This window comes from Kribbella steppae (assembly GCF_004342025.1).
GTDB classification, from domain to species: domain Bacteria; phylum Actinomycetota; class Actinomycetes; order Propionibacteriales; family Kribbellaceae; genus Kribbella; species Kribbella steppae.
The window spans coordinates 277,709-393,051 of the sequence record NZ_SLWN01000007.1 but is presented as its reverse complement, the minus strand read 5'-3'; the positions used below and the strand labels follow the sequence as shown (position 1 = coordinate 393,051).

The 115,343-nt window shown below is 68.0% G+C and carries 108 protein-coding genes and 1 pseudogene (1 of these 109 cut by a window edge); 65 read left to right on the top strand and 44 right to left on the bottom strand.

All coding sequences use genetic code 11. The annotated features are described in order from the left end of the window. Window positions 1-304: the 5' portion of a nuclear transport factor 2 family protein gene (locus EV652_RS22350; RefSeq protein WP_158441220.1), read on the bottom strand. It extends 47 nt beyond the left edge of the window; 304 of the gene's 351 nt are visible here — the first part of the coding sequence; it begins with the start codon at window positions 302-304; its stop codon lies off the left edge, out of view. An 88-nt stretch (window positions 305-392) separates the two neighbouring features. Between EV652_RS22350 and EV652_RS22345 the strand changes: the two genes are divergently transcribed. Beyond that, a complete protein-coding gene (locus EV652_RS22345) occupies window positions 393-1,163 on the top strand; it encodes a helix-turn-helix domain-containing protein (RefSeq protein WP_132211126.1) in 771 nt (256 codons plus the stop codon). A gap of 116 nt (window positions 1,164-1,279) precedes the next feature. Here EV652_RS22345 and EV652_RS22340 read toward each other — a convergent pair whose 3' ends face one another. From EV652_RS22340 to EV652_RS22310, 7 genes and pseudogenes are all read right to left on the bottom strand, one after another. After that, window positions 1,280-2,491 (bottom strand): epoxide hydrolase family protein, encoded by a 1,212-nt coding sequence (locus EV652_RS22340; RefSeq protein WP_132211125.1) that lies wholly within the window; start codon window positions 2,489-2,491, stop codon window positions 1,280-1,282. A gap of 7 nt (window positions 2,492-2,498) precedes the next feature. Then, window positions 2,499-2,927, bottom strand: coding sequence for a MarR family transcriptional regulator (locus EV652_RS22335; protein ID WP_242001920.1), 429 nt, complete (start codon window positions 2,925-2,927; stop codon window positions 2,499-2,501). A 70-nt stretch (window positions 2,928-2,997) separates the two neighbouring features. After that, entirely contained in the window at window positions 2,998-3,936 is a 939-nt protein-coding gene (locus EV652_RS45365; RefSeq protein WP_242001919.1) for a hypothetical protein, read from the bottom strand. Window positions 3,937-5,016: 1,080 nt separating this feature from the next. Continuing rightward, window positions 5,017-5,271, bottom strand: a pseudogene (locus EV652_RS46190) (FHA domain-containing protein); the annotation flags it as partial. Window positions 5,272-5,618: 347 nt separating this feature from the next. After that, the gene (locus EV652_RS22320) at window positions 5,619-6,770 is read right to left on the bottom strand and encodes an SGNH/GDSL hydrolase family protein (protein ID WP_132211122.1); all 1,152 of its coding nucleotides are present in this window, start codon (window positions 6,768-6,770) and stop codon (window positions 5,619-5,621) included. 297 nt (window positions 6,771-7,067) lie between these two features. Further along, window positions 7,068-7,793 (bottom strand): SRPBCC family protein, encoded by a 726-nt coding sequence (locus tag EV652_RS22315; RefSeq protein WP_132211121.1) that lies wholly within the window; start codon window positions 7,791-7,793, stop codon window positions 7,068-7,070. Then, complete coding sequence (locus EV652_RS22310) at window positions 7,790-8,371, bottom strand: ArsR/SmtB family transcription factor (protein ID WP_242001918.1); 582 nt, start codon at window positions 8,369-8,371, stop codon at window positions 7,790-7,792. Before EV652_RS22310 ends, EV652_RS22315 begins: the two co-directional genes overlap by 4 nt. Before the next feature lie 153 nt (window positions 8,372-8,524). On the opposite strand from EV652_RS22310, the gene EV652_RS22305 reads away from it, so the two are divergent. From EV652_RS22305 to EV652_RS22270, 8 genes are all read left to right on the top strand, one after another. After that, the gene (locus EV652_RS22305) at window positions 8,525-9,445 is read left to right on the top strand and encodes a nucleotidyltransferase domain-containing protein (protein ID WP_132211120.1); all 921 of its coding nucleotides are present in this window, start codon (window positions 8,525-8,527) and stop codon (window positions 9,443-9,445) included. A 144-nt stretch (window positions 9,446-9,589) separates the two neighbouring features. After that, window positions 9,590-11,713, top strand: a complete 2,124-nt coding sequence (locus EV652_RS22300) for an alpha-galactosidase (RefSeq protein WP_132211119.1) — start codon at window positions 9,590-9,592, stop codon at window positions 11,711-11,713. 44 nt (window positions 11,714-11,757) lie between these two features. Next, window positions 11,758-12,702, top strand: coding sequence for a carbohydrate ABC transporter permease (locus tag EV652_RS22295; RefSeq protein ID WP_242001917.1), 945 nt, complete (start codon window positions 11,758-11,760; stop codon window positions 12,700-12,702). Beyond that, window positions 12,699-13,580, top strand: a complete 882-nt coding sequence (locus EV652_RS22290) for a carbohydrate ABC transporter permease (RefSeq protein WP_132211118.1) — start codon at window positions 12,699-12,701, stop codon at window positions 13,578-13,580. The genes EV652_RS22295 and EV652_RS22290 overlap by 4 nt, the downstream gene beginning before the upstream one ends. 16 nt (window positions 13,581-13,596) lie before the next feature. After that, entirely contained in the window at window positions 13,597-14,946 is a 1,350-nt protein-coding gene (locus EV652_RS22285) for an ABC transporter substrate-binding protein (RefSeq protein ID WP_242001916.1), read from the top strand. Window positions 14,947-15,114: 168 nt separating this feature from the next. Further along, window positions 15,115-15,612 (top strand): DUF1707 SHOCT-like domain-containing protein, encoded by a 498-nt coding sequence (locus EV652_RS22280; protein ID WP_132211116.1) that lies wholly within the window; start codon window positions 15,115-15,117, stop codon window positions 15,610-15,612. After that, complete coding sequence (locus EV652_RS22275) at window positions 15,609-16,025, top strand: hypothetical protein (RefSeq protein ID WP_132211115.1); 417 nt, start codon at window positions 15,609-15,611, stop codon at window positions 16,023-16,025. Before EV652_RS22280 ends, EV652_RS22275 begins: the two co-directional genes overlap by 4 nt. Beyond that, on the top strand, window positions 16,018-17,469 hold the full coding sequence (locus EV652_RS22270; protein ID WP_132211114.1) for a multicopper oxidase family protein: 1,452 nt from the start codon (window positions 16,018-16,020) through the stop codon (window positions 17,467-17,469). Before EV652_RS22275 ends, EV652_RS22270 begins: the two co-directional genes overlap by 8 nt. Window positions 17,470-17,473: 4 nt before the next feature. Here the strand turns inward: EV652_RS22270 and EV652_RS22265 are convergent, their stop codons facing one another. The 6 genes from EV652_RS22265 to EV652_RS22240 all read right to left on the bottom strand — a co-directional run bounded on the left by EV652_RS22265 (window position 17,474) and on the right by EV652_RS22240 (window position 22,348). Then, complete coding sequence (locus EV652_RS22265) at window positions 17,474-17,692, bottom strand: hypothetical protein (RefSeq protein ID WP_132211113.1); 219 nt, start codon at window positions 17,690-17,692, stop codon at window positions 17,474-17,476. An 84-nt stretch (window positions 17,693-17,776) separates the two neighbouring features. Next, window positions 17,777-18,874 (bottom strand): sulfite oxidase, encoded by a 1,098-nt coding sequence (locus tag EV652_RS22260; protein ID WP_132211112.1) that lies wholly within the window; start codon window positions 18,872-18,874, stop codon window positions 17,777-17,779. Window positions 18,875-18,954: 80 nt separating this feature from the next. Further along, window positions 18,955-19,563 (bottom strand): response regulator transcription factor, encoded by a 609-nt coding sequence (locus EV652_RS22255; protein ID WP_132211111.1) that lies wholly within the window; start codon window positions 19,561-19,563, stop codon window positions 18,955-18,957. Then, window positions 19,560-20,693 (bottom strand): sensor histidine kinase, encoded by a 1,134-nt coding sequence (locus EV652_RS22250; protein WP_132211110.1) that lies wholly within the window; start codon window positions 20,691-20,693, stop codon window positions 19,560-19,562. Before EV652_RS22250 ends, EV652_RS22255 begins: the two co-directional genes overlap by 4 nt. A 24-nt stretch (window positions 20,694-20,717) precedes the next feature. After that, window positions 20,718-21,452 carry an ABC transporter permease gene (locus EV652_RS22245; RefSeq protein WP_132211109.1) on the bottom strand — a complete coding sequence of 245 codons (735 nt, stop codon included), beginning with the start codon at window positions 21,450-21,452 and terminating at the stop codon, window positions 20,718-20,720. After that, entirely contained in the window at window positions 21,449-22,348 is a 900-nt protein-coding gene (locus EV652_RS22240) for an ABC transporter ATP-binding protein (RefSeq protein WP_132211108.1), read from the bottom strand. Before EV652_RS22240 ends, EV652_RS22245 begins: the two co-directional genes overlap by 4 nt. 132 nt (window positions 22,349-22,480) lie before the next feature. Here EV652_RS22240 and EV652_RS22235 point away from each other — a divergent pair, with 132 nt between their 5' ends. Next, on the top strand, window positions 22,481-23,266 hold the full coding sequence (locus EV652_RS22235) for an endonuclease/exonuclease/phosphatase family protein (RefSeq protein ID WP_132211107.1): 786 nt from the start codon (window positions 22,481-22,483) through the stop codon (window positions 23,264-23,266). A gap of 124 nt (window positions 23,267-23,390) precedes the next feature. On the opposite strand, the gene EV652_RS22230 is transcribed toward EV652_RS22235, so the two are convergent. From EV652_RS22230 to EV652_RS22215, 4 genes are all read right to left on the bottom strand, one after another. After that, on the bottom strand, window positions 23,391-23,825 hold the full coding sequence (locus EV652_RS22230) for a PIN domain-containing protein (RefSeq protein WP_132211106.1): 435 nt from the start codon (window positions 23,823-23,825) through the stop codon (window positions 23,391-23,393). Then, the gene (locus tag EV652_RS22225; RefSeq protein ID WP_132211105.1) at window positions 23,822-24,031 is read right to left on the bottom strand and encodes a type II toxin-antitoxin system VapB family antitoxin; all 210 of its coding nucleotides are present in this window, start codon (window positions 24,029-24,031) and stop codon (window positions 23,822-23,824) included. The genes EV652_RS22230 and EV652_RS22225 overlap by 4 nt, the downstream gene beginning before the upstream one ends. Window positions 24,032-24,141: 110 nt before the next feature. Beyond that, window positions 24,142-24,603, bottom strand: coding sequence for an NUDIX domain-containing protein (locus EV652_RS22220; protein WP_199238329.1), 462 nt, complete (start codon window positions 24,601-24,603; stop codon window positions 24,142-24,144). Between the two features lie 304 nt (window positions 24,604-24,907). Next, window positions 24,908-25,522, bottom strand: coding sequence for a TetR/AcrR family transcriptional regulator (locus EV652_RS22215; protein ID WP_132211103.1), 615 nt, complete (start codon window positions 25,520-25,522; stop codon window positions 24,908-24,910). Between the two features lie 403 nt (window positions 25,523-25,925). Here EV652_RS22215 and EV652_RS22210 point away from each other — a divergent pair, with 403 nt between their 5' ends. The 4 genes from EV652_RS22210 to EV652_RS22195 all read left to right on the top strand — a co-directional run bounded on the left by EV652_RS22210 (window position 25,926) and on the right by EV652_RS22195 (window position 29,669). Further along, the gene (locus tag EV652_RS22210; RefSeq protein WP_132211102.1) at window positions 25,926-27,389 is read left to right on the top strand and encodes a flavin-containing monooxygenase; all 1,464 of its coding nucleotides are present in this window, start codon (window positions 25,926-25,928) and stop codon (window positions 27,387-27,389) included. A 54-nt stretch (window positions 27,390-27,443) separates the two neighbouring features. Further along, entirely contained in the window at window positions 27,444-28,760 is a 1,317-nt protein-coding gene (locus EV652_RS22205) for a hypothetical protein (protein WP_242001915.1), read from the top strand. Beyond that, on the top strand, window positions 28,757-28,951 hold the full coding sequence (locus tag EV652_RS22200; RefSeq protein WP_132211101.1) for a hypothetical protein: 195 nt from the start codon (window positions 28,757-28,759) through the stop codon (window positions 28,949-28,951). The genes EV652_RS22205 and EV652_RS22200 overlap by 4 nt, the downstream gene beginning before the upstream one ends. 103 nt (window positions 28,952-29,054) lie before the next feature. Beyond that, entirely contained in the window at window positions 29,055-29,669 is a 615-nt protein-coding gene (locus tag EV652_RS22195; RefSeq protein ID WP_132211100.1) for a hypothetical protein, read from the top strand. Between the two features lie 526 nt (window positions 29,670-30,195). On the opposite strand, the gene EV652_RS22190 is transcribed toward EV652_RS22195, so the two are convergent. Further along, complete coding sequence (locus tag EV652_RS22190) at window positions 30,196-30,414, bottom strand: hypothetical protein (protein ID WP_132211099.1); 219 nt, start codon at window positions 30,412-30,414, stop codon at window positions 30,196-30,198. Between the two features lie 712 nt (window positions 30,415-31,126). On the opposite strand from EV652_RS22190, the gene EV652_RS22185 reads away from it, so the two are divergent. Then, a complete protein-coding gene (locus EV652_RS22185) occupies window positions 31,127-32,461 on the top strand; it encodes a phosphotransferase enzyme family protein (protein WP_369410037.1) in 1,335 nt (444 codons plus the stop codon). Here the strand turns inward: EV652_RS22185 and EV652_RS22180 are convergent. From EV652_RS22180 to EV652_RS22170, 3 genes are all read right to left on the bottom strand, one after another. Further along, window positions 32,394-33,581 (bottom strand): MFS transporter, encoded by a 1,188-nt coding sequence (locus tag EV652_RS22180; RefSeq protein ID WP_132211097.1) that lies wholly within the window; start codon window positions 33,579-33,581, stop codon window positions 32,394-32,396. The genes EV652_RS22185 and EV652_RS22180 overlap by 68 nt on opposite strands. Window positions 33,582-33,753: 172 nt before the next feature. Then, window positions 33,754-34,572 carry a dihydrodipicolinate synthase family protein gene (locus EV652_RS22175; protein ID WP_132211096.1) on the bottom strand — a complete coding sequence of 273 codons (819 nt, stop codon included), beginning with the start codon at window positions 34,570-34,572 and terminating at the stop codon, window positions 33,754-33,756. 55 nt (window positions 34,573-34,627) lie between these two features. Then, entirely contained in the window at window positions 34,628-35,257 is a 630-nt protein-coding gene (locus EV652_RS22170; protein WP_158441218.1) for a CBS domain-containing protein, read from the bottom strand. A 133-nt stretch (window positions 35,258-35,390) separates the two neighbouring features. On the opposite strand from EV652_RS22170, the gene EV652_RS22165 reads away from it, so the two are divergent. Further along, complete coding sequence (locus tag EV652_RS22165; protein ID WP_132211094.1) at window positions 35,391-35,651, top strand: hypothetical protein; 261 nt, start codon at window positions 35,391-35,393, stop codon at window positions 35,649-35,651. A 40-nt stretch (window positions 35,652-35,691) separates the two neighbouring features. Here EV652_RS22165 and EV652_RS22160 read toward each other — a convergent pair whose 3' ends face one another. Beyond that, window positions 35,692-36,447 carry a MerR family transcriptional regulator gene (locus tag EV652_RS22160; RefSeq protein ID WP_242001914.1) on the bottom strand — a complete coding sequence of 252 codons (756 nt, stop codon included), beginning with the start codon at window positions 36,445-36,447 and terminating at the stop codon, window positions 35,692-35,694. Window positions 36,448-36,573: 126 nt separating this feature from the next. Between EV652_RS22160 and EV652_RS22155 the strand changes: the two genes are divergently transcribed. From EV652_RS22155 to EV652_RS22145, 3 genes are read left to right on the top strand one after another with little or no spacing between them, the layout of a single operon-like run. Then, on the top strand, window positions 36,574-38,397 hold the full coding sequence (locus EV652_RS22155) for a hypothetical protein (RefSeq protein WP_132211092.1): 1,824 nt from the start codon (window positions 36,574-36,576) through the stop codon (window positions 38,395-38,397). Next, complete coding sequence (locus EV652_RS22150; protein ID WP_242001913.1) at window positions 38,394-39,335, top strand: alpha/beta fold hydrolase; 942 nt, start codon at window positions 38,394-38,396, stop codon at window positions 39,333-39,335. The genes EV652_RS22155 and EV652_RS22150 overlap by 4 nt, the downstream gene beginning before the upstream one ends. 30 nt (window positions 39,336-39,365) lie before the next feature. After that, the gene (locus EV652_RS22145; protein WP_132211091.1) at window positions 39,366-40,031 is read left to right on the top strand and encodes a signal protein; all 666 of its coding nucleotides are present in this window, start codon (window positions 39,366-39,368) and stop codon (window positions 40,029-40,031) included. A gap of 8 nt (window positions 40,032-40,039) precedes the next feature. Here EV652_RS22145 and EV652_RS22140 read toward each other — a convergent pair whose 3' ends face one another. Next, window positions 40,040-40,453, bottom strand: coding sequence for a CHRD domain-containing protein (locus EV652_RS22140; protein ID WP_132211090.1), 414 nt, complete (start codon window positions 40,451-40,453; stop codon window positions 40,040-40,042). Between the two features lie 175 nt (window positions 40,454-40,628). Here EV652_RS22140 and EV652_RS22135 point away from each other — a divergent pair, with 175 nt between their 5' ends. Further along, window positions 40,629-41,774: a CaiB/BaiF CoA transferase family protein gene (locus tag EV652_RS22135; RefSeq protein ID WP_132211089.1), complete on the top strand. Its 1,146-nt coding sequence runs from the start codon at window positions 40,629-40,631 to the stop codon at window positions 41,772-41,774. Window positions 41,775-41,806: 32 nt separating this feature from the next. Here EV652_RS22135 and EV652_RS22130 read toward each other — a convergent pair whose 3' ends face one another. Genes EV652_RS22130 through EV652_RS22120 form a run of 3 tightly spaced genes read right to left on the bottom strand, consistent with a single transcriptional unit; the run spans window position 41,807 to window position 44,188 of the window. Further along, the gene (locus EV652_RS22130; RefSeq protein ID WP_132211088.1) at window positions 41,807-42,901 is read right to left on the bottom strand and encodes a LacI family DNA-binding transcriptional regulator; all 1,095 of its coding nucleotides are present in this window, start codon (window positions 42,899-42,901) and stop codon (window positions 41,807-41,809) included. A gap of 20 nt (window positions 42,902-42,921) precedes the next feature. Further along, window positions 42,922-43,239, bottom strand: a complete 318-nt coding sequence (locus tag EV652_RS22125; RefSeq protein ID WP_132211087.1) for a hypothetical protein — start codon at window positions 43,237-43,239, stop codon at window positions 42,922-42,924. A gap of 4 nt (window positions 43,240-43,243) precedes the next feature. Next, window positions 43,244-44,188, bottom strand: a complete 945-nt coding sequence (locus EV652_RS22120) for a DUF6772 family protein (protein ID WP_132211086.1) — start codon at window positions 44,186-44,188, stop codon at window positions 43,244-43,246. A 190-nt stretch (window positions 44,189-44,378) separates the two neighbouring features. On the opposite strand from EV652_RS22120, the gene EV652_RS22115 reads away from it, so the two are divergent. The 11 genes from EV652_RS22115 to EV652_RS22065 all read left to right on the top strand — a co-directional run bounded on the left by EV652_RS22115 (window position 44,379) and on the right by EV652_RS22065 (window position 55,652). Next, a complete protein-coding gene (locus EV652_RS22115; protein ID WP_132211085.1) occupies window positions 44,379-45,038 on the top strand; it encodes a helix-turn-helix domain-containing protein in 660 nt (219 codons plus the stop codon). Then, window positions 45,038-45,964, top strand: coding sequence for a nickel ABC transporter permease (nikB, locus tag EV652_RS22110; protein ID WP_132211084.1), 927 nt, complete (start codon window positions 45,038-45,040; stop codon window positions 45,962-45,964). The genes EV652_RS22115 and nikB overlap by 1 nt, the downstream gene beginning before the upstream one ends. A gap of 13 nt (window positions 45,965-45,977) precedes the next feature. Then, a complete protein-coding gene (locus EV652_RS22105; protein ID WP_199238328.1) occupies window positions 45,978-46,853 on the top strand; it encodes an ABC transporter permease in 876 nt (291 codons plus the stop codon). Beyond that, window positions 46,854-47,843 carry an ABC transporter ATP-binding protein gene (locus EV652_RS22100; protein ID WP_132211083.1) on the top strand — a complete coding sequence of 330 codons (990 nt, stop codon included), beginning with the start codon at window positions 46,854-46,856 and terminating at the stop codon, window positions 47,841-47,843. Further along, window positions 47,833-48,858 (top strand): ABC transporter ATP-binding protein, encoded by a 1,026-nt coding sequence (locus tag EV652_RS22095; RefSeq protein ID WP_132211082.1) that lies wholly within the window; start codon window positions 47,833-47,835, stop codon window positions 48,856-48,858. The genes EV652_RS22100 and EV652_RS22095 overlap by 11 nt, the downstream gene beginning before the upstream one ends. Further along, complete coding sequence (locus EV652_RS22090) at window positions 48,855-49,490, top strand: histidine phosphatase family protein (RefSeq protein ID WP_132211081.1); 636 nt, start codon at window positions 48,855-48,857, stop codon at window positions 49,488-49,490. Before EV652_RS22095 ends, EV652_RS22090 begins: the two co-directional genes overlap by 4 nt. Beyond that, a complete protein-coding gene (locus EV652_RS22085; RefSeq protein WP_132211080.1) occupies window positions 49,487-50,266 on the top strand; it encodes an endonuclease/exonuclease/phosphatase family protein in 780 nt (259 codons plus the stop codon). Before EV652_RS22090 ends, EV652_RS22085 begins: the two co-directional genes overlap by 4 nt. Before the next feature lie 28 nt (window positions 50,267-50,294). Continuing rightward, entirely contained in the window at window positions 50,295-51,803 is a 1,509-nt protein-coding gene (locus EV652_RS22080) for an ABC transporter substrate-binding protein (RefSeq protein ID WP_132211079.1), read from the top strand. 226 nt (window positions 51,804-52,029) lie between these two features. Continuing rightward, window positions 52,030-53,604 carry a sugar ABC transporter ATP-binding protein gene (locus EV652_RS22075; protein WP_132211078.1) on the top strand — a complete coding sequence of 525 codons (1,575 nt, stop codon included), beginning with the start codon at window positions 52,030-52,032 and terminating at the stop codon, window positions 53,602-53,604. Further along, window positions 53,601-54,632: an ABC transporter permease gene (locus EV652_RS22070; protein ID WP_132211077.1), complete on the top strand. Its 1,032-nt coding sequence runs from the start codon at window positions 53,601-53,603 to the stop codon at window positions 54,630-54,632. Before EV652_RS22075 ends, EV652_RS22070 begins: the two co-directional genes overlap by 4 nt. A 12-nt stretch (window positions 54,633-54,644) precedes the next feature. After that, window positions 54,645-55,652, top strand: a complete 1,008-nt coding sequence (locus tag EV652_RS22065) for a substrate-binding domain-containing protein (protein WP_132211076.1) — start codon at window positions 54,645-54,647, stop codon at window positions 55,650-55,652. Window positions 55,653-55,728: 76 nt separating this feature from the next. On the opposite strand, the gene EV652_RS22060 is transcribed toward EV652_RS22065, so the two are convergent. Continuing rightward, window positions 55,729-56,724: a LacI family DNA-binding transcriptional regulator gene (locus EV652_RS22060; RefSeq protein ID WP_132211075.1), complete on the bottom strand. Its 996-nt coding sequence runs from the start codon at window positions 56,722-56,724 to the stop codon at window positions 55,729-55,731. 142 nt (window positions 56,725-56,866) lie between these two features. Between EV652_RS22060 and EV652_RS22055 the strand changes: the two genes are divergently transcribed. From EV652_RS22055 to EV652_RS22045, 3 genes are read left to right on the top strand one after another with little or no spacing between them, the layout of a single operon-like run. Beyond that, the gene (locus EV652_RS22055; protein WP_132211074.1) at window positions 56,867-58,294 is read left to right on the top strand and encodes an NAD-dependent malic enzyme; all 1,428 of its coding nucleotides are present in this window, start codon (window positions 56,867-56,869) and stop codon (window positions 58,292-58,294) included. After that, entirely contained in the window at window positions 58,291-58,698 is a 408-nt protein-coding gene (locus EV652_RS22050; protein ID WP_242001912.1) for a VanZ family protein, read from the top strand. Before EV652_RS22055 ends, EV652_RS22050 begins: the two co-directional genes overlap by 4 nt. Beyond that, window positions 58,695-59,252 carry a YqgE/AlgH family protein gene (locus tag EV652_RS22045; RefSeq protein WP_132211073.1) on the top strand — a complete coding sequence of 186 codons (558 nt, stop codon included), beginning with the start codon at window positions 58,695-58,697 and terminating at the stop codon, window positions 59,250-59,252. Before EV652_RS22050 ends, EV652_RS22045 begins: the two co-directional genes overlap by 4 nt. A gap of 39 nt (window positions 59,253-59,291) precedes the next feature. Here the strand turns inward: EV652_RS22045 and EV652_RS22040 are convergent, their stop codons facing one another. Beyond that, window positions 59,292-59,564: a DUF3039 domain-containing protein gene (locus EV652_RS22040; protein ID WP_132211072.1), complete on the bottom strand. Its 273-nt coding sequence runs from the start codon at window positions 59,562-59,564 to the stop codon at window positions 59,292-59,294. 148 nt (window positions 59,565-59,712) lie between these two features. On the opposite strand from EV652_RS22040, the gene EV652_RS22035 reads away from it, so the two are divergent. Both EV652_RS22035 and EV652_RS22030 read left to right on the top strand, forming a co-directional pair. Further along, the gene (locus tag EV652_RS22035; RefSeq protein ID WP_439649072.1) at window positions 59,713-61,503 is read left to right on the top strand and encodes a DEAD/DEAH box helicase; all 1,791 of its coding nucleotides are present in this window, start codon (window positions 59,713-59,715) and stop codon (window positions 61,501-61,503) included. 207 nt (window positions 61,504-61,710) lie between these two features. Then, complete coding sequence (locus EV652_RS22030; RefSeq protein ID WP_132211070.1) at window positions 61,711-65,073, top strand: CARDB domain-containing protein; 3,363 nt, start codon at window positions 61,711-61,713, stop codon at window positions 65,071-65,073. A gap of 321 nt (window positions 65,074-65,394) precedes the next feature. Here EV652_RS22030 and EV652_RS22025 read toward each other — a convergent pair whose 3' ends face one another. Then, entirely contained in the window at window positions 65,395-66,237 is an 843-nt protein-coding gene (locus tag EV652_RS22025; RefSeq protein WP_132211069.1) for a helix-turn-helix transcriptional regulator, read from the bottom strand. Between the two features lie 101 nt (window positions 66,238-66,338). Here EV652_RS22025 and EV652_RS22020 point away from each other — a divergent pair, with 101 nt between their 5' ends. After that, window positions 66,339-67,067: an SDR family oxidoreductase gene (locus EV652_RS22020; protein WP_132211068.1), complete on the top strand. Its 729-nt coding sequence runs from the start codon at window positions 66,339-66,341 to the stop codon at window positions 67,065-67,067. Here EV652_RS22020 and EV652_RS22015 read toward each other — a convergent pair whose 3' ends face one another. Next, a complete protein-coding gene (locus EV652_RS22015) occupies window positions 67,068-67,613 on the bottom strand; it encodes an NUDIX hydrolase family protein (protein WP_132211067.1) in 546 nt (181 codons plus the stop codon). A gap of 233 nt (window positions 67,614-67,846) precedes the next feature. Beyond that, window positions 67,847-68,491 (bottom strand): AraC family transcriptional regulator, encoded by a 645-nt coding sequence (locus EV652_RS22010; protein ID WP_158441217.1) that lies wholly within the window; start codon window positions 68,489-68,491, stop codon window positions 67,847-67,849. Between the two features lie 119 nt (window positions 68,492-68,610). On the opposite strand from EV652_RS22010, the gene EV652_RS22005 reads away from it, so the two are divergent. After that, complete coding sequence (locus EV652_RS22005) at window positions 68,611-69,372, top strand: phytanoyl-CoA dioxygenase family protein (RefSeq protein WP_132211065.1); 762 nt, start codon at window positions 68,611-68,613, stop codon at window positions 69,370-69,372. Window positions 69,373-69,403: 31 nt separating this feature from the next. Next, window positions 69,404-70,636, top strand: coding sequence for an MFS transporter (locus EV652_RS22000; RefSeq protein ID WP_132211064.1), 1,233 nt, complete (start codon window positions 69,404-69,406; stop codon window positions 70,634-70,636). A gap of 5 nt (window positions 70,637-70,641) precedes the next feature. On the opposite strand, the gene EV652_RS21995 is transcribed toward EV652_RS22000, so the two are convergent. Then, a complete protein-coding gene (locus EV652_RS21995) occupies window positions 70,642-71,496 on the bottom strand; it encodes a hypothetical protein (RefSeq protein WP_199238358.1) in 855 nt (284 codons plus the stop codon). 55 nt (window positions 71,497-71,551) lie between these two features. On the opposite strand from EV652_RS21995, the gene EV652_RS21990 reads away from it, so the two are divergent. Beyond that, on the top strand, window positions 71,552-72,196 hold the full coding sequence (locus tag EV652_RS21990; protein WP_132150562.1) for an IclR family transcriptional regulator: 645 nt from the start codon (window positions 71,552-71,554) through the stop codon (window positions 72,194-72,196). 145 nt (window positions 72,197-72,341) lie between these two features. Here EV652_RS21990 and EV652_RS21985 read toward each other — a convergent pair whose 3' ends face one another. Beyond that, complete coding sequence (locus tag EV652_RS21985) at window positions 72,342-72,812, bottom strand: Lrp/AsnC family transcriptional regulator (RefSeq protein ID WP_132211062.1); 471 nt, start codon at window positions 72,810-72,812, stop codon at window positions 72,342-72,344. 151 nt (window positions 72,813-72,963) lie between these two features. Between EV652_RS21985 and hppD the strand changes: the two genes are divergently transcribed. The 7 genes from hppD to EV652_RS21950 all read left to right on the top strand — a co-directional run bounded on the left by hppD (window position 72,964) and on the right by EV652_RS21950 (window position 79,662). Further along, the gene (hppD, locus tag EV652_RS21980; protein WP_132211061.1) at window positions 72,964-74,166 is read left to right on the top strand and encodes a 4-hydroxyphenylpyruvate dioxygenase; all 1,203 of its coding nucleotides are present in this window, start codon (window positions 72,964-72,966) and stop codon (window positions 74,164-74,166) included. 273 nt (window positions 74,167-74,439) lie between these two features. Next, on the top strand, window positions 74,440-74,913 hold the full coding sequence (locus tag EV652_RS21975; protein ID WP_132211060.1) for a DUF2690 domain-containing protein: 474 nt from the start codon (window positions 74,440-74,442) through the stop codon (window positions 74,911-74,913). Between the two features lie 67 nt (window positions 74,914-74,980). Next, window positions 74,981-76,366 carry an FAD-binding oxidoreductase gene (locus EV652_RS21970; protein WP_132211059.1) on the top strand — a complete coding sequence of 462 codons (1,386 nt, stop codon included), beginning with the start codon at window positions 74,981-74,983 and terminating at the stop codon, window positions 76,364-76,366. A gap of 164 nt (window positions 76,367-76,530) precedes the next feature. Next, entirely contained in the window at window positions 76,531-77,172 is a 642-nt protein-coding gene (locus EV652_RS21965; protein ID WP_242001911.1) for a hypothetical protein, read from the top strand. A 6-nt stretch (window positions 77,173-77,178) separates the two neighbouring features. Next, entirely contained in the window at window positions 77,179-77,877 is a 699-nt protein-coding gene (cseB, locus tag EV652_RS21960; RefSeq protein WP_132211058.1) for a two-component system response regulator CseB, read from the top strand. Between the two features lie 45 nt (window positions 77,878-77,922). Beyond that, complete coding sequence (locus EV652_RS21955; protein ID WP_132211057.1) at window positions 77,923-79,167, top strand: HAMP domain-containing sensor histidine kinase; 1,245 nt, start codon at window positions 77,923-77,925, stop codon at window positions 79,165-79,167. An 81-nt stretch (window positions 79,168-79,248) separates the two neighbouring features. Continuing rightward, complete coding sequence (locus tag EV652_RS21950; RefSeq protein WP_132211056.1) at window positions 79,249-79,662, top strand: hypothetical protein; 414 nt, start codon at window positions 79,249-79,251, stop codon at window positions 79,660-79,662. 87 nt (window positions 79,663-79,749) lie between these two features. Here the strand turns inward: EV652_RS21950 and EV652_RS21945 are convergent, their stop codons facing one another. From EV652_RS21945 to EV652_RS21935, 3 genes are all read right to left on the bottom strand, one after another. After that, on the bottom strand, window positions 79,750-83,502 hold the full coding sequence (locus tag EV652_RS21945; RefSeq protein WP_132211055.1) for an endo-alpha-N-acetylgalactosaminidase family protein: 3,753 nt from the start codon (window positions 83,500-83,502) through the stop codon (window positions 79,750-79,752). 105 nt (window positions 83,503-83,607) lie between these two features. Then, a complete protein-coding gene (fahA, locus tag EV652_RS21940) occupies window positions 83,608-84,819 on the bottom strand; it encodes a fumarylacetoacetase (protein ID WP_439649071.1) in 1,212 nt (403 codons plus the stop codon). After that, window positions 84,816-85,670 carry a hypothetical protein gene (locus tag EV652_RS21935; protein WP_132211054.1) on the bottom strand — a complete coding sequence of 285 codons (855 nt, stop codon included), beginning with the start codon at window positions 85,668-85,670 and terminating at the stop codon, window positions 84,816-84,818. Before EV652_RS21935 ends, fahA begins: the two co-directional genes overlap by 4 nt. A gap of 73 nt (window positions 85,671-85,743) precedes the next feature. Between EV652_RS21935 and EV652_RS21930 the strand changes: the two genes are divergently transcribed. Beyond that, window positions 85,744-86,937 (top strand): homogentisate 1,2-dioxygenase, encoded by a 1,194-nt coding sequence (locus EV652_RS21930; RefSeq protein ID WP_132211053.1) that lies wholly within the window; start codon window positions 85,744-85,746, stop codon window positions 86,935-86,937. A 37-nt stretch (window positions 86,938-86,974) separates the two neighbouring features. After that, entirely contained in the window at window positions 86,975-87,592 is a 618-nt protein-coding gene (locus tag EV652_RS21925) for a hypothetical protein (RefSeq protein WP_132211052.1), read from the top strand. Window positions 87,593-87,596: 4 nt separating this feature from the next. On the opposite strand, the gene EV652_RS21920 is transcribed toward EV652_RS21925, so the two are convergent. Beyond that, entirely contained in the window at window positions 87,597-88,190 is a 594-nt protein-coding gene (locus EV652_RS21920) for a hypothetical protein (RefSeq protein ID WP_132211051.1), read from the bottom strand. Between the two features lie 66 nt (window positions 88,191-88,256). Here EV652_RS21920 and EV652_RS21915 point away from each other — a divergent pair, with 66 nt between their 5' ends. The 4 genes from EV652_RS21915 (at window position 88,257) to EV652_RS21900 (ending at window position 94,253) form a co-directional block, all read left to right on the top strand. Beyond that, on the top strand, window positions 88,257-88,859 hold the full coding sequence (locus EV652_RS21915; RefSeq protein WP_132211050.1) for a hypothetical protein: 603 nt from the start codon (window positions 88,257-88,259) through the stop codon (window positions 88,857-88,859). Window positions 88,860-89,062: 203 nt separating this feature from the next. Beyond that, entirely contained in the window at window positions 89,063-90,145 is a 1,083-nt protein-coding gene (locus tag EV652_RS21910; RefSeq protein WP_132211049.1) for a nucleotidyltransferase family protein, read from the top strand. Continuing rightward, a complete protein-coding gene (locus EV652_RS21905; RefSeq protein WP_132211048.1) occupies window positions 90,142-92,097 on the top strand; it encodes an NACHT domain-containing protein in 1,956 nt (651 codons plus the stop codon). The genes EV652_RS21910 and EV652_RS21905 overlap by 4 nt, the downstream gene beginning before the upstream one ends. A gap of 62 nt (window positions 92,098-92,159) precedes the next feature. Beyond that, window positions 92,160-94,253, top strand: coding sequence for a KAP family P-loop NTPase fold protein (locus tag EV652_RS21900; protein ID WP_132211047.1), 2,094 nt, complete (start codon window positions 92,160-92,162; stop codon window positions 94,251-94,253). Here EV652_RS21900 and EV652_RS21895 read toward each other — a convergent pair whose 3' ends face one another. Next, window positions 94,254-95,051 carry a polysaccharide deacetylase family protein gene (locus EV652_RS21895; protein ID WP_132211046.1) on the bottom strand — a complete coding sequence of 266 codons (798 nt, stop codon included), beginning with the start codon at window positions 95,049-95,051 and terminating at the stop codon, window positions 94,254-94,256. 139 nt (window positions 95,052-95,190) lie between these two features. On the opposite strand from EV652_RS21895, the gene EV652_RS21890 reads away from it, so the two are divergent. The 3 genes from EV652_RS21890 to EV652_RS21880 all read left to right on the top strand — a co-directional run bounded on the left by EV652_RS21890 (window position 95,191) and on the right by EV652_RS21880 (window position 98,477). Next, window positions 95,191-97,014, top strand: coding sequence for a bifunctional metallophosphatase/5'-nucleotidase (locus tag EV652_RS21890; protein ID WP_199238327.1), 1,824 nt, complete (start codon window positions 95,191-95,193; stop codon window positions 97,012-97,014). An 87-nt stretch (window positions 97,015-97,101) separates the two neighbouring features. Further along, window positions 97,102-97,647 carry an RNA polymerase sigma factor gene (locus EV652_RS21885; protein ID WP_132211044.1) on the top strand — a complete coding sequence of 182 codons (546 nt, stop codon included), beginning with the start codon at window positions 97,102-97,104 and terminating at the stop codon, window positions 97,645-97,647. Continuing rightward, window positions 97,644-98,477: a hypothetical protein gene (locus tag EV652_RS21880; protein ID WP_132211043.1), complete on the top strand. Its 834-nt coding sequence runs from the start codon at window positions 97,644-97,646 to the stop codon at window positions 98,475-98,477. The genes EV652_RS21885 and EV652_RS21880 overlap by 4 nt, the downstream gene beginning before the upstream one ends. Here EV652_RS21880 and EV652_RS21875 read toward each other — a convergent pair. Beyond that, window positions 98,431-99,480, bottom strand: coding sequence for a hypothetical protein (locus tag EV652_RS21875; RefSeq protein ID WP_132211042.1), 1,050 nt, complete (start codon window positions 99,478-99,480; stop codon window positions 98,431-98,433). The genes EV652_RS21880 and EV652_RS21875 overlap by 47 nt on opposite strands. A 96-nt stretch (window positions 99,481-99,576) precedes the next feature. Between EV652_RS21875 and EV652_RS21870 the strand changes: the two genes are divergently transcribed. The 4 genes from EV652_RS21870 (at window position 99,577) to EV652_RS21855 (ending at window position 103,602) form a co-directional block, all read left to right on the top strand. After that, window positions 99,577-100,272: a FadR/GntR family transcriptional regulator gene (locus EV652_RS21870; RefSeq protein WP_242001910.1), complete on the top strand. Its 696-nt coding sequence runs from the start codon at window positions 99,577-99,579 to the stop codon at window positions 100,270-100,272. A gap of 32 nt (window positions 100,273-100,304) precedes the next feature. Then, entirely contained in the window at window positions 100,305-101,063 is a 759-nt protein-coding gene (locus EV652_RS21865) for a creatininase family protein (protein ID WP_132211041.1), read from the top strand. A gap of 84 nt (window positions 101,064-101,147) precedes the next feature. Continuing rightward, window positions 101,148-102,068: a CE1 family esterase gene (locus EV652_RS21860; protein WP_132211040.1), complete on the top strand. Its 921-nt coding sequence runs from the start codon at window positions 101,148-101,150 to the stop codon at window positions 102,066-102,068. A 1-nt stretch (window position 102,069) separates the two neighbouring features. Continuing rightward, window positions 102,070-103,602 carry an AbgT family transporter gene (locus tag EV652_RS21855; RefSeq protein WP_132211039.1) on the top strand — a complete coding sequence of 511 codons (1,533 nt, stop codon included), beginning with the start codon at window positions 102,070-102,072 and terminating at the stop codon, window positions 103,600-103,602. Here the strand turns inward: EV652_RS21855 and EV652_RS21850 are convergent. Continuing rightward, window positions 103,595-104,173, bottom strand: coding sequence for a nicotinamidase (locus EV652_RS21850; protein ID WP_132211038.1), 579 nt, complete (start codon window positions 104,171-104,173; stop codon window positions 103,595-103,597). The genes EV652_RS21855 and EV652_RS21850 overlap by 8 nt on opposite strands. Window positions 104,174-104,346: 173 nt before the next feature. Between EV652_RS21850 and EV652_RS21845 the strand changes: the two genes are divergently transcribed. Further along, window positions 104,347-105,864: a WD40 repeat domain-containing protein gene (locus EV652_RS21845; RefSeq protein WP_132211037.1), complete on the top strand. Its 1,518-nt coding sequence runs from the start codon at window positions 104,347-104,349 to the stop codon at window positions 105,862-105,864. Here EV652_RS21845 and EV652_RS21840 read toward each other — a convergent pair. From EV652_RS21840 to EV652_RS21830, 3 genes are all read right to left on the bottom strand, one after another. Then, entirely contained in the window at window positions 105,861-106,640 is a 780-nt protein-coding gene (locus EV652_RS21840; protein WP_132211036.1) for an SDR family NAD(P)-dependent oxidoreductase, read from the bottom strand. The genes EV652_RS21845 and EV652_RS21840 overlap by 4 nt on opposite strands. 127 nt (window positions 106,641-106,767) lie before the next feature. Beyond that, on the bottom strand, window positions 106,768-107,439 hold the full coding sequence (locus EV652_RS21835; protein WP_132211035.1) for a response regulator: 672 nt from the start codon (window positions 107,437-107,439) through the stop codon (window positions 106,768-106,770). Then, on the bottom strand, window positions 107,436-108,554 hold the full coding sequence (locus EV652_RS21830) for a sensor histidine kinase (protein WP_132211034.1): 1,119 nt from the start codon (window positions 108,552-108,554) through the stop codon (window positions 107,436-107,438). The genes EV652_RS21835 and EV652_RS21830 overlap by 4 nt, the downstream gene beginning before the upstream one ends. A 100-nt stretch (window positions 108,555-108,654) precedes the next feature. Between EV652_RS21830 and EV652_RS21825 the strand changes: the two genes are divergently transcribed. The 4 genes from EV652_RS21825 (at window position 108,655) to EV652_RS21810 (ending at window position 115,288) form a co-directional block, all read left to right on the top strand. After that, a complete protein-coding gene (locus EV652_RS21825) occupies window positions 108,655-110,052 on the top strand; it encodes an alpha/beta fold hydrolase (protein WP_158441216.1) in 1,398 nt (465 codons plus the stop codon). 452 nt (window positions 110,053-110,504) lie between these two features. Beyond that, window positions 110,505-111,746, top strand: coding sequence for an MFS transporter (locus EV652_RS21820; RefSeq protein WP_242001909.1), 1,242 nt, complete (start codon window positions 110,505-110,507; stop codon window positions 111,744-111,746). Between the two features lie 166 nt (window positions 111,747-111,912). After that, window positions 111,913-113,997 (top strand): HNH endonuclease signature motif containing protein, encoded by a 2,085-nt coding sequence (locus EV652_RS45360; RefSeq protein WP_242001908.1) that lies wholly within the window; start codon window positions 111,913-111,915, stop codon window positions 113,995-113,997. A 787-nt stretch (window positions 113,998-114,784) separates the two neighbouring features. Further along, window positions 114,785-115,288, top strand: a complete 504-nt coding sequence (locus EV652_RS21810; RefSeq protein WP_132211032.1) for an AAA family ATPase — start codon at window positions 114,785-114,787, stop codon at window positions 115,286-115,288. Window positions 115,289-115,343: the final 55 nt, after the last annotated feature.

Below are 115,343 nucleotides of genomic sequence, written 5' to 3'. Positions count from 1 at the left end.
CGATCTGATTGTCTACAAACCGCCAGATGTCGACCACGACCTCGCCTTCGGGGTGGTCCGATGTGGTCATGAGGTAATGCATCACGACGTACTCGTCGTCGGCGATCACACGACGCAGGTCGAGCTGGGCACCGGCGACCGGGGCCTGGGCGATGAACTCGATGAACGCGTCGCGTCCGGACGGATTGCCGGGACTGTGTTCGACGAAGTCCTCGCGGAGCAGCGGCCGCAGTACGTCGATGTTGCCGTTGGCAAATTCCTGGAACGCGTGCAGGGCGAGTTGCTTCTTCTCCAAAGCTGTCATGGCACCGACGGTCTCCGACGACGGGTCATGCTGTCGATTACAAGGGTGGTAATGGCGACGCCGATTGAGCCCGGAGATACTCGACACCATGTCCCACGACAGGCCGGTCGGCGTACTGCTCAGAGAGTGGCGTCACCGTAGGAAGCTGAGCCAGCTCGACCTCGCGATCCAGGCCGACGTATCCGCCCGCCACGTCAGCTTCGTCGAGACCGGCCGCACCATCCCGAGCAGCGCAATGGTCATTCACCTGGCCGAGCACCTGGGTGTCCCTCTCCGCGAGCGCAACCGCCTGCTCGTCGCCGCCGGCCACGCACCGCTCTACCAGCAACGCCCGTTGGACGATCCGGACCTGGATCGCGTCCGGGAAGCGCTCGAACGGTTCGTCCGCGCCCACGAGCCGTACCCGGCCCTGGCCGTCGATCGCCGCTGGAACCTGATCCTCGCCAACGACGCACTCGACGTCTTCCTCGACGGCGTCGATCCCGCACTGCTGAAGCCGCCGATCAACATGATGCGCCTCGGCCTGCACCCCGATGGGTTCGCGAAGAGGGTCCGCAACCTCGCCCAGGTCCGCGGCTACCTGCTGCCGCGCCTCGCCCGCCAGGCCGCGACCACCGGCGACGCCGAGCTGCACACCCTGTACGACGAACTGATTGCCTACGGCCCCGATCACGACAACTCACCACCCGACTCCGCCGACATCGCGCTCCCGATCCGCATCCACCACCGGGGCGCCGACCTCTGCTTCATCAACGCCATCACCACCTTCGGCACCCCGTTCGACATCACCCTCGAAGAGATCGCGGTCGAGACCTACCTCCCCGCCGACACGCGAACGGCCGACTTCCTCAAACGCTGAGCGGGATCCGCCCCCGGACGCGGCCACGACGATCAGCGCGCCGATCGTCCGGTTCCCGGCCGGATCGATCCACTGGCCAAGGCCCTCGCCGCGACCGCGCCGGTCGCGACCTGCCGTCAGGTCTCGGCTGAGCGGTTGCGGAAGGTACGGCGGAGGTCGTCGGTCCACTCGGTGGGGCGCTCCCAGGGGATGAAGTGCCCGCCGGTGGGGTGGGCGGTGAGGTTGACGTGGTTGTACCAGGAGGCGCGGTCGCTGGACAGGAAGTGCTGGATGCGTTGCTCGGGTGTGGTGACGCCGGGTGGGTTCTCGTAGCCGACGAAGGTGATGCCGGTCGGTGCCTCGATGACCGGTTGGCGGTCGTGCGACGGCGTCCAGGGGTAGCGGTTGTTGTTGGCGTACGTGCGGATCGAGGTGTCGATCGCGTTGCCGGCCCAGTAGATCGTGGCGTGCGTGAGCACGTCGTCCTTGGTGAATGCGTCTCCGTCCGACCAGCTCGTCCATCGCTCGAGCATCCAGGCGAGCAGGCCGGCCGGTGAATCGGCCAGGCCGAATCCGAGCGTGCTGGGATCAAGGACGTGTGTCGCCAGGTGGGCGGCGAACCGGCGGTCGAGCTCGACAATCCGATTGTGGACAATCGGCGGCAGATCGGGCGGGATCGGGTTGCCGCCGCTGAAGTCCCAGGCCCGGTCGCCGTTGAAGAACGTGAGCTTCAGCCCCGAGCCGATGTGGATCCCGTACAGCTCGTCGGCGTACTTGTGGCCGAGCTGCCCGGTGACGAGCGCGCCGACGTCACAGCCGCCGGCGGCGTACCGCTCGTACCCGAGAACCTCGGTCATCAGCTCGTGCCAGACGTCGGCCATCTTCCAGAAGTTCATGTCCGGCTGGTTCGTCAGCGGCGTGGAGAACCCGAACCCGGGCAGCGACGGCACGATCACGTCGAACGCATCGGCCGGATCACCGCCGTACGACGCGGGGTCGGCGAGCGGATCGATCACCTTCGACCAGTGCCAGAACGTCCACGGCCAGCCGTGACTCAGGATCAGCGGGATCGGATCGGGACCGACCCCGGCCTTGCGCATGAAGTGCACCGGTACGCCGCCGACGTCGACGCGATACTGCTCGTATTCGTTCATCGCCCGCTCGGCCCGACGCCAGTCGAACCCGTCGGCCCAGTACTCGACCAGTTCTTGCAGGTCGGTACGACGTACGCCGTAGAAGCCGTCGTCGTTCCCTACGTCGAGCGGCCATTTGGTGAGGGTCAGCCGGCGACGCAGGTCTTCGAGTACCTCGTCGGGTACGTGGATCGGGGTCTGCTTCAAGTTCTTCATGGTTGTCTCAGGCATCTTCGGCGGCGATCTCGGTCAGGCGGGTCAGGACGTGCATCGAGGAGGCGAGTACGGCGCGCTCGTCGTCGGTCAACTGGTCGACCAGGTGGGTCAGCTTCGTGACACGGTTCGCGTGCCGGGAGCGGACGATCTGTCGGCCCTCGCGGGTGAGCGACAGCAACATCGCGCGGCCGTCGGTCGGGTCCGGGCGACGGTTGATCAAACCGTCCTGCTCGAGTCTGGCGACCAGGCTGGTCAACGCGGGTTGTTTGAGTTGCTCGGTCTTGAGCAGATCCGTCAACCGCATCGGCCCGCCGCGCGCCAGCGTGTGCAGCACCGACAGCGTCGAGAAGTTGAACCTCCGCACCGACGGCAATCGGATGAAGATCGTGTTGAAGTCCTCGATCACCGTCGTCAATCGATCCACATCCAGCGTCACCTGGGGAACTATATCAAAATTCGATCTAACTCGGCAGATGACGGCCGACGCCCGCAGGTTGTGCGGCGAGTTAGTTGCTGAGGGCCAGGCCGGGAACGGCGATCGGTGCGTCGCCTGATTTGAGGGTGAGGGTGGCGACGGTGAGGCCTTCGGGGAGGTGACCCTTGAAGGTGATGGTGCCGCGTTCGACGCTGCCGGCCGCGATCGAGTCCTTCCACTGGCTGCGGAACCCGTCGGCCTTCAGCGAGTTCCCGTCCTCGCCGGTGAAGGCGGCCTGACCGTCGAGCGGGAGGGACAGTGACTGGTCGCCGCCGTTGCTCACCGCAACCTCGACCCGGGTGAAGTGGCTGGTGTACGTGACGTTCTCGACGGTGACGGTGAGGCCGGCGGTGGTCTTGGCGACGGGTTTGAGCAAACGGTCCTCGCCCGACTCCTTGCCGGTGATGTAGCCGGCGGCGTACTCGACTCCCGCGGTGAGCGCGAACCCGCCGACCCCGACGCCCAGCAGTACGACGACGATCGCGACGATCACCGGTACGTCGAGTCGACCGCCGGCCGGCCGATCCTCGGAAGAGACCGCGTCGATGAGAGCGACGACCATCGCGGCGATCAGCGCGATCGCCGGCGGTACCAACCACCGCAGCGTGCCACCGGCGCCGTCGGCGAAGAACGTCGCGACCAGGTTGATCACCAGGCCGAGGCCCAGTACGGCGGCGGCGACCAGCAGGACGCGAACCAGTCGGACGTAGCCCGCCGGTGCTGGCTCAGTTGTTGGCGGCTTACGCCGTACCGGCTCCGGCTCACGGGCCGGCGGACTCTGCTGCTCCTGCTGCTCGAAGGCCGAATCCGGCCACCCGGCCGACTCGGCCCAGTTGGCTTGCCCACCATCGGGCTGACTCAGAGCAGGTCGCTTCGGCGTCGACCACGGGGATCGCGCCGGCTCCGGATTGTCCGCCGACGGATAAGCAGCCCAAGCCGCCCCACCCGCCGAGCCGCCATCCTCATCCACCCATCCAATCCGAGCCCCACCAACCCACTCGCCGCGCGGGTCGTCGGGGCTGCCTGCGGGCTGACCGGCGTCGGGGTCCCATTCCGGGCGCCCACCCTTAGGCACGCCAATCCACTCGTCACGCGCACCCTTGGGCACGCCAATCCACTCCTCACGCACACCCTCGGGCACGCCACCCCACTCCCGACGCGCACCTTCGGGACTGCGAGCGGCCCGACCGATGTCGGGGGTGTCGGCCCGCTCTGCGTGCCCACTCTCTGGGCCGACTGGCCCAGCCTGAGCCGGCGTGCCGGGGCTGCCGGCTGGTTCGGCCTGAGCCGGGTGAGCGGTGGGCGGGCTCTGCGAGGGTCTCGGCGTGGGTGACGTGCCGTGTGCAAAGCCAGCGTCGGACGGTGTGCCGGCGTCCGCAGGGCTCACGCCGGGGCGGTCTGCCCGGCCCGGCGCGGGTGGAGCAGAGGATGAACCCACCCCCCGACCTCCGGCGTCCGCGGGATCTGCGCGGCGTGGCGCAGGCGCAGGAGGCGGTGCGGAAGATGGCCCGCCGGCCGCAAGGCCAGCCGCGGACGCGGTGCCGGCAGCGTCCGCGCGGTTCGGGTCGTCTGCTTGGCGCTGTGTGGGCGAACTGGGTGGCGCGGAGGCTGGGCCGCCACCCGCGAGACCTCGCCCGGACACGGCGCCAGCGGAGTCCGCGGGGTTCGGGGTGGAGTGGTCCGTCCGGCTCGGCACAGGCGGTGCGGAGGATGCACCGCCAGCCGCAGGGCCGGCGGCGTCCGCGGGGTTTGGGACGGAACCGTCTGCTTGGCGGGCCGCGGAGGAGGGGCCGCCAGCCGCAGGCACCGCAGCGCCGGCGGCGTCCGCGGGGTTCGGGACGGAACCGTCTGCTTGGCGGGCCGCGGAGGAGGGGCCGCCGGCTGCGAGGCCTGCGGCGGAGGCGGTGCCGGCTGCGAGGCCCGCTGCGGCGCCCGTGGCGTTCGCGGGGCCTGGACCATCCGGTCGGCTCGATGGGGGAGCAGCGGGTGGGCGGGGCTGGTTGGGGTTGGGCGGGGGTGGTGGGGTTGCGGCGGTTGGTTCGTGGAAGGTGAGGACTGAGCGGCCGATCTGGATGCGGTCGCTGTCCGTCAGAGCGGTCGGGGCGGTGAGGCGGCGGCCGTTGAGGGCGGTGCCGTTGCGGGACTCGTCGACGAGGGTCCACGTCGTACCGGAGCGGTTCAGCCGGGCGTGGATGCGGGAGATCTGGTCGTCCGACGGCAGCCTGATGTCGGCGTTCGAGCCGCGGCCAATGGTGAACGTGTCCCTGTCGGCAGGCAGCGTCCAGCGCTGCGAACCGAGCGACACCGCGAATTCGGTTTCCACTCACACTCCACCCGGCAGCCAACCCGTCTGCGCGATTGTGCCTGCCCGACCCACACCCGGTCCAGAGCGCCCCGCCCCCATGAGCCTCGTCACACTCGATCCCACCGTACCGACGGCCCCGCGAGATCCCGCCGTACGGGCGGCCCGCGACATCCCGCCGTACGGGCGGCCCCGCGAGATCCCGCCGTACGGGCGGCCCGCGACATCCCGCCGTACGGGCGGCCCCGCGAGATCCCGCCGTACGGGCGGCCCCGCGAGATTCCGCCGTACGGGCGCCCGCGACGTCCCGCCGTACGGCGGCCCCGGGCGAGGCCGCCGTACGTGAGCTGTCAGTTGAGGGTCATGCGGGGTTCGCCGTTGAGGAGGCCTGCGCCGGAGATGGTGCAGGTGCCGCCGCGGTTCTGGGTGTAGGCCTGGCGTACGCAGGAGCGGGTGGCCAGTTGGCCCCAGTAGTTGGGGTGGAGGGATTCCTGGAGGTAGTAGTTGGAGCCGACCGTCGTCACCGTGCGGATCTGGTTGATCCACTCGGTCTTGTCGACGGCGGTCGATTGGGTCCAGGAGCTCAGGCCGACCTCTTCGTACAGCCCAACCGTCTTCTCACACAGCCGCCTGCCGTTGAAGGCTGACTGCAGTTCGAGCAGTCGCGCGTTGGGCAGCCCCGACTGGCCGATCGCCGCGCGGACTGTGGTGTTGATGGTGGTGAGCGCGGTGCTGTTCGCCCAGTCGGCGTCCGCGTTCCAGAAGCCGCAGCCGCCGACGCTCTGCCGGGAGTAACCGCTCTGGCCGTACCGGATCCCGCTGCCGGGCGGCAGCGGCGACGGATAGGTCTGCACGAGCAGCGTCCACCCGCCGTCGGAGTAGCCGGCGTTCTGCATGGCGGTACGGATGTTCTGGAAGGCGGTCGCGATCCGGCCTCGTACGGCGGTCACGTTGGCGGAGGTGAAGTTCGCAACCACCGAGGAGTCGTCCTTGCAGTAATCCGGGTTCCACGACGGCGACAGCAGGAAGTCCGTCACGCATTGCGTCACGATCGAGGCGAAGTTGAAGTCGTTGCCGCCGATCGACACGACCACCTGTTTCACGTTGTGGGTCGTGGCGAACTGCTGCAGCATCTTCGCCTGACCGAGATGCCCGGCGCCGTCGTCGTAGAAGTCGATCCCGGGCTTGAAGTAGTCGCCGGTGCTCGTCGTGGTGCGGGCACCCGAGCAGGCCAGGTTCAGTCCGCCGACCCCGCCGCCGATGTACCCCTCGGCGGAGCGGCTGCGGTGGCACCTCGGGATCAGCTCGGCGGTACCGCTCGCGTTGTCGTGATACGCGTGCGCACCGAGCGCGTCGGCCGGGGCTTCGGAGTTGTTCGAGCTGCCGGCCCAGCGACCGGCCTCACCCGAGATGTACGAGTCGCCGACCGTCACGACGTACGGCGTACCGGACCCGGGGCCATCGGCCTGCGCCGGGGTTGCGACCAGGCCGAGCCCAGTCATGGAGAGCACGAGAACTGCGGTTACCGAAAAAGAGCGGGGCGGAATCTTCACCGGAAGGCCTCTCTCGCCGGAGATCGGTGACCGCCCGGACCCCCGTGCCGGTCACCGTGGCGAGAATGTACTCCCGGGTAACCACGAAAGGTAGACCGAGAGTGCTGGCACCTTTGCGCCCTGTCACCGGGGCGTCAGGGAACCGAAGGACAGGAGGTAGTGGCCCCAGGACCCAACGTGCCGCCGAAACGGAGCGTGAACTGAGCGCGAGACGGGAGACACCTCCTGTCCTTCGGTCCCTGTCAGTCAGCCACCGAGGTCGAGCGGGGCTGGGTAGCGGGACTCCCACCAGGTCTTCCAGCGCTGGTCAAGAGAGTCGCGGTCGACGTCGCCGTACATGCTCAGGATCGCCATCGAGGCGCCGTCCGGCTTCTTCTCCGACGGCGGGACGTGGCTGAGGACGAGTAGGCCGTTGCCCCAGCCGTCGACGGTCAGGCCGACCTGGTGCTCGGACGTGAACCACACCTCGCCCTTCGCCGGCTCACCGATCAGCTCCAGCTCGTACGGCGTACCTCCCGGCTGCAGGTCCACCCCAAGTTCCACGATCGGCGAGCGAGCGCCGGAGCCCGAGTAGAACAGCGTCCGCCGCGGCTCTCCCGGGTGAAGCTCCATCGCGAACCGCAACTGGTGCAGGAACGTGATCCAGCCCTCGGTGACGTCGTCGTAGTACGCGTCCCACTCGGGGTTGGCGCCGTACGGCGCTCGCGTCAAGGTGATCCGCGATCCGCCCTCGACCGCCTCGACCACGAACTCGTCGCCGTTCCCGAGGGTGAGGATCCCACTCGCCTCGTCGGCCGTGACCTGGGTGAAGTAGATCAGGTCGATCTCCTCCTCCAGGCCGGCGCCGCCCTCGGTGCCCTCGTACTCCCAGCCGTGCCAGTGCCGGATCTTCTCCTTGTTCCGCATCGCGTCCCACACCGCCTCGACCGGCGCGGCCACGGTCACCGCGATCCGCGGTCTGTCCTCGCTCATGCCTGCACTCCCGTGTCTTCGGTACGGCGGGCAGCCGGATGGCCGCCCGCGATCAGCCGGTACGGGCGACCGCCCTCGGCGTCGAACTCCTCGACGGTCCGTCGGATCGCCGCGGTCAGCGCGTCGGTGAACCGGTGCACGTCGGCCGGCTCGGCGAACCGCACCTCGGCCTCGAGCGTGAACGTGAGCAGTCGCTTGCCCGCGGCGTCGGCCTTGGTCTGCATCCGGGCCACGTCCCGAACGGTGCCGGCGGCAACGTCCACCAGGTGCTCGGCGGCGTACTGGTCCTGGATCGTGCTGAACGCGCGGCCCATCACCGCCGGATCGACCACCAGGGTCGCGGCGGACGCGCGCAGGATCCGCTCGGTGAACCCGCGCCGCTGCCGCTCCTCGACCAGTTCGATCAGCCCGACCTTCTCCAGCTCGCGCAGGTGGTAGTTCACCCGTTGCCGGGGCAGCTCCAGCGCGGCCGCGAGCTGGGTCGCCGACGAGGGCTCCCGGAGGAGGTCGAGCAGTTGCCGCCGGATCGGCGACAGCGCCATCCGGACCTTCTCCGGCTCCTCCACATATCCCAGCACACCCTCAGATTCCACTTGACAGAAAAATTTGTCAATAGAGCGCGGACCGCAGGGCCATTCCAATCGACCGCCATTGCCGGCCGGCACGCTCGGGGCGCGCAGTGGGCGGTAATTGTGATGGCCTGGGCGTCCGCCGATGACAGCATGTGCGGCATGTCAGTCCGAGGGCCGCAGTTGCCGGTGGGGACCCAGGTGGTGATCCGCGTCGCCACGCCCGACGATCAGGGCGGTACGGTGCAACGCGGGGCAACCGGCCGTGTCGCCGGCGTAACCCCGGACGGCCGCTACACGGTGCGGCTCGTCGACGGCCGGGAGACGGTGGCGCGTCGCGATCAGCTCAGCCTGCGTACGGCGTACCAGGACGAAGCGATCGAACTGGACCAGCCCGACGGCGACCGGTTGGTCCGAGAGCACACGATCTACGCCGCGGTCGTCGGATCGCGGGCGTTCGGCCTGGACACCGACGCCTCGGACACCGACACCCGCGGCGTCTACGTCGCGCCGACCGAGTCCTTCTGGTCGCTGGCCAAGCCGCCGACGCATGTGGACGGTCCGGAGCCGGAGTGGTTCTCGTGGGAGGTCGAGCGGTTCTGCGAACTCGCGCTGAAGGCCAACCCGAACCTTCTCGAGGTGCTGCACTCGCCGCTCGTCGTCCGGCAGACGCCGCTCGGCGAGGAACTGATCGGACTGCGCGAGGCCTTCCTCTCTCAGTTGGCCTACCAGACGTACTCCGGCTATGTCCTCAGCCAGTTCAAGAAGCTGGAGGCGGACTTCCGTCGCGACGGTGCACCGAAGTGGAAGCACGTCATGCATCTGATCCGGCTGCTGCTCGCGGCCCGCAGCCTGCTGCTGGAGGCCAGGCTCGTCGTTGACGTCGGCCCTCAGCGGGAGCGTCTGCTCGCGGTCAAGCGTGGCGAGCTCTCGTGGGACGAGGTCGAGAGCTGGCGACTCGGTCTGCACGAGGAGCTCGACAGCGCCTTGCGGAGGACGGTTCTCCCGGCGACACCGGATGTCGCGCGCGTCGATGCCTGGCTCAGATCGGTCCGGAAGAGGAGCGCGAGCCTCTCCAGCTGAGTGCGGAGAGCGGTTGCCAGAGCTCTGGGCAGGAAGCCTGCCCAGGCTTAAGGTATTTACTTAACTTCGTGAAGCATTGACATCCGGGCTGACGGGGTAAATAGTTCCGTCCTGAAATCAATCAGAAAGCAGAGTGAATCAACAGTGTCGAACATCGAGGTGCTGCAGCTCCGGGCTGCCGGGGTCAGTCTGGTGCTGGACTGCTCTGGTCCCGCCCTTCCGTCCGTCCTGCACTGGGGCGCGGATCTCGGCGAGCTGACCGGGAAAGCTCTGCTGGAACTGAGGCGTGGGGCCGGTGCGGTTCAGTACGGCAACGGTCTCGACGACAACCTTCCGGTCGCGATCGTGCCGGAGTACGCGGCCGGCTGGTTCGGCCTGCCGGGCCTGAGCGGCCACCGCGACGGCCAGAACTTCTCCGCGAGCTTCCGGCTGACCAGCGTCGCGCAGACCGGCAACACCGTGCAGGTCGACGCCGAGGACGTCGAGGCCGCGCTGACAATCCGCCTCACCATCGAGCTGACCGACTCCGGTCTGGTCCGGGCCAAGGCGGACCTGACCAACACCGGCGGGACGCCGTACACGGTGGACGGGCTGGTGCTCGCGCTGCCGGTCCCGACCGAGGCGACCGAGCTGCTCGACATGACCGGCCGGCACATCGGTGAGCGGCACCCGCAGCGGCACGAGTTCACGCAGGGCGCGCACATCCGCGACAACCGCCGCGGCCGCACCGGCGCCGACGCCACTCTGCTGCTGATCGCGGGAACGCCCGGCTTCGACTTCGGCACCGGCGAGATCTGGGCCGTGCACACCGCCTGGAGTGGTAACCACCGGTCCTACGCCGAGCGCGGCATGAGCGGGTACGGCGTGATCGGCGGCGGCGAACTGCTGTTGCCCGGCGAGGGCCGGCTGGAAGCACAGGGCACCTACAGCACGCCGTGGATCTACGGTTCGTACGGCGTCGGCCTCGACCGGCTGTCGACTCGCTTCCACGAGTTCCTGCGGGCTCGGGACAACCACCCGCAGACCGAGCGTCCCGTCGTACTGAACACCTGGGAAGCCGTCTACTTCAACCTCGATCTGGACAAGCTGAAGGCGCTCGCGGACGCGGCCGCCGAGGTCGGCGCCGAGCGGTTCGTGCTGGACGACGGCTGGTTCCGTGGCCGGCGTGACGACCACGCCGGGCTCGGCGACTGGTACGTCGACGAGGAGATCTGGCCGAAGGGTCTGCACCCGCTGGTCGACCACGTGAAGGGGCTCGGCCTACAGTTCGGGCTCTGGGTCGAGCCGGAGATGGTGAACCCGGACTCCGACCTGGCCCGGGAGCACCCCGACTGGATTCTTGCCACCGGCAACCGGATGCCACCGACAGCGCGGCACCAGCAAGGCCTCAACCTCGGCGTGCCGGCGGCGTACGACTACATCCTCGAGCGGCTCGACGCGCTGCTGAACGAGTACGACATCGCGTACCTGAAGTGGGACCACAACCGCGACTTCGTCGACGGCGGAAACCAACTGACCGGGACGGCCGGCATCCACGCGCAGACGCTCGCGGTGTACCGGCTGATCGACGAGCTCAAGCGGCGGCACCCGGGGCTGGAGATCGAGTCCTGCTCGTCCGGCGGCGCCCGCGTCGACCTCGGTATCCTGGAGCGCACCGACCGGGTCTGGGGCAGCGACAGCAACGACGCGCTCGAGCGCCAGAAGATCCAGCGCTACACCCAACTGCTGCTGCCGCCGGAGCTGATCGGCTGCCACGTCGGTCCGCCGCGGGCACACACCACCGGCCGCACCCAGGCGCTGTCGTTCCGCGCGATCACCGCCCTGTTCGGCCACTTCGGTATCGAGTGGGACATCGCGTCCGCAAGCGCGGAGGAGCGCGCAGAACTGGCCGGCTGGGTTGCCTTGCACAAGGAACTCCGGCCGCTGCTGCACACCGGCCGCGTGGTCCGCGCCGACCGCGGTCCGAACGACTTCCTGCTGCACGGCGTGGTCGCGCAGGACGGTTCGCGCGCTGTGTACGCCGCCGTACAGCTGACCCAACCGATCACGTCGGCCGTCGGCCGGGTCCGGCTCCCGGGTCTCGACCCGAACCGGACGTACCGGGTGAACAAGACGGCGACACCCGGACCGGAGTCGCGCTCGGTGTCCTGGTGGACCGACGGTGGTCAGTTGGAACTGAACGGTGCAGCACTCGCCACGGTCGGGGTGCAGATCCCGGCCCAGTGGCCTGAGAACGCGATCTTGCTGGATGTGACTGCGATCGACTAGCCGTCCAGGCGCTAGCCGGATCGCCGACCGAGAAGGAGATCCCCGTGACCGTGACCACCAACGCACCACCCGACAAAAGACGAAGTCACGGGGATGTGGCAGCGCCGCCCATCAGGCGGCGAAGCCTCGGAGACCTGAAGGTCGCGATGATCTTCCTGGCTCCGGCCACCCTCGGCTTCGTCGTGTTCTACATCTGGCCGACGCTCCGCGGTGCCTACCTGAGCTTCACCGAGTACAGCCTGTTGTCCGCACCGAACTTCAACGGGCTGGCCAACTACGAACGGATGATCCAGGACAGCTTCTTCTGGAACGCGCTGGTCGTCACGGTCGAGTACGTCGTACTCAACATCGGGATCCAGACGATCCTGGCGGTCGGTATCGCGATGCTGATGTACCGGCTGACCCAGTCGATCACGGTCCGGGCGGTGATCCTGCTGCCATACCTGATCGCGAACGTGGTGGTGGCGCTGGTCTGGTACTGGATGCTCGACTTCCAGGTCGGCATCGTGAACCAGGGCCTGACGTACCTCGGGATCGATCCGGTCGCCTTCTTCGGTGAGTCCCAGTGGGCGATCCCGACCATCGCCGGGATCAACGTCTGGCGGCACATGGGCTACACCGCGCTGCTGGTGTTCGCCGGGCTGCAGATGATTCCGAAGTACGTCTACGAGGCCGCCGAGGTGGACGGGGCGTCCGAGTGGAAGTCGTTCTGGCGGATCACGCTGCCGCTGCTGCGGCCCGTTCTGGTGATGGTCCTGGTGGTCACCATGATCGGGTCGTTCCAGATCTTCGACACGGTCGCCGTGACCACGCAGGGCGGTCCGATCAACGCGACCCGGGTCATCTACTACTACATCTACGAGCGGGCGTTCACCCGGTTCGACTTCGGGTACGCCTCGGCCATGGCGATGGTGCTGTTCGCGATCCTCGCGGTGGTCTCGCTGGTGCAGTTGCGGCTGCTGCGGGCGAAGGAGAGTGACCTGGCATGACGAAGCAATTCAACGTCGGCCGCGCGGTCGCGTGGGCCTGCCTGATCGTGCTGATGCTGGTCACGATCTTCCCGTTCTACTGGATGTTGCGAACGGCGCTGTCCGACAACACCCAGCTCCCCGGTCACCCGAACTCGCTGCTCCCGGTGGAGACCACGCTAGGCGCGTTCAAGCGGGTACTGGGACTGTCGACGCTCGAGGAGGCGCAGGCCCAAGGGGGCTCCGGTGCGGCCGTCAACTTCTGGCTGTACCTGCGCAACTCGTTGATCGTGGCAACGGTCACGACGGTCTGCCAGGTGTTCTTCAGCGCGATGGCGGCGTACGCGTTCGCCCGGCTGCGCTGGCCCGGCCGGGACAAGGTGTTCGCACTGTTCCTGGCCGCGCTGATGGTGCCGCCGATCTTCACCACGCTGCCGAACTTCGCGCTGATCAAGAACCTCGGGCTGCTGAACAGCTTCGCCGGCATCATCCTGCCGGGCGCCTTCATGACGCCGTTCGCGATCTTCTTCCTGCGCCAGTTCTTCCTCGGTATCAGCCGGGAACTGGAGGAGGCGGCGATGATCGACGGCGCCGGGCACCGGCTGATCTTCTTCCGGCTGATCATCCCGATGAGTGGGGCGCCGATCGCCACGCTGGCGATCCTGACCTACATCAACTCCTGGAACGACTACTTCTGGCCGTTGCTGGTCGGCCAGCAGGAGAACGTCCGGGTGCTCACGGTCGCCCTCGGCGTGTTCCGGTCGCAGACTCCGCAGGGCGGGCCGGACTGGGCCGGGTTGATGGCCGCCGCCCTGATCGCGGCCCTGCCGATGATCATCTTGTTCTGCGCGTTCGCCAAGAAGATCACCAACTCCATCGGTTTCTCCGGGATCAAGTGAGGTGCCTCCAATGACCATGACGAGACGCACTTTGCTGAAGGCGGGACTGGCCGGACTGGCTGCGTCGGCGGTTGCCGGATGCAACAACGGCGCGGCCGCCCGCGGAGAGGGCGAAGTCATCTACTGGCTGTGGGACTCCGCTCAGCTGCCGATGTACACCGAATGCGCGAAGGTGTTCCACGAGCAGAATCCGCAGTACACCGTGAAGATCGAGCAGTACGGCTGGAACGACTACTGGTCCAAGCTGGTGACCGGCTTCATCTCCGACACCGCGCCGGACGTGTTCACCGGGCACTCGTCGAAGTACCCGCTGTTCGCGGACAAGGGCCAGGTGCTGCCGATCGACGACTTCGTCGCCAAGGACAACGTTGACCTGAGCATCTACCAGAAGGGCCTGGCGGATCGCTGGATCGGGGCCGACGGCAAGCGGTACGGCCTGCCGAAGGACTGGGACACCGAGGTCTACTTCTACAACAGCGCGTTCACCGAGGCGGCCGGGATCAGCACCGAGCAGCTGAACTCGATGACCTGGAACCCACAGGACGGCGGCACGCTCGAGCAGATCATCCGCCGGCTGACGGTGGACTCCAAGGGGCGCCGCGGCGACCAGCCCGGGTTCGACAAGAACGACGTCAAGGTCTACGGACTCGGGTACGCCGACGCCGGCGGTGGTGACGGTCAGACCAGCTGGAGCTGGTACGCCGCGATCAACGGCTGGAAGTACTCCGAGGGCGAGCCGTGGGGAACGAAGTTCTTCTACGGCGACCCGAAGTTCACCGACACGATCGGCTGGTGGCGCGGCCTCATCACCAAGGGGTACATGCCGACGTACGCGCAGGCGAAGTCCGGGGTGGACGTCACCACGAGCTTCGGTGCGGGCAAGTACGGGATGACCCCGAACGGTTCCTGGATGCTCGGGACGTACGGCGGGCTGAAGCAGGTGAAGACCAAACTGGCCCGGCTGCCGATCGGCCCGGTCGGGAAGCGGATGTCGATGATGAACGGGCTCGCGGACACGATCTGGGCGGGCACCACCCGCCGGGACGCGTCCTGGGCCTGGGTGAAGTTCCTCGGCTCGCAGACCGCACAGGACATCGTCGCCAAGGCGGGTGTGGTGTTCCCGGCGGTGGCGGCGAGCATGCCGGCGGCGAAGGCGGCGTTCGCCAAGAGCGGCTGGGACGTCACGCCGTTCCTGGAGCCGGTCGAGGCGGGCGACGTGTTCCCGTACCCGGCCAACCCGAACGCGGCCGACGTGACCGCGGTGATGACACCGGCGATGGACGCGGTGATGTCGTTCGAGGCCGAACCGGCGTCGCTGGCCCAGGCCAACGACGACGTGAACCAGATTCTGTCCGCGAACGACTGAGGGTTACCCCGGGGTCCGCCTACGCCCGGGGGAGTACGTCGTACTGCGTCCGACGGCGCAGTGTGCTCCCCCGGGGGTAGGTGAGGTGTCGCCGCCGAGGCGACGCGGAGAAGGGGGTCCGGACGACACGATCGGTGCAGTCGAAGATTGCGACCACCGAGGAGTGTCATGAGCGAGGAGAAGCCGGGCGGACCGATCCGCATCGGCGACAAGGAACGCGAGGACGCGATCAAGCGTCTGGGCGAGCACTACGAAGCCGGCCGGCTCACCGCCGAGGAGCACACCGAGCGGATCGGCCGCGCACTGGAAGCCAAGACCGAGGCCGACCTGGCCGCGCTGTTCTCGGACCTGCCGGGTGCACACCGGGCCGGGCCTGAGTCCGGTGAGTCCTGGGGCGGGCCGTGGGGCTGGACCAAGCCACCGTGGACCGCACCGGAGAACGCGGCCGGCACGGCAGGACGCGGTGGACCTGGGCGGCCGCCATGGGCTGCGCGAGGGCCGCTGGGGAAGGTCCCGTTCCCGCTGCTGATCGCGTTGGCTGCGATCGCGCTGATCATGTCGATCGGCTGCGTGGTGGGTGGCGGGCACCCGCCGATCCTGCCGCTGCTGCTGATCGTGGCCGCAGTGGTCATCGTGCGTAAGCGCCGGCAGGAGCGTCGGGCATGAGGACGGTCTACCGGGTCCTCAGCATGGCCATCGCGATCGCCGTCGTACTCCAGGTCGCGGCGATCGCGCTGGCCGGGTTCACCGTGTCGAAGGACGCCGGTGACGGCGTCACGATCGGGGCGGACTACAGCAACTTCGGCCAGAGCTACCACAGCATCGCCGGTACGGCGATCGGGCTGCTCGCGCTGGTCCTGCTGATCGTGTCCTTCCTGACCAACGTTCCCCGCGGGCGGTCGCTGGCCGGGATCATCGTCGGCCTGGTCGCCATCCAGTTCGTCCTCGCGGTGGTGTCGTTCGGCATCCCGGCGCTCGGCGTCCTGCACGGTATCAACGGCCTGGCCATTGCCGGCGTCGCGGGAGCAGCGGCCCGTCGCTCGACCGAGACACCGGCACAGCAGACGGCCAATGTCTGATCCGAGACCGCGGCTGCGTGGGCGCCTGATCGCCCTGGGGGTGACCCTGGCGGTGTTGATACCGCTGGGGTACCTCTGGGCGACCAGCCTCGTGCCCAACGACTACTCGGCCGCGGAGATGGGGTTCGCCGACTACGGCGGCGGACCGGTGTCGGCCGGGCACGAACACCATCACGGTGGGATGAGCGTCGCCGATCTCACCGGACCGAAGACCGGTACGCCGGATGTCGACGTCACGTTGACCGCGCGGAAGTCGAAGTACCAACTGGCCAGCGGTGAGACCGTCGACGGCTACGCCCTCAACGGGACCTCGCCGGGCCCGCTGATCCGCGCGAAGCTGGGAGACCTGGTCCAGGTGACGCTGGTGAACGACAACGTCCCCGACGGTGCGACGCTGCACTGGCATGGCATCGACGTACCGAATGCCGAGGACGGTGTCGCCGGCGTGACGCAGGACGCCGTACCGATCGGTGGGAAGCATGTCTACCGCTTCAAGGCCGATCAGGCGGGAACGTACTGGTACCACTCGCATCAGGTGTCCAGCGAGGAGGTGAGGGGCGGCCTCTTCGGCACGATCGTGATCGCACCCGAACAGCCTGGTGAGGTCATCGCGGCTATTCACACGTACGACGGGAAGCGCACGATCAACGGGCGGACAGGGACGCAGCAGGTGGGGATGGCCGCTGGTACGACGGCCCGGGTGCGGGTGATCAACACGGACAACGCGATCCTGCGGGTCGGGCTGATCGGTACGCCGTACAAGGTGGTGGCTGTCGACGGGCGCGATGTGCACGCGCCGACGCCGGTGACCGCGGCGTTCCCGTTGGCGGCCGGGGCTCGGGTGGATCTCGAGGCTGTCGTGCCGGCGAACGGGATGCGGCTGGTGGCCGGTGCTTCAACGGTGTCGCTGGGGATCGGTGCGAACCCGCCGACGGGAGAGTTGCCGGGGGAGACGGTTGATCTGCTGTCGTACGGAACTCCGACTGCGCTGAGCTTCGACCCGGCGAAGGCGGATCGGAACTTCGAGTACCGGATCGGCCGGCGGCCCGGGTTCCTCGACGGTATGCCGGGGTTGTGGTGGACGATCAACGGGCACAAGTTTCCCGACGTACCGATGTACATGGTTGCCGAGGGCGACGTAGTACTGATGACGATCTCGAACACCAGCGGTCAGGCACATCCGATGCATCTCCACGGGCATCACGCGGTCGTGTTGTCGCGCAACGGTGTCGCGGCGACCGGGTCACCCTGGTGGGTCGACACGCTCGAGGTCGGCAATGACGAGACCTACGAGATCGCCTTTCTCGCCGACAATCCCGGGCTCTGGATGGACCACTGTCACAATCTCCCGCACGCGTCCGAGGGTCTGATGACGCACCTCATGTACGAGGGCGTCAGTACGCCGTACCGCATCGGTGGACCGTCGAACAACGAGCCGGAGTGACGGCTCAGGACGCTTGCTCCTCGAGTTGGGTCGCGTGGGCCAGGTGCAGTGCCGCGATCCGCGCGCATGCCGCGTCGATCGCGGCACGCTGGGATGCGTAGGAACCGCACCAGAAGGGGTTGTCCGGCTGCGGATCGAGTTCGTCGTCGACATCGGCGTACCACTCGTCCGCCGTACGGAACACCCGTGCGTGCAGATGTACCTCAATGCCCAGCTCGTTCACCGCACCACTCCTGGAGTGAGACCGTGTACGTCTCCAGGATGTAACCGGCGAAGCCCGGATCCGCCGAACGACACGCGGGTGCGATCAGGTGACCAGGACGGTGATCCGCTGGGCGGTGTTGTTGGCGAAGCCGCCGCGGTTCCACTCCGCCTCGATCGGTTGCTCGCGGCCGCTCGCGTCGTGGGCGCGGACGGTGAGGACATGCTCGCCGGGCGTGGCGTGCCAGTCGTAGCTGAAGGCCCGCCAGGCGAGCTCGTCGTTGCCGACCGCATCTAGTTTGGCAGGGTGCCAGGTGACGCCGGCGTCGACGCTGATCTCGACCCGTTCGATCGGCGCCCAGCCGGACCAGGCCCGGCCCTGCAACGTAACGGTGCCAGCGGCAACGAAACGATGACGGCTCATGAAGTCCGGATAGCCGGGCGGGATCAGCAGCGCCCGCGGCTGGATCCGGGTGACCGGCTCGCCGGGGTCCTCGGCGTTCTTGCGGATCCGGTACGCCACCGCGTTCTGGAACCCGTCGAACTCGTGGTCGATCAGCTCGATCGACCGCAACCACTTCACACTCGCCATCCCGTACCACCCGGGTACGACGAGGCGCAGCGGATAACCGTGTTGCGGCGGCAACGGCTGACCGTTCATCTCCCAGGCGACGATCGCACCGGAGTCGATCGCCTCGGTCACCGACATTCCCCGCTGGTAGTCCTGCTCGACACCGCGCTCGACCCCGTGGTCCGCGCCGGTGAACACGACGTCCACCGCGTCTTCGCGAATCCCCGCTGACCGCAACAGGTCCGACAACAGCACTCCGGTCCATTCCGCCGTACCGACGGCTTCGTTCAGCCACGGCTGGCTGATCGGTCGCGGCTGCAACGCGGCCCGTCCGTTGCCTGCGCACTCCAAGGTGACACGCACAGTACGACGGCCCATCGCCCGCAACTCGGTCAGTCCGAACGACGACGGTTGCTCGACGCATCCGTCGATCGTGAGCCACCAGTTGGACGCGTTGGTGGCCGGAATGTCGTAGTGGACCAGTACGTAGTGCAGTCCGGGCGGCGTTACGTCGTACCGCAGCCCCTCCAGCGGCATGCCGTGATTCCGCGCCGCCAGCTGCAGCTCGTCCCCGGTGATCCCCTCACCGGTGTCCGCCAATCGCCCCCGCACGCTGAATTGCTCGATCGACATCGTGATCCCCTCCCCTCGTCCAACCCTAGTGGGCCAGCGGGCTAGAGAACACTGTTAGGTCGTGTCTGGTCGGACACGACCTAGAGCCAGCCGTTGTCCAGGGCAATCCTGGCGGCTTCGGCGCGGGTGCGGGCGCCGGTCTTGCCGATGGCGGCGGAGAGATGGTTGCGGACGGTGCCTTCGGAGAGGTGGAGCTCCTTGGCGATGTCAGCGACGGTGCCGCCCACTCGGGCAGCCCGCAGTACGTCGGACTCCCGGGCTGTGAGCGGGCTCGTACCGGCGACCAGCGTCTCAGCGGCCAGCGAGGGGTCGACCACGCGGAGTCCCTGGTGCACCCGTCGTACGGCGTCTGCCAGCTGAGCCGCGGGGGTGTCCTTGACGACGAAACCGGCCGCACCCGCCTCCATTGCCCGCCGCAGGTACCCGGGCCGGCCGAACGTGGTGACCATCAGGATCCGCACCCCGGGTACGGCGACCCGCAGCGCGGCGGCCGCCTCGATCCCGTCCAGTCCCGGCATCTCGACGTCGAGGAGAGCGACGTCGGGCTTGGAGGCCTGAGCGGCCGCGATCACCTCGTCGCCGCGACCGACCTCGGACACCACCTCGAGGTCGGGTTCGAGGTCCAGCAACGCGGCCAGCGCTCCACGAACCAGCGCCTGATCGTCCGCGATCAGCAGTCGGATACTCACGGTCCTACCTTTACAGCCAGGCGGAAACCGCCTTCAGGTGACTGGCCGACCTGGACGCTCGCGCCGCCCTGATCCGCCCGTTCCCGCAGCCCCATCAGCCCATGACCGGACGCGCCACCACCTGGTGTCGGTCCTTTCCCGTCATCCAGCACTTCGATCTGCGCGGCGCTCAGCCGGATCGTGCACCGCTTGGCCCCTGAATGCCGTACGACGTTCGTCACGCCCTCTCGCACCACCCAGGCGAACAGCTCACGGTTCTCCTCCGGCACCTCGTCCACCGTGGTCGGCAGGTCGGCCTTGATCTCGGCCGCCTTCAACGCGGCCCGCGCGGACACCAGCTCACCGGCGAGACTCAGCTCGCGATATCCCGCGACCGCAGCCCGTACGTCGGCCAGCGCCGCCCGGGCCAGACTCTCCACATCGGCGACCTCCGCGCTCGCCCGCTCCGGGTTGGCTGCGATCAGGCGGCCGGCCAGTTCGGCTTTGACCGTGATGACGGTCAGCGAGTGCCCGAGGATGTCGTGCAGGTCCCGGGCGAACCGGTTCCGCTCCTCCTGGACGGCCAGTTCGGCCATGTCCGCCCGCGTCTTGGCGAGCTCGATGCTGCGCTGGATCGCCCGCCGCATCCCGAAGACGGCCAGCGTGCCGAGGAAGATCGCGAACCCGTAGCTGTTGTCGTCGGTCCAGCCGGGGACGACCCGCATCGACAGTTCGGCCCCGGCCAGCAGCGCGGCCGCGATCCCCAAGGCCAGCTTGAGGTCCAGGTACATCATCGCGACCGCCGCGATGTACACCAGGCACGTCAGCGCCTGTTGCCCGGCCGACGGGAACATCAGGAACATCAGGCCGAGCATCCCGGCCAGGTAGACCAGGCGCTGCCAGGTTGGATGCCCGCCGGCCTGCATGCCGGCCCAGCGGAGCCAGCCGAAGAAGCCGAGGTAGCTGATCGCGAAGAGGAACAGCGCGGCGAAGCCGACCACCTGGGCGATCCCGGTGCCGTGCTTGAGGATCGCCTGGAACACGTTGACCAGGTAGAACAGCCAGATCCCGGCCGCCAGCCAACCCCACCGCCGCGGCCCGGCGGAGCCACGCTCCGCCAGGCCGTCGAACAGAGTCGGTGTCCTCGTCACGCTCGTCACGCTAGTGCACAGACTTCAGGCGCGGGCCGTGTCGGCCCGGAACCGACGCAGGCCGATGATGCCGAGTACGACGGTCCACCCGAGAACCACCATCAGCGCGTGTGTGTCCAGACCGCTCTGCGTCAGCGCACTGCGGGAGGTCTGACCGGTCCAGTACGCCGGGGTGAGCTGAGCGATGTGCTTCATCAGGGACGGCATCTGGTCCACCGGCAGCCACAGTCCGCCGAAGGCGGCGATCAGCATTGTCGACAGTCCGGTGATCGGCTGCACGCTGTCCGGCTTGGCGACGTACCCGATGACGAGGCCGAGAGCGGCGAAGGGGAGCGCCCCGAGCCAGGACACCAGCGCGACCGAGGCCCACTGGTCGGCGCTCAGGTGCACGTGGCCGAAGACGATCCCGGACACGAACACCACGAGCAACGGCGGCAGTGCGAGCAGCAGCGACAGGATCACCTTCGTGGTCACGTAGGCCTGCGGCTTCAGCGGGGTGAGCCGGAGAGTGCGGTTCCAGCCGCCGTCGCGCTCGGCCGCGATCACGCCGCCGCTGCTCATCGCGGCGGACATCGAGCCGAAGATCGCCATACTCACCATCACGTAGGCGACCGCCGAGATCCCGCCCTCGCTGGCGTCCTTCGGCAGTGTCACGCCGAAGATCACGAACAGCACCAGGGGCATCAGGATCGAGAAGATCAGCACCCGCCGGTTCCGCAGGGTGCGACGGATATCAAAGATCAGATAGTCGCGGTTCATGCCAGAGTCTCCTGTTCTGCACCGATCGCCAGGACGGCGTCCTCGAGATCGGCAGAAGTCACTTCGATGTCATGGGCTCGGGTGTTGCCCAGCAGGTAGCGCAGGGTGTCGTCGGAGTCCGCACACTGCAGCAGCACCACGTCGCCGCGGGTCTCGACATTGCGTACGCCGGGCAGCGACGCAAGGGTCGCCAGGTCGGCACCGGGTACGGTCGCCCGGATGGTGCGGCCGGACACGCTCGCCTTGATCTGCGCAGCGGTGCCGTCGGCAACGACCTTGCCGTTGCGCATCAGCACGACGCGATCGGCGTACGCGTCGGCCTCCTCCAGGTAGTGGGTGGCGAACAGGACGGTCCGGCCGCGCGCGGTCTCGGCGTGCATCGACGCCCAGAAGTCGCGCCGGGCCTCGACATCCATCCCGGTGGTCGGCTCGTCCAGCACGATCAGGTCGGGCTGCGGGATGATCGCCATCGCGAACCGCACCCGCTGCTTCTGCCCGCCGGACAGCCCCTTCATCTTCCGGTCCGCCAGGTCGCCGATCCCGGCCCGGTCGAGCGCCTCGGCGACCGGCATCGGGTCGTTGTGCAGCCCGGCGACCAGGTTGACCAGCTCGCCGACCTTGGCGTCCTCGATGATGCCGCCGCTCTGCAGCATCACCCCGACCTGGCCCTGTGCGATCGCGTCGACGGGCGTACCGCCGTACACCTGGACGCTGCCCTGGTCCGGCCGGACCAGGCCGAGCAGCATCTCGATCGTGGTCGACTTGCCGGCCCCGTTCGGACCCAGCAACGCCACTACCTCGCCGGTCCGGATGCTCAGATCCACCCCGGCGACCGCCAGCACCGCCCCGTATTTCTTGGTCACGCCCTTCAGGCTGACCGCAGTCTGTGTCGTCATACCGAAAAGGTTCGCCGAGTACGGCGCTCCGCCCCTGGATCGGCCGTCACGACGTACCCATGACATCCGTCAGCCGGGATTCAGGGTCGGTTCTCGGGGTTGTGGTTGCGGTGGGCTGGGCACGGCGGGGGTATGGGTGTGCTGCGGGTGATGACGTGGAACGTGTGGTGGCGGTTCGGTCCGATGTGGGTCGCGCGGCACGAGGTGATCGGGCAGACCCTGCGTGCAGTGGCGCCGGATGTCGTTGCCTTACAGGAGGTTTGGGGGACCAGGGCAACGAATCAGGTGGTTGCGCTCGGCGCGGAACTCGGCCTGCACGGTGCGTACGCCGGGCCGTCGTACCCGCCGGCCACGGACGTGGCGCGGGACCCGCGGGACGCCGGGGTGGAGATGGGGATCGGGTTGCTGAGCCGGTGGGAGATCACCGGCTGGCGCGTGGTGCAGATGCCTGCTCGGCATCGTGCGTTCGACCCGGTGGCCGTCGTGGCGACGATTGCGCATCCGGTCGCTTCGTTGCATGTCGTGGTGGGTTGCCTCGAGTACGACCCGGCGTACAACGACGATCGGCTCGCCCAGGCCGCGTTGCTAGCTTCGCTGGCGACGGATCCGGCGTTGGACGGTCCGCTGCCGGTTGTCGTCGCGGGCGATCTGAACGCCCCGCCGGATAGCCCGTTGTTGCGGCCGTTGTCCGACGTACTGACCGATGCGTGGGTGGCCGGGGACGGGGATCCGGCCGTGGTGACCGCGCCCGCCGAAGCGGGGCCTGAGTTGCTGGGGCAACGGATCGACCATGTGTACTTCCGGCCCGGGATGTTCAACCGCCCGGTCACGGTCACCGAAGCCTCGACAGCCGGCGACTCGGTCAACGGCATCACGCCGTCGGACCACCGCGCAGTGGTCTGTTCGCTGGGGTTCTGACGTCTTGCACTTAGTTCAAACGGTTGGTTGTCGTCCCGCAACCGCCACCACCATGCTCGACCAGGCCGACACCGCCCTCGACCAACTAGGCACACTCCTGCCATCTAGCTCAGCCAAGTAACGCCTAGTCCAGTGAACCGCGGGGGGCGACCCAGAGGTGGGGCTGTCCAGTGACGGCGGCGATGTGCTCGAAGTCGGCGTCGTAATGCAGCACCACCGCGCCGTGCTGCTCGGCGACGGCGGCGGTCAGGACGTCGACCACTCCAGCAGCCCGGTGCTTCCCACGCGCCGCCATCCGGAGCTGCACCTCGCGCGCCCGCTCGGCAACCGACTCCGTCATCGGCAGGTTCACGTACAGCGATCGTCTCCGCTCGGCGATCGTCTTGACGTCCTGCTGGTTCCGTCCCGAGTAGCCGGCCTCCAGATCGACGGTGACACAGGTGGCGGCGGCCCGGTCCACGATCAGCCCGGCGATGACAGAGCGAACCGCCGGGTGCTTGCTTCGCGCATGTGCCGACGTGTCGACCAGGTAGAGCTTGCCGACTGGGGCCGTGCTCAACGGCGCGCCCCGCGCATGACCTCCGGGTCGTCGATGTCCGGACCGACACCGAACGCGTACGGGTCGTCCAACAGCGCCTCGATCCGTTGGCGCCGTCTGGCCACGAACTCGAGGGCAGCGTTCACCGTGTCCTTCTTCGTCACTGTCCCCAACTCCTTCGCCGCCAGCGCCAGCGCCTCGTCATCCACGTCGATCACCGTTTTCATGCGTACGACGATATCTGGGCGTATATATACGCCCACAGAGGTGGATATACAGATTCATCGAATCGTTGCCGAGGGGCCCCGACGTGTCAGCGCGGTCTATGTGGGGGAGCTCAGGCGTCTATGAGGTCGGGGAGGCGTGCTCCGATCTCGGTTGGGTGGATGCGGTGTGCTTCAAGGGCGTGCAGATCAGCCCAGAGCAGTTCAAAGCTGTTGTCCTGACAGTTGGCAGCTGCTTCGTCGCCGGACAGCTCGGCCGTACCTTGCACGTCCGCCATCAGGAAGTAGTGGGCGGGCCTCCCGTTGTGCGAGCCGGTCCAGAGCAGTCGATCGATCTTGGCCGAGAGAGTCGTCTCTTCGTCGAGCTCGCGTAGAGCGGCCTCCTCCGCAGTCTCGCCTGGCTCGACATGCCCACCGGGCAGGACCGCGTAGTGATGACCTCTGCAGTCGGGCCCAACCTCGCCGGCGGCCTCACACATCACGCAGTCGATGGCCTGACGGTGTCGCAGGTACCGCTTGATGACGAGTACCTTCCCGGTATCGAGGACGACTGCGACGGCTCTGGGAATCGACATGGGCCCGAGCATGCCGGTAAGCATCGACAGTTTGCTCGGGGTCTGAGCGTCGCGGGTGGCCGGTGGTGGGTGCGGGTGGGCGGCGTACGGCGCGACGCCGGAGCAGGACACGGCAGGCGCGCGCGAACGAGGGTGGGTGGGGGGACGACGAAGGAGGCCCCCAGACGAGTGCGGCGAGTGGCGCGAGTAGGCCCTCGATCGCCATCGCGGTGTCACGTTGATACCGGCCCGACGAGCCTCGCACCGGAGCTGGTCGGCTTCGGCTTCGCGACTGTGCGATAGCCGGGCGTGTGGGCTGGGTGGGTTAGGTGTTGCGGAGGGTTTGGAGGCCTTGCCAGAGGAGGTCTTGGAGGGTTCTGGCGACCTTCTCGGGGGAGGGTGGTGCGGGGATGCGGCTGCGCCAGATGGCCAGGCGTTCGGTGGCGCCGGAGATGGATTGGGCGACGATCTGGATCTCGTCCTCGTCGGCGGTGCGGCCGGGTGGCAGGTTCATCCGGACCATGGCGGCGATGAGTTCGATGAAGGCGGCGCGGACCTCGTCGGTGGCCGCGGCGGCGGGGCCGGCGGCTGGGCTCATGCCGAGCATGCCCTCGTCGATCAGGACCGACCACGCCTGCGGGTGGTCGTCGAGGAACTCGAACCACGCGACGAAGCCGGCGTACAGCGCGTCCTCCGCGTCCGGCGCGGCCATTACCGCGTCGGACACCGTGTCGAGCAACTGGATGCGGAGCCGAGCGAGGCAGGCGAGGAACAGCCCGTCCTTGGAGCCGTAGTACTGGTAGATCAGCGGCTTCGACACCCCGACCTGGGCAGCCACGTCGTCCATCGACGTGCCCTGATACCCACGCTCCCCGAAGATCCGCTCCGCCGCCTCCAAGATCTCCCGTTCCCGCGCGCGCCGATCCCGCCGCCGCTTCACCGGCACACCCCCACCCGCCACACCCTCCCCAGGTCCGACGCCCGCCGCCGCCGCTGCCTCCCCAGGTGTGGCGCCTGCCTCCGTAGGTGTGGCGCCCGCCGAGGCTGCCTCCGCGGGTGTGGCTCCCGCCGGCGTGCCTTCGCTCGGCGCTCCACCTACAGGCGCGACGCCACCCGCCGGTACACCCGCCCCGGGTGCGGCGTTGGCCCGCGCACCCTCGCCCGCGCTCGCGCCCGTTGCAGAGGACACGCCAGCCTGTCCGGGTGCCTCTGGGGTCGGCTTCGGAGGGGCGGTTTCTGTGGTTGGGCGTGCGTTGTGCGTGGGGGAGGTCACCTTGCAGAGCCTAACTGACTCCGAGTAACTTACTCCGAGTAAGTTCCGCTCGGCAGGCTGGAGGACCGCGATGACGCAGGAGAGCAGTCACCACCGGATCGTCGTGGTCGGCACCGGTTTTGCCGGGATCGGGATGGCCATCCGGCTCAAACAGGCCGGGTACGACGACTTCGTCGTACTGGAGCGGGCGCACGACGTCGGCGGGACCTGGCGGGACAACACCTACCCGGGCTGCCGCTGTGATGTGCCGTCGCACCTGTACTCGTTCTCCTTCGCGCCGAACCCGGAGTGGTCGTCGACGTTCTCGCCGCAACCCGAGATCGAGGACTACCTCCGCAACGTCACCGACCGGTTCGGGATCCGCCGGCACATCCGCTTCGGCCACGCGGTCGAGAAGGCGGACTGGGAGGACGGCCAGTGGCGGATCCGCACCAGCCAGGGTGAGTTCACCGCCCAGTTGCTGCTCTCCGGGATGGGCCCGCTCGCGGAACCGTCGTATCCGAAGCTGCAAGGGATCGAATCGTTCGAGGGTGACGTCTTCCACTCGGCGCAGTGGGACCACGACGTCGACCTCAGTGGTCGCAAGGTGGCGGTGATCGGGACGGGTGCGTCGGCGATCCAGTTCGTGCCCGCGATCCAGCCCGAGGTCGAGGAACTGCACCTGTTCCAGCGCACCCCGCCATGGGTGATGCCTCGGCCGGACCGCAAAATCACCGAGGTGGAGAAGGCGGTCTTCCGCCGTTTTCCCCTGGCTCAGAAGGCGATCCGGGCCGGTATCTACTGGGGTCGTGAGTCGATGGTCCTTGGCTTCGCCAAGTTGCCGGCGATCATGAAGCAAGCGCAGAAGGTTGCCGAGAAGCACCTCGAGCGGCAGATCCGCGACCCGCTGCTGCGGGCCAAGCTGACGCCGGACTTCACCCTCGGCTGCAAGCGCGTGCTGATCTCCGACGACTACTACCCGGCGATCGCGCAGCCCAATGTCGATGTGATCACTGATCGGATCGCGGAGGTGACCCCGACCGGGATCGTCACCGAGGACGGCGTGAAGCACGAGGTCGACACGATCATCTACGGCACCGGGTTCCGGGTCACCGACCTGCCGGTGATGGACATGGTCCACGGTCGGGACGGCGTCTCCCTGCGCGAGGCCTGGTCGGACGGGATGGAGGCACATCTCGGTACGGCGGTCTCCGGCTTCCCGAACTTCTTCATGCTGATTGGCCCGAACACCGGGCTCGGGCACAGCTCGATGGTGTTCATGATCGAGTCGCAGATCGCCTACATCCTGGATGCGCTGAAGACGATGGACGCTGACGGGCTGCGGCAGGTCGAGGTCCGGCCGGAGGTGCAGCGCGCGTTCGTCGACGGCGTCCGGTCGTCGATGCGGAACACGGTCTGGACCCGCGGCGGCTGCACCAGTTGGTACCTGGACTCAGAGGGCCGCAACACCACCATCTGGCCGTCGTTCACCTTCCGGTTCCGGCAGCTGACCAGGCAGTTCGATCCCGAGGAGTATCAGACTCTCGCTATGTGACATCGAGCGTGTTACATTCGATCGGTCAGATAGTCGGCGATCGGAGGCGGTGCCGTGGTGGAACTGCTGATTCCGCTGCACGGGATCGGTGGTCGCGGCGACCTGCCGGTACCGCTGTGGCTGGCGATCTACTCCGCTGGTGCCGCGGTGGCTGTCTCGTTCTTCGCACTGGCGGCGTTCTGGTCGCGGCCGCGGTTCGAAGTTACTGCCGGTAAGTCACTGCGCCGGCTGACTCGGGTTGTCGACAATCGACTGACCCGATCCGTGCTCAAGCTGGCCGGGTTGGCGGCGCTTGCGCTGATGCTCGGTGCAGCGTGGTTCGGCAGCAGTTCACCGGCACTCAACCCGGCACCAACCTGGCTGTACGTGTGGATCTGGGTCGGCATCATCCCGCTCTCGCTGCTCTGCGGCCCGATCTGGCGACTCGCCAACCCGTTCCGCACGATCGCCGGGCTCGTGCACAGGACGTCGTACCGGAAGCTGCCCGACGGGATCGCCTACTGGCCGGCCGTCGCCGGGCTAGCTGGCTTCCTCTGGCTGGAGCTCGCGTACCCGGAGGGCTCCGAACCGCTCGTCGTCGCGATCTTCGTCACCGGCTACGCTCTGGCAAATGTTGCCGCAGGCATCGTCTATGGACCGGCCTGGTTCCGCATCGGTGACAGCTTCGAGGTGTACGCCGAAGTCCTCGCGCGACTGAGTCCGCTGGGCCGGCGTGCCGACGGGCAGCTGGTACTGCGGAACCCGCTTGCCGGTCTGGCGACGATCCCGCAGGAACCAGCCATCGTCGGCTTGCTGTGTTTGTTGCTCGGATCAACGGCTTTCGATGGGATCTCTCGTTGGTCGGCGTGGACGCAGCTGACCGGCGACCTCAGTAGGACGCAGCATATCGTCGTACACACGCTCGGTCTGATCACATCGGTCGCGATCGTGTCGGTGCTCTTCGTACTCGCGGCGCGGACAACCGGGGTGGCGCGAGTACGACCCGGCGCCGTCGGGCGGGCCGGGCTGCCGGGCGCGTTCGTGCATTCGCTGGTGCCGATCGCGATCGGGTACGCCGTGGCGCACTACTTCTCGTTCGCGATGTTCCAGGGCCAGGAGGGCGTGCTGCTCGCGACCGATCCATTTGGACGCGGGTGGGATCTGCTCGGGATCGGCGGGACGCGGATCGACTACGCGTTCCTCGGCACCGGTGTGATCGCGGGGGTCCAGATCGGTGCGATCGTGCTCGGACACGTACTTGGGGTCGTGTCCGCGCACGATCGCGCTGCCGAGCTGTTCCGGCGCCGGCAGTTGCGGCGGGCGCAGTACCCGATGCTGGCCGCGATGGTCGCCTTCACCGCCGGCGGGATCGCGTTGGTGACGGCATCATGATCGCCTTGCACATGGGCGGGATCCCCGAGACCGCGATGGTGCTCGGCCCGATCCTGCTGATCATCGCCTTCATCCGCATCGCCCGCCGCAACGAGGCAACTCTCCTGGACGACGAGCACGACGACTGGGACGCAGACCTTGGTGACCTCCCCAGTCGCGACGCGCAGACCGGGGAACGCGCCGAGGTCTGACCTGCCGCTGGCGACTCTGTTACGACTCGATCTCTGCCCAACCAAACGGTGCGAGCCAGCATCTCTCAGATCGTTGGAATCGTTGATCACAGGGGGAGTCGTCATGAAGCGACGCGCAGTATTGGCAGCGGCGATCGGTGCCGGGGGACTGCTGCTGGCAGGCATCCTGCCCAGCATGGCAAGCACGACCACGAGCCAGCAGTCGAGCGGGCACACCGTTGCCGCGAGCACCCAGTCGGGGCAAGATCACCTTCGTCCGGCGCAACTTCGACTGCTTCGGCCAGGACGGCTGCCAGCCAGCGCCGAGCTGCCGAAGACGTGGCGTCACGTTGCCTTGGGCATCGGTAAGGCCCGGTTCCTGGACCCGGCCCGGAACCGGATGGTCCGATTCGACCTGACGACCGGCGGCAAGGTCAGTACGGCGACCGCGCTCAGGAAGAAGCAGGCCGCGCTGAAGGGCACCCGCGGACTGAAGGTCGTCGGTACCTCGACCGTGGTGATGAAGTCGACCAGCGGACAGGGCCGGCTGACGGTCAGCACGATCGTCTACACCTACCGCAGCGGCAACACCACCCGCTGGGTCGCCACCCGGTACATCGGCTTCTGGGGTAACAAGACCGCGAACATCGAGATCACCGTCGCCGGCACCACCAAGGACCGCAAGGACCTCGGCGCCGTCATCAACCGCGCCACCCAGTCGATCTACCTGGCCGGCTGAGCGAACGCCGGCAGACACGACACGGCCGACACATCGTCGGCCGACGCAAGGGCGGCTGACGCAAGCCCGGCTGAGGCGAGGGCGGCTGAGGTGGGCGGCTGACGCAAGGGCGGCTGAGGTGGGGCGGCTGACGCAAGCCCGGCTGACGCGAGGGCGGCTGACGCGAGGGCGGCTGAGGCGAGGGCGGCTGAGGTGGGCGGCTGACGCAAGGGCGGCTGAGGTGGGGCGGCTGACGCAAGCCCGGCTGACGCGAGGGCGGCTGAGGCGAGGGCGGCTGGCGCAAGCCCGGCAGACGTAAGGGTGGCTTGGGTCAGACGGCTGGCGCGAGGGCGGTGAGGTGAGGCGGCTGGACGCGAGGGCGGCGGACGCATGCCCGGCTTGACGTAAGTCCGGCTGAGGTGAGGCGGCTGGCGCAACGTCGGCCGGCGGCAGTTCGGGGGACAGCGGGTTGGTCGGCGGTTGCCGGCTGACCTGTTCGCTGATGCGGTCTGGCGCTGGGCGGTACGCCGTACCGCTTAGCGGACTCTCAAGCGGCCTGGAGGGTGTACTGCTCGTCGACGCGGGCCAGGTGGTGGCTGGTGGCGAACTCGGCGAGTTGGGTGCAGCCGGCGGTGATGGCGTCGTGGAGGGTCGGCCACTGGTCGACACACCAGTACGGGTTGTCGGGCTGGCGGTCGTTGTCGTCGTCGATGTCGGCGCACCAGCCGCCGGTGAAGGCGCGGTGGACGTGCAGTCTGAGCTTCATGGTCGTGCGGGTTTCTCGGGGGGACTGGGCGGGTGGTGCCCTCAGAACGGCAGGGGCCGGCCTGACGGGGTGCGAAGGTCGATGGTCTTCGTGGTGCGGCGCGTACGCAGTGGTCTGCGGCGAAGCTGGATCTGTCGGTTCATCGTTCCGGTCCTGCCTGTGAGGGGTCAGCTGGTTTGGTAGGTACAAACATCCCAACTCCCGCGCCCGCGCACATGCGGAAAACTACCGATATCCCTACCTACGTAGCCCTTAGCTGCCCCTTGGGGACCACTGAGGGTTGGGGGAGGGTCCTTAGTCGGCCGTATCGCCAGGACGAGTCGAGGGACGCTGCCGCCGGGACCTGACCGAGTTGTCAGGCCGCTCACCGGCTACCGCCTGTGAGCGGCCGGGTGCACGTCGGGGGCGGGAGGTGGCGGCGGGAGGTGCCGGGGAGATGTGGTGCCAGCGGTTGCGGATCGAGCTGGCCAGCGCCGCTCACCCCACCTCCCCCAGCCACTCAAGTTGCCGTCGCCGGGCCGGCGGGGCCGGCGACGTGGGCGTCGGAGGCGGGGGTGGCCGGCGCGGCCGATGGGTCGGCCTCTGAGATTGGGGGTTGCCCACCGAGATTCTGAGTGGGCAACCCCCCAGGTTGGTGGTTAACCCCTCGGGTTGGGGTTTCCCGAATGCCGGGGATGTGGGTGCCGGGGATGCGTGGGTGGGGCGCCTGGGGATGGGCGGGGATGAGTGCCGGGCGATGATGCGTAAGTGCCAGGGGACGCAGGTGAGGGATGTATGGGCGCCGGGGGATCCGGGCGGCCGGGGACGAGGCAGCGGTGGCCGGGATGTGGTGCAGGGGTGCCGGGGGTTGAGGCGTGAGTGCCCGGGGATGCGGGTGAGGGATGTGTGGGCGTCGGGGCGGCCGGGGAAGAGGCGGCGGTGGGCCGGAATGTGCGTGGGCGGTGCAGGGGCGCCGGCGAGGGCGCTGGGTGCGTGGGTGCCGGGGATGACGCGATGTGGTGCTGGCGGCTGCGGATGTGGTGCTGGCGATGCGCGCGCTGGGAGATGGCTTCAGCTGGCGACGGCGGCACCCGCGGCGCGCTGCTTTCCGGAGTGGGTGGTGGGGTGTGGGGCGATGGGTGGGGCGGGGGAGGATGTGGGGGTGGAGGAGTTGCTGGGGGCGTGGGGGGTTGGGGTGGGGGATGTTCGGGTGGTTGGGGAGGGGACTAACAACGCGAGTTACTTCGTGGGGGACGAGTTTGTGTTGCGGGTGCATCGGAATTCGGCGGCGCCGGATTATGAGCATGCGGTGTTGCGGGCGTTAGGTGGGTTGTCGTTTGCGGTGCCGGTGCCGTTGGTTGCCGAGGATGGCTCGACTGTGGTGCGGCGTGTGGTTGGCGGGGAGATGGTTACGGCCAGCTTGAGTCGGCGGATTCCAGGGGAGCATCCGCGGCGGGGCGACGTCGTACGGGCTGAGTTTTGTGGGGACGCGCTGGCGGAGCTTGATGAGGCTCTCGTCGAGCTCGACCCCGCGACGTTGCCCCCGCGGCACGTCTGGGACGGCGATCTGACCAAGGTGCATCCGCGCGTCGCCGACCTCGACGAGTTGGTCGCGAGCCTCGAGGGCGCGGAGCGGCGCGAGCAGGTCGCCCGGATCTTCGCCGTCGTACAGCCGGCTCGCGACCTTCCGCAGAGCATCATCCACGCGGACTTCGGCCCGACCAACGTGCTGATGGAAGGTACGCGCGTCACGGCCATCCTCGACTTCGAGGCTGCCGGTCCCGGCTACCGCGCGATGGACCTCGCCGCCGGTCTCTGGTCGTTCGGGCACCACGCATGGCCCGGTGCGACCGACGCGTTCCGTCATGGGTACCTCGCGCGGCTGCCGCTGACCGACGCCGAGCAGCACGCCGTACCCGATCTCCAGTTGTTGCGTGAGGCAACGAGCCTCACGCACTGGTACGGGCGCCACCTCGAGGGACTCACCACCGCCGCGGACATCACCGCCCGAGCCGATCGCCTGCTGGAACTGGAGCGCGGACTACAAAACGACGCGAGAGAATCGTGATCACAAGCGACAGACCGGCCAAGAGCGTGATCGTCACTGCAGTCGTCAACACCTGAGCGAGACCGCCGGCGATCGCGGCGCCGATGCCCTGCCAGGTCATGCGGCCGGCCGATTCGACGCCCTGGACCTGACCGCGGACCGAGTCGGGTGTGAGTTGCAGCAGTTGTTCCTGGAGCGGCAGCGTGGCGGCGTACCCGGCGCTGGCAACGAACACGGCCACTGCCGTCACGATGATCGGCGGCTGTACGGCGAACAACAGGTAAGGCGCCGCGAGAAGGAGCCGAAGCGCGAACGCGCTGCGCCGTCGCTGATCGGCTGCGAGCAGCCGCCCGACGGTCAGATCGCCGAGGAGCATGCCGGCCGATCCGGCGGCCAGCAGGATGCCGGCCTGGTCCGGGACGTACGAGATGAAGAGAGCGACGCAGCCGACGATCAACCCATTCGGGACCCAGAGGTTCAGCAGCAGTGCCCGGCGGCCGGGCTGCGAGAACAGTACGACGTTCGTCGACCAGGTCTGCCGCAGTCCGGGGCGAGGCGTCAGCCGGATCGACTGCTCACGAACGGTCCCGGCCACGACCACCAATCCGATCGCGGTCAGGACCGTGGCGACGACGAGCACGCCCGATGGGTTCAGGTAGCGCAGGAGCACGGCGCCGACGGCGTACCCGAGGATCGCCATACCGCCGGAGGTGATGTTCATCAGCGAACGCGCCAGCGCGTAGGAGGTGGTCGGGATGACCTCGGCGAGCAGGCCCATGCGCGTGCCTGTTCCGAGCGACTGGAAGAAGCCCACCACAAGCAGCAACAAGAACCTGAAAGCCAACGGCAGCCCAGGGACTGCCTGGGCGGCGACTCCGAGCAGCGAGATCCCTTGCAGTACGACGAGAGTGCGGCGCGGATGGCGGCCGTCGGCAACCGACATCAGGGTGAGTGCTCCGAGCACGGTCGCGAACGTGGCGCCGTACATGCTGATGGCGGTCAGGAACGGTGATCGGGTCTGATCATTGATCAGAGTGGCGAGGGCAAAGCCTGACAGTGTGGTGGCGGCGACCAGGAGCGTGAAGCTGACGTACAGCCCGGCGAACTCCCGATGGCTGAGCAATGAGCGGTAGGAAGGCATGAAAAAAGCCTCCGAACGCACGCGCGCACAGCTGCGAGGTCCGAAGGCCGACATCGTCATTCTAGCAGGCGGCAGCTTCAGGACAGGCGACCGGCCGAAGCCCTAAAGACGAGCCGAAGCCCTAAGGCGAGCTCAGCCGAAGCCCTAAGGCGAACAGACCGAACCGGACAGGTCAGGTGAGCAGCTGGGCCAAGGCTGCGCGGCGCTCGGCGTCGGGCGGGTCGATCGCCATCCGGCAGCGGCCGCCGGGAAGACCCTGCAGGTCCAGCAGGTGCTTGATGTTGGCGATGCTGCCGTCGACCGTCTTCACCGCGGACTGGACAGTCGGCTGGGCGTTGTAGCCACTGAGGAGCTGCGCGAAGAGACCAGGCAGCGCCCCGGCGTTGCCGGAGACGATTCCGGTGCCACCGGCAAGCATCACGTCGGGAAGTTCCGCGTCGTTGCCGGACCAGACCTCGAAGCCTGGCGGGGTCGCTTCGGCATACGCCCGTACGACGTCCGTCCCGGCGCCGCTGACCTTCACGCCGACGATGCCGTCGATCGTGGCGAGCTTGCCCAGCAGCGAAGGCGGTACGACGGTGCCGGCGAGCGCGGTGAACACGTAGACGTAGACCGCCGCGCCATCCGCGGCCGCGGCACAACGCTCGAAGTGTTCGACGACGCGCTGAGGCCCGGCCGGGACGAAGTACGGCGTGATGACAGCCAGCCGCTCGGCACCACGCCGCCCGGCCTCGGCCGTCAGCCGGACAGCCTGCCGAGTCGTCGCAGCGCCGACATGAGCGATCACCCTGGCAGGTCCGGCCGTCTCGAGCGCGGTCGAGATCACGTCGAGCCGCTCGCCGTCGTCGAGCGCCGGGAACTCACCGTTGGTACCGGCGACGAACACCGCTGGGATCCCGCCCCCGATCGCGTGCTCGACCACCGCGCGAACTCCGCCGAGGTCGACCTCGGCGGAGCGGTCGAACGGCGTGGTCAGCGCGGCGGCGATCATGGCAGGTCCTTTCGGAGGGCGGACCGCCTATGATAGTGCAATCGATTGCAGTCAGTCAGAAGCCACTGATGGCGAGGTCGTCCAGGTCGTAACCGAGGTTGTTGCGGACGGCAACTACGCCGGAGATGTGCGCGACGGCGTACGTGGCGTGTTCGGTCCGGCTGCGGAACGTGAGGGTGCCGGTCAGCGTCACGACGCCGTGGTCGACGCGCACGGTGACGGTGTCCGGGGGACAATCGATCAGGACGTGGACCTCGGCCTCGATGCTGTCGTCGGAGCGCTGGTAGGCGCTGAGGAGGTCGTGCGGCGTGAGTATGCCGATCAGCCGCATCGCCCGGTCGACGACGCAGAGCAGCGGTTGCGACGACTCGGCCAGTCGTGCCGCCGCCCGGCCGACGCGCGTATCGCCGTACACCGTCGTAGGTGGTCCGATCATCAGTTCACCCGCGGTCCGGGCCGCCGACTGACGCCACCGGGCGCGCGCCTTGGCCCCGCCCAGAATCGGTCGCGGATCGTGACCGCCGTGGAACTCCAGGTTCGTCAGCAGTGCATCACTCGCGACGATGCCGACCGGCCGCTCCTCGTCATCCACGACCGGCACCGCACCCGCGTCAGCCGCCAGCAGGGCGCAGACAACGTCCTTGAACGCAGTCTCCCGCCGCACCGCCACCGCGGTGCGATCCATAACCTCTGAAACCCGAAGTTCCCCCATACTGCCCACACCCCTCAAGCACTTCGAGAGTACCGCCAGACGGACCCGCGCAGGAGGGACTTTGGACCCTGTCGCCGTCATCGTCCGCCGGGGTTCCATGGAGGAGATGAAGATCGAACCGGGTCCGCTGGACCCCTCTGTAACGCTGACAGGCCTGCGTCATCTCGCTGAGCAACTGTCACTCGAGTACGCCGGCGCCGTCGCGCCCGGCCGTGTCCTCAGCCTCGTCCTCACCACCGGCCGCCGCCTCCGCCGCCAGGGCTACTGCCGAGACGACCTCCTCCGCCTCACCAAAGCCACCGTCCGCGCCAACCTCACCACCCACATCGGCACGACGCTTGCCTCCCGAACCCTCACCCCCGTCTGACCTCGGTGGCAGCAGCGCGGGCTGGCTGCGTGGGGTCGGTTCAGCCGGTTGAGGGCAGGGTCTTGGGGTCCAGGCCCAGTTCTTCGTAGGCGACGACCTCTATCTCCCGGGCCATGGCTTCGCGGAAGGCTGCGACCAGGGCTTGGCCGGCCAGCGGGATGATGTGTTCCAGGGTGCGCTGGATCTCGGGCCAGCCCTCGGCGGGGAGGCCGGCGTCGGCGAACTCGCGCCAGACCGTGCTGCGGAACAGTTCGACGTAGATCTTGGCGACCGCGTCGGCCTGGGTGAAGAGCTTCGGCAGCATCTCGAAGATCGCCTGCATCGGGACGCCGAGTTTGATCACCTCGAGGCCGGTGCGGAGCAGATCGGGGTTGGAGATCCGCAATAACCCGTCGTCCTGCCGTTCAGCGATTCCGAGCTCGACCAGCTGAGCGATCACCGACGGATCGTGCGGTACGCCGGCCCGCTCGGCCAACTGGTGTTCGTCCAGGACCTCCGGCTCGGACGGCGTCCACGGGTTCACCAGGGTCTCGAAGACGCCGAGCGCCATCGCGCCGTCCGGTAACTCGCTCATCATCCGCTCGACCGCGGCCAGCGTGTAGCCCTTGCCGAGCAGCTCCTGGACCAGCGTGAGCCTCGCCACGTGGTCGGCGCCGTAGTACCCGGTCCGGCCGACCAGCCGTGGCGGTGGGATCAGGCCGCGCCCGGCGTACGCCCGCACGTTGCGGACCGTCATGCCCACCTTGGCGGCGAGCTGATCGACGGTGAGCTCCTCGTCCGGCCTCTGTGCTTCCACGCTTGACAGTCTTCCAGACTCCACGTTACATAGAGAATGTAACATCAGCCATGGCGCAAGCGTGCCGTCGTGAACACAGAGCCTGAACACAGAGCCCGAATACAAGGTCGCGAAGGAGCACCCCCGATGGCGGTTCCGTTGGCAACCACCGGTACGGCGACGTTCGACCAGATCGCGATCGTCACCGGGCTCGTCACGCTGCTGTACGTCGCACTCGCCGTGCTCCTGTGGCGGGAACGGACCGGGCGCGTCACGCTGGTAGGACGGCTTGCGGACACCATCGGGAGACTGGACGGAGTCCCCCGATGGGCCGCGCTGACGCCGTACCTGCACGCGGTCTCTCTGCTGGCCTGCGCCTTCGGCGTCTGGTGGGACATCGCGGTGCACATCGCCCGCGGCCGTGACACCGGCCCGTTCGGGACGCCGGCGCACTACCCGATCTTCTTCGGCATCCTCGGTGTGATCGTGTCCGGCGTCCTGCCGATCGCGCTCGCCCGCAAGCCGCTTCCCGCCCGCACGATCAGGCTGACGAAAGGTTGGCGGATCCCGTGCAGCGCCGCGCTCGTCACGGTCTGCGGCACGTTCGCGCTCGTCGGCTTCCCGCTGGACGACGTGTGGCACCGACTCTTCGGTGAGGACGTCACGCTGTGGGGTCCGACCCACCTGCTGATGATCGGCGGTGTGGTGTTCTCGATCTTCGCGCGATTGCTGGCGCTCGCCGAGGTGGAGCAACTCCTCGGCATCAACAAGCGCCGCCTCTTCCAGGAGATCGTCGCGGTCGGCGCGTTGCTGATCGCGTGGGACCTGTTCAGCACCGAGTTCAACTACGGCGTACCGCAGTTCCCGCTGGTCCTGCACCCGATCCTGATCGCGTTCGGCGCCGCGCTGGCCTTCACCGTCCTACGCGCCCGGCGTGGGCCGGGGACGACGTTCGCCGCGCTGACCGTCTACCTCGTCATCCGCGGAGGGATCGCCTGGGCGGTGGACCAGCCGCTCGGTGGGATCCTCGGCCATTTCCCGCTGCTGATCGTCGAGGCGGTCCTGGTCGAGGCTGTCGCACTTGCCCTGGGCAACAAGAACCGCTTCCGCCTCGGCATCGTCGCCGGCGCGCTGATCGGTACCGTCGGGGTGGTCGCGGAGTACGCCTGGAGCCAGGTCTGGATGCCGATCCCGTGGCCGTCGTCGATGCTCCCGTCGGCTCTCGGGTACGGCGTCGTGACCGGGATCGGAGCCGGGATGGTCGGTGCCTGGCTCGCCACCCGGTACGCCGAGGTCGCCGGTGAGGAATGGGCCATAGGCATCCGGCACGTGCGTCCGGTAGCGGTCCGTCGAACGCATCAACTCGGAGCCGTCGGACTGGCCGTCGTCCTCGGGACTGTGTTCTTCTGTGTGCCGCGGTCGGCTGAGGCGGGTGTGTCCGCGACGGTGTCGTTGGAGCGGGTGGCCACAGGGGCCGAGCCGACTGCGTACGTGACGGTCAAGCTGCAGCCGGACGATGCGGCCGAGGGCGCGCGGTGGTTCGAGGCGATGAGTTGGCAGGGCGGCGGGTTCCTGACCCACCGGATGGTCAAGGTTGCTGACGGCACCTATCGGTCGGCGGACGCGTTGCCGATGTTCGGCAAGTGGAAGTCGATGATCCGGCTGCACACTGGGCAGCGGGACCTGGTGTCGATGTGGGTGTACGCCCCGGAGGACGCCGCGATCGAGAAGCCGGCCGTACAGGTGTCGGACGGCCAGACGGTCGAGTTCATCGACGAACAGCAGGTGCTGCGGCGCGAGGAGCGGACGGACGTGCCACGATGGATGTGGAACGGCGGCTACGCCCTGCTCGGCGTGGTCGGCCTACTGGAGATCGCCGGGATCGCCTGGCTGGTCGGACGCGGTGCCCGCGGTGGGCGCCTGCGTGCCGCCCACCTGGAGGCCGGCGAGCGTGAACGGGAGACTGCGTGACGATCCAGGCGGGGCGGTCGGATGTGACCACGACCGATGGTGTACGTCTGAATGTGGAGACCGTTGGGCCTGACGACGCGCCCGTGACGGTGCTGCTCGTGCACGGGTGGACGTGTTCGACGCGGTCGTGGCACAACCAGGTCGAAGGTCTGCCACGGATCCTCGGCGAGGACGCCGTACGCATCGTCACCTACGACCACCGCGGTCACGGCCGGTCGGGCGCCGGGCCGTCGGGATCGCAGCGGATCGAGCAGTTGGCGGACGACCTGGCCACGGTGCTGGACGCGGTGGGCGGTGACGGTCCGATCGTGTACGCCGGTCATTCGATGGGCGGGATGACGTTGATGGCGCTCGCCGACGAGCGGCCGGAGCTGTTCGGCTCCCGGATCGCCGCCGCGGCCTTGGTCAGTACGACGTCCGGCCAGGCCAGCTCGGGAGCCTTCGGGATCCCCAACCGGTTCGACTCCGCGGCGGCGGCCTTCGCGCCGCGCGCGGTGAACCTCGTGGGGGCGCGGATCGAGCGCAAAGCCCAGCGCGTTGCACTTAGAGGCCGGCGGGGACTAGGGCTGGCAGCTGCCCGTCTGCAGCGGCCGGCGCTACGCCAGGCGGTGTTCGGGAAGAAGGTGGATCCCGCCGAGGTGGATCTCTTCCTGGAAGACCTCGCGGTCGTACCGGGCCCGTCGTACGGCGGCTTCTTCGAGGCGATCCTGCAGCACGATCGCGGTCACGCGCTGAAGGTCCTCGACCAACTCCCGGTCGAGATCATGCACGGCACCCGCGACCGCCTCCTCCCACCCCGGCACGCCAACCGCATGGCGGCCGAACTCCCCAGCGCCCGCCTCTGGATGTACCCGGGCGCCGGCCACATGCTCATGCAGGAACGCCCCCGAGACGTGACCCACCGCCTCGCCTCTCTGGCCCGCAAGGTCCGCGGCTAGAAGCGGTCCGGCGTCGCGTTAGTCTGCGCTGTGCTCAAGCGGACGACGATCGTGATGCTGGCTCTTGCCCTGACGCTGCTCGGTTGCGCCGCTGAGGAGCAAACGCCGCCAAGCACCGGCGAGCCGGTGCCTTCGACAGCCTCGTCGACTCATGTGCCGCCGTCATCGGGCGCGGGTGTCGACGTTCGGTCGGCCAGATTCCAGGCGACGTGGTGGACTTGGGCGACGTCGCGTGAGGAGATCAACCCGGTAGTGGACCCGACCGGCGAGCAGTGCGCGAAGGGGCAACCCGACGGCGTCTGGCTCGTGGCCGGGACCTTCAGCGGGACAGTCCGTCGGCGCTGCACGGTCCCGGCCGGTGTGCCGATCGCGGGACCGCTGATCAACCTGGCCTCGACCGACGCGGACGACTGCGACGGGTTCGTCGCCGCTGCCGAAGGGACGGTGTCGACCGACGCGTCACCAGAGGTGACGGCGGTCGACACCGCGCGGTTCGAGTTCGTCGCCGAGCGGGGGAATCCGGCCGGCTTCCCAGCGGGCCGGAACGAGGTGTTCGGCTGCGGGATCTGGTTCAGTGCCGGGCCGTTCTCCCCCGGTCGGCAGCTGCTGGTGCTCAAAGGACGCCACGGCGACTTCTCCGTCGAGGCGACGTACGACCTGACCATCAAGGCCACCCGCCGCCGGCAGGGCGGCTGACCTACCGCCTACTTCAGCTGACCGCGGATGGCGCCGGCCTGGAACGTCGCGTTGTGCACGTTGACGTAGTAGTCGCCCGGGTCCGCGCTGATTCCGGCCGCGAGCTCGGCGGAGATGGTGGTGCACCCGGATCCCGGGTTTGCGGCCACGGACAACGGGATGACGACCGGTCCGGCGACGTTGCGGGGGCCGACGTGGACGTGGGCGGCCGTCGGGCTCTCGATGTCCTGCCAGCTGAGGGTCCAGCAGAACATGGTGCCTTCGAGTGTGTAGGTGAAGAACCCGTGGCCGTCCGGATCGGCGGCCGCGGCCTCCTGGCCGCCGTTCAACGGGATGGCGGGCGCCGCGGTCGCGGCCGGCAAGCCGAACGCGGTCGTTGCGAGAATGGTGGCTGCTGCGGCCATGCTGGTACGTGCTGACATGATTCGCCTCCTAGCCGTGAGGTCGATCCTCACTTAGTGACACGTATGACAGCCCGGATTGGTTCAGCTGTTCCAGGTCGCTTTGTCCGCCCACCCGCCTCGCGAAGCCAGTGTTGAGCACCTGCGTGAGAATCACGTCACGGCTGGGATGGTGGATCTCGCCTAGGGTGACGGGGTGCAGAATCTGCTGTCGGATGTTGTTGTCGTCGACCTGACCAGGGCGCTGGCCGGTCCCCATGCCGCGATGATGCTGGGGGATCTCGGCGCGCGGGTGATCAAGGTGGAGACACCCGAGGGCGGCGACGACAGCCGGGGCTGGGGGCCGCCGTTCGTCGAGGGCGAGTCGACGTACTACCTGTCGGCCAACCGGAACAAGGAGTCGGTGACGGCCGATCTGAAGTCGGCGGACGGCAAGGAGTTCCTGACCAAGCTGGTACGACGGGCGGACGTGCTGATCGAGAACTTCCGGCCCGGTGTGCTGGACCGGCTCGGGTTCTCCACCGAGCGGCTGCACGAGCTCAACCCAGGTCTCGTCATCCTGTCGATCACCGGATTCGGGCACGACGGGCCGGACGGCGGACGGGCCGGGTACGACCAGATCGCGCAGGGCGAGGGCGGTCTGATGAGCATCACCGGCGCGGTCGAGCCGACGAAGGTCGGCGTACCGATCGCCGATCTGCTGGCCGGGATGTATGGCGCTTACGGAGCGGTGGCTGCTCTGCATGAGCGATCGATCACCGGGAAGGGCCGCGTCGTGCGGACGAGTCTGCTGGCGTCGGTGGTCGGCGTGCACGCGTTCCATGGGACGAAGTGGACGGTCGCAGGTGAGTTGCCCGAGCGCGTCGGCAACCACCATGCGCAGATCGCGCCGTACGGGCTGTACCGGACGCAGGACGACATCGTGCAGGTCGCGGTCGGGAGTGAAGGCCAGTGGCGGACCTTCGCGCCGATCGTGGGGCTGGACCCGGCCGACGAACGGTTCGCGGTCAACTCGGCCCGGGTGGCGCATCGGTCGGCCTTAACGGCAGCCATAGAGGCCGCGTTTGCGGATCACAAGGCTGATGTGTGGCTGGAAAGGCTTGCGGAGAAGGGGATTCCGGCCGGGAAGGTGCGTGACTTCCAGCAGGTCTACGAGTGGGAGCAGACGCTGTCCCAGGGACTCCTGATCGACGTCGAGCACCCGACACTCGGCACGATCCAGCTGCCCGGTCCGCCGCTGCGCTTCGACGATCAGCCGTACGCCGGTGCGCGCGAGACCAACCTGGCACCGCCGCGTCTGGGCGAGCACAACGAGTCGGTGCGGGCGTGGTTGGAGGAGTAGGCGGACCGCCAGGCCATCACACTTGGCCGGTATCACCCGCCGCCACGCTCAGCTCGCCCGGCAGCCGCTGATTGTGATGGCCTGGCGGTCCGGCTCGACGCCCGGACCACAAGCTCCGGGCGGATCAACGTCTTCCGGGGACGCTCGGTCACGGTGCTCCGGAGTCGTTGGAGCAGGAGATCGACAGCCGTCGTGCCGACCTCGGCAGCTGGGAGCCGGACCGTGGTGAGTGGTGTCTGCAGGTAGCCGGCGTACGGATGATCGCCGTACCCGGTGACCGCGACATCACCCGGAACCTCGAGCCCGAGCTCGGCCAGCACGCGCAGGAGCCCCAGGGCGAAGTAGTCGTTCCCGGTCACGATCCCGTCGGGATGGTTGCCCTCGCTCACCAGCGTCCGGGCGAACCGGTACGCCTCCTCCGGCTGCCACGGCAGCGCGAGCGAGTCGTAGCGTTTCGTCGGTACGGCGCGGATGGAGTCGTCGGAGACTTTCAGGCCGGCGTCCGACATCGCGCGGCGGAAGCCGGCCACACGGTCGGCCGTGGTCGTGATCGGCAGGTCCTCTTCGAGCACGAGTAGACGCCGCGCGCCGCCGGCGATCAGGTGGCTGGTCGCCTCGTAGCTGCCGCGTTCGTTGTCGACCCCGACCATGTCGCAGTCGAGTTCGGGCACGTCACGGTTGACGAACACCAGCGGGATGCCGGCGTCGCGGACCCGGCGCCAGTGGTCCCACTCGGCTTGCACCGGTACGACCACGGCGCCGTCCACCGCGGACCGCAGCAACGCCTCGGTGGCGCGCTGCTCGTTCTCCGCGCTCTCGTCGGTGACGAGCAGCAGCAGCGAGTACCCCTGGGCGCGGACCCGGAGCTCGATGCTGCTGATCAGCTGCGCATAGAACGGGTTGGAGGGGTTGGTGATGACGAGGCCCAGCGTCATCGCCGAGCCGAGCACGAGCGACCGCGCCAGCGTGTTCGGCACGTAGCCGATCCGGGCCGCCTCGGCCTGCACGGCCGCGCGCGTCTTCGGACTCACACTGTCCTTGTCGCCGAGCGCCCGCGACACCGTGTTCACCGACAGCCCGAGCGCCGTCGCGATGTCGCGCAACGTCGCGCGCCGCGCCTCTGTCATCTCGAACCCCCTAGGGCAGTTTAAGCCTTCACAGCCAGGTGGATCCGCACCTGGACCGAGCCGTCGACCTTAGCGCGCAGCCGGAGCCAGTGCCCGAACCCGGCGACCGGCCAGCTGATCAGCTTGCCCGGCTCGGCGACGTGCTCGACGTCGTCGAGGTCGCACCAGGTGATGCCGTCGGGGGAGACCTGGGTGATGTAGGTGGCCGTACCGTCGCCGCCGACGTGCTGGACGAACCAGCGTGCCTCACCGGCCCAGGCGACCTCGTACGGCTCGGTGGCGAAGCGGGCGTCGAACGTGGTGTCGCGTTCCAGCACCGCGGTCATGGACTGTCGCATGGGCCTACCAATCAACCGAGATGAGGACGGAGTCGAGGAAGAGGAAGTTCCGCACCGAGGAGTGGGTGCGCACGGAGAAGTAGAAGTTCAGCAAGTTCTCCAGCGTCTCGTAGCGTTCCTCGTACGGCGGAACCGGTACGTCGCGCATGTCCATCACCCGGTCGTTGACCTGGAGCTCGACGTTCTTGCGCGCGTCGGTGTCGACCAGCCAGCGCAGGTAGTGCCAGTTCACCTTGGTCGGGACCTCGTTGTAGCAGAGCTCCTGCGGTTCGCCGAAGGCCTGCCAGTCCTCGGGGTTCGGTGCGGTGAAGTCGGCGGCGTACTCGAGTTTGACCTTGCCCTCGAAATGCTCGCGCGGGGTCGGCTCGGGCACGGTCGGGGCCATCCAGCGCCGGGTGAAACGGTTGTCCAGATCGGTGTTCTGGTACCGCGCGACTGTGTGGTACCGCAGGCCGCCGTCACCACACAGGTCGGTGGCGACGGTGAACGCGCCGAACTGCGCCTCGGACGGGTGGGTGTTGCCGTCCCACTGCACGTCGCCGAAGTTGTCCAGCTCCGCGCCGCCGCCCAGTGTCGCCTCGGACTTGAACGCGAAGTAGGTCTCCAGTTGCACGAGGCCGCGGCCGCTCATCGTGAGCCGGCGGATGGCCACCGCGGTGTGGCCCTTGTACGGCCGGGTGGCGAGTTTGAGCGCATAGGTACCGCTGAGGGCACCGTGGGTGCCGATGTCGAAGAAGTTGCAGGCCGACAGCTGTGGCGGCCGGAAGTCGCGCATGTGGTCGTCGACTGTGCTGAGGTCGCCGCGGCCGTTGTAGTTGCCGAGCAACTCGCACCAGCCGTGCGTCCCGCTGTCGAACTCGTCGAACGCCAGGATGCGTGGCAGCGGCGAGAACTTGGACAGACGCGGATCGGCGGCCAGCAGCGCGGCGCGCACATCGGATGTCGTCACGCAAAGCCTCCCAGGGCGGATCAGGTGGATGGTTGGTGACGTTAACGTTCACGGGAATTGGCCGTCAATCAGCCGTTTCGCCCTGAGCAACGCTGGTCTATTGACACTCAAATATCACGCTTCTACGGTGCATTAACGCTACCGTTAACGTTCACGGTGCGCACCTCCCATCCGCTCGAAAGAGGTCGCCATGCAGTCGCTGAGCCGCGCCTTAACCGTGCTCGCCGAGCTGAACCGCGAAGACCGGGCGTACGGCGTGACCGAGCTGGCCGTCAGCGTCGGCCTGCACAAGAGCACCGTGCATCGCATCCTCGCGACGTTCTGCGAGCACGGCCTGGCCAACCGGGTCGATGACCATCGCTACACGGCGCAGGACGGCCTGGCCGCACTGCGTCGAACAGCGCAGCGTCGAGCCGGGCCGGAGCAGTCGCTGACCGACCTGGGTGATCGGCTCGGCCGGCTCGTCGTCCTGGCGAAGCCGCTGCCGAAGACCGCGGGGACCGTGCTTCAGGTCGCGGCTGTTGCCGGAGCCGGCGTCTCGCTGGGCGACCCGGTCCAGCCGGGGCATGCGGTTTCGCTGCGCCGCAGCGCACTCGGCCGTGCGTATCTGTCGGCCCTGCCGGCTGGCGAGGTGACCGGCACGCCTGACCTGCTCGACACGTTGCAGCGCGTCCGGCTGAGCGGCTTCGCGCACAACTCGCGTCCGGTGGCGTCGCTGCCGCGGATGGTCGCCGTACCCGTGCGGGACAACGCCGGGCGGTGTGCGGGTGCGCTGGGTGCGGAGCTGATCCAGGCCGGTTCGATCGAGGAGGTACGACGCGTGGTGTCGGTACTGCGGAGCGGCGTCTGATGGGGGCGTACGTCGTCCGGCGGTTGTTCTTCTCGCTGTTCGTGCTGTGGGGCGCGGTGACGATCATCTTCGTCGTACTGCGGCTGGTCCCCGGCGACCCGGCGTACATCATGCTCGGGCCCGATGCGGATCAGGCGCAGGTCGACGCACTGCGGGCGCAGCTCGGGCTCGACCACTCGTTGATCCAGCAATATGCGACGTACCTGGCGAACGTCGTGCACCTGGACTTCGGGCAGTCGTTCCGGCTGAACGCGGACTCGATGAGCCTTGTCCTGCAACGGGTTCCGGCCACCATCCAGCTCGCCTCGACCGCACTGCTGCTGTCGTTGCTGATCGGGTTGCCGCTCGGGGTGATCGCGGCCCTGCGGGCGAACAGCTGGGTGGATCGGTCTATCTCGGTGTTCTCGCTGATGGGGCAGTCGACACCGTCGTTCTGGCTCGGGATCGTGCTCATCCTGGTGTTCGCGCGCGGCCTACAGGTGTTGCCGAGTGCCGGCTCAGGGACGTGGTCGCATCTTGTGTTGCCGACGATCACGCTCGCCCTGCCGTTCCTGGCGATCCTCGTTCGGCTGACCCGCAGCGGTCTGCTCGAGGTCGTGCACGAGGGGTATGTGCAAACGGCCCGGGCGAAAGGGCTCGGCGAGGGGATCGTGATCCTCGTCCACGCCCTGCGGAACGCGCTGATCCCGATCGTCACCGTGGTCGGCCTGCAGTTCGGGGCACTGCTCGGCGGCACCGTGATCGTCGAGACCGTGTTCGCCTGGCCGGGTGTCGGCCGCCTGCTGATCGACTCGATCGGCCGCCGCGACTACGGCGTCGTCCAGGCGTCGATCTTGCTGGTGGCAACCATCTTCGTCTTCATCAATCTGCTCGTGGACCTGCTCTACGGCTTCCTGGACCCGCGGGTCCGCCTGGCTGGTGACTGAAGTGGCAGTGGATGTGAGAACAGCAACGCTCCCGATCGCGCGCAGCCGGCGCCGGGCCAGGGCCGGTTCGGCCCGGATCCGCTTCGGCTTCGCCGTGATCTCCGTGTACGTCGTGGCCGCGATCTTCGGACCGTGGCTGGTCCGGTACAACCCGGTCGACACTCGGACGGCGGACCGGCTCCAACCGCCGTTCAGCCGGTTGTCCGACGGGTCGTTCGCGATCTTCGGCACCGACCAGGTCGGCCAGGACCTGCTCGCCCAGATGTTGCAGGGGGCAAGGATCTCGATCGCGGTCGGGCTGGCGACACTGGTACTGGCCGGGACGATCGGGGTCACGATCGGACTGGCCGCCGGCTACTTCGGCGGCTGGCTGGACGGCGTACTGATGCGCCTGGCCGACATCCAGTTGGCGTTTCCCTCGATCCTGCTGGCGATCTTCATCGCCGCGTTGCTCGGTCCCTCGGTGGTGAACGTGGTGATCGTGCTGGCGGTATCGAACTGGGTCACGTTCGCCCGCGTCGCGCGCGGTCAGGCCTTGTCGACGCGGCGGCGTGAGTTCGTCGACGCGTCCCGGACGCTGGGCGCGGGCACGTGGCGGTTGATCTCGCGCTGTGTGTTGCCGGCGTGTGTGGCCCCGGTGCTGGTGGTGGCGACCGTGGAGATCGGGCACGTCATTCTGGCCGAGGCGTCGTTGAGCTTCCTCGGGCTTGGTACGCCGGCCAGCACGCCGAGCTGGGGCGTGACGATCGCGAACGGGCGCAACTACCTCGCCGACGCGTGGTGGATCTCGACCGTGCCGGGGATCGCGCTGGCCTTCCTGGTGGTCTCGCTCGGCGTCCTCGGCGACGCGTTGCGCGACCGCTACGACCCGCGGCTGAGGAGTCTGTGAATGAGTGCCCTCTTGAGTGTCCGCGACCTCCGGGTCGAGTTCGCCACGTCCGCCGGCACAGTGACCGCGGTCGACGGCGCGTCCTTCGAGGTCGCTCCGGGCGAGACCGTTGCCTTGCTTGGCGAATCGGGCAGCGGCAAGAGCGTCACCGCCCAGGCCGTGATGGGCATCGTGCCCAAGCCGGCGGGCCGGATCACTGACGGGTCCATCGAGTACGACGGCCGCGACCTGCTGGCACCCGGTACGGCGAAGGGCCTGCGCGGACGTGAGATCGCGATGGTGTTCCAGGACCCGTTGAGCTCGCTGAATCCGGTGTTCCGGGTCGGTGCGCAGATCGGGGAGATGTTCCGGCGGCACCGGGGTGCGTCGCGGAAGGAGGCTCGTGCTGCTGCGCTGGAGTTGATGCAACGGGTCGGGATTCCGGCGGCATCGAAGCGGTTGGACGACTATCCGCATCAGTTCTCCGGCGGGATGCGGCAGCGGGTGATGATCGCGATGGCGCTCGCGTTGTCGCCGCGACTGTTGATCGCGGACGAGCCGACGACCGCGCTCGACGTCACCGTGCAGGCGCAGATCATGGACCTGCTCAGCCGGTTGCAGGCCGAGGAGGGCATGTCGCTCGTGCTCATCACGCATGACCTCGGCGTGGTCGCTGACGTCGCCGACCGCGTCGTACTGATGTACGCCGGTCGCGTCGTCGAGACCGGGCCGATCCGTGAGGTCTACGAACACAGCGGCCATCCGTACACCGCGGGCCTGATGGGCTCGGTCCCCATCCTCGGCGGTGAGCGCGAACGCCTCACCCCGATCCAAGGCGCACCGCCAGATCTGCTCGACCTCCCATCCGGCTGCTCCTTCCGCCCCCGCTGCCGCTACGCCGACACCCTCTGCGCCGAAGAGGAACCCGCGCTCTTGGCGCTCCCCGGTCGCCCCGACCTCCACCGCGCGGCCTGCCACCACCCGGAAGGAGTCCTGACGGATGCGCACTGAGCTGCCACCCTCCGCCGGTCCCGAACCTCTCCTTTCCGTGCGCGATCTGCACACCTCCTTTCCGCTGCGGTCCGCTGTGCTTCGCCGGACAGTCGGGCAGATCCAGGCCGTCGCGGGGGTGTCCTTCGACATCCCGGCGGGTGGGACGCTCGGATTGGTGGGGGAGTCCGGGTCGGGCAAGTCGACCGTGGCACGGACCATCATCGGGCTGGAGAAGGCTCGCTCGGGCAGCATCCTGTTCGAGGGCGAGGAACTGACTTCGTTGCCCAAGGCCTCCATGCGGCGGGTGCGCCGGCAGCTGCAGATGATCTTCCAGGATCCGTACGCGTCGTTGAACCCGCGCGCGACCGTCGAGCAGATCATCAGCGAGGCCTGGGAGATCCACCCGGACGTCGTACCGCGCAACCGCTTCCGGGTCGAGGTGCGTGAACTGCTCGAGCGGGTCGGCCTGAACCCGGACCACGCGCAGCGGTACCCACATCAGTTCTCCGGCGGTCAACGGCAGCGGATCGGGATCGCCCGGGCCCTCGCGTTGCGGCCGAAGCTGGTGATCTGCGACGAGGCTGTATCGGCGCTCGACGTGTCCGTGCAGGCGCAGGTGCTCAACCTGCTCGCGGATCTGCGCCGCGATCTCGGCCTGGCGTACCTGTTCATCGCGCACGACCTGTCCGTCGTACGGCATATCTCTGATCAGGTCGCGGTGATGTACCTCGGCCGGGTGGTGGAGACTGCGACGCAGGACGAGTTGTTCAACCGGCCGTTGCATCCGTATACGCAGGCGTTGCTGTCCGCCGTTCCGGATCCGAAGCCGTGGGACAAGCCGGTCCGCGAGCCGATCATCATCGGCGGCGATGTGCCCTCACCGGCTGATCCGCCATCCGGCTGCCGCTTCCGCACCCGCTGCTGGAAGGCCGAGGACATCTGTGCACGGAAAGAGCCGCCGCTGGAGACGCGACTCGACCTCCACCCAGCCGCGTGTCACTTCGCCGTCGAGCTTGCGGGGGCAGGCCGATGACCGAACTTGTGATGCTCCGGCACGGCGAGTCGCTATGGAACGCGGAGGACAGATACCAAGGCCAGCAGGGCACGGGCCTGAGCCCACTCGGACACCAGCAGGCCAAGCAGGCCGCGGAGTACCTGCTGGCCACCGGACCGTTCGATCAGATCGTCGCGAGCGACCTGCAACGGGTGACCGAGACCCTCCAGCCGTACGTCGACAGCCAAGACCGACCGCAGGTGCTAATCGACAAACGGTGGCGGGAGATCGACGTCGGGACCTGGGGCGGGCGGACGTTTGCCGACGTACTGGCCGAGGAGCCCGATGTCGTCGCGGCGTTCGCACGCGGCGAAGATGTCGCGCGGGGCGGTGGCGAAACCTTTGCCCAGTTGCGAGAACGCGTGTGGGACGCGATCCGCGACATCGCCGGCGCTGGTGCTCACCGAGTCCTCGTTGTGACGCATGGTGGGCCGATCCGGGTCGCGACCGCTTCGACGTTGCGGCTGCCGCCGGGCGGTGAAGTGACGCTGGACCCGCCGGTGAACTGCTCGCTGACGACCCTCCAGGTCGACGACTTACTCGCGGTAACAACGCTGACTGCCTACAACGCGCCGACGTCGACGGGCGCCGGATCCGGAGAAGCCTCATGACGATTGCCCTGAGCAACTTCAGTTTCGTGGCCATGACCTACAACCTGTGGGCCGACTTCCACCTCGACAACCGGCGGGACGCGCTGACCGCGCTGTTCACGACCCGTCCGCCGGATTTGCTCGCCGTACAGGAACTCCGCCCGAGTACCCGCAAGCTGCTCGACGACGCGCTGCCGGCCCACGATCGCGTCGATGGGCCGGCAGGCTGGGAGACTCAGAGCAACCTGTGGTGGCGGCGCGACCTGTTCACGCCGATCGAGTCCGGCGCCGAGGATGTCGGCATCCTCTCGCCCGACGCGCGCCTGTTCTGGGTCCGGCTTCGCTCGGCCGACGGGCACGAACTGACGTTCAGTACGGCGCACCTGACCTGGCCCGGGCATGCGGACGAGCGGGCCGATCTCGGCAACCGCCGGGTCGGTCAGGCCCGGGCTGTCGCGGACGCACTGGAACGGCTGGCCGGCGACGGTGCGTGCCTGTTCACCGTCGACATCAACGACATCGGCCCACCGCAGTGGGAGCTCGGCAACGCCGGGTTCCTGGACAGTTTCACCGCACTCGGCCGGCACTCCCCCGTGACCCATCCGGTGGTGCCGACAGTGGCGACCGGTCCGATCGGGACCAGGTTGTCACCGCTCGCCTCACCACCGAAGGCGATCGACTGGATCTTCGCCCGCGGCCCGCTCGCCGCGCGGACCAGCGAGGTCGTCGAGTTCTTCCACGACGGCCGCGCCCCCTCCGATCACTACCCGGTCGCCGCCACCTACACCTTCACCTGAGAGCCCTGCCCTGCAAAGGAGAACCCCTGTGTTGAGGAAGCGAATCGTCGGGGCGCTGGCCGCCCTGACCACCGTGGCGGCCGGGCTGAGCGCCTGCTCGCCGGCGAGTGAACCGAGCAGTGGTGAACAGGTCCTGCGGTACGCACCGGCGATGTTCCCGGTGTCGCTCGACACCCACAAGTTCGCCGGTGAGGAGGCCGTGCAGACCGCGATCCAGCAGATCATGGAACCGCTCGTCCGGGTCGACGACGGCAAGATCGTCCCGGTACTCGCCACCTCCTGGGAGAACCCGGACCCGACCACGTGGGTGTTCAAGCTGCGCACCGAGGTGAAGTTCTCCGACGGTACGCCGTTCACCGCGAAGGACGTCGTGGCGTCGTACGAACGGCACACGAAGCTCGACGGTCCGCTCGTCCCGCTCTACGCGACGGTGACGTCGTTCGCCGCGACCGACGACCAGACCGTCACGGTGAAGACGAGCAAGCCGCTCGGCACGCTGCTGAGTTCGCTGACGCTGCTGTTCATCGGGCCGGCCGGCAAGATCAACGCCGACGGGTTCTTCAACAAGCCGATCGGGAGCGGGCCGTTCACGGTCGCGGCGTTTCAGCCCGACGAGAAGCTCGAGCTCGCGGCCAATCCGTCGTACTGGGATGGTGCGCCGCAGCTGAGCAAGCTGGAGTTCGTGAACATCCCGGAGGTCGCCGGGCGGATCACCGCGCTGGAGAACGGCGAGGTCGACGTCCTCACCCAGATTCCGCCGGACCAGATCGGGTCGGTCAAGAGCAGTGACGGGATCAGCTACTCGACGACGCCGAGCTGGACGTACTACTTCGACTGGTTCAACTCCAACCGCAAGCCGTTCGACGACAAGCGGGTCCGGCAGGCGATGTGGCACGCGCTCAACCTGGAGAGCACGGTCAAGGATCTGTTCGGCGATCTCGCCACCCCGGCGCAGGCGCCGCTCGCGCAGGGCGTGATCGGTGCGCCGAAGCTGTCGCCGTACCCCTATGACCCGGCGAAGGCGAAGCAGTTGCTGGCCGAGGCGGGGCTCCCGAACGGGTTCAGTACGTCGATGCAGTGGCCGCTGGAAGGTGGTCCGAACATCCGGGCGCTGGCGCAGGCGATGATCTCGGACTGGGCCAAGATCGGCGTCACCGTGAAGCCGCTGGAGAAGGAACGCGCCCAGTGGCTGGAGGACTTCGGCAAGCTCAACTGGGACATGAACCTGCAGACCAACGTCACCGGCACCGGCGACGCCGACTACACGCTCGCCCGCCTGTACGTCTGCACCGCCAAGCGCAACGGCTACTGCAACCCGGCCCTGGACAAGCTCCTCCTCGACGCCCGCTCGTCCGTCGACCAGGCCCAGCGCCCGAAGCTCTACCAGGAGGCCGGCCAGATCCTGTGGTCTGACGCGGTCGGCATCTTCCCCGCCGACCTGGCCTCCAACTCCGCAGTCCGCTCCCGAGTCCAGGACTTCGTGATGCCGCCGAGTGGGCGACCGTTGTTCGCGAAGGTCACCGTTTCCGGGAGCTGAGGGGCGGACCGCCAGGCCATCACAACGGACGCCGCCCGCGCGAGTTCACGCTCGTGCGGGCGGCGTCGTGCTGATTGTGGTGGCCTGGCGGTCCGCACCCCGAGGAGCTGCCGTCGGCGGCCGGCATCCAGTCACGGTTCGGGCCGGTCGGGTGGTGAGGGGTTGACGGGCAGCCAGGGGGCGGTCTAGCGTCCGGGAAATCGATTACTCGGGTGGCGGAGGTGTTATGGCCGAGGGCGCCGGCCTGGTCCGAATGTCCGGGATCGGGAAGCGGTACGGCGGGGTGCAAGCGTGCCGGGAGGTCGACTTCTCCCTAGGCGCGGGCGAGGTGCACGCGTTGCTGGGGGAGAACGGCGCCGGCAAGAGCACGTTGATGAAGATCCTGTCCGGAGACGTCACCGACTACGACGGCACGATCGAGATCAACGGCGAGCCCGTCCACTTCGGTGGACCGACCGACGCGCAGGCGGCCGGCATCGCGATGATCCACCAGGAACTCGACCTCGTCCCCGGCCTGTCGGTCGCCGACAACGTCTTCCTCGGCCGCGAACTCCGCACCAAGCTGCACACCGTCGACCGCCGCCGGATGGACCGCGAGTCCCGCGCCCTCCTCGAACGCAGCGGCGTCAAACTCGACCCGCGCCGGCCGGTCGGTGAGCTGAGGGTCGGCGAGCAGCAACTCGTCACCATCGCGAAGGCGATCTCCCTCGACGCCCGCGTACTGATCATGGACGAGCCGACCTCCGCCCTCACCACCTCGGAGGTCGAGCGCCTCTTCGACGTCATCCGCGAACTCCGCAGGTCCGGTGTCGGCATCGTCTACATCTCGCACCGGATGGAGGAGATCGCCAAGGTCGCCGACCGCGCGACCGTGCTCCGCAACGGCCAGATCGTGACCAGCTTCGACCCGCGCAAGCTGAGCACCGCCGAAGTGGTCGAGGCGATGGTCGGCCGTCCGGTGCAGACCATGTTCACCACCCCCGACGCCGACACCGGCGACGAACTCCTCCGGGTCGACAACCTCGCCGTGAAAGCCCGTCGCCCGCGCCCGGGCCGCCGCGACCCCGAAGGCATCTCGCTGACCGTCCGCTCCGGCGAGATCGTCGGCCTGGCCGGCCTGCTCGGCGCCGGCCGCACCGAACTTCTCGAGACCCTGTACGGCGTTGCGCCCGCAGGCACCCAGACCGGCCGGATCGTCCTGCAGGGCAAGGAGATCCGCCCTCGCCGACCACGCCAGGCACTCGCCCACGGCATCGGTTTCGTCCCCGAGGACCGTCGTACGTCCGGTCTGGTCCTGTTCCACTCGATCCTCGCGAACACGGTCGTCTCAAGCCTGCCGTCGTACGGGCGGCTGGGCGTGATCGCGCGGCGGATGGAACGGACCGCGTCGGTGCGGATGGCGGGCCGGCTGCGGCTGAAGTTCGGCCGGCTGCAGGACGAAGTCGGCACGCTGTCCGGTGGCAACCAGCAGAAGGTCGTGTTCGGCCGGATGCTGCTGACCGAGCCGAAGCTCCTGCTGCTCGACGAACCGACCCGCGGTGTCGACGTCGGCGCCAAGGCCGAGATCTACCGGCTGCTCGGCGAGCTCGCCGGCCAGGGCCTCGGCGTACTGCTCGCGTCGTCGGAGCTGCCGGAGTTGATCGGCGTCTGCGATCGGGTCGTCGTACTGCGGGACGGGCGCGACGTCGCGTCGTTCAGTACGGCGGACTCCGGCGAAGGGGATCTGCTCGCTGCCGCGATGGGAGAAGGCGCAACCTTCGAGAAATTGTTCACAGCTGAGGAAGTCGGAGGGGCGCAGTGACCGATCTACAGGACAAGACCGTCGCGGCGACACCGGTGGAGAAGTCCGCGGGCGGCGTGGTCGCCACGCTGTTCCGGTTCCAGAGTGTGTTCGGGCTGCTGGCGGTCTTCATCGCGGCGATCATCTTCTCGCCACGCAAGGACGGCGAGATCCTGTTCATCAGCGCGGACAACCTGGCCAACGTGGTCCGGGCGGTGTCCGAGATCGGCATCATCGCGATCGGGATGACGTTCGTGATCCTGATCGGCGGGATCGACCTGTCGGTCGGCGCGGTCCTCGGACTGGCCGCGGTGGGGTCCGCCGTCCTCATGGTCGAGAACGACTGGGGTTTCCTGCCGGCGGTCCTGCTGGTACTCGCGATCGGCCTGGTCTTCGGTGCGCTGCAAGGTGTCGCCACCGCGATGATCGGCATCCAGTCGTTCATCGTGACCTTGGCCGGCCTCCAGATAGCGCGTGGACTGGCGCGGATCTGGTCGGGCGGGCAGGGCGTCGCGATCGCGTACGGCGACGGGCCGAACGAGGCTCCGGAGTCGTTCGCGATCCTCGGTGAACGCACCTTCGGCGGACTGGTCCCGATCCCGGTGCTGATCTTCGCCGTGGTCGCGATCGCGGCCGTCGTGTTCCTCCGGGTCAGCGCGTTCTCCCGGCATCTGTACGCCGTCGGCGGCAACGAGAAGGCGGCTCGGCTGTCCGGCGTACCGGTGGTGCGGGTGAAGATCGCGGTCTTCGCCATCTGCGGGCTGCTCGCGTCACTGGCCGGCATCGTGCACGCCGTCCAGCTGAACCAGGGCAGCCCGAACGACGGGATCGGCTACGAGCTCGACGCGATCGCCGCCGTAGTGATCGGCGGGACCAGCCTGGCCGGCGGCCGCGGCTCGGTGGCCGGAACGGTCGCGGGTGCGCTGCTGCTCGGCGTACTGAACAACATCCTTGCCCTGAACAACATCGACTCCAACATCCAGCTGCTGATCAAGGGACTCGTGATCGTTGCCGCGGCCGCGCTGCAGCGACTCCGTCCCGCCTCGTGAGGAAGGTTCCCGATGCGCTCTCTCAAGATTCCCCTCGCCGCCGCGGCCGTTGCCGCGCTGGTACTCGCCGGCTGTGGGACGACCAGCGAACGGACCGCGGACACGCCCGCCGGTGACTCGTCCAAGTCGTGTAAGGGTGCCGACGGCAAGTACACGATCGGGATGAGCCAGGCGAACGTGGCCGAGCCGTACCGGCAGCGGATGGACGACGACATCCGGGCGGCAGCCGTGGAGGTGCCGCAGTTCGACGTGAAATTCGCCGACGCCGCGCAGGACAACGCCAAGCAGGTCGCGGACGTGGAGAACTACATCACCCAGCAGATCGACCTGCTGATCATCAGCCCGAACGAGGCCAAGCCGCTGACCGCGGTGGTGAAGAAGGCCTATGACAAGGGCATCCCGGTGATCGTGCTGGACCGCAAGGTCGAGGGTGACGCGTTCACCGGCTTCATCGGCGGCGACAACGTGCAGATCGGTTCCGAGGCCGGCAAGTACGTCGCCGAGAAGCTGCTGCCGCAAGGTGGAAACATCGTGGAGCTGAAGGGTCTGGCCGGTGCGACCCCGCAGGCCGAGCGGCACCAGGGCTTCGTGGACGCGATCAAGGCGAACCCGAAGATCAAGATCGTCGCCGACGCCAGCGGTGACTGGCTGCGGGAGAAGGGCCAGGCGCAGATGGACGCGCTGCTGAAGGCCACCCCGAAGATCGACGTGGTCTACGCGCACAACGACCCGATGGCCGAGGGTGCGTACCTGGCGGCCAAGGCGGTCGGCCGGGAGAAGGAGATGAAGTTCCTCGGCATCGACGCGTTGCCGATCCCGTCCGGCGGGATCAAGGCGGTCGAGCAGGGCCGGCTGAGCGCCACCTTCACCTACCCGACCAACGGTAAGGAAGCCATCGCCGCCGCGAAGAAGATCCTGGTCGACTGCGGCACGATCGAGAAGTCGCAGATCCTCCCCACCCGCCTGATCGACAAGGAGAACGCCGCCAAGATCTACGCCGAGGAGAACCCGACCGGCTGACCTACCGCCCGGCGCCTGGGGTGCTGCGGTGCGAGGTGGTGGGGGTGGGGGAGCGCCAGGCTCCCACCCTCACCGCCTACTTCCTGTGCGAGCTTCCGCGCTCCAGCAGGCGGGCACCGAGGGTCGTGGTGGTCGGCGCTCGGGTGCTGTCGGCGATTCTCGCCAGCAGCAGCCGCGCCGCCACCGTTCCGATCTCGTACGCCGGTTGGGCGACGACCGAGAGTGGTGGGTCGACCAGTTCGGCCCACGGTGCATCGTCGAAGGCGACCAACCCGACATCACGGCCCGGCCGGATCTTCAGCTCCTGTAATGCCTGCAGCACACCCACCGCCATCGCGCTGTTCGCGATCAGCAGCGCATCCGGCGGCTCCGGCTGCCGCAGCAACTCTTGCGCGGCTCGGCGTGCACCGGCGGCCTTGTACTCGGTCCGTCGTACCAGCCTTGGACTGCTCCGGTGCTTCGCCGCTTTCAACGCCTCCCGATAGCCCGCGAGCCGGTCGTCCGCAGTCCGTACGCCGGCCGGCCCGGTGATGCAGCCGATACGGTCGTAGCCTTGGGCAACTAAATGCGTGGTCGCCTGCTTCGCGGCCAGGCGGGTGTCGACCAGGACCACGTCGCTGTCCTGTCCGGGCAGCGGACGGTCCACCGCGACGTACGCCGTACCGCGGCTTGCCAGCTTTGCCACGCTGCTCGTCGTACCGCTGGGGGACAGGATCACGCCGGCGACGCGCTCCTGGATGGCGATGTCGATGTAGCGATTCTCCTTTTCGGCGTTCTCGTCGGAGTTGCACAGGACGACCGAGTAGCCCACCTCGTGGGCGACGTCCTCGACGCCGCGGGCGATCGCGGTGAAGAACGGGTTCTCCACGTCGGAGATGATCAGCGCGACCACGGCGGCCTCCTGGCGGCGCAGGTTCCGCGCCGGGCCGTTCGGCTGGTAGCCGAGCTCCTCGGCGGCCTTCCGGACCCGGGCGACCAGGTCGCGATCGACCGTCGACTTCCCGTTCAGCGCCCGGGAAACGGTCGCGGTGGACACCCCGGCCCGCGCCGCCACATCACTGATCGTCGCCACCAGGTCTCCCTTCGCTGAGGGAACAGTAACCGCCCGAGTAATGGATTACCCAGCTTCCTTCCGTGCCAGAACATCCCTGGAGGCTCTGTTCTTTACGAACACAACCTTCGGGCTTTACCAGTGGCGTGAGAGGATCACCCGCGTGACTGCCTTGCCGAGTGTTTCGTACTCCATCACCGTTCGCCTCGAGGTGCCCGCGGGTGGCTCGACGGTGAGCAAGCTGACGACCGCGGTCGAGCAGGCCGGCGGTCTGGTCACCGCGCTCGACGTGACCGCGTCCGGTCACGAGCGGCTGCGGATCGACGTCACCTGCGCCGCGGCCGATACCGAGCACGCCGGCCGGCTGGTCGAGGCGATGCGCGCCGTACCGGGCGTCGAGATCGACCGGGTGTCGGACCGGACGTTCCTGATGCACCTCGGCGGCAAGATCTCGATGGAGGCCAAGCACCCGATCCGCAACCGTGACGACCTGTCGATGATCTACACGCCAGGTGTCGCCCGGGTCTGCCTGGCGATCGCGGCCAACCCCGACGACGCGCGCCGGCTGACCATCAAGCGCAACAGCGTCGCGGTCGTCACCGACGGTTCCGCCGTCCTCGGCCTGGGCAACATCGGCCCGAAGGCCGCGCTGCCGGTGATGGAGGGCAAGGCGGCGCTGTTCAAGCGGTTCGCCGGGATCGACGCCTGGCCGCTGTGCCTGGACACCCAGGACCCGGACGCGATCGTCCAGATCGTCAAGGCGATCGCCCCTGGGTTCGCGGGGATCAACCTGGAGGACATCTCCGCGCCGCGCTGTTTCGAGATCGAGGCCAGGCTGCGCGAGGAGCTGGACATCCCGGTCTTCCACGACGACCAGCACGGTACGGCGGTCGTCGTACTGGGTGCGCTCTACAACGCGCTGCGCGTGGTCAGCAAGGACATCAGCAACGTGCGGGTGGTGCTGTCCGGTGCGGGTGCGGCCGGTACGGCGATCCTGAAGCTGCTGCTCGCGGCCGGGGTGAAGGACACGATCGTGGCCGACGTCGCCGGGGTCATCCACCTGGACCGCGAAGGCCTGTCGCCGGAGCTGCGCTGGATCGCGGAGAACACCAACGCGGCGCGGTACAGCGGCGACCTGAAGGGCGCGCTGGCCGGGGCGGATGTGTTCATCGGGGTGTCGGCGCCGAACATCCTGACCGGTGCGGACATCGCCACCATGAACGACGACTCGATCGTGTTCGCGCTGGCCAACCCGGTGCCGGAGGTCGACCCCGCGGAAGCCGGCGAGCATGCGGCGGTGGTGGCCACCGGCCGGAGCGACTTCCCGAACCAGATCAACAACGTGCTGGTCTTCCCGGGCGTCTTCCGCGGCCTGCTGGACGCACAGTCGTCGAAGGTGTCGATCGAGATGGAGCTGGCCGCCGCGAAGGCGCTGGCCGGTGTCGTCACCGACGACGAGCTGAACGCGACCTACATCGTGCCGAGCGTCTTCCACCCGGAGGTGCACAACTCGGTGGCGCACGCGGTCCGGGACGCCGCGGGCGGCAAGGCCCCGGCGCACGAGACCTACCCGGACGACGCACCGGCGTGACGGTTTCCGTGGCGGGGGCGACGACCAGGTCGGGAGTGAAGGTCTGGTTGTGGCGGATCGGGTTCGTCGCGGCCTGCCTGCTGCAGTTGTACGGCGTCTACTCGCCGCGGCAGGCCGGCCCGGACGTCGGGCTGCCGCTGGCCGACAAGGTCGCGCACCTGTTCCTGTTCGGGTCGGTGGCGTTCCTCGGGCTGAAGGCCGCCGTACCGGCGCGGTGGTTGCTGGTGGCACTGGTCAGCAATGCGGTGATCAGTGAACTCGTCCAGCATTTCGTCCTGCCGCAGCGCAGTGGCGATCCGTTCGACGTGGTGGCCGATCTGGTCGGCATCGCGGTCGGTGCGTGGCTCGGGTTCAAGGTTGTCCGTAGTACAAACGTTGCCGGGCACGACATGATGGGGGCATGACGGCCTCGACCCTGACCGGTTCGCTGTTGGTGGCGACCCCGCTGCTCGACGAGCCGCCCTTCCGCCGGTCAGTGATCCTGCTGCTCGATCACGACGACGATGGCGCCCTCGGGGTGGTGGTGAACCGCGCGGCCGACTTGGCTGTCGACAGAGTGCTCCCGGACTGGTCCACCACCGTGAACGAACCCGGTGTGCTCTTCATGGGCGGTCCGGTCGGCACCGACAGCGCACTCGCTGTCGCCGAGGTGATCGAGTCGGCCGACCCACCGGGATGGCGCGAGTGCTTCGGCCGGATCGGGCTGATCGACCTCGACGTACCGCCGGCGCTGCTGGAGGGCGCGATCCAGCGGATGCGCATCTTCGCCGGGTACGCCGGTTGGTCCAGCGGGCAACTCGAGGGCGAGATCACCGAGGGTGCCTGGTACGTCGTCGAGTCCGAACCCGACGACGTGTTCAGCCTGCACCCGGACGGGCTGTGGCGCCGGGTGCTCCGGCGCCAGAACGATCAGATGGCGTATCTGGCGACGTACCCGGACGACCCGACCCAGAACTGACCGGGCGGCGATCCGCTCGGCCTACCACCGGCTGGGGCGCTACTCGTCGTCGCCGCCCTTGTCGTCGCCGGGGTTGAGCGAATCCCAGATCTCTTTGCACTCCGGGCAGACCGGGAATCGCTGCGGATCCCGGCTCGGCACCCACACCTTTCCGCACAGCGCGACCACCGGCGTGCCCATCACCATCGCCTCGGTCAGCTTGTCCTTCGGCACGTAGTGCGAGAACCGCTCGTGATCGCCGGGCTCTGCCGGCGCCGGCTGCGTCCGCTCGTCGACGACCGTCTCGGCCCCAGGGGTCAGCTGAGTACTCATGCCCACGAGTGTAGGCCGACACACCAGCGGACACGGGAACTTTCTCCACAGACAGCTCGTACTGCGACACGCCGGTCGGGGTTTGTCGCCGACGTCAGGTAACGTTCCTGCCCGGCCGACAGTCGACTATCGGGGGAGTATGCCGTCCGTGGATTCGCACGCGCCAGTGACACCAGCCGTGCTACCTCCGGCCTACCCGGACCGCGCTGCGTGGGGTACCGCGAGCAAGCTGCGGGCCTGGCAGGCGGAGGCGCTCAAGCTCTATCTCGACAGCCTGCCCAGGGACTTCCTCGCGGTCGCGACACCGGGAGCCGGTAAGACCACCTTCGCGCTCACCGTCGCCGCCGAGCTGCTGCATCGGCGGCTGATCGAGCGGATCACCGTGGTGACGCCGACCGAGCACCTCAAGGTCCAGTGGGCCGAGGCGGCCGACAAGGCCGGGATCGCGATCGACCCGGCGTTCGCCGGCCGGCGCGGGAAGACCAACAAGGACTTCCAGGGCGTCGCGGTCACCTACGCGGGCATCGCGGTCAACCCGCTGGCCTTCCGGGTCCGGACCGAGCGGTTCAAGACGCTGGTGATCCTGGACGAGGTGCACCACGGCGGCGACGCGCTGAGCTGGGGCGACGGCGTCCGGGAGGCGTTCGAGCCCGCGGCCAGGCGGTTGTGCCTGACCGGTACGCCGTTCCGCAGCGACGACAACCCGATCCCGTTCGTCACCTACGAGCACGGACCGGACGGTGCCGCGCGGAGCAAGGCCGACTACACCTACGGCTACGGTCACGCTCTGCGCGATCACGTCGTACGCCCGGTGATCTTCATGTCGTACTCCGGTGAGATGCGCTGGCGGACCAAGGCTGGTGACGAGGTGGCGGCGCGGCTGGGTGAGCCGCTGACCAAGGACCTGACCGCCCAGGCGCTGCGTACGGCGCTCGACCCGGCCGGCGAGTGGATGCCGGCCGTGCTGGCGGCTGCCGACAAGCGGCTGACCGAGGTACGACGGCACATGCCGGACGCGGGCGCCCTGGTCATCTCCGGTGACCAGAACACGGCCCGCGCGTACGCGAAGACGCTGCGCGAGCTGACCGGCGAAGCGCCGACCGTCGTCCTGTCCGACGAGAAGTCGGCCAGCAAGAAGATCGCGAAGTTCTCCGAGGGTGATTCGCGCTGGATGGTCGCGGTCCGGATGGTGAGCGAGGGCGTGGACGTGCCGCGGCTCGCGGTCGGTGTGTACGCCACACCGACGTCGACGCCGCTGTTCTTCGCGCAGGCGGTCGGCCGGTTCGTGCGAGCGCGCAAGCGGGGCGAGACGGCGTCGGTGTTCGTGCCGTCGGTGACCCGGCTGCTGAGTTTCGCCGCCGAGATGGAGGTCGAGCGCGACCACGTGCTCGGCCGGAAGAACGCAGGCGACGACGGCGACATCTTCGCGCTCGAGGACGACCTGCTCGCGAAGGCGAACCAGACCGAGGGCGCCAGTGACGAACTGGAGGCGAAGTTCGAGGCGCTCGGCTCGGACGCGAGCTTCGACCGGGTGGTGTTCGACGGCGGCGACTACGGGACCGGCGGCGACATGGCCTCCGACGAGGAGCTGGACTTCCTCGGCCTGCCGGGGCTGCTGGAGCCGGACCAGGTCCGCGACTTGCTCCGCAAGCGGCAGGCCAAGTCGGTCGCGGCGCAGAAGCGGTCCCAGCGCGGGTCGTCGGAGCGTGAGGACCCGACGCCGACCGAGCTGGCGACGCACGAGCAGATCGCGCTGCTGAGACGGGAGCTGAACGGTCTGGTCGCCGCCTGGCACCACCGCACCGGCCAGCCGCACGGCGTCATCCACAACGACCTGCGCCGCAAGCTCGGCGGCCCTGCCGCGGCCCACGCGTCCTCCACCCAGCTCAAGGAACGCATCGAGCTCATCCGCGACTGGGCCACCCAGCGCCGCGCCTGACCCCGTCGCCGGCAGCACCCCACCCCGAGTTCCAGGGGTGGGGTGTTTTCGCGTGCGGCCGCGGCGAACTGTTGACGAACCTCTCAGGGCAGTGCAATCTCTGACTACCGCCCCGCAAGAAGTTAGCAAGATCCCGCAATTTCAATAGACCTCTTGTCGGTGCGGCACCCGTCCGTCCCCCCGCCCCGAACGACGGAGGACTACCGCATGCCTCGGAAGAACCAGCCCGCCTGGCGGCTCCTGGTCGGTCTGCTCGCGGCCGCGCTCATCGTGGCCGGCCTGCTGCCCGGATCCGCAAAAGCAGCTGTGACCGCCAATCTCGCCAAGACTCTGTCGGCTTCCAGTTCGCTCGGTGCGTACCCGAGCGGCAACGCCGCCGACGCCAACCAGAACTCCTACTGGGAGAGCTCCAACAGCACCCTCCCACAGTGGATCCAGGCCGATCTCGGCGCCGTCACCGACGTCAACCAGGTGACCCTGAAGCTGCCCGCTTCCTGGGGCGCCCGAACGCAGACCCTCACCGTCCAGAGCAGCGCGAACGGATCCTCGTTCAGCACTGTCGTCGGCAGTACGGCGTACAACTTCGCGCCGGCCGCGAACAACACCGTCACCATCGACTTCGCCACCACGTCGGCCCGCTACGTCCGGCTGACCGTCACGGCGAACACCGGTTGGCCGGCCGCACAACTGTCGGAGTTCGACCTGGCCGGGCCTGGTGGCGGGCCGGTGGAGCCTCCGACCGGTACGAATCTCGCCGCCGGGAAGCCGATCGAGGCGTCGTCTTCTGCGTTCGACTTCGTCGCCACGAACGCGAACGACAGCAGCATCAGTACGTACTGGGAGTCCAACGGCTACCCGGCCACGCTGACCGTCAAGCTCGGCGCGAACGCCGACCTCAGCTCGATCGTGGTGAAGCTCAATCCCGACCCGGTCTGGGGGCCGCGGACGCAGAGCATCCAGGTGCTCGGCCGGGAGCAATCCGCCACCGGCTTCACGTCGCTGGTGGCGCGGACCGACTACCAGTTCAGCTCGTCCGGCAACCAGAACTCGATCACCATCCCGGTGACCGGCCAGTACGCCGACGTCCGGCTGCAGTTCTTCAGCAACACCGGCGCGCCCGGCGGCCAGGTCGCCGACTTCCAGGTCTTCGGTACGGCGGCGCCGAACCCGGACCTCGTGGTCACCTCGGTCACCTGGAGCCCGGCCAACCCGACCGAGACCACGCCGATCACCTTGTCGGCCACGGTCAAGAACTCCGGCACCGCGGCCGCACCGGCGAGCAGTCTGAACTTCCTCCTCGGCGTCTCGGTCGCCGGCACGGCCTCCGTCGGCGCGCTCGCGGCCGGCGCCTCGGCCACTGTCACAGCCAGCGCCGGAACCCGTGCCCAAGGCAACTACACGGTCGCCGCGGTGGCCGATCCCACCAACGCCGTCGTCGAGCAGAACGACACCAACAACACCCTCGAGTCATCGACCCAGTTGACTGTCGGCCAGGCAGCCGGCCCGGATCTCCAAGTCACCGCGATCACCTCCAACCCGGCCAACCCGTTACCCGGCGCCCAGGTCTCCTTCACCGTCGCGGTGAACAACCGCGGTACGGCGGCCTCCGGGGCCACCAGCGTCACCCGGCTCACCGTCGGCACCACCACGCTCAACACGAACACCGCCTCGATCGCGGCCGGTGCGACCGTGACTGTCGCGATGACCGGCACCTGGACGGCGACCAACGGCGGCGCCACCCTGACCGCTGTCGCCGACGCGACCAACACCGTTGCTGAGACCAACGAGACCAACAACTCGCTCAGCCGGTCGATCGTGGTCGGCCGCGGGGCCGCGCTGCCGTACACGTCGTACGAGGCGGAAGCAGCCGACTACAACGGCGCGCTGCTCACTGCGGATGCGTTGCGGACCTTCGGGCACACCAACTTCGCCACCGAGTCGTCCGGCCGGCAGTCGATCCGGCTGAACTCGACCGGCCAGTTCGTCGAGTTCACCTCGACCGTGCCGACCAACTCGATCGTGGTCCGCAACTCGATCCCCGACTCGGCCAACGGGCAGGGCCTCGAGGCGACCATCAGCCTGTACGTCAACGGGGTCTACAAGCAGAAGCTGAACCTGTCGTCGCGTCACAGCTGGCTCTACGGCAACAGCGACGGACCCGAGGCGCTCACCAACACCCCCGGCGGTGACGCGCGCCGTCTCTTCGACGAATCACATGCGCTTCTCGGGACGTCGTACCCGGTCGGCACCAAGTTCAAGTTGCAACGCGACTCCGGCGACGACGCCGGGTTCTACATCATCGACACGATCGACCTGGAGCAGGTCGCCCCGGCGCTCACCCAGCCGTCCGGCTGTACGTCGATCACCCAGTACGGCGCGGTGCCGAACGACGGGGTCGACGACGCGGACGCGATCCAGCGGGCCGTCACCGACGACCAGAACGGCGTGATCAGCTGTGTCTGGATCCCGGCCGGCCAGTGGCGGCAGGAGAAGAAGATCCTCACCGACGACCCGCTGAACCGGGGTCAGTACAACCAGGTCGGGATCAGCAACACCACCATCCGCGGCGCTGGCATGTGGCACTCCCAGCTCTACTCGACCATCGAGCCGCAGAACGCCGGCGGGATCAACCATCCGCACGAGGGCAACTTCGGTTTCGACATCGACAAGAATGTGCAGTTGTCGGATATCGCGATCTTCGGATCCGGCCGGATCCGCGGCGGTGACGGCAATGCCGAGGGTGGTGTGGCGCTGAACGGCCGGTTCGGTACCGGGACCAAGGTCAGCAACGTCTGGATCGAACACGCCAATGTCGGGGTCTGGGTCGGCCGCGACTACGACAACATCCAGGAGTTGTGGGGACCCGGCGACGGGCTGGAGTTCAGCGGGATGCGGATCCGCGACACCTACGCCGACGGGATCAACTTCGCCAACGGCACCCGCAACTCGAAGGTGTTCAACTCGTCCTTCCGTACCACCGGCGATGACGCGCTGGCGGTCTGGGCCAGCAAGTACGTCAAGGACCAGTCGGTCGACATCGGCCACGACAACGCGTTCACCAACAACACGATCCAGCTGCCGTGGCGCGCCAACGGCATCGCGATCTACGGCGGCTACGGCAACAAGATCGAGAACAACCTGATCTACGACACGATGAACTACTCCGGCATCATGCTGGCGACCGACCACGACCCGTTGCCGTTCTCCGGGACGACGCTGATCGCCAACAACGCGCTGTATCGCTGTGGCGGGGTGTTCTGGAACGAGGACCAGGAGTTCGGTGCGATCACGCTGTTCCCGTCGAACCTGCCGATCACCGGGGTGACGATCCGCGACACCGAGATCCACGACTCGACGTACGACGGGATCCAGTTCAAGACCGGCGGCGGTGAGATGCCGAACGTGGCCCTCACCAATATCCGGATCGACAAGTCGAACAACGGCTCCGGCATCCTTGCGATGGGCGGCGCGCGGGGCAACGCGGTGCTGAGCAATGTCACCGTCACGAACTCGCGCGACGGCGACATCGTGAAGGAACCCGGCTCCACGTTCACCTTCACCGGCCAGTAGCCCCGGCAACGTCACTGGGCAACGTCACTGGGCAACGTCACTGGGCAACGTCACTGGGCGGCGGCCCCGGCGCGGTGGCTTCCCGAGCCCCCGCACCCCGTCCGAGGGTGCGGGGGCGCTCACCCCCGGTCGCGTTCGTTGCGCCGGGCGGTAGACGCGGACGTGGTCGAGCTACATCGACTCGGTGGTCACGTCAGGCGGGATCTTCGCGTAGACGAAGAGATCGAGGATGAGGGCGTCGCCGGTACTGGAGTACGCGCCCTGGCAGAATCTTCCGTCAGAATTTGACGGTCAAACGGTCGCTTGAGTGCTGCTCGGTTGTCAAGCCTCGGACATCGTCTGGGTGCCGATCACGCTGAGCAGGCGCAGCGATTGCTCGGAGGGTGAGCCGGGTTCGGTGGTGTAGAGGATGACGCGCTGGTCGCGCTCGGGGACGACGAGCACTTCGCAGATCACGTCGATCCGGCCGACGGTGGGGTGGTAGATCGTCTGGCACATGCTGTGCTGCCGGGACACGTCGTGGAACGACCAGATCGTGGCGAACTCCTCGCTCCCCGCGCACAGGTCCGCGACCAGCTCGGCGATCGCGGGGTCGTTCGGATACCTGCCGGTCGCCGCTCGCAGGTCCGCCGCGGCCTCGAAGGCGAAGTCGTGGGTCGCCCGCTCGCCGAACCGCTCGGCCTGCCGATCGCCGGACAGGAACCGCAGCCGGAGCAGGTTGCGCTGTTTCACCGGCAACGCGGAGAAGTCCGTGATCAGGGCGGCGGACAGCGGGTTCCAGGCGAGGACGTCGTACTTCGCGTCGAGGACCAGGCCGGGGACGTCGAGCCGCGCCAGCATCCGCAGGATGCCGATCCGCACGTCACTCGGTGGGCCGGGCGGCGGGCCAGGCTGCTCACCCGCGAGGCGGAACAGGTGGTCGCGCTGGTCGTCGTTCAGCCGCAGCGCGCGGGCGAGACCGGTCAGCACCGGCCGGGAGGGGCGTGGACCGCGACCCTGCTCGAGCCGGGTGTAGTAGTCGGTCGACATGGTGGCCAGGCTCGCGACCTCCTCCCGGCGCAGCCCGGGCGTCCGCCGCCGCAGGCCTGCGGGCAGGCCGACCTCGGCGGGCTTCAGCGCCTCCCGCCGTACCCGTAAGAACTCCGCGAGCTGTCCCCGATCCATGACCCAAGGATTCCAGCCGCGGCAAACCTCAACCAGGGACTGTCGATCCCAGGTTCAGCTCGCTCTGCCTGAGTACGCCGGACGGCCGCAGCCTGGACCGCATGGACACGAACAAGATCGCCCTCGTCACGGGCGCCAACACAGGCATCGGCAAGGAGATCGCACGGCAGCTCGGGCAGGCCGGGTTCACCGTGCTGGCCGGATCCCGGGATCTGGCCCGAGGTGAGCTCGCGGCGAAGGAGTTGGTTGCCGAGGGCTACGAAGCGGCAGCAGTGAAACTGGAGGTGACGGACGAGGAATCGGTGCGGGCGGCGGCCGGCTGGATCGAGGAGAAGTACGGGCGGCTCGACGTACTGGTGAACAACGCAGCCATCATCCCGCCGGGCGACGACGCGGTGTCGCGGGTGGCGGGCGACGTACTGCGGGAGGCGTTCGAGACGAATGTGATCGGGCTGGTCGGGGTGACCCAGGCGATGCTGCCGTTGCTGCGGACGGCGGAGCGAGCGCGGATCGTGAACCTGTCGACCGCACTGGCGTCGTTCGAGCTGGTCGGGGATCCGGAGTCGCGGATGTCGACGATCCTGACCTTGGGCTACAACGCGTCGAAGGCGGCGGTGAACATGGTGACCGTGATGCTCGCCAACGAGTTGCGCGGGACCGGGATCCTGGTGAACGCGGCCGATCCCGGCAACTGCGCAACCGACATGGGTGGGTGGGATGCGCCGCGCACACCACAACAGGGCGCGGCTGTTGCGGTGCGGTTCGCGACGCTCGGCGCTGACGGTCCAACCGGCGAGGTGCACGCCGAGGAAGGACGGTTGCCTTGGTGATCAGACCAGAGCGCCGGACCAAGCGAGTGCCTGCTTGAGCAGCTGTCCGCGGCCACCTTCGAGGTCGGCCAGCAGGCTCGGCTCGAGGGCCTCTTTCGGGGTCAGCCAGGTGAGTTCGAGCGCGTCCTGGCGCGGGTTGCATTCGCCGGTCACCGGTACGACGTACACGAGGGCGACGGCGTGCTGACGCGGGTCGTGCAGCGGGGTGACACCGGGCAGCGGGAAGTACTCGGCGACGGTGAACGGGACCGGGCTGACCGGCAGCCGTGGGAACGCGGCCGGGCCGAGATCCTTCTCGATGTTGCGCTGCAGGGCGTCACGGATCGACTCTCCGTGGAAGACGCGACCCGACACCAGGGTCCGGGTGATCTGGCCGGTCGCGGCCGATCCGCGCAGCAGCACCCCGACGTGCTCGATCTGCCCGGCGGCATCGACGCGGGTCGGGACGGCCTCGACGTACAGGATCGGCACCCGTGAGCGTGTCTCTTCGAGCGCGAACTCGGACAGCCAACCGGGGTTCGGGTCAGGGGTGCGAAGGGAACTCATGGTGACATCTTTGCCCACCGCCCCGAACGCCCGCTCGGCCAGCCCCACGTCCGCGCGTCGCCGCTCCACCGCCGGCCGCGGTCGACAGGTCGGCCGCGGCCGATCGGTCAGTCGCGGTCGACCCGCTGGCCACGGTCGAACCGTCAGCCGTGGTCGAACCGTCAGCCGCGCTTGTCCCGCCGGCCGCGGCCGCTCTGCCGGTTGCCCTGGTCGGGCGCCTCGCCGGTGCAGTGCTACGGGCGGAAGGTCGAGCGGTAGCGGGATGGGCTGAGACCGAAGACGGCGTGGAAGCGTCGGCTGGCATGACTGGGGTCGTGCCAGCCGACCATCGCGCCGATCGTCGCGATCGGCAGATCCGTCTCGATCAGCAGACCGGCGGCGCGCTCGGCGCGGATCCGGTTGAGGTAGGCCATCGGTGAGATCCCGGCGGTCCGCCCGAACAGGCGGATCAGGTAGCTGGGAGCGAGGTTCACCGCAGCGGCCAGCCGGTCGAGCGTCCACGGTTCGTCGATACTTGCCTCCAGCAATCTCATCGCGTGCTGGACGGCCGGGTGCGCCGGGTACGGCGCTGTGTCGCCGGGGATCAGCGCTCCGGACAGGAAGGCGAAGATGTCCGCTCCGAGATAGGCGTTGCGCACCACCAGCCCGTCACAGCCGGTGTACCCGTGCCACTCGCCCGGCCGGAGGACGACGACCGAGTCGCGCTGGAGCGGTACCTCGCCGGCGGCCGAGAGATGGATGCCCCGCCCGGCGAGGACGACGGCGATCTCGAAGAACGCGTGACTGTGCGGAGCCACGTCGGCCACGAGTTCGATACGGTCGCCGGCGACCGGCAGGCGCTGGTCGGGGAAGACCTCGCTGCTGAGGATCTCGTGCACATCGACCACCTGTCAGGTCAAGATCAGTCAAGTATCGGTCAACGGTTGCCTGTCTCCGGGAGGCGATCCGGGCGAGGCTGGAACTACCAACCTGGCCACGGATTCCGAGGAGCCTACCGATGACCACCACCGACCCTACGACAGCCGTCACCCTGGACGAAGAGACCATTTCGGCCTATCGCCGCGACGGCGTCGTCCGGATCCGGAACATCATCACCGCCGACGAGGCGGCCCGCTTCCGGGACGCGGCCACGGCTGCGACCAGAGTCGCTGAGGACAACTTCACCGGCTCGGCGATCTTCAACCAGTACGTCAACATCTGGCGACAGGACGACGTACTCCGCGAACTCACCCTGGACTCGCGACTCGCCGCCGCGGCGACCGCGCTGGCCGGGGTGCCGCTGCGGTTGTGGCACGACCAGTTGCTGATCAAGCCTCCGCACAACGGCGCGGCGACCGAGTTCCACCAGGACGCGCCGTACTGGCCGCATGGTGGTTCGCGGCACTCGTTGTCGGTGTGGGTGGCGCTGGTCGACGTACCGGTGGAGCGCGGATGCATGACCTTCATCCCGGGGTCGCACGACCACAAGGATCTGCGCCGACAGGATCTGTCCGATCGGGACGACCTGTTCCGGGCGTCGCCCGATCTGCGCTGGGAGGAGCGCACGACGATCCCGCTGCGGGCCGGTGACTGCACCTTCCACAACGCGTACCTGGCGCACTCCGCGACGCCCAACCTGACCGACGACCCACGGATCGCGCACGTGGCGATCTACATCGACGCCGAGGCGACGTACACGGGTGCGGCCCATGTCGTCACCGACGGGCTCGGGCTGACCGTCGGCGAGCCGCTCGAGCACGAACTCTTCCCTCGGGTCTGAATATTTTCACGTCGTGACATAAGTTGTCAGGGTGCGTCTGCTCACTGACATCCGGCCGCTGCGCGAGTCCGCCGACTTCCGCAGGTTGTGGATCGGATCGACGGTGTCGCAGCTCGGCCAGCAGATGACCGCGGTAACCGTGTCGATCCAGGTGTACGCGCTGACGCACTCCACCTTCGCGGTCGGGCTGGTCGGGCTGTGCTCACTGGTCCCGCTGATCGTGTTCGGGCTGTACGGCGGGGCGATGGCCGATGCGATCGATCGTCGTACCCTCGCCCTCGCCTCGTCGACCGGGCTCTGGCTGCTGTCGATGGTCCTGGTGGTGCAGTCCCAGCTGAACTGGAACCAGGTGTGGGTCCTGTACGCCGTCGTCGCCTGCCAGTCGGCGTGCTTCGCGGTGAACAACCCGGCGCGGTCGGCGATCATCCCGCGGCTGATCCGGCCGGCGTTGCTGCCGGCCGCGAACACGCTCAGCCAGGCCGCGTTCAACCTGGGCTTCACCGCCGGGCCGCTCCTGGGTGCGGCGGTGATCGCCTGGCACGGGTTCGCGGCGGCGTACCTGATCGACGTACTGACCTTCACCGCGGCGCTCTACGCGTTGTTCCGGTTGCCGTCGGTGCCGCCGACGGGTGACGTCCGCCGGGCTGGGTTGCGGTCGGTGCTCGAAGGGTTCACCTTCCTGCGGGCGGCGCCTGCGCTGCTGGCGACGTTCCTGGCGGACATCCTGGCGATGGTGTTCGCCCAGCCCCGGGCGCTGTTCCCAGCGGTCGCGGGTGCGTTCTTCGGCGGGGGAGTCCGGACGGTCGGCCTGCTGCAGGCGGCTCCGGCGATCGGGGCGCTGGTCGGCGTGCTCTTCTCCGGCTGGGTGAGCAGGGTACGACGTCAAGGCGTGGCGATCGTGGTCGCGATCACGGTCTATGCCGCGGCGGTCGGACTGTTCGGGCTGTCCCGGACGATCTGGCTGGGGGTCGCGCTGCTCGCGTTGTCCGGGGCGGCCGACATGGTCAGCTCGGCGTACCGGAACACGATCCTGCAGTCGGCCGCGCCGGACGCGATGCGCGGCCGGCTCCAGGGTGTCTTCATCGTGGTCGTGGCCGGCGGCCCACGCCTGGGTGACTTCGTCGCGGGGACGACGGCATCCCTGACCACCCCGACGATCGCGCTCCTCGGCGGCGCGGCCGTCTGCATCGCCGGACTGATGCTGCTCCTCGCCCGGAACCGGCCGTTCCGGGTGTACGACTCGAAGACCCGCGCGCTCAGCTAGGAGACTCAGCCGCCGGTGATGAGCTTCTTCACCACGGTCGGCCAGGAGTCCACGTCCGGGTTGATCCGCTCCATCGGCTTGTCGTCGACGGTGACCACCTGCCGGTCGCCCAGCGGCTTCTTGAGCTTGAACGCCGTCAGCGAGACGTTGTCCTCGTTCGGGCAGGGCTGGTTGGCGTCGACCAGAACGACGACCTTGTCCTCTTCCTCCATGATCCGCAGGTCGAGGTTGCAGCTCAGGCCGGTCCCGACCAGCAGGTCGGCCTCGTCGTACTTGGGTGCGTTCTGGATCCAGCGCAGGTACGTCGGCTTCTTCTTGTGCACCACCTGGTACGCCTTGACCGGTTGCTGCGTGTCCTCGTTCGCCTCGCCCTGGCCGTCGCCGAAGAAGCTGCCGTAGATCATGTTGATGCACGGGTCCTCGGCCGGCTTGCCGTCGCTCGCGCCCCAGGCCTTGGCCGCCTGGTAGCAGGCGTTCGCCTCCCGGTTGAGGGAGACGTTGAAACCGAACAGGCCGACCGCGGCCGCCACCAGGACGCCGGCAAGCATCCGCCGCGACTTGATCTGCTGCGGGCCGAGGATGCCGGCCGGTCGCTGGGCCTGCTCACCCTGCTGCTGAGCCTGGCCCGGGGCCTGGCTCTGCGCCTGATGCTGGGCCTGATTCTGCGCCTGATTCTGGGCCTGACCTTGGGCCTGACCGTGGGCCTGATCAGGGGCCGGTTCCGCGTCCTCCGGGAACTGCCGGAACAGGGCCAGGATCGAGCTGGTCCACTGCGGATTGATCAGCGTGGGGATCGCGTAGAGCAGGATCAGCCCGATGATGACGGCGATGGCGGGGAGGAGCGCCCAGTAATTTCGCACGGCAGCAAGATACGGGGCCATCGGGCCGTGCCCGAAAAACGGATACGCTTCGGAGGTGCCCGCAGAGACGTCCCAGACCCTCGACCGGGGACTTACTGTCCTCGAGTTGCTCGCGGATGCCCCGGACGGCCTGTCGATTACGGAGCTGGCCGCCGCTCTGGGGGTCAGCCGGACCGTGGTCTACCGCCTGGTGAACACGCTGGAGCTGCATCGGCTGGTCCGGCGCGACAGCGAAGGCCGGGCCCGCCTCGGTCTCGCCGTCCTGCACTACAGCCGTCGCGTTCAGCCCACGCTTCGTGACGCTGCGTTGCCGGTACTGCGCTCGCTCGCGGAGGACACCGGTGCCACCGCCCACCTGACGGTGGCGGATGGTGACGAAGCTCTCGCCATCGCGGTCATCGAGCCGAGCTGGACCGACTTCCACGTGTCGTACCGGATGGGGTCCCGGCACGCGCTCGACCAGGGCGCCGCCGGGAAGGCGATCCTGGCCGGCCGCCGCAAGCCCGACCCGGCCGGCCGCCCGTTCGTCGTCACCTCCGGCGAACTCCAGGCCGGCGCCCAAGGCGTGTCCTCACCGGTTCTCGGCGTTCCCGGCGTCGAAGCGTCCATCGGCGTCGTAGTCCTCGGCAAACTCGACCGCGACTTCGTCGGCCCCCGAGTAGCCCGAGCCGCAGTAGAAGTAGCCAAACGCCTCGCCTGACCCACCCCACCTCCGCTACCGCCGGTCTCCCCGCTACCCGCCGGTCTCGCCACACCCCGCCGGTCTGCCCGCACCGCTGCCGGTCTCCGCGCACCCGCGCCGGTCTGCCCACACCCCGCCCGGGGCGCGCGGCGCGCCGGGCGGGTCAGCTTCTTGTTGCGGCTTCCACCAGCGGTAACACCCGGTGCTGGATCTGTTCGGCCAGGGCGATCACCGTTGAGGCTCTTTGGATGCCGCGGACGATGACCACCTGGTCGATGACGCGTTGGAGGTCGGCGTTCGAGCGGGCCACGATGCGGCACCAGAGGTCTTCGGCGCCGGTGATGGTGTGGACCTCGAGGACCTCGGGGATGCGGGCCAGGGCCTCGGCGACCGTCGTATGACCTGAGCCCTGCTCGATCTGCAGCGTCGCGAACGCCGTCACCGGGTAGCCGATCGCCGTGGTGTCGATGTCCGGCCCCCACCCGCGCACCACCCCGTCGCGCTGCAACCGGTCCAGCCGTGCCTGCACCGTCCCCCGCGCGACCCCCAGCCGCCGCGACGCCTCCAGCACACCGACCCGCGGCTCGGCCGCGAACAACCCCAGGATCCGGGCGTCCAGCGCATCCACCGACATACCAAACCTCCCGAGGTGGTCAGCCTGACCAAATGGTCCAGCAACAACCGCACAATACTGCACAACCTGCCCACTGAAACAAGGAACTGTTGCGCAACCTGCCTCCCTCCGACCAGGCTCAGCGGCACGAACCCGAACCGGGAGGACCACGATGACCAGCACCGACCTCACCCCCGCAGAGCTCGACGCCGATCTCGACCTCGACCAGTTGAAGCAGCTCGTCGGCCTGGTGCCGTACGACGAGAGCACCGACCCGTTCCCCGTTACCGCGATGGACGCCGTGGTGTTCGTGGTCGGCAACGCCACCCAGACCGCGAAGTACTACCAGCTCGCCTTCGGGATGGACCTGGTCGCGTACTCCGGCCCCGAGACGGGCAACAAGGACAACAAGGCATTCGTGCTCAAGGCCGGTTCGGCCCGCTTCGTCATCACCGGCGGGGTCAGCCCGAAGAGCCCGCTGCTCGACCACCACCGCCGGCACGGCGACGGCGTGGCCGACCTCGCGCTCGAGGTCCCGGACGTGGACAAGTGCATCAAGCACGCCCGCACGCAGGGCGCCGTCGTCCTCGAGGAGCCGAACGACGTCACCGACGAGCACGGCACCATCCGGCGGGCCGCGATCGCGGCGTACGGCGACACCCGGCACACGCTGATCGACCGGAGCAGGTACGACGGCCCGTACCTGCCAGGGTTCGTTGCCGCGACCACCCAGGTGACCCGGCCAGAAGGACACCCGAAGCGGCTGTTCCAGGCGGTCGACCACGTGGTCGGCAACGTCGAGCTCGGCAAGATGGACGAGTGGGTCGGCTTCTACAACAAGGTGATGGGCTTCGTGAACATGGCGGAGTTCATCGGCGACGACATCGCCACCGACTACTCGGCGCTGATGAGCAAGGTGGTGGCCAACGGCAATCACCGGGTCAAGTTCCCGCTGAACGAGCCGGCCATCGCGAAGAAGAAGTCGCAGATCGACGAGTTCCTGGAGTTCTACGACGGCGCCGGCGCCCAGCACATCGCGCTGGCGACGAACGACATCCTGCGCACCGTCGACATCATGCGGGCCAACGGTGTGGAGTTCCTCAACACACCCGACTCGTACTACGACGACCCGGAACTGCGGGCCCGGATCGGCCAGGTGCGGGTGTCGATCGAGGAGCTGAAGACGCGCGGCATCCTGGTCGACCGGGACGAGGACGGCTACCTGCTGCAGATCTTCACCAAGCCGATCGGCGACCGGCCGACGGTGTTCTACGAACTGATCGAGCGGCACGGCTCGCTCGGCTTCGGCAAGGGCAACTTCAAGGCCCTGTTCGAGGCCATCGAGCGCGAACAAGAGCGCCGCGGCAACCTTTAACTCTCCCCAGTTCGTTCGTGGGTTGCCCCCGAAGATGAGGGGTTGCCCGCTCGGAATCTGAGGGGGCAACCCCCCATCTCAAGGGACATCCCCTGAGATGGGGGGTTCGCCGACGGGGTGGTTAAGCGGTTACCGAGCGGAGGAACCTTGCCGGGAGCAACTGGATACGGCGTGTCGCCGTCCGATTACCGTAATGACTGTTGGGGCAGGGGCTGTTCGCGTAGTGTGCCCGGTGAATGTGCGTCGGGGCGTACATTCAGGAAGGGTTTCGTCATGAAGACACTGGGCATTCTGCTCAGCACCGCGGGCCTGGCCGGGGTGGGCGCGTTCGCCCTCGCCGCGACGCCGGCCCAGGCGGCCGAAGCCGCCACCTGCTCTGGCGCGAAGTCCATCTCGTCGGCGCCGATGCTGCGCGATCACAGACCACCCAGCTGGGGCACCGTCCGCCTGGTCCGGGACAGCTGTTTCCAGTACTGGGCCGAGGTCAGCATGGCCTCACCGATGCCGGCGAACGCGAAGGCCAACGCCTACCTGGTCCAGTACGGCGGCGCCAACAACGGCCGCGTGCTCAGCTGTGACAGCAGCGGCGGCAACGGCTCGGTGGTCAGGGGCCAGCGGACCTGCCGGACACCGAAGGTGAAGGCGACCGCCGGCCGTATCACCTTCGCCGCGATCGGCCGCGAGTTCCACAACTACGGCGGTGGCTACGAGGAGATCTCGGAGAACGCCACCTCCCGCACCCGCTGACAACCTGTCCTGATCCGGACACCCAGCCCGTGCGCACAACTGCTCGGTAATCACTAGGCTCGACCGTATGAGTGACGTTGTCGACCAGTTGCGGCAGGCGTTGCCACCGGAAGCGTTGGTGACGGACCCGGATCGGATGGAGAGTTTCCGGTACGACCGGGCGATGTTCTGCCCGGCCGGGATGCCGCTCGCCGTCGTGCTCGCCCGGGAGACCGCGCACGTGCAGGCGGCAGTGCGGATCGCGGCCGAGGCGGGTGTGCCCGTCGTACCGCAGGGGGCCCGGTCCGGGCTGTCCGGTGCGGCGAACGCGCTTGACGGGTGCATCGTGATCTCGCTGGAGAAGATGGACCGGATCCTGGCGATCGAGCCGGTCGACCGGTACGTCGTCACCCAGCCCGGCGTGTTCAACGCCGTCCTGTCCCGCGCGGTCGCCGAGCAGGGACTGTTCTACCCGCCGGACCCGTCCAGCTGGGAGTTCTGCTCGATCGGCGGCAACCTGTCCACGAACTCCGGCGGCCTGTGCTGCGTGAAGTACGGCGTGACGACCGACTACGTCCTCGGGCTGGAAGTGGTCCTCGCGGACGGCCGGGTGATGCGCACCGGTCGTCGTACCGTCAAAGGCGTCGCCGGCTACGACCTGACCAAGCTGATCGTCGGCAGCGAGGGCACGCTTGGCATCATCACCGAGGCGACGCTGGCGCTGCGCCCGCAGACGGCCCGGCCGCGGACGATGGCAGCCCTGTTCGACACGAGTGTCGCGGCCGGTCAGGCGATCACCGAGATCATCCGCAGCGGCGTATCGCTGAGCCTGCTGGAGATCATGGACCGGACCACGATCGCCGCCGTGAACCAGTACAAGCGGATGGACCTGCCGACCGAGGCAGCCGCGATGCTGCTGGCCCAGTCGGACGCGGGTGGCGAGGCGGGCGCGGCCGATGTCGCGACGGTGGCCAAGCTGTGCCGCGACCACGGCGCGATCGAGTGCATCGAGGCAGAGGACCCGGCCGAGGGTGAGCTGTTGCTGGAGGCCCGGCGGGCGGCGCTGATCGCGCTCGACCAGTTGGGTACGACGATGATCGACGACGTCTGCGTGCCACGGTCCCGGCTGGCGGAGTTCATCGGACTGATCGAGGGGGTCGCGACCGAGCTCGACATCACTGTCGGTGTGCTCGGGCATGCTGGTGACGGCAACATGCATCCGACGGTGGTCTTCGACGCGACCGACCCGGACCAGGCCGAGCGGGCGCAGCAGGCGTTCGACCGGATCATGGAGGTGGGGCTCGAGCTCGGCGGCACGATCACCGGTGAGCACGGCGTCGGCGTCCTGAAGCGGACCTGGCTGGCCGAGGAGATCGGCCCGGTCGCGATCGACGTCCACCGGGCGATCAAGACCGCGCTGGACCCGAAGAACATCCTCAATCCGGGCAAGGTGGTGGCGGACGAAGGGCTGTGATCGGAGGAAAGCCGTCGCCGATCGGCCGCTGTGACCCAACCGCAACGGAACTGCCGAGGCCATACGACGTCCATGGCCGTCGAATGTGACGTCCGGCCAGCACTATGGAAGGTAGTTGTCTGAATCTCTCGGGGGAATCGATGAGGCAGGGTAGGAGGCGCCCTATGCGCATGTGGCGATCCGCCTCCCCTGCGGCGGTACGTCGTACCACGCTGCCCGCCTTCGTCACGCTGATCGCACTGGTCGGCCTGTCCGCCTGCGCGAACGGCAGCGGCCTGCGGGTCGAGGGCGCCGAGGCGTCGCCGAGCAGCGGTACGTCGTCAACCCCGCCGTCGGTGATGGGCACCACCGAAGGGGTCGCGCCAGAGCCGAAGCGGACGCCCGCGGTGGCCGTCGATCTGCACCAGGTCCGCCTGAAACTGCTCGCCGACAAGCACCTGCCGCCGTACTGGCGGGACGTGCTCGCGAAATGCACGGTGATTTCGCGTTGCCTCAGCAGGGGTACGACCGTTGATGTATTGCACAGCGGTACACCCCAGCAGATTGTCCTGATCCACACCCTGGAGAATTTCGTCTTCGGCTTCTCTGTGATCGCCGTCGAGCCCTCGGGCCTGCGGCCGATCTGGAATCAGAGTGCCGATCTGCCGACGGTCAACGCCAGCCCGCAAGGTGACCTGGTGGTCGAGTCGAAGATCTTCACGATCGAGGACAAGCCCTGTTGCCCGTCGGGACGGCGGGTCGAGGTCTACCGTTGGAACGGCCGGCAGATGACCAAGGTGAGCTCGACGGACAACAAGGGAGACTGAAGTTCGGTGGTACCGGAAGAACCGGCAGCGCGCATCCTGATGGTCGAGGACGACGCGGTGATCCGTGAGGCAACCCAGTTGACCCTCGAGCGGCACGGCTACGACGTGACCACGGCCGAAGACGGCCTGGAGGCGATCGAACGCTTCGAGAAGATCCATCCGGATGTGGTGATGCTCGACATCATGCTGCCCGGACTGGACGGCATCTCGGTGTGTCGCCGGATCCGCGAGACCAGCACGGTCCCGATCGTGATGGTGTCCGCCCGCGGCGATGCGCTCGACGTCGTACTCGGGCTGGAAGCGGGCGCCGACGACTATGTGACCAAACCCTTCGACACCCAGGTCCTGGTGGCCCGGCTGCGCGCGGTGATGCGGCGCGCGGTGGCCGACCCGGAGCGACCGGCTCCCGCGGCCGGCTCGGGCGTGGAGTCGTTCGGCGATCTGGAGCTGGATCGGGAGGCATTGGAGGTACGACGCAGTGGTACGACCGTCCAGCTCACGCCGACCGAGCTCAAGCTGCTGATCGAGTTCGCAAACAACCCAGGTGTCGTGCTCAGCCGCTCCACCTTGCTGCAGCGGGTCTGGGACTACGAGTGGGGCGGCGACGGTCGGCTCGTCGACGTTCATCTGCAGCGGCTGCGGACCAAGATCGGCGCGGACCGGATCGAAACGGTCCGCGGGTTCGGATACAAGCTTCGGGCATAGTGTCCTCCGGAGAAGTAGCACCGACTGCTGACGGAAGGCACTGACGTGGGACTGCGCGGGAAGCTCGGTCTCATCATCCTGCTGGTCTCCTCGCTCGCGATCCTCGTCCTCTGTGTTGCCGTCTACACCCAGGCGCAGTCGGCCCGGCTGGACCGGACGCGGAGTTTCGCCGACGAGCGAATCCAGCTGGCCGCGGCCGCCTACGACCGCGACGGCATACCGGTGTTCGGGTCGAAGCTCGACGACCCGGACCTGCCGCCGCAGTTGCGGGAGGCGGTGCTGCAGGGCAAGCGGGCGACGTTCAAGACGGGGTCGCCGAACGCGAAGATGTGGGCCGCGGTCGGGGTCAAGGACGGCAAGATCCTGTCGATCGTGCAGGACTACGACACCAGCGACGACTCGATGAACGCGCTCCGGCAGGCGCTCATGCTCGGCGGGATCGGGACCGTCGGGCTGGTCGCCCTGGTCAGCGTGATCCTGGCCGGCAGCCTGTCCAAACGAATCGTCGCGGTCGCGGGTACGGCGCGCCGGATCGCGGCCGGCGACCTGGACGCGTCGGCCGCCGAGGCGATCGGCAAGGGCAAGGACGAGGTGCAGTCGCTCGCGAACGCCCTGGACACGATGGCCAGTTCGCTACGCGGTCAGTTGGAAGCCGAGCGCCGGTTCACCGCGGACGTCGCGCACGACCTGCGTACGCCGGTGACCGGGCTGACCACTGCGGCCGAGCTGCTGCCACCCGGCCGCCCGAGCGAACTGGTCCGCGACCGGGCCAAGGTGCTGCGACGACTGGTCGAGGACTTGCTCGAGATCGCCCGGTTCGACTCGGGTGTGGAGCAGGCGGATCTCGAGCTGGTCGGGCTGGGCGCCTTCGTCGGCTCGGCGGTCGGCCGGTTGCGGATGCAGCAGTCGCTCGCTCCGGACAGTGTGGTAGTCCATCAGATCGGGCCGGACGTGACGGTGTCCACCGACTCGCGCCGGATCGAGCGGATCCTGGCCAACCTGATCGTCAACGGGTTGCGCCACGGCAAGCCGCCGATCGAGGTCACGGTCTCCGGCCGGACCGTCGAGGTGGTTGACCACGGCAACGGTTATCCGGAGGAGTTGATTGCCGAGGGCCCGCGCCGGTTCCGGTCCGGGATGGCCGAGCGCGGCGTCGGGCATGGCCTCGGCCTGACCATCGCGGCCGGTCACGCGAAGGTTCTCGGCGCCGAACTCACCTTCGGGGAAGCCCCCGGTCGCGGCGCCCTGGCCCGGCTGACTCTCCCGTCGGAGCCTGAGACGGAGTCGTAACACAACTTATCGTTGCCTGGTCGCGTCTTCTCTCACGTCGGGTTCACCAGAGCCCAGCAAAACGAGGGGAAACCACAGATCATGCGTTCTCAGTTCGTACGTCGTTCCGCCGCTGTCGTCGCGGGTGTCGCCCTGGCCGCCGGAGGGGTGGGCATTGCCGGCGCCCTGCAGGCCAACGCGGCCGAGAGCAGGACCACCGCCGCGAGTGCGCCGGTTGCGGCGAAGTCGATCACGATCAAGTCGGACAAGGCCGGCGCGAAGGCGTGGACCAAGGTCTCGTTCACCGGCAGGACGACCGGGATCGCCAGGAACACCGTCGTCCAGGTGCAGCGGCTCGAGAACGGCAAGTGGGTCAACTTCCCGGCCACCACCAAGGTGACCAGCAAGGCGACGTACTCGGTCTGGGTGAAGAGCGGCCGGGTCGGCGTGAACAAGTTCCGCGTCGTGTCCGCGAAGACCGCCAGCGCCGCGGTGAACGTCTCCATCACCAAGTGAATCGCCCTTGAGGGATGGCGGGAACAGGAACTCGGGGCCTGCCACAGGGTATTTCCTGTGGCAGGCCCCGATGTGGTGTCTCAGCCTTTACCTGGTCCCGTAGACGTTCAGCTCGGCAGCCGATCCGAAGACCGCGCCGTTCAGTGAACTCGTGCCGACGAACTTCACGTAGCGGGCGGACTTCGCGGTGAAGTTGACTCGCTGCGTGGCCGTCGAGTTCGGGAACTCACCGGTCGCCACCGGCGTACCCCACGACTGCCCATCGGCGCTGACGTAGATCTCGTAGCCCTTGAACATCCCGTTCGTCCCGCTCTGCCGCGGCAGGTAGCTGAACCCGTCCACCTGGTACGTCGATCCGAGATCGAGCGTGATGTGATGCGGGAACCCGGCCGGCTGCGACACCTCGGACCAGGCGGAATGCCAGAGTGTGCTGGGGTTTCCGTCCAGCGCCTCGGTCGCGGCACCGCCGGTGGCGGTGTCCTCACTGCTCACATCGGCCACGGTGATCCGGGACTGCGGCACGATCCCCGGCGGCAGTACGGTCGCCTCCGCGGTGATCGTCGCCTGACCACCCGTTGCCGTCAGCACGTACTTGCCTTCCGGCGTACCGGGCGGCGGTGTCACGTCCCAGCTCGTCGTCACACTGGCGCCTGGGGCAACCGTGGCGTGCGTGGCCGGTGTCGCTGCCGCGACGGTCCATCCGTCCGGAGCATCCAGGGCGAGCGTGATGTTGTTGACGGCAACGACGTCGTTGTTGGTGAAGGTGGTGACGAGGGTGTTCGCCTCGCCGGAGACCAGACCGTTCACGCCGGAGACCGCGATCGACGTACAGTCGGCCGGCTCGGACGTCGTCCCGAGGTCGGTGACGGCGAAGTCGTCCATGATGAAGTCGGCCTGGTCGCCGCCGCCGGACAGCTTGCGGAGGCCGACCCAGTAGTCGCCGCCGCAACCGGCCACGAACTCCTGGCTGAACGTCGCCTTGGTCCGCTGCTCACCGATCGGTGTGGACTTCACGTCGACGGAGTCGGGACGGTCGACGCCCTGCACCCACGCGTACTGCCCTGCCCGACCACTCGAGTAGTCGAAGGTGACCTTGTACTTGTGGCCAGGCTGGAAGTTCACCGTCCACGGCGCGGTGCGGTAGACGAGGCCCTCGTTCTCCTCGTGAGACTTCAGCGACCAGTCGCCGTCGAGGACGTCGTCGACCAGCTTGCCGTTCCAGCCGGCCTGCGTGTACGGCGCGTGCTTCTTCGCCAGGCTGGTCCGCGGGTCGGTGACTCCACCGGCATCACCCTTCACGAACGGGCCCCAGCCCTGGTCCACATTCTCGAAGTCCTCGACAAGACCGGCGCCCGCGGGCTTGGTCTCGACCACGCGGACGTCGTCGATCCGGACCTTGGCGTTCCCCGTGGCTGCTCCGATGACCAGGTCCGCGTTGTCGCCCTTGGCAGTGAAGATGGTGCGGACCCGCTGGTAGTAGGCGTCGTGTTTGTCGTCCGAGGCCACCAGATTCTGTGCGGTCGACCGGGCGATGGTGTTGCTCACCCCGTCGACGGACACCGTGGTCTTGCGGGTCTTGCCGGGCTCGACCTCGATCCACGCGGAGGCGCTGTAGATGCGCCCCGCAGTGAGACCGGTGATGCGCTGGCGGAGTGCGGACTGCTGGGTGCCCAGCGATGCGACGTGCTGGCCGTTCTCGAGGGTGTCGATCTTGGCGGAGCCGCTGACGTTCCAGGCGTTGAGGTTGCCGGCGTTGAAGCCGGGGTCCTGCAGGTGGGTGCCTTCACCCCAGTTCGCCGCTCGCGGTGCCGGCGCGCTGATCGGGTAGAGCACGTACGGCTGACCGGCGACCGCGTCCAGCGCGACCGCTCCCCGTCGTACCGGAGCCGTGGCGACCTTCACCCGGCCGGTGTCGGTCAGCTTGTAGACGGCGAACTGGGACGCGCCGGCGAACGCGCACGGGACCTGCCAGGTGCTCCGGCCGCCCGCAGGGTTGTAGTGGTAGAGCTTCTTGTTGTTGTCCCACGGCAGCAGATACTTGTCGCCGTCGAGCACCTTCGCGGTGCCGGCGTACACGGTCCGCTTGCCGTTCTCGACCGTGCCGCGGACGCCGCCGGTGAAGCTGATGTCGGTGCTGTTCCAGTCGGTGATCTGCTGCTGCTGAAGGAACTTGGCCGGCAGGTTCTTCTGCCAGATGTTGGCGTAGAACGCGTTCCAGTCGGTCTCTCCGGTCCAACCCTCGAACTCGACCAGGCTGGTCTGGCCGAGGATCGGGTCGTTGTTCCAGACGTCCTTCTCGTGGTTGCGGACGAACCGAATGATCGTGCTGTTGAGGCCCTTGTTGGTCGCGCCGCCGTAGTCGAGGTCGTTCGCCCAGTGCGACCACAGCGAGGTGCGCTCGTGCCGGTCGGCCCACTCGGTCGCGATCTGCCAGCCCTGGTCGGCGAGCTGCCGGGTCAGGCCGTCGGCGAGCCAACCGGACTGGTAGTACACGTCGATGTACAGCTCCTGCAGGTTCTTGTCGGTCTCGTCGCGGAGCTGCTGGAACCGCTTGACGATGTTGCCGGAGGCAAGGTCAGGACGCTGCTTGATGTAGTAGCTCTGGTTGAGCCAGTTCCAGCCCTTGGCGTTCTTGTCGACCAGGTCCTCGCTGAAGGCGTTCGCCTCCGGGTACGACTCGGTCGCGTTCACGTGCACCCCGAACGCGGCGTTCCAGCTCTTACCCTTCGCCAGCAGGGTGTTCAGGTCGGCGAGTCCGCCGGCGCGGATGTTGTAGTTGCCGCCGTAGTCCGGGTGCGCCGAGTCGTGGCCCTCGCTGCCGTAGCCCTTGAGGACCGCCAGTTGGCCGAGGCCGTCGGTGGACAGTGAGATCCGCTTGACGTCGTCGAGGGTGCGCAGGAACGGGTGTGTCGCCTGGCTGGCGAAGTTGAACGGGATGTGCGTAACGACGCGGTCCTTGACCTGGTCGCCACCCTTCGGCTCGGTCATGATCGAGCGGAACGCGATCGCACCGTCCTGCCAGTCGACGGTCTGGTCCTTGTTCGCGTCCGGGGTGACCACGACCTTCGCCCAGGGGAGCGGTTCGGTGTACGGCGAGGTGTCGGCTCGGTAGGTCCATTGGCCGCTCCACAAGCCGACGCGCGTACTGCCGTCGGCATCCTTGCGGGCGCGGTGCCAGAACCGGGCGCCGTCGTCGATGGATTGGCCGGACGGCTTGTCGTACACCGAGTTCGACTCGATGCCCGCGGCGAGCCCGCTGGTGTTCACGAACGCGTACGCCGCTCCGGTCGCCGACGGCTCGGCCGGTGTCGCGGAGGTGATCGGCGTGATCTTGTCCGCAGTCCGCGTCGAGTCAGGGTCCAGCGTGGTGAACGCGGTCGTCGCCCCGGCGTCGCTGCTGGCGACCGACACGAGATCGTGGTCGGGGATGTCGATCGTGTGCACCCGGGACGTCTCGGTGTCGCGAACGGCGTCGATCTTGAACGTCGTCACCCGCCCAGCCACGCTCAGACTGGCGTCCAGTTCCACGCCGGGCAGCGCGTCGAAGGCCAGTTTGTACGACGCCGTGCCGCCACTCACCGTGGGCGGCGCAGCCAGCTGAGCCGACCGTGCGACGCCGTCGATGGTGACGGTCGAGATCGACGCCGGTTGCCCGCCGAGCGATTGTCCGGACGCGTTGTCGACGTACTTGATCACCCGCGGGAAATCGGCTCCCACGGTGACGGTCAACTCGTTCGACCGCAGCGTCAGGTCGTCGGCGGCGTGCGCGCCCACAGGCACGCTCAGCACGCCGGCAGCCAACGCTACAGTCAGCAATCCACACCCCACTGAACGTTTCATGCGGAGAAAGTTCGCACGTAACCGCTAGCAGGTCAAGAGAAACGAACAGTTATGAACAAGATCGGTCTCGCCTTCAGCCCGGCGGGGCTACCGGTGGGCCGCGGATCAGGCGGGTCTGATCGTTCCCACGACCTCGCCGAGACCCAGTCGGCTGCCGTCGCTCCCCGTCGCCCAGGCGGTGATGGTGATCTCGTCGCCGTCTTCGAGGAAGGTGTGTTCCTTGCCGTCGACGAGGAGAGGTTCGCGGCCGCCCCAGGTGAGTTCGATGAAGGAGCCGCGCTGGTCCTTGCCGGGGCCGCTGATGGTGCCGGAGGCGTAGAGGTCGCCGGTGCGGACCGAGGCGCCGTTGACGGTCATGTGCGCGAGCATCTGCGCGGGTGACCAGTAGGTCTCCTTGTACTGCGGGCTGCTCACCCGATGGCCGTTCAGCAGCACCTCGAAGGTGATGTCGTAGTTCTGCAGCTTCTGGCCGGCCAGGTAGGGGAGGACCGGCGGGTCCTGAGGCGGCAGAGGTACGGCGGACGCCGAGAGGGCATCCAGGGAGATCACCCACGGGGAGATCGATGTGGCGAAGGACTTGCCGAGGAAGGGTCCGAGGGGGACGTACTCCCAGGCCTGCAGGTCGCGGGCGGACCAGTCGTTCACCAGCACCACGCCGTACACGTGTTCCTCGAACGCGTCGACCGGGATCGGGGTGCCCAGGGTGGATGGCGTACCGACGACGTACCCGAGCTCGACCTCGATGTCGAGGCGTTGCGACGGGCCGTACGTCGGCGCGGTCGCGTCGGGCGCCTTCCGCTGACCCGACGGGCGGACGATATCGGTGCCGCTGGCAACGATCGTGCCGGCTCGGCCGTGGTAGCCGACCGGGAGGTGTTTCCAGTTCGGCAGCAGAGGTTCGGAGTCGGGACGGAAGAGCCGGCCGAGGTTGGTCGCGTGGTGTTCGGAGGCGTAGAAGTCCACGTAGTCGCCGACCGTGAATGGGAGTTGCATCGTCACCGCGGACTGCGGGATGAGGTGTGGTTCGACCGCGTCGCGGTCGTTCGGGTTGCGGACCAGGTCGAACAGCCAGTCCCGCGTGGCCCGCCAGGCCGGGCGGCCGAGGGCGAGGAAGTCGTTCAGCGACGGCCGGGCGAACAGTTGGGAGCCGTTCAGCATCTGTGCGGACGCGACCGGGGCGAGATCGATGATGTGGTCGCCGATCGCGGCGCCCACCCGCGGCTCCTCGTCGTCGAGCCGGAACACGCCGAGTGGCAGGTTGTCCGGTCCGAACGGGGAGTTCGCGGGGATGTCGATCCAGGTCACTGCGCTGCTCACACAGCCTCCATCAGCTTCAGCGTGGTCAGGTCGTGGCGAGGTTCGTCGATACTGCAGGAGCCGAACGAGGTGAACCACCGGCGGACCCCGGCCGCCTGATCCTCGGTCAGTTCACCAGCTCGCGCGGCCAGTGCGTCACCGTCTCGCGAGGCCAGGAGGGCGGCCAACTCGTCCTGCGCGGCACCGTCGAGGGACGCCCGGGTGGCGAGCAGGACGTTGAGGAACCCGTGGTGCTCGAAACCGGTGTCCGTCGCCGTGTGACGGACAGCGTTGTGCAGACCGGCCGTGCACTTGAAGGCAACCTCGCGGTCCAGGCATGCAGTGATGAACGCCGCGACCTGGCCCTCTGTCGGGAACAACGAGGCATCGAGCCCGCCGGTACGCAGTTTGGCGGCGTACCCGGCATCGGCGACGACGTCGAGTGCGCGCTCCCACGCGCCGTCCAGGCCGATCTCGACGAACGCGTTCTCCTCGTCGAGGCAGTCGTCGCAGGTCCTGACCACCCGGAGTGCGTTGCGGGACAGATCGTCCTCGTTCCGCAGCCGGACTTCGACCGCTTTCACCTCGACGTCGGTGGACCGGTCGCCGTACCGGACCGCGGGCTCGATCCCGCCGGCGCCGCCGGTGATGACGACCGTGACCTCGAGCGGGCCGGGCCCGGTGCGGGCGGCCTCGGCGGCGACCTTCATCAGGTCTTCGTCGGTGCAGACGAACACTCCGACCAGGTCGGCGTACGCCGACTGACGGTGCACCCGGTGCGCGGCGACGGCCTCGGTCAGGGGCAGGTCCCCGGGCGGGAACATCGCGGCGTCGTCGACCAGGTGCCGGAACAGGGCAGGGACGGTTGACATGGGTCCGAGCCTAACGGATGCTTTCGGTAAGCGGACGCATGCGTCCGAATACCGTACACCTGGAGCAAGAGCAATGACGTTCTACCGGCAGGTCGGGCAGGTTCCGCCGAAGCGGCACACGCAGTTCCGGAAACCGGACGGCGGGCTGTACTACGAGGAGCTGATGGGGGAGGAGGGGTTCTCATCGGACTCGTCGCTGCTGTACCACGCCGGCGTACCGTCCGCGATCGTCGATTCGCAGGTGTGGGAGCTGCCCGACCTCGCTACCGTCGCGAACCACCCGCTCACTCCGCGGCACCTGAAGCTGCACGACCTCTTCGCCGACACGTCGAAGAGCAACGCTGTCGAGGACCGGCGGCTGGTGCTGGGCAACGGCGACGTCCGGATCTCGTACGTCGTCGCCGAGCAGCCGTCGCCGTACTACCGCAACGCCATCGGTGACGAGTGTGTGTACGTCGAGAAGGGGACGGCCACCGTCGAGACAGTGTTCGGCGTACTGAACGCGGTCGAGGGCGACTACGTGATCATCCCGCGGGCGACCACGCATCGCTGGCTGCCGGGGGAGAACGGCGTCCACGCCTACTGCATCGAGGCCAACTCGCACATCGCGCCGCCGAAGCGGTACCTGTCCCGGTACGGGCAGTTCCTGGAGCACTCGCCGTACTGCGAACGGGACCTGCACGCCGCCGCCGAGCCGTTGGTTGTGGAGGGCAATGACGTCGAGGTGCTGGTGAAGCATCGCGGCAGCGGCCCCAGCGGCATCGTCGGCAGCAGGATGACCTACGCGACGCATCCGTTCGACGTGGTCGGCTGGGACGGGTGCCTGTACCCGTACACGTTCAACGTGAGCGACTACGAGCCGATCACCGGGCGGATCCACCAGCCGCCACCGGTGCACCAGGTGTTCGAGGGCAACAACTTCGTCGTCTGCAACTTCGTGCCGCGCAAGGTGGACTATCACCCGCTGTCGGTGCCGGTGCCGTACTACCACTCGAACGTCGACTCCGACGAGGTGATGTTCTACTGCGGCGGCGACTACGAGGCGCGCAAGGGTTCCGGGATCGGCCTCGGCTCGATCTCGCTGCACCCCGGCGGCTACGCCCACGGTCCGCAACCGTCCGCGATCGAGGCCTCCCTCGGCGCCGAGCGGTTCGAGGAACTCGCGGTGATGGTCGACACGTTCCGCCCACTGGAACTCGGCGAGGGTGGCAGGGCGGTCGACGACGGCGTCTACGCCTGGACCTGGGCCGGCCGCCGCCGCGACTGACCCGACGCGGGACGGGATCCTGTGGGATTCTGGGGCGGTGAGTGAGGACGGGGCATTTGTCGTGGGCCTTGATCGTGATGCGGTGCTGCGGCGACGGGAGGTTGTCCGGAAGGTCGAGCGGCGGAGCGCGTGGGTGACCCTGGCGATTGGTGCCGTGGGCATCGTTGCCGCGGTGTATGCGCTGATCGCGTTCCGGGGTTCGGGCATGTGGCCGTTCGCGCTGTTGCTGATCGTGGCCATGGTCCCGCTGGTGCTGAGCACGGTCCTGGCGCTGCGACTCCAGACCGAGCGGCAGCGCTGGTACGCCGGTAACGAGCTGCAACCGGTCGCCATGCGGATGACCCCGAAGGCACTCGAGCTGGCTTGCGAGGGTGCGGCGTACCCGGTCGTGCTCCCGTGGCAGGCGGTGAAGGGGTTCCGGCAGGAGAAGCTGTTCGGCCAGTACGCGCTGGAGTTGGAGCTCGCCTCGGGCGTAGGTGCCACGACAGCCGGCGTACGCGGACTGGACCAGCCCGCCGTCCGCACCGTGGTCAAGCCGAACCCACTACTCCGCCCAACCGGTCTGTTCCTGGTCAAGGCCCTCGACCAGCCGGTGCACGTCATCGACCAGGCTCTGAAACACTTCTCCGGCGGCCGCGCCGGCGTGACTCAGTGACAGGTTACGAGGCGCTGTCCGCGAGGTACGCGTTCAGGATGTTTCGGGCCACCCGGCGTACGTCGTCCGACGGGTCGTGCTCGGCCAGCTGGTCGAGCAGTTGAATGAACTGCGTCCAGATCATGTAGGACGTGGCCCACGCAGCTGCCTTGCGCATTTCCTCCTGCGGATGTTCGGCGGCCTCCGCGATGCGGGTGGCGAACCGTTCGTCGAACGACTCCGGGCTGCCGAGGCCCAAGCGCAGTACGGCGAGAGCGAAATCCGCCGGGATGTGCCGCAGGGCGTCCGCGGCTTCCAGGAGGTCATCGAGGGTGGCGGGCTTGAGTCGAGCCTCCACCAGCCGTGCCGCGGTGTGTACCTGACGTTCGTCGGCTCCGGTCACGAAGGCGCAGGGGCTCTTCGTCAGGAAGTCTTCGCGGTAGTGCAGCGTCAGAGCTGCGCTCTTGCCCCAGATGACCTCGTAGGGATCCAGCCCGGCCGGATTCTCTTGGAGAACCCCGAGCAGGCCCCAGCCGAGCTTGTCCGCCACGACTGCGACTTCCGACTCGTGACTCTGCAGCTCGAGGAGGAGCTTGCGTGAGGCGAAGTAGTCCGGCACCCGCCTCAAGGTAGCCGCGCCCCGGCTCAGACTCGCTGACCTCTTGGGCTGCCAGGCTCGGGTGTCATGAACGAGAGCTTCGTGGTCGGTCTCAATCGGGCTGAGGTGCTGAGGCGGCGTGCGATCGTCCGCCGCACCCGGCAGATCGGCGGCGCCGTGACGCTGTTCCTGTCGGCGATCTGTGTCGGCCTGGCGATCGGGCTGGCCGCGGGCTTCCCGGAGTACTGGCCGTTCGCGGTGCTGATCGCCGTTTCGATGCTCCCGGTGGCGCTGCCCACACTCAAGTCGCTGAACGCGAGTGCTCAACTGAAGCGCTGGTACGACGCCAACGACCTGCCGCCGTTCGCCTTCCGGATGACGCCGGCGGCTCTGGAGCTAGGCGTCGAGGGCGCACCCGCACCGGTGGTCCTGCCGTGGCCGGCGGTCATCGGACTCAGGCAACAGCGCAAGTTCGGCCAGCCGATCCTCGAGGTCGTCCTGCAACAAGGCGTCACCCCGACCAGCCCAGGTGTCAGCGGCCTCGACCAGCCCGCCGCCCGCGCCACCCTCCAGCCCAGCAAGTGGATTAAAACCGCCGGCTTCTACGGCGTCGCCTCCCTAGACCAACCAGTCGAAGCGATGGACCAGGCCCTCCGCCATTTCTCCCAGGGCCAAGCAGCGCTCGGATGACCATCGCCCAGAGGCCGTAACCGCGGGTGACAGTGTCCGGGTGCTGGAGTGCTTCGAGGAAGGCCAGCGACGACCCGGCGCGCCGGGCTGTCGCTCTCCCTGGGCGGCCCGAACTGTCGTACTCTCAGTGATCAACGTGTGTCGGATCCTGGGGGGATATCGATCGCGGACTGATCGCACTGCGAAGGATTGGCGACTACGTCGTGAAGCTTGGGCCCACACGCGCGACCGTCACGGCGGCGACCCTCAAGGCGCCGTCCTGCCCCATCGCGCGACCTGGCGACCTGGTCATCTGGTATCAGAACACGCTGCGCCAGCGCGGGACGCTGTTAGGGCACACCCCGTACGGCACAGGCCTCGTCGCGCCCGACGACGGAGGGGCCCATAGCAAGGTGCCGTACGACTCGTTTCGCCTGGCCGAACCGGAGGCCGCGGTCGGTCCGATCTGGGCTGGGCTCTCCCATCCGGGCGCGATCCTCCAGGCAACCGAAGAGGACCTCAAGGCCGTTCAAGCCCTGATGGGCAGCATGGTTCCGCCGGGGATCCGGCACAGCGATCTGACGACAGAAATCTGGCTCCATGGCTTCGAGGTCTTCCTGAGTGGGGCCGCCCTCAGGAATGTGCTGACCGGGGAGACAACGCTCGACGCTGAGCTCGTCACCACGATGCCCTACGACCGGCTCGAGCGCCTGGTACTCAGCATGTACGGAGAGCAGAACGTCGCCAGTGGTGACTTGCTCGCCCGTGCCGGGCGACTCCGCGTGGGTGGCCGAACGGGGACGGCTGACCCGGCCGCGGACATCCGGATGTTTCGCTTCGACAAGCCAGGCTCCCCGACCGCGCTCTTCGGTGCGGACTTCAGAAGAGACATGGACTACGGCGACTTCACCTGCCATTCGGTCTACTACGAACCGTCCAACGCGGTGTTCATCGATCCCTGCGGCACGGCTCTGGAGGACGTGGAGCAGCGCTGTCTGACCCCCAACTTCGAGCCGAAGCGGCTCTCCCCGCGGGAACAGGCGGTGATCGGTCTGAGGGCGCTTTCCCTGAAGCTGTCCGGCTACTCGCTGTCTGAGAAGGGCGAAGCCTTCTTTGCCGAGCTCGACGAGTCGCTGGCGGCGCTGTCGCATGTGGATCGCGCGGCCGAGATCAAAGAAGCGCTCGGCGGTGGCGGGCGCGTGCTGAGTGATGAGGTCTGGCAAGGCGTCCGGGAAGTCTTCGTCGATCTCGGGCATGAGCATGTTTGGCACAAGTACTTTGCCCCTTGCCGGGACATGTTGTCATGAGCGGCCCAGGTTCAGCACTGAACGCGGTCTTCCTTGCGTTGCAGGCCGAGAACGGCAGGTTCAGATATGTCGACAATCGCAGCCCGACGATGACCGCCGGCAAACATGCCGCGATGAAGATCCTGGTGAGGCAGCTGTGCGACGACGTCACCGAGACGGTTGAAATATCCGGCCGGCTCTACGTCTCGAAAATACATCTCCTCAAGTCGGACCCGTCGACAGCTTATGTCGAAACAGACTGCGATGGCGTACCGCTGGACGCGGAATCAGTTCCGATACGTGAGATCCAGGATGACTTCAAGCATCGACTGCTGATCTCCTGCCGGACCTCTGATTCCTTGACACCGGATACCAGAATCGAAATAGGTTCGTCCTTCGTCGCCCCCACTTTCGAGCTTTCGAGCGATAGCGCTGATCCGTCCACTTTGGCGTGGGAAGATCTCAGGGAATATGCGCGGCTGGTGATCACCGGTGGCCCTGGGTCGGGTAAGACGACCTGCCTGCGGCGCATGGCGGTCGAAGAGATTCAAGCCCGCAATCAGACAATACCGCTGTACATTCAACTACGGGACGTCGATGCGGACTTGCTGACGGTATCCGGCCTCTCGCGACTGCTGGCGATCGAGGGTGCGGGGGATCTGGTGTCCGAGTTCGCCGACCCGCTCAATGGCGGCCGGCTGTTACTTCTGCTTGACGGCCTCGACGAGTTGCCGTCAGATGCGGAGCGCATGGGGCTGATCGAAAGACTGGATGCACTCTGCCTCGCGGCGCCGCGCCTGCGGGTGGTATTGAGTTCGCGCACTGGTTATGAGGAAGTCAGCCCTTCGGGATTCACCATCGCCGCGATCCGTCCCTTCGACATGGCGCATCGGATCCAGTGGCTGTCGCTGTACTTCGCGCAGATGGGGAGGATCGACCTGCGGGCCAGGTTGGCCGCGGTGATTTTCGAGGACCCGGACCTGCAGGATCTTTCCCGATCCCCATTGATGCTGGGCCTGATTGCCTCCCTGTATCAGCAGTATCCGAGTGACTTGAATGACCGTGCCCTCCTGTTACGGAAATGTACAGACGTGCTGGTTCACGACTGGGACGCATCCCGGAACATTGCGCGATGGAGAGGGTCATCCGTCACGCCGCGGCAGATAACCACCTTGCTTGGGCAGTTGGCGGCGAGACTATTGCAAGAGCATCGAACGGAGTTCACTACCGACGATGTTCTTCGCGTGACGGAGTCCAACGCAAGTTATCATGATGCGCCGCTGTCGATTCTGAGGGCCTGCAGATCAACCGGGTTCATCGAGGCTTCGAATGACGACCATTGGACATTTACGCATGAGTCGCTGAGGAGTTATCTGGCCGCCAACTACATTGTCGCCCGGCCGCAGGTGTCAGAAAATACCCTTGTCACTTACTTTGGTGATCTGTCCACGCGGCATACGTTCGCCCTCTCCTGTGGACTGGCCACCGATGCCGACGGTCTGCTGGCGACGGCGCTGGCCAGGAAAGATTCCCCGCATCATCCAGGTACCTTGATGATCGCCGATGTCCTCGATCAGCAACTGTCGGCGTCCCCCGACCTGCTTCGTCAGTGTTGCAGCCGGGTGGTTTCCGATCTCGAGAACGAGTTGAGTCGCTCCCGGTTGGTGGTGAGCGATCAACCTGACCCGTCCGAGTCGTTGATTGTCGGCGCGCTCGCGCTGGCCAGCAGAGAAGACTCCACGGATGCCTTGGCGTTCCTGGCTGAGACTCTCCCCATGCTGCATCGCGCACGGTATGGCCAGGTGGCCGATCTCCTCAAAGACGGTCTCGACCAGTCGACGGATCCTGCTGTGAAAGCAGTGCGGCAGCTACTGAACCTTGACGGACGGTGTGAGGTGGAACCGGCGACCTTCGATGGATCGCCAGGTATCCGGTTGGTAGTGAAGAGCGCACAGGGCGCGGGTGACGGGTGACGGATGACGGGTGACGGGTGACGGGTGACGGTACGAGCTTTACCAGGGGAGCGGGGGCGTGAATGGGCTTCTTCTCGGACGATCCGGTGGATGGTGCCGACGGCAGTTCGGACGAGCTCGAGCGACGTGAGTACTCGGGACATCTCGTCCGGCTGCTCGGAAAGGTGTCAGCAGAAAGCGACTCCAGTGTCCTGGCGATCATCGGGCCGTGGGGCTCAGGTAAGTCATCGATCCTCGCCACCTGCCTGACCCTGCTCCGCGAGGACGAGAACTGGAGCGTGGCGGAGTTCAACCCGTGGGCGTACTCCGACCTGGATTCGATGCTCCTCGGCTTCTTCTCGGAGCTGTCGGCGGCGTTGCCGGAATCCGAGCAGCCAAAGGAGATTCGCAAGAAGATCGGCGGGTTTGTCGAGCGGATCAGCCCGGTGGGCAAGCTCGGAGGTCTGGTCGGTATCGATGCGGAGTCAGCGCTGTCGGCGGTCGCCCAATGGGTTACAGGAGACGGCAGCGCGAGCGCTGAACGGCGTAAGTTGGAGGAGACGCTCCGGTCCACGGCCCAGCCGATCCTGGTGGTACTCGATGACTTGGACAGGCTGTCGCCGGCCGAGCTCCTCCTCGTTTTCAAGCTGGTGAGATTCCTTGGCCGCCTTCCGTACGTCTATTACCTACTGGCCTATGACGAGAAGACTCTCATCGACGTACTGTCACTCACCGAACTGTGTGGTGGCAGCGCGGATCGTGCGCGCGACTATCTGGAGAAGATGGTCCAGGTCCGACTGGACATCCCTCCGCTCCGGGCCGTGCAGGCCAAGAGGTTTCTCCTCTCGAGATTGGAGCAACTGGCCGACGATCTTGGTCTGACCGTTGATCTCGGCCCCGACTCACGCTTCGTCGGAGCCTACGAGAACGGGCTGTCGAGCAGGCTGGTGACGCCACGATCGATCAATCGCTATCTCGCGCAGGTCGATGCGCTGTATTCCGCGGTGCGCGATGAGGTCGATTTCGTTGATTTCTGTGTTCTGACCTACTTGCGGACGTTCGAAACGCCGCTGTACTCCATGTTGTTTCGGCTGCGGTCGGAGGTTGCCATCGACACCGTGCGCGTGCCGATGCACGGCGTCGAGTTCGATGGGTCACGCTGGGCCGATGTGGTGGCCGGGACGAGGCCGGATTCGGAGCCGGCCGACGTCGAGGGGCTGGTTGCGGTGCTGGCGACCCTCTTTCCCGTCGTGGCGTCCATGAAGTCGGAAGGGCGTGTCGACAGCCGGATGCTGGCGGAGGTGGCGGCGCGGAGAGGGGTCGGTCACTCGGACTACTTCGATCGGTACTTCTCCTTCGGTGTCCCCGGTGACGACCTGGCCGACTCGGAGATCTCCGAAACGTTGAGCCAACTGGGTGACCTGGACCCGTCCGATCCTTCGGTGCGGCGGCTGAAGGTCTACCTCTACGTCGATCGGGCGCGTGCCGCACGGAAGATCTGGCTTCGCCGCTCAGCCGATCCGGACAACATGTCGGCGCTGGTCACGTTGCTGGGCGGCATGTACGTCGAAGGGTCCGACGAGTCGTCGGAGGGCGCCGGCCGGCGCCGGACCTACTGCGATCTGGCCAGCCGATTTACCGCGGAGCTGTCCGAGGGAGATCTGCTGTCCCTGGTCTCCGGTCTCGACGACGCGGTCGGATGGCTGCTTTTTGGTTGCCAGATGGGATTGCGCGATGCTTCTCCTCGTTCCGTGCTGGCCGACAAGATCAACCGGTTCAGCTCGCAGCTGCTGGGCCAGGGTTTTCTGGAGACGCCACTGGATGTCAAGCATCTGGTCATGGCCTGGGCCCACCTCGATGCGCCCGCTTGCCGGAGCTGGGTCCGGTCGGCGACGTCCGATGGGGGATGGGATGACCTGGATATTGCCGGTTGGTGGATCACGACCAAAGAGCGTGGATCCGAGACCGTCCTCGACTCCTTCCCCGAGGAAGACGTGGAGCGACTTCTGGGAATTGACTACCTGATCGAGAAGTATGCGGAGCCGCTGAACGATGCCGGTCTGGAGCAGCGGGACTTCGCGAACACAGCGGAGGGTCGACGGGCCGCTGTTCTGTATTCCTTGCGAACTTTGCGCGACAGGAGGCTGAGGCGTGAGGAGGAGCCACCGCCCGTGTAGTCAGCACGGGAGGGCGTGGAAGGTGTATCCCTGGCGGGTCAGTTGGGTGAGGGCGCTGTCCAGGGCCGCGACGGTTTCGGAGCGGTTGCCGCCGCCGTCGTGCATCAGGATGATCGCGCCCGGGCGGGCTCCCTGCAGGATCGCTCGCTCGATCTTCGCCGTACCGGGCTTGGACCAGTCCAACGTGTCGACGTCCCACAGCACCTGGCGCTGGTGGTACGACGCCGCCACCGCCGCGACTTGCGCGTTCGTCTCCCGGAACGGTGGCCGGAAGCACTTCGACCGCACCCCGGTCAGGATCTCCTGCCGCATCTTGGCCGCCGGGAGCGTGGTCAGCATCTTGTGGTCCCAGGTGTGGTTGCCGATCCGGTGACCGGCGGCCCGGGTGAGCGCGACCAGGTCGGGATGCGCGGCCGCCTCCCGGCCGAGGACGAAGAACGTCGCCTTGGCCTGGTGTTTCGCCAGCACCTGCAGGACCTTCGGTGTCCATTCCTTCTGCGGACCGTCGTCGAAGGTCAGGTAGAGGACCTTGCCGTGTTTGGTCAGGTTCCAGTCGTCCGGCGTGGCCGTGGTCGACGTACGGTGCTGCCGCGGGCGCTGCTGTTGTTGTTGCTTGCGCGGCCCGGCCGGAGCCGGCTGATGGACGGCCGGAAGGGCCAACGGCGCATGCGCCGATGCCTTGACGGCAGGGGCTGCACTGGTGATCGGGTCTTCGGCCGGTTCGGCGGCCTGGGCGAGGACGGCACCGCAGAGGAGGGCGGCGACCAACGGCAGAAGCTTGCCGGGCGGCTTGGTCATGAGCGGCATCTTCTCGTGTCCTGCGGTTCAACCTGGGCATCGGGTCGGGGTGTGTCGGCCGTATCGTGTGCGGTCCAGGCCGGTGATCCCGGCCGCGACGACCCGGTGAGGCGGACGAATGAGCGGTGAGCGGACGACGATGACGAGACGAACAGTGATCGGCGGCGCGGCGGCGCTGGCCGCGGCCGGCTTCCAGACAGTTCCCGCGTACGCCGGACGCGAGAAGACCGTCCGGCTGACCGTGATGGGCACCACCGACCTGCACGGCAACGTCTTCAACTGGGACTACTTCAAGAACGCCGAGTACGACGACGCCGCGCACAACGACATCGGGTTGGCAAAGATCTCCACCCTGGTCACCGCGGTCCGGGACCGGATCGCCGCCGACCAGCGCGCCCTGCGGCCACTGCTGCTGGACGCCGGCGACACTATCCAGGGCACCCCGCTGTCGTACTACTTCGCCAGGATCGAGCCCATCACCGGTGAGAACGGTACGGGCGGCCACCTGCACCCGATGGCCGCCGCGATGAATGAGATCGGGTACGACGCCGCAGCCCTGGGCAACCACGAGTTCAACTACGGCCTCGACATCCTGCGGAAGTTCCAGCGGCAACTGGATTTCCCGCTGCTCGGGGCGAACGCCGAGGACTGGACGACCGGTCTGCCGGTCTTCCCGCCGTACGTGCTGAAGCGGGTGCACGTGCCGGGCGAGAAGCCGATCACCGTCGGCATCCTCGGGCTGACCAACCCGGGCATCGCGATCTGGGACAAGGCCGTGGTCGAGAACAAGATCAAGTTCGGCGGCGTCGTCGAGTTGGCGAAGGTCTGGGTACCGCGGGTCCGCAAGGCCGGTGCCGACGTGGTGATCGTCTCCGTGCACTCCGGGATGGACCTGTCCTCGTCGTACGGCGACGCCCTGCCGGTGCCCGAGAACGCTTCGGCCCTGATGGTCGAGACCGTCCCCGGGATCGACGCCGTCCTGGTCGGACACGCGCACCAGGAGATCCCCGAGCGGTTGGTGACGAACAAGGAGACCGGCCAGCAGGCCGTGCTGACCGAGCCGCTCAAGTGGGGGATGCGGCTCTCGCTGATCGACCTCGACCTGCGCAAGGAGCACGGCCAGTGGAAGGTCGTCGGCCGGCATGCCCAGGTGCTGAACGCCAACACCGTCGACGCCGACCCGAAGGTGGTCGCCGTACTGCAGCAGGACCACGACACGGTGATCGAGTACGTCAACTCCAAGATCGGCACCTGCACGGAGGCGATGTCGGCCGCGACCGCTCCCTGGGAGGACACGGCCGCGCTGGACTTCGTCAACTTCATCCAGGCCGACGCAGTCGCGAAGGCCGTGGTCGGTACGCCGCAGGCCTCGCTGCCGGTGCTGGCGATCGCGGCGCCGTTCAACCGGGCGGCCGCGATCCCGGCCGGTGACGTCTCGATCCGCGACGTCGCCGGGCTGTACGTCTTCGACAACACGCTGCTCGCGGTGACGATGACGGGTACGCAGATCCGCGAGTACCTGGAGTTCTCCGCGCAGTACTTCAAGCAGATCACCGGCACCGGGCCGTTCACCTCCGACCAGGTCACCAACGCGCCGACGCCGACCGCGCCGATCGGGACGCCGGACTACAACTACGACATCCTCGGTGGGCTGACGAAGCCGCTCACGTACAAGATCGACATCGCGAAGCCGGTCGGTTCGCGGATCACCGACCTCGCGTACGACGGGGTCGCGGTGGCTGCGGACCAGCAGTTCGTCGTGGCCGTCAACAACTATCGCCAGTCCGGCGGCGGCAACTTCCCGCACATCAAGACGGCCCCGGTCGTCTACAACCGGCAGGTCGAGATCCGGCAGTTGATGATCGATTACGTGATCGCGACCGGTTCGGTCGACCCGTCCGCCTTCCACACCGGCGACTGGTCCCTGGTTTCCGGCGGTGCCCCCATCATCGTGAACCCCTGATGTAATCGAACGCCGTACCCGGACACAAACCGGGGTATGACGCGATCACTCACGATGACCCGCTCGGGGTCGGGGGAGGTCAGACCGATGTCCGAATCTCCCCCGGACCGTCTGGTCCGCTTCGAGAACCTGTTCACCTGCCACCACGACCCCGTCCTGCGGTACGTCGTCCGGCGCCTCGACCTCCGCGAGGACGCGGCCGACCTGGTGGCCGAGACGTTCCTGGTCGCCTGGCGACGGCTGGACGACGTACCGAAGGACCAGGCGCTGCCTTGGCTGTACGGCGTCGCGCGGCGCGTGCTGGCCAACCACCGTCGAGGTGAAACGCGGCGGCACGGACTGGCGGACAAGTTGCGTGACGACCTGCGGGCGACGCCGGCGGTATCCGAGCCGACCTTTGAGTTGCAGTACGTCGCCGAGGCGTTCCGGCAGCTGTCCGACGCCGACCGGGAGTTGCTGTCGCTGGTCGCGTGGGAGGGCCTCGACACAGCGCAGCTCGCCACGACACTCGGGTGTTCCCGCGGCACGGCCGCCGTACGCCTGCACCGTGCTCGCCGCCGCCTCGAACGGCTGATCGACCGCTCCACCTCCGGCCGAGTGACGGCCGTTCCAGCGCGAGGAGAACACTCATGAGCAAGCCAGACACTCTTGACCTGCTCCGGCAGCTCGACCCCGCCGCCGGTGACGATCCGGCCGCTGCAGTCGGTGAGACGACTCGCACGGAGCTGCTCGGCAGCATCACAGCGTCCGATCCATTTCGCGCCGGTGCTCAGGCTCGGCGGGCCCGCGGGGCAGTCCGGCGGCTGGTGCCGGTACTCGCTGCCGCCGCTGTCATCGCAGCCGTCGCGGTCACCGTCGTCCGGCTGCCGGGCGACTCACGGCAGGAGGCGCTCGGGCCGGCGCTGTCCTTCACCACCGAAGGCAAGTTCCTGAAGGTCCGCGTCGTCGATCCCGAGGCCGACTCGGCCCGCTTCAACAAGGAGTTCAAGGAGCACGGCCTCGACATCAAGCTCAAGCTGGTCCCGTCGTCGCCGTCCATCGTCGGTCAGCACACCGCGGCCGGCTTCGGTGCCGGCTCGGGGAACATCAAGACGACCGTCTACCCGGCAGGTTGTGACAACCCGCCGAGCTACCCGTGCGTGCCCGAGTTCACCATCCCGGTCAACTACAAGGGTCAGGCCGAGCTGTACATCGGACGGGCCGCCAAGCCGGGCGAGCGACTCGTCCAGAGTGGCCCGATCGACGGCCGCGGTGAGCCGCTGCAGGGGGTCAGGTACGTCGGCCAGACGGTGGCCACCGTGCTGCAAGTACTCGAGAAGCGCGGCTACACGGCCGAGTACCGCGTGACGGTCGGCGGCGTGAGCCAGTCGCGCAAGGCTGTCCCGCCGGGCTGGTTCGTCCGGAGCGGCTCCCTGGTCACGACCAATCACGCCATCCTGTTCGTGTCATCCACCAACCGCTGACAGCGCGTTGCCCGAGCTGATCATCAGCTCGGGCAAGTTCGGCAGAGTCCGCGGCCAGCGGCCAGGCGGATCGCGGCTCGAGGGAGCGAGCGATCTGCTCGGCTCTCGCGTCGTGCATCCGCTGGGCGGCAGCGCCGCCGTACGTCTCGGACCTGACGTAGGCCCACTGGCGTTCGTCCGCGTGGACGAAGTACCGGGACTCGCCGTTCGCACCACGGGCCTGCCACAGGTTCGGTTCGAGCTCCGCGCACTGCCTGACGGCGCCCTCGGTCAGATCATCGAAGCCGGTGCATGGCGTTTGGTCGGGCGCGAGGGTGCGGACGCTGACCTCGATGTCCGCGATCCGGGAACCGCCGGAGGTCGGCTCGAACACGGAGTAGTCGATGCCGGTGCTGGAGTAGCGCACGCTGTACGGCCACGTGCCGTCCAGGTCGGTCTGCAGCGGTCGCTCGAAGACGGCTTCGATCCGCTGCTGCTCCGACCACACCGTGCTCAGCTTCGAACCGGCGGGAAGCCCGGCGATCACCACAGCGCAGACCGCGATCAGGACGGAGGCGAGCGTCGGCCGACTCCACTGCCGGGGCTCGCCGCCGGCCGGCTGGTCAGCGAGCTGGGACGGCGCAGGCCGGTAGCAGCTGTTGACGACGGCGGCGCCGGCGAACACGACCGCGGCCAGGAAGACGAGCAGTTGAGCCTGCCCCAGCCCCAGCCCCCAAGCCGCCCGAACCAGCAACAGCAGCGCTGCCGCGGCACCGATACCGAAGATCGCTCCGACCTGCAGGCGGATCGACAGGACGAGAACGGTGATCGCCGCGGCGATCCCACCCACGACCACGCCGTACCCCAGGCCTGTCAGGAACGCCAGGCAATCCTCGTCGGCCAAGCACTCCCGCGACGACACGGCTGTCGCGATCACTCCGGTCACCACGCCGACCCCGATGCCGACTGCGAGGGCGGTGACGACGCTGAGGGCGGCCGCCGCTGGCCGACTGCGTTGCTTCACGGCAGCACGCTATTGGCCGCTGCGGGCCACCTGCCTGAGCAGAACTACTCGCCTGAGGTCTTGACCTCGGGAAAGGCTAAGTGATTTAGTCAGTTTGTGAGTTACTCAATTGGCGGGGCGCCACCCAGCCTGTCCGATCGGTTGACCGAGTCGATTCTCGAGATCATCCGGGCCGGCGGACTGGGTCCTGGGGACGCGATTCCGTCGGCCCGGGAGTTGGCCAAGCGGTTCGCGATCACGACGCCGACGGTGCGGGAGGCGCTGCGCAAGCTGGAGGCGACCGGGGCGGTGGAGTTCCGGCACGGCTCCGGGACGTACGTCGGGCCGACGATCAACAACGTCGTCCTGGCGAACCCGCACCGCCCGCCGATCACCAAGGAGTCGGTGCTGCAGCTGATCAGCGCCCGCCTGGTGCTCGAGCCGGCCATCGCCGCTCAGTCCGCCACCGCTCGGCAGCCGGAGAACCTGGAGCGGCTCGAGGCGGCGGTCACCAACGCGCTGGTCCCACCGGGCGGCCCCGCGTTCGCGCTGAACTTCCACATCGAGCTGGCCGCCGCCTCTGGCAATCCGTTGCTAGAAGAGGTGCTGGCCTCGCTGCTGAAGGTGCGGGTCCGCGAGCAGCAGCAGATCCGTGCGCTCTACGACAACCGCGAGCGCGATCACACCGAGCATCAGGCGATCACGGCGGCCGTCCGGGCACAGGACCCGGAGCGGGCCGAACGCCTGACCCGGGAGCATCTGGACAACATCCGCCGGGCTGTCGAGGCCGCCGACTTCCCGGAGCTCCCGTGAACAGCCGCTCTCCGGAAGAAGAGCGTCACCAGGTGGCGAAAAGTTTCCGCAGACTCGCGGAGCTGACGACCGACGAGGCGGCCGAGGCCGTCCTGCGGTCGCCGCTGGTGATCATTCCGGTCGGAGCGCAGGAACAGCATGGCGGCGGGATGGCGATGTCCACCGACACCGTGCGGGCCGTCGGGGTCGCCGAGCTGGTGGCCGAGCGGCTGGACGGTTCCGCCGTCGTCGCACCGGTCGTCCCGTACGGCGTCTCGCCGCACCACATGGCCTTCGCCGGGACCGTGACGTTGTCCCCGGCAACTTTCATGCACGTGATCCGGGACGTGGTCGCCAGCCTGCGGGAGCACGGCTGGCGGCAGTTCCTGGTCATCACCGGGCACGGCGGCAACAACGCCGCGCTGTCCGTGCTCGCGCAGGAGTACGTGCGCGAGGATCTCACCTTCGCCTGGACACCGATCACCTCCGTGGTGTCCGACCTGATCGTGGATGTCAGTGAGGTCCACGGGCACGCCGGCGAGGCCGAGACCGCCCAGATGCTGTATCTGGCCCCGGAACTCGTCCAGGCCGACGGCCTGGAACCCGGCGCCACCAGGCTCGACGAACTGACCACACCGGCCCGGCTGTCCCGGCAGGCGCGTGGACCGCGCCTGTCCGTCGGGTTCGACGCGTATCACAAGCGTGGCGTGCTGGGAGACCCCCGCCGTGCCACTGCCGAGGACGGCCGACTCCTGGTCGAGACGGCCGCCGACCGCATAGCCGCCTTCGCCGACGAACTGCTCTCGGCCTGACACATCCCCTTCACACTGGACCCCGCCCGGTCCAGGCGCGAGCCTGCCCGCCCGCAGGCCGCCTGCCCCTGAGGAGGCACCCTGATGAACCTCGCACGCCCGAGAACCCTCGGCGCACTCTTCATCACGGCCGGCCTGCTGACGATCGGGTTGCCGTCGGCAACCGCGGTCGCTCCGGCCGCCCGCAGTACCGGTTGCGGTAAGCAAGCACTCTCCACCGGCGACTACGAGGTGGTCAGCGGTGGTCTCACCCGCACCTACCGGCTGCATGTCCCGGATCGGTACGACGTGCGAACGGCGTACCCGCTGATCGTCGTGTACCACGGTCGTGGCAAGACCGGGGCGCAGACGGAAGCCTTCTCGGACCTGTCGAAGCTCGACGCGATCGTTGCCTACCCCAACGGTGTGATCGGTGACGAGAACAAGCAGGCGTGGCAGGGAGCGCCGTACTCGGCCGAGGGGGTCGACGACGTCAAGTTCACCTCGGATCTGCTCGACACCCTGGAAGGTTCGCTGTGCGTCGACACGAAGGCTGTCTACGCGACCGGCAAGTCGAACGGGGCCGGGTTCACCGCGATCCTCGCCTGTGAAATGGCCGACCGGATCGCCGCGATCGCTCCGGTGGCGGGTGCGTTCTACCAGCAGGGCAAGCGGTGCGCGCCGAGCCGGCCGGTGCCCGTGCTCGACATTCACGGCACCGGCGACACCACGATCCCGTACGGCGGTGACGGTCAGCGCGACCTGCCGAGTGTGCAGACCTGGGTCCGGGACTGGTCGGTCCGCAACCACTGCAAGCCGGACCCAGTGGTGTCGCAGCAGGGCGACGACGTACTGAAGTACTTCTACAAGGGTTGCGAGGCGGATGTCGTCCATGTTGCCGTCACTGATGGCGGGCACTCGTGGCCCGGGTCCGATGCGTCATCCGGGCCGGGCTACGTCACCCAGACGTTCGAGGCGCACGAGTTGATCGGTGCGTTCTTCCGGTCGCACAAGCTGAGGACCTGACATGACTACGACGACCGACACGAAGGAACTGCCACGCCTGGTCCGGGCGATGGCGGTGATCGAGCGGGTCGGCAACGCGCTGCCGCATCCGTTCTGGTTGTTCTGGATCCTGTCCGCGATCCTCGCCGTGGTGAGTGCGATCCTGGCCGCGCTGGACGTGTCCGTGGTGTCACCGAAGGACGGCAAGACGGTCGCGGTGCAGAACCTGCTGTCCGGCGACGGCCTGCAGATGGCGGTGTCGACCGCGATCTCGAACTTCGCCGAGTTCCCGCCGATGGCGACGATCGTGGTCGTGATCATGGGGGTCGCGCTGGCCGAGCGGACCGGGTTCCTGCAGGCACTGATGCGGGTGAGCGTGTCCCGGGTGCCGCAGTCGATGGTGGTGTTCGCGGTCGCGTTCGCCGGCACGATGGCGCACGTCGCGTCGGCCGCGGCGTACATCATCCTGGTGCCACTCGGCGGGCTCGCCTTCCGCGCGGTCGGCCGGTCGCCGATCCTCGGCATCGTGGTCGCGTACACCGCGATCGCCTCCGGGTACGACGCCAGCCCGATCCCGACCCCGAACGACGCGATCTTCGCCGGGATCACCACGGCGGCGGCCCGGACGGTCGACCCGGACGCCTACGTCTCGCCGCTGTCGAACTGGTTCTTCAACATCGCCTCGTCGGTGCTGCTCGCGCTGGTGATCACTCTGGTGACCAGGCTGGTGCTGAGCAAGCGGACCGACCTCGACGCCGATCCGGACGCGCCTGGTGACGATCCGGACCAGCTGAAGCTGTCGGAGGCCGAGCGCACCGGTCTGCGCCGTGCCGGGATCGTGTTCCTGCTCGCGGCCGTCGCCATCGTCGCCGTACTCGTGCCGCAGAATTCACCACTGCGCGGAGAGAACGGCAGCATCGTCGAGTCGCCGTTCCTCGACGGTATCGCGATGGTGGTCGCCGTACTGTTCGGGTTGGTCGGGATCACGTACGGCGTGACCGTGAAGGCGATCGAGACGGCGGCCGACGTACCGAGGCTGATGGCCGAAGGCATCAAGCAGATGGCGCCGGTGCTGGTGCTGTTCTTCGCGATCGCGCAGTTCCTGGCGTACTTCTCCTGGAGCCGGATCGGGGACCTGCTGTCGGCGGAGTCGGCCCGGGTGCTCGGTGACCTCGGCGCGCCGACGATCGTGATCTTCCTCGGCATCCTGGTGCTGCTGACGCTGATCAACGTGCTGGTGACGAGCGGGTCGGCGATGTGGTCACTGACCGCGCCGATCCTGGTGCCGATGATGCTGCTGCTGAGCGTCCCGGCCGAGACCACCCAGGCCTTGTTCCGGATCGCCGACTCGGGCTCGACCGCGATCACGCCGATGAGCCCGTACTTCGTGATGGCGCTCGGGTTCCTGCAGCGTTACCGCAAGGACGCCGGCGTGGGGACGCTGGCGTCGTACACGGTCCCGTTGGCGGTGTCGATGACGATCGCCTGGACGCTGCTGTTCCTGGCCTGGTGGGCGCTGGGGATCCCGCTCGGCCCGGGGGCTCCGGTCAGGTGACGGTGACCCCGGCGGCGCGCAGCTCGGACAGGGCCTGCTCGGTGGTCCCCTGGGCGACACCCGCGGTCAGCCCGGTCAGGACCGTCGTACCGAAGCCTGCCTCCCGGGCGTCGAGGGCGGTCGCGCGGACGCAGTAGTCGGTGGCGATACCGCACACGTCGACGTCGGTGACACCGTTCTCGCGCAACCAGTCGGCGAGCGTGCGGCCGTCCCCGTGGGACTTGCCTTCGAAGCCCGAGTAGGCGGCCGCGTACTCGCCCTTGTCGAAGATCGCGTCGAACGGCTGGGGGTCCATGTTCGGGTGGAAGCTGACGCCGTCGGTGCCGGCGACACAGTGCCGCGGCCAGGAGTGGACGAAGTCGGGCTCGACGGAGAAGTGGTCGCCCGGGTCGATGTGGTGGTCCCGGGTGGCCACGACGTACTCGTACTGCTTGTCCGCCGGGTCGGCCTCGTACCACTTGTGCAGCAGTTCGCCGATCCGGAACGCCACGTCCGCTCCACCGCTGACGGCCAGGCTTCCGCCCTCGCAGAAGTCGTTCTGCACGTCCACCACGATCAGTGCCCGGGCCATCGCGACGCTCCTTCTCCCAGTGTCCCTGTGCCCACGGTACAAGCGTGACCGCTTGTGCACGCCGAGCGCGCGCGGCGGGGTCCGCTTTCGACTCGGCCTGAGCTGACAGTTATCGTGTGGTGGCACATAGTCACAGCGCTTGAAATCACGGGTGGCGAGGCGGGGGATTGTTGATGAAGAAGGCAGTTCTGGCGGTGGTCACCGCCGCGGCCGTGGTCGCGGCGGCGCTGGTGCCATCCGGCCGGCCGGTCGAGGCGGCAACGCCCGGATTCGGCTCGGCCGTGTCCGCGGTCAAGCAGGTGTCGTGGCAGACCAACGACAGCGTGAATGCGGTCGCGGTGGCCGGAAACACCGTGTTCGCCGGCGGTCTGTTCACCCGGATCCGGCCGCCCGGCAATGCGGTGGGTCAGGGCGACGCGGCCCGGACCTACCTTGCGGCGTTCAACCGGAGCACCGGTGCGCCGACGAGGTTCGCGCCGAAGCTCAACGGCTCCGTCTGGAGTATCGCCACCAGCCCGGACGGCAAGTGGGTCGTGATCGGTGGAGACTTCACCAGCGTCAACGGCCAGTCGCGCAAGCGCGTCGCGCTGTTCAGTGTCGCCACCGGCGGCCTCGTGGCCGGCTGGGATCCCGCGGTCAACTTCCGGGTCGCGGCGCTGGCGATCACCGGCAACACCGTCTACCTGGGCGGCTCGTTCGGCAAGGTGGACAGGGCGGTCCGCAACCGCCTGGCCGCGGTCACCCTGAACACCGGGGTACTCCTGCCCTGGGACCCGGACGCGGACGACGACGTGCACGCGATCGACGTGTCGGACGACAGCAAGCGCGTCTTCGTCGGCGGCGGCTTCGAGACCTTGCAGGGCGAGCCGCATCATGCACTGGCGATGGTGAACACCACGACCGGCGCCGCCTACGCGATGCCGGCCGCCGCGGTCATCCCGGCGAAGACACCCGACTGTGACAGCCGGGTCAAGGATATCGACACGCTCGGCAACAAGGTCTTCGCCGGCAACGCGGGCTCCGGTTCCGGCTGCTACGACGGCATGATCGCCGCCGATGCGACGACCGGCAAGTTGTTGTGGCAGAGCAAGTGCCTGGGCGCGACCGAGGCGGTCAAGGCGATGGGCAACTGGGTCTACAAGGGTTCGCACGCGCACGACTGCAGCCGGGACGGCGGCTTCCCCGACAAGACCGGTATGCACCATCTGCTGGTCCACAGCGCGCTCAACGGCAAGCTGGGCCCGTGGTACCCGAACACCGATGCGGGCGGCGAGACCCTGGTCGGTCCGCTGGCATTCGCGTCCGGCGGCAACGACCTGTGGGCGGGCGGTGACTTCACCGAGGTGAACGGCGTACCGCAGCAAGGCCTGACCCGGTTCACCAACGCTCCCGGCGGTGCCCGGCCGGGTCTGCCCGCGGCACCGAAGGTGTCCAGCACGCGGGTTCACCGGGCGACGGTCAGCTTCCCGACGGTCGTCGACGTGGACAACATCTCGTTGACCTACACGTTGTACCGCGGCAAGACGAAGGTCGGGAGCTGGACCCGCTACTCCTACTCCTGGACGAAGCCGACCGTGACGACGTTCGCCGACTCCGGCCTGACGAGCGGCCAGTCGGTCGCCTATCGCGTCGAGGTGACCGATGGCCGCAACGTCAGGAAGAGCGCGGTCGCCGCGGTCCGGATCCGTTAGGCCGGGAGCAGGTGGCCGCCGGTGACGCGGAGGATCTCACCCTGGATCGCGGTGGTCCGGGGTGAGGTGAGGAACAGGATCGCGGCGGCGACATCGGTCGTGTCCGGCAGTTTGCGCGCGCTGAACGTCGTCGCGATCTGATCGAGCGCGGCCTTCGGGATCACGTGGTGCTCGCCGTTCTGCAGCGTGATCCCGGGCATCACGACGTTGACCAGCACGCCGTCCTGGCCCAGATCGTGCTGGAGACTCGCGACCAGGCCGTGCAGCCCGGCCTTCGCGGCGGCGTACGGCCAGGCACCGGCCATGCCGCGCTCGGCCAGGTCGGTCGAGATCAAGACCAGCCGGCCGTGCTCCGACTGCCGCAATGCCGGCGCCGCCTGCTGCACCAGGTGGTAGTTGCCCTCGAGGTTGGCCCGCATCACCGGCACCCACCAGTCGGTGGTCCCGTCCTCGATCTTCACCGGCCGCTCGTGGAACCCGGCGTTGCCCCAGTTGACCGCGTTCCCCACCACCACATCCAGCCCGCCCCACCAGCTGATCACGGCGGCCACGGCGGCCGCGATCGTCTCCGGCTCGTTCAGATCCATCGGTACGACGTACGCCGTACCGCCGGCCGCCTCGATCTCCTCGGCCACCCCCTCGGCCACGTCCTTCTGCGAGTTGTACGTGATCGCGACCTTCGCGCCCTCGCGTCCGTAGCCGATCGCCGCCTCGCGCCCGATTCCCGACGACCCGCCGGTCACCAGCACCGCCGCATCTCTCAACCCCAGTTCCATGGCGTACCCTTCATGTAGTTAGTCGGCTAATCACAAAACTTAGCCGCCTAACTAACTCCAGGCAAGTGAACTTTTCTCCTGCCGGTCGGATCCACCTGGTGAGCGGACTATTACCGGGGTTGGGCCGCTACCGCCGCCGCGGTTGGACCAGGCCTGATTCGTAGGCTGCGATGACCAACTGGGCGCGGTCGCGGGCCTGGACTTTGGCGAGCAGGTGGCCGATGTGGGTCTTCACAGTGCCGTGGCCGACGTGCAGGTGGTCGCAGATCTCCTTGTTGGACAGGCCGCGCGCGATCAGCGACAGCACGTCGCGCTCCCGCTCGGTCACTCCATCGAGCCCGTGCAGCGGCGACTGGCCGGGCTCGGCCAAGCGGGCGAACTCCGCGATCAGCCGGCGGGTGATGGACGGGGCGAGCAGCCCTTCGCCGGCCGCGACGACTTTGATTGCCTGGAGCAACTCCGCGGGCGGTACGTCCTTCAGCAGGAATCCACTCGCGCCGGCCCGCAGAGCGGCGTACACGGAATCGTCCAGATCGAACATCGTCAGGATCAGCACGCGTACGCCATCCGTCTCGGGTGATGCGCACAGTTGCCGGGTCGCCTCGATCCCGTCGAGCCGCGGCATCCGGACATCCATCAGTACGACGTCCGGCCGGTCCCGCCGCGCGAGTTCGACCGCCTCCACCCCGTCCGCGGCCTCGCCGACCGTGACGAGGCCGGGGGTCGTGTCGATCAGCACCCGGAAGCTGCCGCGCAACAACGCCTGATCGTCTGCCACCAGGACGCGGATGTCGCTCACGCACTCACTCCGGCCCGCTGGTACGGCAGTCGTACGACGACCTCGAACCCGCGGCCAGATCGCGGCCCGGCCCGGAACGAACCGTCGTACATGCTCACCCTCTCCCTGATCCCGATCAACCCATGCCCTTCGGTGACGGCCCCACCCACCCCGTCGTCGGTCACTTCCACCTGGACGGCGTACGCGTCGCCAGAAACGTGCACTCGGCAACGACTCGCTCGAGCGTGTCTGGTGACGTTGGTCAGACACTCCTGGACGATGCGGTGGACTGTCAGCCCGACCGCCTCCGGTATGGGCTCGGTCACCTCCACGACGAACTCGACCTGGACGCCGGTGGACTCGATGCGCGCGGCCAACTCGGGGAGTGCGGACAGTCCGGCGGTCGGCGGTTCGTCCATCGTACGCAGGAGGCTGAGCATGTGGCGTAGCTCGACCAGTGCGTCGCGGCTCGTGGTCTCGATCACCGACAATGCGTCGGAAACCTCTTCCGGCCGGACGTGCAGGACGTGGTTGGCGACGCCGGCCTTGACCGCGATCAGGCCCATGCTGTGGGCAACGATGTCGTGCAGTTCCCGGGCGATCCGCAGCCTTTCGTCCGATACGGCCTGCTTGGCCAGGGCCCGCGCCGCCTGAATCGCGGCCGCTCGCCGGTCCCTCACTACGCGACCGAGCATCCAGGCGCCGTACATCCCGGCCATGCCGGACAGCACGAGCACGACCTCCGTCGAGCCCTCCGTCGAGCCTCCGGTGGTGACGGCGAAGAGGAGTACGACGAGACCAGTCGCGCCGGCCGTGCTGATCAGGCGACTGGTTGCCGGGGGAGGTGATGGCGCACGCGTGAGGCCGACGACGTACAGGACGTATGAAGCGGCGAGTAGTGGGTCGCGGAGTGCGTGGATGGCGACGGCCGCCACTGAGAGGACGAGCACGGCCGCGAGGGCGGGCAGTGGCCAGATCCGTCGTACGGCGACCGGTATGGCGAGGGCTACTGTCAGGAGGACGGTCCACGGTGGCAGGTCCGAGGGGGTCATGAACGCGAGCAGGACGGCGTACACGACAGCTACTAGGCAGTCGGCGGCGATCAACTGCCGCCGGGTCAACGCGGACTCCGTCACCCACCGAACCTAACCGACCGGCCACCTCGTCACATCGGACCCAGGTCTGTCGGCCTGCCGTCCGATGTGCACCTCGCTGATCCGCGACAGCGTGGGCGGCATGCTCAAACTACTCACGATCGGCGCGCTCGCGCTGAACGCGATCACAGTGCCCGCCTCGGCTGCGCCGAGTCTGGATTGGGGTGAGTGCCCCGGCGGTCCCGGCACGGTCGGCATCGAATGCGCGTCGCTGCAGGTCCCGGTCGACTGGGGTAAGCCAGGCGGTCGGCAGATCACGCTGATGCTCGGCCGGTTGCGGTCAACTGCCGCCAAGGCGCAGGGCTCGGTGACGGTCAACTTCGGTGGTCCGACCGGTAACAGCATCGACCTCATGCGCTCGTACGGCGGCGGTCAGGCGTTCGCGGGCCTGCGGCAGAAGATGGACATCGTCACGTGGGATCTGCGCGGCGGGCCGAACACGCCTGGGCTGAGTACGAACCTGCCGTGCGAGTGGAAGGGTGTCCGCCTGCCGCGGCTGCCGCGCGATCAGGCCTCCTTCGATCGGCTCGCGGCTGCGAACCGGGCGGCGGCGGTGCAGTGTCAGGCCAAGGATCCAGAGCTGTTCGCGTCGATGGACTCGGCCAGTCACGCCCGGGATCTGGAGGCGATCCGGAAGGCCCTCGGCGAATCACAGGTCAACTTCTACGGAGCGTCGTACGGGGGCTTCCTGGCGCAGGCGTACGCCAGGCTCTTTCCGCAGCGAGTCCGCACGATTGTCCTCGACGGCACCTGGAACCACAGCGCGGCCGACTGGGATCGCGAGCTGAACCAGCTGGCCCGTGACGTCGACACCTTCATGGTCCGCTTCTTCAACTGGTGCCGCACCGAGGCTTCCTGTTCGGTTGACCCGGCAACTTGGAAACGCGTGGTGGCTCGGGCGAACCGCGATCCGCTTCCGGCGGGCAGTACGACGTACGACGGGAACGAGATCCGCAAGCTCGGGCTATACCTCGCGCGTGGCGGGCCGGCGTCGTACGGGCGACTGGCTGAAGCGATCAAGAAGGCCGCGGCTGGCGACGCTTCCGGGTTCACGCCTGCGCCGCCCAACCAGCCGTTTCCGGCCGCGCCCTCGCCTGGCGTCGTCGAGTGCACCGACTGGCCCCACCCGGCCAACCAGCGTGAGCTTCAGCGGCAGGTACGGCGGATGGAGGCGGCAGCGCCGTACACGGGCCTCGCTGGGACGATCGCGTACGCCATGCTGTCATGCGTCGGCTGGCCGATCCCGGTGCAGAACCAGCCGGCCGCACTGCCGATGGGTCTGCCGCCGTTGGTGATGGCGGGCAATTGGAGCGAGTTCGACTCGGCGTCGCGGGTGATCGCGCAGGTGCCCGGCAGCGGCTCGATCTACCACGACGGGCCGGGGCACACGCTCTACCTGTCGAACGAGTGCGCCCGGACGAAGATCGACGCCTATCTGGCCGACGGCGTGGTGGTCCCGGCTCCCGGCACTCGCTGCTGACCATGGGTGCGCGAGTTCCGCCTCCACGGCGAGCGCCGAACCTGACACCAGCCTCAGGAATCGAGTCGACCCGCCCCGGAGGCCCAACCGCGCTCGACCAGAGACCGCCCAAGGCTCTGCGCAGTCGCCAGACTCTCCACCGGAAATGAAACCAGCACCGCAACACTCACCCCGAACCCCTTCCTGCACCACCGAAACACGCTGGTTCGTTTTCCACGGGCGGCTGCCACTGGCGGAGCAGGGCAGCAAGGCTTCCGGGATGTGGTGGTCGAACAATCCGCTTGGCCGGATTGGGCCGGTGTAGTTATGGTGCGGGGGAGTCGAGACCTTGTAGGAGTTGGGGATGCCCGGTCAATCGGGCACGCGCTGACCTGAACTGTCATCGCGTGCTGCTTTCGGTGTAGCGGCACGGTTTCTCCTGCCCGGATTCGGGCTGTCTCGAAGGACTCCTCGTGTCGCTGTCGTCGCGCGCGCCCAGCCTGTGGGCGGATCGTGATTTCCTCATGCTCTGGATCGGTCAGAGCGCCTCGTTGCTCGCCACTCATGCCAGCCAGGTGACGTTGCCGCTGGTCGCGGTCGTCTCGCTCGGTGCCGGCGCCGCGCAGCTGGGTGGACTCCGGGCCGCGCAGCAATTACCGATCCTGTTGTTCTCACTGTTCGTCGGCGTACTGGTCGACCGCTGGCGAGCCCGCACCATGATGGTGTACGCCGACTTCGGCCGAGCCGTCCTGCTCGGGCTCGTCCCGATCGCGTGGACGCTCGGACTGCCCTTCCTGTACGTCGTTGCCTTCGTCAGCGGAGTGTTCAGCGTGTGCTTCGACGTCGCGTACCAGGCATCGTTCCCGCGACTCGTCCGACGCGATCAGCTTGCGCAAGGCAACAGCATCCTGGAGAGCAGCAAGTCGGCCGCACAGATCTCCGGACCCGCGCTCGGCGGCGGCCTCGTGTCGTTGCTGACAGCACCTTTCGCCGTACTGGCCAGTGCCTTCTTCTTCGTGATCTCGTTCCTGTCGATCTGGCGCATCCGCGGCCTCGACACGGCTCCGGTCGCTCCGTCCGGCGGCGTACTGCGACAGATCCGGGATGGGCTGAAGGTGGTGGTGGACGATGGTTCGCTCCGGGCGGTGGCGATCGCGACCTGCGTCTACCAGTTCTTCTTCACCGCCCTGATGACCGTGTATCTCCTGTTCCTGTCCCGCTCGCTGGAGTTGCCTGGCGCTGCCATGGGTATCGTCCTGGCCGCGTTCGGGCCGGGTGCGTTGGTCGGCTCACTGCTCTCCGGCTGGATGCCCCGCTGGTTCGGCTACGGCCGCGTGGTCGTGTTCGCCGCACTCATCTCCGACCTGGTGATGCTCTGCACGTCGTTCCTCCACGGCTCCGGTGCCGCGACGATCGCCGCGCTGATCGCGATCAACTTCCTGTACGGCGTCTTCAGCCAGACCGTCGACGTCGCCGTCATGGCCATCCGCCAGGCGGTCACACCGCAGGCGATCCAAGGCAGAGTCGTTGCCACCATCAACTTCCTGGGCCTGGGCCTGACGCCTCTCGGCGCCTTGCTCGGGGGACTTGCTGCCGGACTCATGGGGATCCGTCTCGCCCTGACCGTCGCCATCGCAGGTCTGTTCCTCTCTCCGCTGAGCCTGTCTCTCTCCCCGCTGCGGCGGTTGGGCAGTCGCCTCCCCTCGTGCTCCTGACGCCCCGGGTGTCTCCTTCTGCCGGCCTACATCAATCGGCACCAGTTGCGCACGGATCTTGTGTTCTGTGGACAACCTGGGGACAGTATCTGTGGACAGAAATCCCTTAAAAATAACGGGATTCCTGGTTTGAGAACTGTCGGTGGGGATGCCTAGGGTGGTCGCCATGGAGATCCTCGGCGAACGACCCGCCTGGTCGATGACCGGCAGCGAGAAGCTGTCGCGCCTCGACGCGGCCGTCGCCGAGATCAACAGGTTGAAGACCTACTACCTCCACCTCGTCGGCGACCTCGACGCCTCCGGCTACGCCAACGACATCGGCGCCGGCGACACCGCCCGGTTCCTGTCCACGCGCTACCGCGTCGACGCAGTCGAGGCACGCCGCGACCTTCGCCTCGCCAAATCCCTGGCCAAGTACCAGGCCATCGCCGCCGCCCTCCCCGACCCCGCCACCCCATTCCCCGGGCCGCCCACCGCCGACGTACCCGCCAACCCCGACCCCGACGACACCGACCAGAGCGATGATCCCGGCCAGGCCGATGACGCCGACCGTGCCGATGGCACCGACCAGGCCGTTGACGCCGACCAGGCCGTTGACGCCGACCAGGACGATGACGGCGGCACGGTCGATGGGGCCGACAGCAACAAGCAGACCGAACGGGGTCGCCCGATGCACCCCGCCCAGGCGGCTGCCATCGTGTCCGCCCTGGAACGGGTCCCCGACACTGTCCCGGTGGAGAACCTTGACGCCGCCGAACGCCAACTCATCAACCTGGCCCGCACCTTCACCCCCAGCCAACTCCGCCACGCCGCCCACCGCATGCGCAACATCCTCGACCCCGACGGCCCCGAACCCGACGAAAACCGCGCCTACCACCGCGAATCCCTGACCCTCAAACCCGCCGACAACGGCGTCAAGTTCGGCGGCTACCTGGCCAACGAAAACGCCGAACTCCTCCGCACCCTCATCCACAGCGGCGCCAAACCCCACAAAACCATCGACGGCCACCCCGACCCCCGCCCCCGCGACAAACGCCAAGCCGACGCCCTAACCACCCTCCTCAACACCGCAGCCACCATCACCCACACCACCGCGACCAGCACGACAACCAGCACCGCTGGCCGCGGTACGACGACCAGCACCGGCGGCAACCACAGCACGACCGGCACCACCGCCAACCGCAGTGCCGCGGCCCCCGGTGACCGCAGCACGGCGAATGCCGCCGGCGACCGCGGCACGGGAAATACCTTCCCCGCCGACCGCCCTACAGTCGGCGAGCCGAGGGACGATCACGACTCGGCCAGCCACCTCGGCGAACCCATCCGCCCCAGCACCTCGACCGGCGCAAACGCCCGCACGGATGGACCTCCTGGACATCGCGACAGCTCCAGCACCGCTGGCAACTCCGACCAGCGCGCCCGTGGAGACCTGCCACCGGTCGACAGCCCTGCCGCTCACGATGCGCCCGCTCACGATGCGCCCAGTCACGAAGCGCCCAGTCACGAAGCGCCCAGTCACGAAGCGCCCAGTCACGAAGCGCCCAGTCACGAGGCATCGACTCACGACGGGTCGAGTCGAGATGCGTCAAGTCAAGACAGGTTCGGCCAATACATTCCCGGGCACGGCCCGAAAGCCCACCTCACCATCACCATCGACTACCACGCCCTCAAAGCCGCCACCGCCGACGCGACCGGCCAGACCGTCTTCGGCGACGACCTGTCCGCAGCCGCCGTCCGCCGCCTGGCCTGCGACGCCCAAGCCATCCCCGTCGTCCTCGGCACCAAATCCCAACCCCTCGACGTCGGCACCACCAAACGCCTCATCACCGCACCCATGCGACTCGCACTCAACGCCCGCGACCGCGGCTGCGTCGTCTGCGGCGCCCCACCCATCCAATGCGAAGCCCACCACCTCGTGCACTGGATCGACGGCGGGACCACCTGCGTCTCCAACCTCGTCCTACTCTGCAAACGCCACCACATCGACCTCCACACCGGCCACTGGCACATCCAAATCATCGACCACGTCGTCCACGTCACCCGCCCCGGCTGGGCCAACCCCGACCCCATCCCACCCAACAAATACAGACCACCTCACCACCACGACCCAACCAACAACTCCCCAGACACCGCCGCACGCCCCTGGACGCCCACCACCACCCGACACCGCGAAACCACACCAGACGCCGCCCGCCAGGCAATCTGGGGCGACCCCACCCCACCCACCGAACCTGGCCCCAGTCCGCTGTGATCCCCTCCATACAACCCCTGGAGCGACGAGCCCCTCTCCAAGCCCTCAACCGATCAAGTCGTCCGGACCACCACCGGCGGAGGGTGAACCCTGGCTCCGTATCGCCCAGCCGGGAAGCTCTCAGCCGATCGGGCCGTGTGGATCGCCAGCGGCTGTCGGTGACTCCAGGCTTGGTATCGCTGGCCGGTAAGCCGTCAGCCGGTCGGGTCGTGTGGACCGCCAACGGCAGCCGGTGACCCCTCGCCCCGTACCGCCCAGCCGCCAAGCCCTCAGCCGATCAGGTCGTGTGGACCACTACCGGCGGCGGGTGACTCCTCGCCTCGTATCGGTGGCCGGTTAGCCCTCAGCCGATCGGGTGGTGCGGACCGCTGGCGGCAGTCGGTGAGCCCTGGCTCTGTGTCGCTGGCCGGTGCGCCGTCGACCGGTCAGGTCGTGTGGACCGCCAGCGGCTGCCGCTGAGCCCTCGCCTCGTACTGCTCGTCGGCAAGACTTCAGCCGGTCGGGTCGTGTGGACCATCAGCGGCAGTCGGTGAGCCCTGGCTCCGTATCGCTGGCCGGTAAGCCCTCAGCCGATCGGGTGTGTGGACCGCCAGCGGCGCTGGTGACCGCTCGCTCCGTGTCGTTGGCCGGTGAGTCGTCAGCGGATCGGGTCGTGTGGACTGCCAGCGGCTGTCGGTGAGCCCTCGGCCCGTGTCGCTCAGCCGGCGAGGTCTCAGCTGATTGGTGGGTCCCACTCGGTCTCGCTGGGGCTGTCTTCGTTGGCACGGTTGGGTCGTAGCCTGGCGCGATGAGGCGAATCCTGGTGACGGGCGTATCAGGCGTTGGCAAGTCGACGGCGGTGGAACGGCTGGCCGGGTCGGGCTATCGGGCGGTCGATCTCGATTCGTCTGAGTGGTCGGAGTGGGTGGACAGCGCGGATGGTGAAGGCCCGTCGCCACTGCAGCCGGGGAAGGACTGGGTATGGCGGGAGGATCGGGTCCGGGAGTTGCTGGCCGAGGACGGGCACGGGGTGCTGTTCGTTAGCGGATGTGCGTCGAATCTGGGGAAGTTCAGGGACCGCTTCGACGGCGTCGTGCTGCTGAGTGTGGCGGCCGATGTGATGGCCGAACGCCTCGCTCATCGAACAACGAACAGCTACGGCAAGCATCCGGAGGAGCTGGCCCGAAGCCTCGAGTTCAAGGAGACGGTCGAGCCACTGCTCCGAGCCACCGCGGATCTCGAGCTCGACGGGGCCGCCCCACTCGACCAGGTGGCCGCGGCGATCGTCCAGTTCGCCGGCGTCATCCGCTGACCCCCGCGTCATCCGCTGAGCCCGGCGTCGTCCGCTGAGCCCGGCGTCGTCCGTT

Bases quoted from the DNA above. Each gene is read 5' to 3' on its own strand.
- EV652_RS22345 (WP_132211126.1), top strand. From the start codon at position 393: ATGTCCCACGACAGGCCGGTCGGCGTACTGCTCAGAGAGTGGCGTCAC.
- EV652_RS22340 (WP_132211125.1), bottom strand. From the start codon at position 2,491: ATGAAGAACTTGAAGCAGACCCCGATCCACGTACCCGACGAGGTACTC.
- EV652_RS22320 (WP_132211122.1), bottom strand. From the start codon at position 6,770: ATGACTGGGCTCGGCCTGGTCGCAACCCCGGCGCAGGCCGATGGCCCC.
- EV652_RS22315 (WP_132211121.1), bottom strand. From the start codon at position 7,793: ATGAGCGAGGACAGACCGCGGATCGCGGTGACCGTGGCCGCGCCGGTC.
- EV652_RS22305 (WP_132211120.1), top strand. From the start codon at position 8,525: ATGTCAGTCCGAGGGCCGCAGTTGCCGGTGGGGACCCAGGTGGTGATC.
- EV652_RS22290 (WP_132211118.1), top strand. From the start codon at position 12,699: ATGACGAAGCAATTCAACGTCGGCCGCGCGGTCGCGTGGGCCTGCCTG.
- EV652_RS22285 (WP_242001916.1), top strand. From the start codon at position 13,597: ATGACGAGACGCACTTTGCTGAAGGCGGGACTGGCCGGACTGGCTGCG.
- EV652_RS22280 (WP_132211116.1), top strand. From the start codon at position 15,115: ATGAGCGAGGAGAAGCCGGGCGGACCGATCCGCATCGGCGACAAGGAA.
- EV652_RS22275 (WP_132211115.1), top strand. From the start codon at position 15,609: ATGAGGACGGTCTACCGGGTCCTCAGCATGGCCATCGCGATCGCCGTC.
- EV652_RS22270 (WP_132211114.1), top strand. From the start codon at position 16,018: ATGTCTGATCCGAGACCGCGGCTGCGTGGGCGCCTGATCGCCCTGGGG.
- EV652_RS22260 (WP_132211112.1), bottom strand. From the start codon at position 18,874: ATGTCGATCGAGCAATTCAGCGTGCGGGGGCGATTGGCGGACACCGGT.
- EV652_RS22245 (WP_132211109.1), bottom strand. From the start codon at position 21,452: ATGAACCGCGACTATCTGATCTTTGATATCCGTCGCACCCTGCGGAAC.
- EV652_RS22240 (WP_132211108.1), bottom strand. From the start codon at position 22,348: ATGACGACACAGACTGCGGTCAGCCTGAAGGGCGTGACCAAGAAATAC.
- EV652_RS22235 (WP_132211107.1), top strand. From the start codon at position 22,481: ATGGGTGTGCTGCGGGTGATGACGTGGAACGTGTGGTGGCGGTTCGGT.
- EV652_RS22225 (WP_132211105.1), bottom strand. From the start codon at position 24,031: ATGAAAACGGTGATCGACGTGGATGACGAGGCGCTGGCGCTGGCGGCG.
- EV652_RS22220 (WP_199238329.1), bottom strand. From the start codon at position 24,603: ATGTCGATTCCCAGAGCCGTCGCAGTCGTCCTCGATACCGGGAAGGTA.
- EV652_RS22210 (WP_132211102.1), top strand. From the start codon at position 25,926: ATGACGCAGGAGAGCAGTCACCACCGGATCGTCGTGGTCGGCACCGGT.
- EV652_RS22200 (WP_132211101.1), top strand. From the start codon at position 28,757: ATGATCGCCTTGCACATGGGCGGGATCCCCGAGACCGCGATGGTGCTC.
- EV652_RS22195 (WP_132211100.1), top strand. From the start codon at position 29,055: ATGAAGCGACGCGCAGTATTGGCAGCGGCGATCGGTGCCGGGGGACTG.
- EV652_RS22190 (WP_132211099.1), bottom strand. From the start codon at position 30,414: ATGAAGCTCAGACTGCACGTCCACCGCGCCTTCACCGGCGGCTGGTGC.
- EV652_RS22185 (WP_369410037.1), top strand. From the start codon at position 31,127: ATGGGCGGGGATGAGTGCCGGGCGATGATGCGTAAGTGCCAGGGGACG.
- EV652_RS22180 (WP_132211097.1), bottom strand. From the start codon at position 33,581: ATGCCTTCCTACCGCTCATTGCTCAGCCATCGGGAGTTCGCCGGGCTG.
- EV652_RS22175 (WP_132211096.1), bottom strand. From the start codon at position 34,572: ATGATCGCCGCCGCGCTGACCACGCCGTTCGACCGCTCCGCCGAGGTC.
- EV652_RS22170 (WP_158441218.1), bottom strand. From the start codon at position 35,257: ATGGATCGCACCGCGGTGGCGGTGCGGCGGGAGACTGCGTTCAAGGAC.
- EV652_RS22165 (WP_132211094.1), top strand. From the start codon at position 35,391: ATGAAGATCGAACCGGGTCCGCTGGACCCCTCTGTAACGCTGACAGGC.
- EV652_RS22155 (WP_132211092.1), top strand. From the start codon at position 36,574: ATGGCGGTTCCGTTGGCAACCACCGGTACGGCGACGTTCGACCAGATC.
- EV652_RS22140 (WP_132211090.1), bottom strand. From the start codon at position 40,453: ATGTCAGCACGTACCAGCATGGCCGCAGCAGCCACCATTCTCGCAACG.
- EV652_RS22130 (WP_132211088.1), bottom strand. From the start codon at position 42,901: ATGACAGAGGCGCGGCGCGCGACGTTGCGCGACATCGCGACGGCGCTC.
- EV652_RS22125 (WP_132211087.1), bottom strand. From the start codon at position 43,239: ATGCGACAGTCCATGACCGCGGTGCTGGAACGCGACACCACGTTCGAC.
- EV652_RS22115 (WP_132211085.1), top strand. From the start codon at position 44,379: ATGCAGTCGCTGAGCCGCGCCTTAACCGTGCTCGCCGAGCTGAACCGC.
- nikB (WP_132211084.1), top strand. From the start codon at position 45,038: ATGGGGGCGTACGTCGTCCGGCGGTTGTTCTTCTCGCTGTTCGTGCTG.
- EV652_RS22100 (WP_132211083.1), top strand. From the start codon at position 46,854: ATGAGTGCCCTCTTGAGTGTCCGCGACCTCCGGGTCGAGTTCGCCACG.
- EV652_RS22095 (WP_132211082.1), top strand. From the start codon at position 47,833: ATGCGCACTGAGCTGCCACCCTCCGCCGGTCCCGAACCTCTCCTTTCC.
- EV652_RS22090 (WP_132211081.1), top strand. From the start codon at position 48,855: ATGACCGAACTTGTGATGCTCCGGCACGGCGAGTCGCTATGGAACGCG.
- EV652_RS22085 (WP_132211080.1), top strand. From the start codon at position 49,487: ATGACGATTGCCCTGAGCAACTTCAGTTTCGTGGCCATGACCTACAAC.
- EV652_RS22075 (WP_132211078.1), top strand. From the start codon at position 52,030: ATGGCCGAGGGCGCCGGCCTGGTCCGAATGTCCGGGATCGGGAAGCGG.
- EV652_RS22065 (WP_132211076.1), top strand. From the start codon at position 54,645: ATGCGCTCTCTCAAGATTCCCCTCGCCGCCGCGGCCGTTGCCGCGCTG.
- EV652_RS22045 (WP_132211073.1), top strand. From the start codon at position 58,695: ATGACGGCCTCGACCCTGACCGGTTCGCTGTTGGTGGCGACCCCGCTG.
- EV652_RS22040 (WP_132211072.1), bottom strand. From the start codon at position 59,564: ATGAGTACTCAGCTGACCCCTGGGGCCGAGACGGTCGTCGACGAGCGG.
- EV652_RS22030 (WP_132211070.1), top strand. From the start codon at position 61,711: ATGCCTCGGAAGAACCAGCCCGCCTGGCGGCTCCTGGTCGGTCTGCTC.
- EV652_RS22025 (WP_132211069.1), bottom strand. From the start codon at position 66,237: ATGGATCGGGGACAGCTCGCGGAGTTCTTACGGGTACGGCGGGAGGCG.
- EV652_RS22020 (WP_132211068.1), top strand. From the start codon at position 66,339: ATGGACACGAACAAGATCGCCCTCGTCACGGGCGCCAACACAGGCATC.
- EV652_RS22015 (WP_132211067.1), bottom strand. From the start codon at position 67,613: ATGAGTTCCCTTCGCACCCCTGACCCGAACCCCGGTTGGCTGTCCGAG.
- EV652_RS22005 (WP_132211065.1), top strand. From the start codon at position 68,611: ATGACCACCACCGACCCTACGACAGCCGTCACCCTGGACGAAGAGACC.
- EV652_RS21985 (WP_132211062.1), bottom strand. From the start codon at position 72,812: ATGTCGGTGGATGCGCTGGACGCCCGGATCCTGGGGTTGTTCGCGGCC.
- hppD (WP_132211061.1), top strand. From the start codon at position 72,964: ATGACCAGCACCGACCTCACCCCCGCAGAGCTCGACGCCGATCTCGAC.
- EV652_RS21975 (WP_132211060.1), top strand. From the start codon at position 74,440: ATGAAGACACTGGGCATTCTGCTCAGCACCGCGGGCCTGGCCGGGGTG.
- EV652_RS21970 (WP_132211059.1), top strand. From the start codon at position 74,981: ATGAGTGACGTTGTCGACCAGTTGCGGCAGGCGTTGCCACCGGAAGCG.
- EV652_RS21965 (WP_242001911.1), top strand. From the start codon at position 76,531: ATGCGCATGTGGCGATCCGCCTCCCCTGCGGCGGTACGTCGTACCACG.
- EV652_RS21950 (WP_132211056.1), top strand. From the start codon at position 79,249: ATGCGTTCTCAGTTCGTACGTCGTTCCGCCGCTGTCGTCGCGGGTGTC.
- EV652_RS21945 (WP_132211055.1), bottom strand. From the start codon at position 83,502: ATGAAACGTTCAGTGGGGTGTGGATTGCTGACTGTAGCGTTGGCTGCC.
- EV652_RS21935 (WP_132211054.1), bottom strand. From the start codon at position 85,670: ATGTCAACCGTCCCTGCCCTGTTCCGGCACCTGGTCGACGACGCCGCG.
- EV652_RS21930 (WP_132211053.1), top strand. From the start codon at position 85,744: ATGACGTTCTACCGGCAGGTCGGGCAGGTTCCGCCGAAGCGGCACACG.
- EV652_RS21915 (WP_132211050.1), top strand. From the start codon at position 88,257: ATGAACGAGAGCTTCGTGGTCGGTCTCAATCGGGCTGAGGTGCTGAGG.
- EV652_RS21905 (WP_132211048.1), top strand. From the start codon at position 90,142: ATGAGCGGCCCAGGTTCAGCACTGAACGCGGTCTTCCTTGCGTTGCAG.
- EV652_RS21900 (WP_132211047.1), top strand. From the start codon at position 92,160: ATGGGCTTCTTCTCGGACGATCCGGTGGATGGTGCCGACGGCAGTTCG.
- EV652_RS21895 (WP_132211046.1), bottom strand. From the start codon at position 95,051: ATGACCAAGCCGCCCGGCAAGCTTCTGCCGTTGGTCGCCGCCCTCCTC.
- EV652_RS21890 (WP_199238327.1), top strand. From the start codon at position 95,191: ATGACGAGACGAACAGTGATCGGCGGCGCGGCGGCGCTGGCCGCGGCC.
- EV652_RS21885 (WP_132211044.1), top strand. From the start codon at position 97,102: ATGTCCGAATCTCCCCCGGACCGTCTGGTCCGCTTCGAGAACCTGTTC.
- EV652_RS21880 (WP_132211043.1), top strand. From the start codon at position 97,644: ATGAGCAAGCCAGACACTCTTGACCTGCTCCGGCAGCTCGACCCCGCC.
- EV652_RS21860 (WP_132211040.1), top strand. From the start codon at position 101,148: ATGAACCTCGCACGCCCGAGAACCCTCGGCGCACTCTTCATCACGGCC.
- EV652_RS21855 (WP_132211039.1), top strand. From the start codon at position 102,070: ATGACTACGACGACCGACACGAAGGAACTGCCACGCCTGGTCCGGGCG.
- EV652_RS21850 (WP_132211038.1), bottom strand. From the start codon at position 104,173: ATGGCCCGGGCACTGATCGTGGTGGACGTGCAGAACGACTTCTGCGAG.
- EV652_RS21845 (WP_132211037.1), top strand. From the start codon at position 104,347: ATGAAGAAGGCAGTTCTGGCGGTGGTCACCGCCGCGGCCGTGGTCGCG.
- EV652_RS21840 (WP_132211036.1), bottom strand. From the start codon at position 106,640: ATGGAACTGGGGTTGAGAGATGCGGCGGTGCTGGTGACCGGCGGGTCG.
- EV652_RS21825 (WP_158441216.1), top strand. From the start codon at position 108,655: ATGCTCAAACTACTCACGATCGGCGCGCTCGCGCTGAACGCGATCACA.
- EV652_RS45360 (WP_242001908.1), top strand. From the start codon at position 111,913: ATGGAGATCCTCGGCGAACGACCCGCCTGGTCGATGACCGGCAGCGAG.
- EV652_RS21810 (WP_132211032.1), top strand. From the start codon at position 114,785: ATGAGGCGAATCCTGGTGACGGGCGTATCAGGCGTTGGCAAGTCGACG.